Source organism: Stenotrophomonas aracearum, from assembly GCF_031834615.1.
Taxonomy (GTDB): Bacteria; Pseudomonadota; Gammaproteobacteria; order Xanthomonadales; family Xanthomonadaceae; genus Stenotrophomonas; species Stenotrophomonas aracearum.
Genome location: NZ_CP115543.1, coordinates 1,406,976 through 1,520,075 on the forward strand (window position 1 = coordinate 1,406,976; position 113,100 = coordinate 1,520,075).

The following is a 113,100-nucleotide window of genomic DNA, read 5'->3' on the forward strand; positions in this document are numbered from 1 at the left end:
GGTGTCGGTTTGAGGGGGGCTGAGCCGCATGGATGCGGCGACGCAGCTTACATGGACGTACTTGCGGCGACCCCGCAAACCGGCACCGGGCGGCCCAAGCCAGGGAACCCTCGCACCTGCGGGCTGTTCGCCTGAATCCAACCGCAGCCGGGCAGGGCCCGGCTCTACCGGGAAATGGCATCCGGACGTTCCGGCACAGCCCCGCCCGCGTAGGTTGCGACAGCAACTGTTGCACTCCCCCCAAAACAGCGCTACGGTCGACCCATGTCCTCGCTCCTGGCCACCGCCGTCAACAACAACCGCAATAATCTGCGCGCGAATAATCGTGCGCGGCCGATGCGGGACTGCGACCAGGGCTAGAACAAGCAACACACGCCCGGACCCCAGAAAACCCGCATCGGCCGATGCGGGTTTTTTGTTTTCCGGGTGCAGGTCAGGCCCGGGATCGGTGGCCGGTCGAATGCAGCCGTTACGTGTATTCCCCCAACCTCAAGGAGCTGTTCCCATGTGTTCGATCTTCGGAATGTTCGGCCTGCAGGCCGGCGATGACCTCACCGTCCTGCGCCGCCATGCGCTCGACCTCTCCCAGCGCCAGCGCCACCGCGGTCCCGACTGGAGCGGCGTCTACGTCGACGAGGGCGCCATCCTCGTCCACGAACGCCTCGCCATCGTCGACCCCGCCGGCGGCTCCCAGCCGCTGCTCTCCGAAGACGGCAGCCTTGCCCTCGCCGTCAACGGCGAAATCTACAACCACCGCGAACTCAAGGCCGAACTGGAACAGCCCTACGCCTTCCAGACCGGCTCCGACTGCGAAGTCATCAACGCCCTCTACCAGCAGGACACGCCGTCGTCCTTCCTCAACCGCCTCAACGGCATTTTCGCCTTCGCTCTGTGGGACCGCGCCAAGCAGCGCGTCCTGATCGCACGCGACCCCATCGGCGTCGTGCCCCTCTACTGGGGCCATGACAAGGACGGTCGCCTGCTGGTCGCCTCCGAACTGAAATCCCTCGTCGACACCTGCGCCGACGCCGCCCAGTTCCCGCCCGGCCACTGGTACGACAGCGCCACCGACACCCTCACCCGGTACTACGAACGCCCCTGGCGCGACTACGCCGCCGTCGAAGGCGTCGACGCCGACCGCGCCGCCCTGCGCGAAGCCTTCGAACGCGCCGTCCACCGCCAGCTGATGACCGACGTCCCTTATGGCGTGCTCCTGTCCGGCGGCCTGGATTCCTCGCTCGTTGCCGCCGTCGCCGCACGCTACGCCCGTCACCGGATCGAGGACGGCGACCAGAGCGAAGCCTGGTGGCCGCGCCTGCACTCCTTCGCCATCGGCCTCAAAGGCTCCCCCGACCTCGCCGCCGCCGCCATCGCCGCCGAAGCGCTCGGCACCGTCCACCACGGCTTCGAATACACCTTCGAAGAAGGCCTCGACGCACTGCCCGACGTCATCCGCCACGTCGAAACCTACGACGTCACCACCATCCGCGCCTCCACCCCCATGTTCCTGCTTGCCCGCCGCATCAAGGCCATGGGCGTCAAGATGGTGCTCTCCGGCGAAGGCAGCGACGAGATATTCGGTGGCTACCTGTACTTCCACAAAGCCCCCAACGCCCGCGAATTCCATGAAGAACTCGTGCGCAAGCTCGACGCGCTCAACAACTACGACTGCCTGCGTGCCAACAAGTCGATGATGGCCTGGGGCGTCGAACCGCGCGTGCCGTTCCTCGACCGCGAATTCCTTGACGTCGCCATGCGCATCGACGCCCGCCACAAAATGGTCGGGCAGGGCGGCGACGGCGCGCGCCGGATCGAGAAGGCCGTGCTGCGCGAAGCGTTCGAAGGCTACCTGCCGGACTCCATCCTGTGGCGGCAGAAGGAACAGTTCAGCGACGGCGTCGGCTACGGCTGGATCGACGGACTCAAGGCCCATGCCGAAGCCCAGATCAGCGACCGTGTCATGGCCGCAGCCGACAAGCGCTTCGTGCACAACCCGCCGCAGACCAAGGAGGCCTACTACTACCGCCACGTTTTCGAGCAGTACTTCCCCAGCCAGGCCGCCGCCGAAACCGTGCCGGGCGGCAAGTCGATCGCCTGCTCGTCGCCGGCCGCCATCGCCTGGGACGCCAGCTTCGCCGCCATGGCCGACCCCTCCGGTCGCGCCGTTGCCGGTGTGCATGAGCAGGCCCTGGCGTAACCCCGGCCACTGGGCGGGTCCACCGGTTACCATTCCCCTCTCAGGCATTGGGGAATGGTCATGGATGCACAGACCGGAGGCAGCGTGCCGCGGATGAAATGGGGCTGGCAGTACCTGGCCTGGGCCGGTGTCCCGCTGCTGATCGGCCTGGCCCTGGCCCGCTACGCGGGTCCGGACCTGCCGGCCGTGGCGGCTAAAGCCGAACCGGTGGTGGGTAGCGACTGGGCCCACCATCTGGCCTCGCCATTGGGCCTGTTCCTGCTGCAGTTGCTGGTACTGCTGATCGTGGCCAAGGGCGCGGGCGCGCTGCTGAAGCGTCTGGGCCAGCCGGCGGTGATCGGCGAAATGGCCGCCGGCCTGATGATGGGCCCGCTGGTCCTCGGCAGCCTGTTGCCGGGCCTGCACGGTGCACTGTTCCCGGCCACCTCGCTGGGCCCGCTGGGCATGCTCAGCCAGCTCGGCGTGTTGATGTTCCTGCTGGTGGCCGGCGCCGAGCTCGACCTCGGCGGCCTGCGCGGCCGTCGCCGTTTTGCCTTTACCGTCAGCCATGCCGGCATCGCCGTGCCGTTCGTGCTCGGCGTGCTGCTGGCGATCTGGCTGTATCCCGAGCATGGCCCGCAGGGCGTGGGCTTCACGGCGTTCGCCCTGTTTGTCGGCATTTCGCTGAGCATTACCGCGTTCCCGGTGCTGCTGCGGATCCTGTCCGACCGCGGCATCAGCCGGACCCCACTCGGGCAAACCGCCATTGCCTGCGCCGCGCTTGGCGACGCCACCGCCTGGTGCCTGCTCGCCCTGATCGTGGCGGCCGCGCAGGCGGCCGGCTGGGTGCCGGCCAGCCTCAGCCTGCTGTGCGTGGCGGCGTTCATCGCGCTGATGCTCGGCGTGGTCAAACCGTGGTTCGCGCGCCAGCAGATCCAGCAGGGCACCGAAGGCCGCTGGCTGCTGGGCATGCTGCTGTTGTCGCTGGCCAGCGCGCTGGTGACCGAAGTACTGGGCATCCATGCCCTGTTCGGCGCGTTCGCGGCCGGCGTGGCGGTGTCGTCCAACGCGCAGCTGCGCCACCTGCTGATGGCGAAGGTGGAGCCGTTCGCGGTGACCCTGCTGTTGCCGCTGTTCTTCGCCATGACCGGCCTGCGCATGCGCGCCGACGCACTGCAGACCAGCGACCTGCTGCTGTGCGCGGTGGTGATCGTGCTGGCCACGGCCGGCAAGCTGCTGGGCACGTGGAGCGCCGCGCGCAGCGCCGGCATGGACGGTCACGACGCCTGGAAGCTGGGCGCACTGATGAACACCCGCGGCCTGATGGAGCTGATCGTGCTCAACCTGGGCTACGAGCTGGGCTTCCTGGGCGACCGGCTGTTCGCGGTGCTGGTGCTCATGGCGCTGGTGACCACGGCGATGACCGGGCCGTTGATGAACCTGCTGGAACGTCGGCGGTAAGGGGTAGAGCCGCGTCACCGTTCGCAATCAACCGGCTGGCGTCAACCTCAACGTGTGCTGCGCCGGCCCCGGCAGGAACGGGGTCGGCTTGCCCTGCACCCAATCCTGATGCCCCGCGCCCCAGAACGGCGACAGCGGGTGCCCGCTCTGGCCGCCCGGCATGTGGATGATGCCGTCGGCTTCATGCCCGGGCGACACCACCATCCGCTGCGACGCGCCGAAGTTCGGCCCCTGCACGCGCGGCAGGTTGCTGTCGCCGGGCAACGGATCGGCAGGCATGCACAGCCAAGGCCTGGCGAAGCCGGGCAGGGCGCGGCTGATCGGATGGCAGATGTCGGCGGTATTGCGCTCGCCCCAGGTGCGTTCGACCAGGCTCGGGCCCTGTTCGGCGAGGTCCTTCTCCAGGTCACGCGCGGTGTCGGCGAGCAGGGCCTCCCAGCTGTCATACCGCGGCGGCAGCAGATGCATCGGCCGTTCGGTGACCAGCGGCCACAGCACGCCTTCCAGCTGCGGCATGCGCGGTTCCAGATAGTCCTCGCCCAGCGTGGCCTTGGCCGGCGCCAGCAGACCCGCAGAGACGGCGTCCAACAACTTGCCACGGAAACCACGCGCGACCCGGTAGCTCACCGAATCGGCCGTGGCGCGACCGTTCCACTCGCGGGTGGCTGCTTCCAAGCGCTTCAGCGCGGGGTCGTCGCTGTGGCTCACCACGTCGCGCATCAATCGGTACCAGCGCTCCATCAGCACGGCGCGGTCGTCGAGCTGGATCGCCAGCAGGTCGCGTTCGGAGAAACGCTGTTTCGCATTGAGGTCGTCGCGGATCTGCCGTCCACGTGCGCCGAGGTCGTAGCCGGCATCACCGGCGACGGCCAGCTCGGCTCCGTCCAGCACGCGACCGTTGGCGGTCCAGAGCCGGTGCGAGGGCGGGTCGATCAGCGCCGGTGCCGCATCGCTGCGGATCGGCCACGGCGCGCAACTGGCCGGGGCGGTGGTGGTGAAGCCGTCGGGCGGGCAGTCGGCGGCGCGGTCGGGGCGCGCGCCGAGCAGGCGCCAGGCGATGCGGCCATGGCTGTCGGCGAGCACCAGGTTCTGGGTGGGAATGCCGGCACGGTCGGCGATCTTCAATGCGTCGTCCAGATCGCCAGCGCGGGCCATGTCGGCGAAGTCCAGGCGAACGGCGCCTGGCAGCTGCGCGGTCCAGCGCAGCGCTTCGCCGCTGCCGTCGGGGCGTTCGTGCAGGATCGGGCCCCAGGCGGTTTCGCGCACGCGGAATCGCACCTCGGGCGCGTTGGCGACGCGGATGGGTTCTTCGTGCACGGTCACGCCGGGTTCGTTGGCGGCGACGGGGCGGAAGTCGGCGGTGTCGATGTAGCTGTTGGTGAAGCCCCAGGCCACGTGGGCGTTGCTGCCGACCACGACGGCCGGCAGGCCGGGCAGCGAGAAGCCGCTGACGTCCACCTTGCCCCCGGTGGCGAGCGCGTCCGGATAGCGCAGGCGCACGCGGAACCAGAGGCTGGGGGCGCGCAGGCCGAGGTGCATGTCGTCGGCGACGATGGCGCGGCCGTCGGCGGTGAGGGCACCGGCGACGGCAAAGTTGTTGCTGCCGTGCACGTCGGCTTCGGCAGGCACCGGGGCGGGGGCTGCCGTGTCGCTGCGCAGGTCCAGCACGTCCTTGCCGGGCAGGACGGCGTTGCCGCGCGCGTCGCCGAACAGGGGGGCATCCCATTCGCTGCCGTCATGGCTGAGCAGGGCGTACAGGGCCGGCGGTGCAACCTCGCGGATGCGTCGCATGGCCAGCTCGTTCTGGTTGGCGGGATCCTGCAGGTCGGCATACATGGCCAGGCCGGTGAGGATGGAGTCGGTGCGGGTCCAGGCGGCGGGCTGCTGGCGCAGCAGGAGGTAGGGCCAGGGGCGCACGCGCAGGGCGCCGACGCCCTGGTTGACGCCGTCGACATAGGCCTGGAGGACCTCGGCTTGGTCGCCGAGGGCGTCGGCCAGGTGGGCGTCGGTGCGGGCGCGCAGGCGGTGTACGCGCATGCGCTTGTCGACATCGACGGCGGGGGCCCCGAACAGTTCGGAAAGCTCGCCGGCGGCGGCGCGGCGCATGAGGTCCATTTCGAAGTAGCGTTCCTGGGCGTGGACCATGCCGAGGGCGCGCATGGCATCGGCCTGGCTGGCGGCGTCGATGGTGACCACGCCGAGGGCGTCGCGCTGGATGCTCACGGGGGCCTGGAGGCCGGCGAGGGGGGTGTCTCCGTCCAGGGGGGCGAGGCTGCCGCGGAGCAGGGTCCATGCCACGCCGATGACGACAAGCGCTATCGCGCCGAGTACCGCACAAGCCCAGAGCAACCGCTTCAGCCAACGACGCATGCCGTCTCCCCGACGTCCGTGATGCCCCGATTGTAGGGGCAAGTGCAACTGCAACTGATTCCGATTAGATCACTGTATTTCCGGATAGGGCACCATGCCCGCATTGATTCATAAGGACACCCCCATGAAAGGCCATCCGGACGTCATTGCCTGCCTGAAGGAACTGCTGCGCGGCGAGCTTGCGGCTCGCGACCAGTACTTCATCCATTCGCGCCGATACGAAGACCAGGGGCTGTTCGCGCTGTACGAGCGACTGAACCACGAGATGGAAGAAGAGACCCAGCACGCGGACGCGCTGCTGCGCCGGATCCTGTTCCTGGGCGGCACGCCGGACATGCGCCCGCACGGTTTCGAGCCGGGCGTGACGGTGGAAGAGATGCTGCAGAAGGACCTGGACACCGAGTACAGCGTGCGCAACAACCTGGCGGCGGGCATGAAGCTGTGCGAGCAGCACCAGGACTACGTGAGCCGCGACATGCTGCTGGTGCAGCTGAAGGACACCGAAGAAGACCACGCCTGGTGGCTGGAGCAGCAGCTTAGCCTGATCAAGCGCATTGGTCTTGCGCTGTACCAGACCAGCAAGATGGAATCGAAGGGCAACGTCGCGCACTGAGTACCGCGTACCCGCCAGCCAGCCAACGCCAGCCAGCGAAATGCAGAAGAACCGGGGATTCCCCGGTTTTTTTGTGGGCGCTCGGTAGAGCCAGGCCCTGCCTGGCTGCTCTGGTTGCATGACGTCCGTAGAGCCGGGCTCTGCCCGGCTGCTGTTGGATTCAGGCGAACAGCCTTGGGCTGCGCGGTTTCCCTGGTCAGGGCCGTCGGGTGCGGGTTTGTGGGGGACGCCGTAAATACTTCCATGTAGGCTCATCGCCGCATCCATGCGGCTCGTGCCCCCTCAAACCCACCCCCGCCGACCCTTCGACAGTTTGTCGGTCGCCATGGGAACCGCGGGTGCCGGGTTTTGCCCGGCGGGTATGTCGCTTTCGGATGGAAACTGCGGACACGCGTGGCGTGTCACTACGCGATTCTCATGTTCTGATCGACTCGAACGTTGCTGATCTTGATCGCTTCTGTGATGCGATGCGCACGGGCACGATGGCGTTTGCGTCATGGATAGGCTGCGTCAACCAAAGCTGCGAAAACCGCAGAAACAAACGATTTCTCTTTGCTTGCGGTCGACTGCAATGTTGTCCACGGAGCCTACAACCTCCGCAACCAACATACTGATGTCTTCCTGTGTCGGGAGGGTGGTCAATACAACACCCCCAACAGGGAAATACACCACGCCGTATGTTGGTACGCGGTTGTAGCCTCCCGACGCCTCTCGCCATTCTGGCGAGAGGTCATTCTCTGCAGGAGGTCTACCATGCAAACGCATCGGGCCGACACGCCCTCTGATTGTTCCGCTGCAAACGCCCATCCGTCCGACGATGGTTGCAGTCCTGAAACGCCCGTAATGACGCAGGCCGAGAAGGATGACGCCGAATGGCCCGGGGCGGTCCCGGTGATCATGCTGCGCGGCAAGTGGCTGCACCGATTGGGATTCCCGCCACGGTGTCTGATCAAGATTCAGGCGCGTAACGGGGCAATCCTGCTGACGCCAGCCGGCCCCCGGTCAAAGCCTCGCTTTGTGGCGCCTTACGACTTTGACACGCAGCCCGACTACACGCTTCTGGAAGACCCGCACGTCACCAGGGCATCGCTCGACAGTGAGCTGCGCTGCCGCTTTCGAGCAGCTGCCTGGCGGGTAAAGAAGACTCCTTCGTTGTTGCTGCGGTTGTTGATGCAGCGCTATGTGGATGTCGACGAAGATCGATTTTCGCTGAGCCTGGCACTGTGGGGACATCCGGAGCGAAGGGCAGCGACGATGGTGGCCCGTGAGCTGGTGCCGCCGAATGAAAGATTGAACTCCGGTCCACGCTGGTGGTGATCGCCCTTCAGGTTTGCAGGGAGCGAGTACGAAAGCAGCTACCCCGTTTGAAGTTCATGCGTCCCAGCGGTGATCAACGTTATCGGCAGTCGTCTGGGGACCGACTCTACCAAGGCAGGTCCTGCGGATGGTCACGCACCGCGTAGTGACACGCCATGCGTGTCAGATTTTCCCAACCGCGCACGACCATCCATGGGGGGCGGCCGACGGGTAGCCCCCGGAGAGACGCTAGAAAACATGGACGTTTTCTAGCAGCCCCCATGGACGGGTTCACGGCGTGTCTCGGAGCGGGGCTGCCCGGCGGCCGCCCCAGCACGTAGTAATCGAAGCGCCGCCGTTCGCGCAGAAACGAAAAGCAGCCGTCAACAGTGCGAATTCCCAAAAACAGAACGGCCGGGAAGATCCCGGCCGTTCGTGCATTCAAGCGCAAGCAGGTTGACGCTTACTCCACCGCCAACCCATCCACCTTCTGCCACCCGCGCGGCAGCAGATGCCCGCGCGTGGCGCGGCTGCCGATGTAGGTTTCCAGATCCTTGTACGACAGGTTCATCGTGCGCTGGCCGCTGCGGACCAGCAGCGTGTTGCCCGGGCCCACCGCCACCACCGCCACCACACGTTCCGTGGCCAGCTTCGCCTTCGGGATGTCGATGATCTTGTTGCCCTTGCCCTTGTCCAGTTCCGGCAGCTCGCTGGCCGGAATCGCCAGCAGGTTGCCCGAACTGGTCACCGCCACGATCCGGTCGACCGCCGGATTGGCCACTACAGCCGGCGTCAGCACCTTCGAACCCGACGTCAGGTTCAACATTGCCTTGCCCGCCTTGTTGCGGCCCGTCAGGTTCTCGAAGCGCGTCACGAACCCGTAGCCATGCGTCGACGCCAGCACGAAGCGCGTATCGTTCTCTCCGCTGGCCAAGGTCATGAACGCACTGCCTGCCGCCGGCGAGAAGCGGCCGGTCAGCGGTTCGCCGTTGCCACGCGCAGAGGGCAGCGTGTGCACCAGCGTCGAATACGCGCGGCCCTCGCTGTCCAGGAACGCCACCTGCTGCGTGCTGCGCGAACGCACCGAACCCAACAACGCATCGCCCTCACGGTACGACAGCGTCGACGGGTCCATGTCGTGGCCCTTCGCCGCACGGATCCAGCCCTTCTCCGACAACACCACCGTCATCGGCTCGCTCGGCACCAGCTCCGACTCATCGATCGCCTGCGCCGCACCACGCTGCACCAGCGGCGAACGGCGTGCATCGCCGAACTTCTTCGCGTCCGCCGTCAGCTCATCGCGGATCAGCTTCTTCAGCTTTGCCTTGCTCTCCAGGATCGACTGGATCTTGTCCCGCTCCTTCGCCAGCTCATCCTGCTCGCCCCGGATCTTCATCTCCTCCAGGCGCGCCAGCTGCTTCAGCTTGGTTTCCAGGATGTAGTCGGCCTGGTCATCGCTCAGCCCGAACCGCGCGATCAACGCCGCCTTCGGCTCGTCTTCCGTACGGATGATGTGGATCACCTCATCCAGGTTCAGGAACGCCACCAGCAGGCCTTCCAACAGGTGCAGGCGACGCTCCACCTTCTCCAGGCGATGATTCAGGCGCCGCGTCACCGTTGCCTGGCGGAACTGCAGCCACTCGCCCAGCAGCATCTTCAGGTTCTTCACCTGCGGACGCCCGTCCATCCCGATCACGTTGAGGTTGACCCGGTAGCTGCGCTCCAGGTCCGTCGTCGCGAACAGATGGCCCATCAGCTGTTCCGCGTCCACCCGGTTCGAACGCGGCACCAGCACCACCCGCACCGGGTTCGCATGGTCCGACTCGTCGCGGATGTCTTCCAGCCACGGCAGCTTCTTCGCGCGCATCTGCGCCGCGATCTGCTCGATCACCTTCGAAGGCGACACCTGGAACGGCAGCGCATTGATCACGATGTTGGTGCCTTCCTTCAGGAAGGTCGACCGCGCACGCACACTGCCGTAGCCCGTGTCGTACATCGTCCGCAGGTCCGCCGCCGGCGTGATGATCTCCGCCGCGCTCGGGTAGTCCGGGCCCTTCACGTGCTCCAGCAGCGCGTCCAGGCTCGCGTCCGGATCGTCCAGCAGGTGCAGCAGCGCGCTGACGATCTCATTGAGGTTGTGCGGCGGCACGTCCGTGGCCATGCCCACCGCGATGCCCGTGGTGCCGTTCAGCAGCAGGTGCGGCAGGCGCGCCGGCATCCAGGTCGGCTCTTCCAGCGTGCCGTCGAAGTTCGGCGTCCAGTCGGTCGTGCCCTGGTTGATCTCGCCCAGCAGCACTTCGGCGATCGGGGTCAGCTTGGATTCGGTGTAACGCATCGCCGCGAACGACTTCGGATCATCGGTCGAACCGAAGTTGCCCTGGCCCTCGATCAGCGGATACCGGTACGAGAACGGCTGCGCCATCAGCACCAGCGCCTCGTAGCACGCGCTGTCGCCGTGCGGGTGGTACTTACCGATCACGTCACCCACGGTACGGGCGGACTTCTTCGGCTTGGAGGCGGCGTTCAGCCCCAGCTCGCTCATCGAATAGATGATGCGGCGCTGGACCGGCTTCAGGCCGTCGCCGATGAACGGCAGTGCACGGTCGAGCACCACGTACATCGAGTAGTCCAGGTACGCCCGTTCAGCGTATTCACGCAGGGGAAGCTGTTCAAAGCCGTGGAAAGCGGGGCGGGCTAGATCGGTCATGCGGGATTGGTACCTGTGGCAAGGGACGGCGACGGCTGTCGCCCTCGCAGGCGGTCGATTATCCGGATGCGGCGGGGGATGCCAAGCCATGTGAAGGAATTGGCTGGCCCGGGCCAGTGTTCTGAATGGGGCAACACTGCATTTGCTTCCAGATCGAATATTTCCATTGAGAAATATATTTTTCGGAAGTAAAGTGCCTCCCCATGATGATCTGCCCCGAAACCCCGCCCAGTCTGGGACTGCTGCTGCGCCAGGTCCGCGATGGCCTGATGCGCGAGCTGGACGTGTCCATGGCCGAGGAAAACCTCGATATCGGCTTCACCCACTACCTGGGCCTGAAGGTGCTGTCGTTCCGCGCGCCGTGTACCGCCAACGAGCTGGCCCAGGCCCTGGACCAGGTGCCCAGCGCGGTGACCCGCCTGCTGGACAAGCTGGAGGCCATTGGCTGCGTGCGCCGTGAACCGCATGCGCAGGACCGGCGTGCGCTGCAGATCGTACTGACCGAGCAGGGCCGCGAACTGTGGGCCCGGCTCCAGCGGCGCGGCGACACCGTGATGGACGACGCCATGCGCGACCTGTCCGCCGACGAGCGCGCCCAGCTGCTTTCCCTGTTGACCCGTGTCCGTGACTCCCTCACTACGCCATGACTCCTATTACTGATCGCACTTCATCGCTGCGCCCGCTGCGGCCGGTGCTGCTGTCCGTCCTGGCCCTTGCGCTCGCCGCCTGTGCCAGCACCGGTGGCCTGGAACCGCACGGCAAGCTGCTCGACGCCGACAGCCTGCAGGCCCAGCGCACCCTGGCCGGCCACCCGCTGAGCCCGGCCGCGTGGCCGGCCACCGACTGGTGGCGCGCCCTCAACGATCCGCAGCTGGACGCCCTGATCGCCGAAGGCCTGCAGCACAACCCGGGGCTGGACGCGGCCGACGCGCGCCTGCGCCAGGCCCGCGCGCAGATCGGCACCGCGCATGCGGACCGGCTGCCCAGCGTCAATGCGTCGGGTGGCTATACCGGCGTGCGCCTGCCCGAATCGATGGTCGGTGACGAGCTGGGCGGCAGCTATGCCGGCAGCGGCCAGGCCTACGTGAGCGTGAGCTACGGCGTGGACCTGTGGGGCGGCAAGCGTGCTGCCTGGGAAGCCGCCGTGGACAGCGGCCATGCCGCAGCGGTCGACGCGCAGGCCGCGCGCCTGAACCTCTCGGCCGGCATTGCCGAAGCCTACGCGCAGCTGGGCTACGCCTGGCGCCTGCACGACGTGGCCAGCGAAGAGCTGGACCGCTCGCAGAAGACCCTGACCCTGGTCCGCCAGCGTCGCGCGGCCGGCATCGACAGCGACCTGCAGACCCGCCAGGCCGAAGCCCGCATTCCGGTTGCGCAGCAGCAGCTGCAGGCCGCGCAGCAGCAGATCGACGACGCGCGCACCGCGCTGGCCGCGCTGGTCGGGCAGGGCCCGGACCGCGGCCTGAAGATCGAACGCCCGCAGCCGCTGAATCCGCTGGCCCTGCAGTTGCCGAGCGTGTTGCCGAGCGAACTGCTGGGCCGTCGCCCGGACATCGTGGCGGCGCGCTGGCGGGTGGAAGCGGCCGGTCGCGAGATCGACGCGTCCAAGGCGAAGTTCTATCCCAGCCTCAACCTCACTGCCCTCGGCGGCGTGGTGGCCGGTGAGGTCGACCAGCTGCTCAAGAGCGGTTCGACCTTCGCCTTCATCGCGCCGGCGCTGAGCCTGCCGATCTTCGACGGTGGCCGCCTGCGCGCCAACCTGGACAAGACCGACGCGCAGTACGACCTGGCCGTGGCCAACTACAACCAGTCGGTGGTCGACGCACTGCGCGAAGTGGCCGACCAGGTCAACGCCGTGCGCTCGCTGGCCGAACAGGCCGCGTCGCAGGCGCAGGCCGTGGACACCGCGCGCGCGGCGCACGACCTGGCGCAGCAGCGCTACAAGGCCGGCGTCGGCAGCTACCTGGACGTGCTCAGCGTGGAGGCGCAGCTGCTGCAGTCGCAGCAGCAGCTGGCCGCGCTGCAGTCGCGTCAGATCCTTGTTTCGGTCCGGCTGAGCCAGGCACTCGGCGGCGGGTTCACCCCGTCCGGCGACACCGCCACGCTCGCCACCGCCCCCGAATCCACGCATTCCTGAGAGTCCTTCCATGAGCCAGACATCCGCTCCCGCTGCCGCCCCGGCAGCTCCTTCCCGTCGCGGCAAGCTGCTGCGTGGCCTGCTGGCCATCGTGGTGCTGCTGATCGCGGCGGCCGCGCTGTGGTACTTCATGTTCGGCCGCTGGTTCGAAGAAACCGACGACGCCTACGTGCAGGGCAACCAGGTGCAGATCACCCCGCTGATCACCGGTACGGTGGTGGCGATCAACGCTGACGACGGCATGCGCGTGGAGCGCGGCCAGCTGTTGGTGCAGCTGGACCCGGCCGACACCGACGTAGCGCTGCAGCAGGCCCGCGCCAACCTGGCCAAGACCGTGCGCCAGACCCGCGGTCTGTACCGCAGCGTGGAAGGTGCGCAGGCCGAACTGAGCGCGCGCCAGGTCACCCTGAACCGCGTGCGCGAAGACTTCGCCCGCCGCAAGGGCCTGGCCGCAACGGGCGCGATTTCCGATGAAGAGCTGGCGCATGCGCGCAACGAGCTGGCGGCGGCCGAAGCGGCCGTGGCCGGGTCGCGCGAGTCGTTCGAGCGCAACAATGCGCTGGTCGACGACACCGTGATTGCCACCCAGCCGGACGTGCAGGCGGCCGCGGCGCAGCTGCGCCAGGCGTACCTCAACAATGCCCGCGCGGGCATCGTGGCGCCAGTCAGCGGCTACGTGGCGCGTCGTTCGGTGCAGGTTGGCCAGCGCGTGCAGCCGGGCAATGCTCTGATGGCGGTGGTGCCGACCGAGCAGATGTGGGTGGAAGCGAACTTCAAGGAAACCCAGCTGCGCCACATGCGCCTGGGCCAGGAAGTGGAGCTGCGCTCGGACCTGTACGGCGGTGAGGTGAAGTACAAGGGCCGCATCGACAGCCTGGGCCTGGGCACCGGTTCGGCGTTCTCGCTGCTGCCGGCGCAGAACGCGAGCGGCAACTGGATCAAGATCGTGCAGCGCGTGCCGGTGCGCATCGCCATCGATGCGAAGCAGCTGGCCGACAATCCGCTGCGCATCGGTCTGTCGATGAAGGCCGAGGTGAGCCTGCGCGACCAGAAGGGCACGGTGCTGCCGACCGCGCCGGCGAAGGGCCAGGTGTTCGACACCGACGTGTACGCCACGCAGCTGCACAACGCCGACGAGGTGATCCACGAGATCATCCAGGACAACCTGCCGCGCCAGGCGAAGGCAAGCTGAGGCCATCATGTCCGCACAAGCTCCCGCCGCACCCGGTGTTCCGGGTGCGCCGTCGGCGCCAGGTGCGACCGGCGCGTTCCGGCCGGCCAATGTCGCGCTGTGTACTGCTGGCCTGGCCATGGCCTCGTTCATGCAGGTGCTCGACACCACCATCGCCAACGTTTCGCTGCCGACCATCGCCGGCAACCTGGGCGCCAGTTCGCAGCAGGCGACCTGGGTCATTACCTCGTTCGCGGTCAGTACGGCGATCGCGCTGCCGCTCACCGGTTGGCTGAGCCGCCGGTTCGGCGAGACCAAGCTGTTCATCTGGGCGACGCTGTCGTTCGTGGTGGCGTCGCTGTTGTGTGGCCTGGCGCAGAGCATGGGCATGCTGGTGGTGTCGCGTGCGCTGCAGGGGTTCGTGGCGGGGCCGATGTACCCGATCACGCAGTCGCTGCTGGTATCGATCTACCCACGCGAGAAACGCGGGCAGGCGCTGGCGCTGCTGGCGATGATCACGGTGGTGGCGCCGATCTGCGGTCCGATCCTGGGCGGCTGGATCACGGACAACTACAGTTGGGAATGGATCTTCCTGATCAACGTGCCACTGGGCATTTTCGCGGCGTTGGTGGTGGGCAACCAGTTGAAGGGGCGCCCGGAGCACATCGAAAAGCCGAAGATGGACTACGTGGGCCTGATCACGCTGGTGATCGGCGTGGGTGCGCTGCAGCTGGTGCTGGACCTGGGCAACGATGAGGACTGGTTCAGTTCGCCGATGATCGTGGCGCTGGCCTGTGTGTCGGTGGTGGCGCTGGCGGTGTTCCTGATCTGGGAGCTGACCGACAAGGATCCGATCGTGGACCTGCGGTTGTTCCGGCATCGGAATTTCCGGGCGGGCACGCTGGCGATGGTGGTGGCGTACGCGGCATTCTTCAGTGTGTCGCTGCTGATCCCGCAGTGGTTGCAGCGCGACATGGGCTATACGGCGATCTGGGCGGGGCTGGCAACGGCGCCGATCGGTATCCTGCCGGTGATCATGACGCCGTTCGTGGGCAAGTATGCGTCGCGCTTCGACATGCGCTGGATCGCGTCGATCGCGTTCGTGTTCCTGTCGTTCACCAGTTTCATGCGCTCGGGTTTCAACCTGCAGGTGGACTTCACGCACGTGGCGGGGGTGCAGCTGATCATGGGCATTGGCGTGGCATTGTTCTTCATGCCGGTGCTGCAGATCCTGCTGTCGGACCTGGACGGTCGCGAGATTGCGGCGGGTTCGGGCCTGGCGACGTTCCTGCGTACGCTGGGCGGCAGTTTCGCGGCGTCGCTGACGACGTGGCTGTGGGCACACCGCACGCAGGAGCACCACGCGCACCTGACCGAAAGCATTTCGGTGTACACGCCGGGCATGCAGGAAAAGGTGGCGGCAATGGGGCAGGGCGACCTGCAGCATGGTGCGGCGGCGTTGAACAACATGATCAACCACCAGGCATCGCAGATGGGCTTCAACGACATCTTCTTCCTGCTGGGCTGGGTGTTCCTGGCGATCATCGCCTTCCTGTGGCTGGCCAAGCCGCCATTCGGCGCAGGCGCCGGTGCGGCGTCGGCTGGTGGTCACTGACCGCGCGCATCGGTGCATACGAAAGCCCCGCAGAAATGCGGGGCTTTTCTTTTGTGCGCGCCGCGACGTTTCATGCGTGGCGAGACGCCGCGTAGTGCCGGCCGCCGGCCGGCTCCACGGATTGCATGAGATCTCGGAGAGCTGGGCTCTGCCCAGCTCGCTGTTGGATTCAGGCGAACAGCTCGGGTCTGCGCGGTTCCCCTGGTCAGGGCCGTCGGGTGCGGGTTTGTGGGGGACGCTGCAAGTACGTCCATGTAAGCTCATCGCCGCATCCATGCGGCTCGTGCCCCCTCAAACCCACCCCCGCCGACCCTTCGACAGTGCGTCGGAGGCCATGGGAAGAGCCGTTGTGCCGACCGTTGGTCGACACGAATGCGTGGGCTGATGGTCTACGGTGGACACGCATGGCGTGTCACTACGCGACTGGTTCGCTTCGGGCGGTAGGGTTGGTTCCCAAACAACCGCTGTGAACAAACCAACGTCCGGTGACGCATGAGCATTGAACGAGTCAATGCGTCGGCCAGCGGCCGACATCGGCGTCTCCCCAGGCCACCGGCCAACTGTCAAAGGGTCGCCCGGGGTCGGTTTGCGGGGGACTCGGCGCCATGGATGGCGTCCGCGTAGCCTACACGGACGTACTTGCGGCGACCCCGCAAACCGGCACCGGGCGGCCCAGGCCAGGGAAACCACGCAGCCCCGAGCTGTTCGCCTGAATCCAACAGCGAGCTGGGCAGAGCCCAGCTCTACGCGAGGTGTGCAATCCGACCACCGGGATCGCATGCAATTGGAGGAGCCGGCCGGCGGCCGGCACTACAGAGGGTTACGCGTGCGGCAAACCCCGGAAACGAAAAAACCCGCTTTCGCGGGTTTGATCATTTACCGAGTCGTGGTGCCCAGGAGAGGACTCGAACCTCCACGAAGTTGCCCCCGCTAGCACCTGAAGCTAGTGCGTCTACCAATTCCGCCACCTGGGCGACTCAGGAGGAGAATTCTGCGGGAGAACGGCGAATGTGTCAACAGCATGTCGCAGAAAAAATCGTTCGCGACGGGCATGGCGCAGAAACGAAAAAACCCGCTTTCGCGGGTTTGATCATTTACCGAGTCGTGGTGCCCAGGAGAGGACTCGAACCTCCACGAAGTTGCCCCCGCTAGCACCTGAAGCTAGTGCGTCTACCAATTCCGCCACCTGGGCGACTCAGGGGGCGAATTATGCGGATCGCCCCAAGGTCTGTCAACGCATTCTGCAGCGGCGATAGGCATACTCGGCCGACACCGATGGTCTGGAGGTTCCATGGCATTGCCGATCCTGCACGCCCACCCGCTCTCGTCGTGCTGCCAGAAGGTGGTGATCGCCGCCCATGCGCTTGGCGTTGCGCTCGACCAGCAGCTCCTGAACCTCGGCGACCCCGCACAGCGCGAAGCGCTCGATGCCCGCTCCCCCGCCGGCAAGATGCCCCTGCTGGTCGACCAGGGCAGGGCAGTGGCCGAGACCAGCATCATCATCGAGTACCTGCAGCAGCACCACGCCACCGACGGCGCGCGCCTGATTCCACTCGACCCCGACGCCGCACTCGCCGTCCGCTTCTGGGACCGCTTCTGCGACTTTTACCTCATGACCCCCATGCAGGCGCTCACCGCGGAACTGCTCAAGCCGGAAGAACGCCGCAGCGAAGAAAGCGCCGCAGCCGCACGCGCACTGCTGCTCAGAAGCTACGCCGCGCTCAACCGCCAGCTCGAGGGTCGCACCTGGCTGGCCGGCGAAGACTTCAGCATGGCCGACTGCGCCGCTTCACCCGCGCTGTTCTATGCCATCGCCTATGTGCCGGTGCCGGACACCGAACGACATCTGCTCGCCTACTTCGAACGTCTGATGGCGCACCCATCGGTGGCGGCGGTTGTTGACGCGGCTCGGCCCTGGTTCAAGTATTTCCCCGGCAGGGCGGGGTTGGCGTCGCGGTTCTACATGCCGGACGCCTGAAACGAAAAAACCCGCTTTCGCGGGTTTGATCATTTACCGAGTCGTGGTGCCCAGGAGAGGACTCGAACCTCCACGAAGTTGCCCCCGCTAGCACCTGAAGCTAGTGCGTCTACCAATTCCGCCACCTGGGCGACTCAGGGGGCGAATTGTGGGCATGTCCGCGAAGGTTGTCAACGCTTTTGTTAAATTTCTTCACATTCCTGCATGGGGGTCGCCAATGACCCATTCTGCACACCGCCACGCGGTACCATGGAGGTCGATGAAAACAAAGAAACCGACCCGGGGCGCGAAAGCCCCCAAGTCTCCGGCGCCGAAGCAGGCCGCCGGTCCGTCGGGCAAGCCCCGCGCTGGCGCTGCCAAGTCTGGCAAGAAGCTGCCGCCCTGGATGCCCGAGTCCATGAACACCCCCGCGCCGCCCCGTGGCGGCAAGCGCAGCGGCCCCCGGCCGGACCACGGCGCACCGGTCCCGACCCGTCGCAATCCGCACCCGATGCCTGCCGGCAGCCCGGTGGACGACCCCTATGCGGCCCGCGAAGCTGAACGCTATGCCCAGCCCATCGCCAGCCGCGAAGCCATCCTGCAGCTGCTCGACCGCTGCGACGGCCCGCAGACCCATGAAGAGGTCGCCGTCCAGCTCGGCCTGACCGAACCCGACCGGGCCGACGCGCTCGGCAAGCGCCTGGGCACCATGGTCCGTGACGGCCAGCTGGTGCAGAACCGCCGCGGCGGCTTCGCCCCGGTCCAGGCCACCAACCTGATCACCGGCGTGGTGATCGCCAACCCCGAAGGGTTCGGCTTCCTGCGCCCGGTCGAAGGCGGCGACGACCTGTTCCTGGCCCCGTATGAAATGCGCAAGGTCATGCACGGCGACCGCGTGCTCGCCAACGTCACCGGCATCGACCGCCGCGGCCGCCGCGAAGGCAGCATCGCGCGCGTGCTCGAGCGCGGCATGACCCGCATGATCGGGCGCTTCAGCGTCGAGTTCGGCATCAACTACGTGGTGCCCGACGACAAGCGCATCCAGCGCAACGTGCAGATCCCGCCCGACCAGACCGGCGACGCCCGCGACGGGCAGCTCGTGGTGTGCGAAATCACCCAGCCGCCGGACTCCCGGCGCCCGCCGATCGGCCGCATCATCGCCGTGCTCGGCGACAAGCTCACCGCCTCGCTGATCGTCGAAACCGCGATCCACGGCCATGAGCTGCCGTTCGAGTTCCCGCAGGCCGTGCTCGACGAAGCCGCCGCCGTGCCGATGCAGGTCGAGCCGCAGATGATCGGCAACCGCGTGGACCTGCGCAGCACGCCGCTGGTCACCATCGACGGGGAAGACGCCAAGGACTTCGACGACGCCGTCTACTGCGAACCCAACGCCGAAGGCTTCCGCCTGGTGGTGGCCATCGCCGACGTCTCCAACTACGTCCGTCCCGGCACGCCGCTCGACGACGAAGCACAGAAGCGCGCCACCTCGGTGTACTTCCCCGGCTTCGTGGTGCCGATGCTGCCCGAGACCCTGTCCAACGGCATCTGCTCGCTGATGCCCAAGGTCGACCGCATGTGCTTCGTCTGCGACATGCAGGTCGGGCGCGACGGTGAAGTGGCGCATGCCCGCTTCTACGAAGCAGTGATGAATTCGCACGCGCGCCTGACCTACAACCAGGTCTGGCAGGCGGTGGGCGAGAACGACCCGGCCGCGCGCAAGCAGATCGAGGCCGTGCTGCCCCAGGTTGAGCGCCTGCACCAGCTGTACAAGGTGCTGGCCAAGGCCCGCACCAAGCGCGGTGCGATCGAGTTCGAGTCGTCCGAAGTGCGCTTCGTGCTCGACAACACCGGTGAGGTCACCCAGGCCGGCATGATGGTGCGCAATGACGCGCACAAGCTGATCGAAGAGTGCATGATCGCCGCCAACGTGCAGGCTGCGCGCTACCTGCTCAGCAAGCACATGCCGGCCCCGTTCCGCGACCACGCAAAGCCGCCGGAAGCGAAGTACGACGACCTGCTGGAGTTCCTGAAGGAATTCAAGCTGAGCCTGCCGCCGTGGTCCAAGGTGCAGCCGGGCGACTACACCAAGCTGCTCAAGAAGGTGCGCGAGCGCCCCGACGCCGCCCTGCTGGAGTCGGTGCTGCTGCGCAGCCAGAGCCTGGCGGTGTATTCGCCGGACAACCAGGGCCACTTCGGCCTGGCGCTGGACGCTTACGCGCACTTCACCTCGCCGATCCGCCGCTATCCCGACCTGCTCGTGCACCGTGCGATCAAGCATGCGCTGAGCGGCAAGCCGCTGGACAAGTTCACCTACACCCAGCGCGAAATGGCCGCGCTGGCGCTGCAGTGCTCCGAACGCGAGCGCCGGGCCGACGAGGCCGAGCGTGAAGTGGACGAGCGTTACCGCGCCGCGTGGATGGAAAAGCACGTGGGCGGCGAGTTCGACGGCGTGATCAGCGGCGTGACCAGTTTCGGCCTGTTCGTCGAACTGGACGAGTCCAAGGTCAACGGCCTGGTCCATGTCACCCAGCTGCCGCACGACTATTACCAGTTCGACGCCACCCGCAAGACGCTGAGCGGCGAGCGCCGGGGCAAGAGCTACCGCCTGGGCGACCGCGTGCGGATCCTGGTGCTCAAGGCCAGCATGGAAGAGCGCAAGATCGACTTCCGCCTGGTCGAAGACAAGGAAGAGCAGGAGCCGACCCTGCCGCCCCGAGGCCAACCCGCAAAAAGGCAGAAACAGAAGTATTGAGGTAGTGCCGGCCGCTGGCCGGCTCCCCGCTGACCCGAAACGGAGTCCCCACATGAACCCGGTTCCCGAATTCTCCGGTGGCTGCCAATGTGGGGCGATCCGCTTCCACGTCCGTGGCGCGCTGCCCGACCGCTCGATCTGCCACTGCCGGATGTGCCAGAAGGCCTTCGGCGCCTATTACGCACCGCTGGTGTCGGTGCGCGGCGCCGATTTCCGCTGGACCCGGGGTGAACCGCGCCGGTTCCAGTCCTCCAACCATTTCCGCCGGGGCTTCTGCGCCGACTGCGGGACCCCGCTGACCTATGAAGGCGAGGACGGCATGGCCGTGGCGGCCGGGGCCTTCGACGACCCCAGCCGGCTGCCGCCGACCGTCCAGTACGGGACCGAGTCCAAGCTGCCGTTCGTGGACCAGCTGGGCGGCCTGCCGGTGATCCTGCAGGAGGACGACCCGGACGCCGAGCGCCTGCGCAGCCTGGTCTCCCACCAGCACCCCGACCGCGACACCGAGCGCTGGCCACCCCGGTGATCCCGGGCGCCCGGCCTCCCGATGCTCTACCATTACCACCCCCTGTACCGGTCCCGCCCCCGCAATGAGCAAGCAAAGCCAGTGGATCGTCGGCGTCAACGCCGTCGCTTCCTCGATCGAGAACGATGCCGATAACGTCCGCGAAGTGCTCATCGAGGCCAGCGCGAAGAACCCGCGGCTGATCGAAATCGAAGAGAACGCGCGCCGAAAGGGCATCGACGTGCGCAAGGTCAACACCCAGGCGCTGGACGGCGTGGGCGGCTCGGTGCGCCACCAGGGCGTGGCCGCGCGCTACCAGGCCGCGCGCACCTACGGTGAGAACGAGCTGGAAGGGCTGGTCACCGCCGCCGAGGGCAAGGCGCTGCTGCTGGTGCTCGACGAGGTCCAGGACCCGCACAACCTGGGCGCCTGCCTGCGCAGCGCGGCCGCCGCTGGGGCTACGGCGGTGATCATTCCGAAGGACAAGTCGGCCACGGTGAATGCCACCGTGCGCAAGACCTCGGCCGGCGCCGCCGACCGCATTCCGGTGGTGGCGGTGACCAACCTGTCGCGCTGCCTGAAGGATCTGCAGAAGCAGGGCGTGTGGATCTATGGGCTGGCCGGTGAGGCCACCACCTCGCTGTATTCGATCGACCTGAAGGGCAACGTTGCGCTGGTGCTGGGTGGGGAAGCTGATGGCATGCGACGGTTGACCCGTGAGAACTGCGACGGGTTGGTGAAGATTCCGATGCCCGGGGATATCGAGAGCCTGAATGTCTCGGTCGCTGCGGGTGTAAGCCTGTTTGAAGCGGTGCGTCAGCGCAGCTGACGCGGCGCTTGAAACAGGCGGTAGCAGCCGACCGTTGGTCGGATGGCATTCGGGCGGTGCAACCGCCCGCGCGCGGGGGTCACCCCGCGCTTCCCCCCAACGCCTTGAACAACGTCACATCGTTCACCAGCAGCTTCTGCTTCACCGCAGCCAGCGACAACTCCGCGTCGCGACGCGTCTGCTGCGCTTCCAGCCAGGTGCGCAGATCCGTGGCGCCCACCCGGTAACGGACCTCGTACATCCGCTCGATTTCCACCGCTTCGTCATACGACGCCTGTGACGCCGCCACCTGCGTGGCGAACTGGGTGCGCGCCGACAGCGCGTTGTCCACTTCAGACAGCGCCGTGTACAACGTGCGCCGGAAGGTGTTCGCCGCGATCTGGTAGTCGGTGCCGGCAATCTTCGTATCCAGCTGCGCCTGTCGGATGTTCAGGAACGGCAGCGACAATCCCGCGCCCAGTGACGCCACCGGGTTCTTCAACACGTCCGACAACGTGGTCCCTCCCGTGCCGACCCCACCGGTCAAACTCAGCGCCGGGTAATAGCTGGTCGCGGTCACCTTGATGTTCTTCAGGCTGTTGCGCAGCCGCAGCTCGGCCGCGCGCAGGTCCGGGCGACGGCCGAGCAGGTCGGCCGGCAATCCCTCGGCAATCACCGGCGTGGCCGCGATGTCCAGCACCTGCGGTTCGTCGGCCTGCGGCCACGGCTGCCCGTCCAGCAGCACGGTCAGCGCATTGCGGCTGGCCACGCGCTGCTGCTCCAGCGCGCTCTGCGCGGCCCGCTGCGCCTCCAGCTGCTGGGTCGCCTGGCGCACTTCCAGTCGCGACACCGCGCCGGCGTCGAAGCGCGCCTGGACCAGCTCCTGCGTGCGCTGCAGCCGATCCAGGTTGGCCTGGCCGGCGCTGATCGACTGGTTGAGGTAGGCCAGCGTCCAGTACTGGGTGGCCACGTCGCTGATCACCAGCAGCGCGGTGTTCTGCAGGTCCTCTTCGCTGGCCTGCGCCTCCCACTGGGCGATGTCGCGCTGCGCGCGCAGGCGCCCCCACAGGTCGATCTCCCACTGCAGCGACACGCCTGCCGAACTGCTGCGATTCCAGTCCGCGTTCTGGTCGATGGCGCGGTTGCCATTGCTGCTGACGCTGCCCGAAGGCTGCGGCCACAATGCGTTCTCGGATAGCCCGGCCTGCAGGCGCGCACGCTGCACCGCCAAGCCCGCCGAGGCCAGGTCGGTGTTGGCCTGCAGCGCCCGGTCGATCACCCGGTCCAGGCGCGGGTCGCCGAAGCCGGTCCACCATGCATCATCGCGTACGTCGGCCTGCAACGTCGGCGCTGGGTTCGACACCGTGGCCGGTGCATTGAGCTGCGCATCGCCACGACCATAGACGGCCGGCACGCTGGGAGCGTTTACCTTGTACTGCCCGGTGCTGACGCAGGCCGACAGCATCACGGCAGTGGTGCAGGCCAGCGCCAGTGGGCGCAGGGCAGGAATAGACTTGAACAGGGATGCCATCTTCATTCGCGCGCCAGCGCCTCCACGGGATCGAGTTGGGCCGCATTGCGTGCCGGAAGGAAGCCGAACGCCACGCCGATCAGGCTGGAACACGCGAACGCGGCCACGATCGAAGCGGTGGAGAACAGCATCCTGAAATCGGGGGCGAAGGTGTCGAACACCCAGCCCACCACCAGCGACAGGCCTACGCCGAGCAGCCCGCCGAGCAGGCACACCAGCACCGCTTCGATCAGGAACTGCTGGCGGATGTCGCTCTGTCTCGCGCCCACCGCCATGCGCACGCCGATCTCGCGGGTGCGCTCGGTCACCGACACCAGCATGATGTTCATCACGCCGATTCCGCCGACCAGCAGCGCGATCGCCGCGATCGCGCTGATCAGCAGGGTCATGGTGCGCGTGGTCTGCTCGATGGTGTCGCGGATCTCGGCGCTGTTGCTAAGGAAGAAATCCTCGGTGCCATGGCGCATGACCAGCAGCTTGGAGATCGCCGCCTGCGCCGCATCCATGGGGGTGTCATCGTCCACGCGCACGGTGATGCTGGAGACATGGCTCTGGCCGAGCATGCGTGACATCACGGTGGTGTAGGGCACCCAGATCGACAGGCTGGTGCTGCTGCCAAAGCCCATGCTCTGGCGCTGGGCCACGCCGATCACCCGCACCGGCACGTTGCCGAGCAGGATCACCTGGCCGACCGGGTCGGCGCCGTTGGGGAAGAACTGGGTGCGGGTGTTTTCATCGATCACTGCCACCTGGCCCAGCCCCTTCACCGCGTCGGCGTCGAAGAAGCTGCCCGCGCTCAGGGTCACACCCTTGACCCGGAAGAACTGCTCGCCCACGCCGCTGACCTGCGCGGTGGCCGACTGGTTGCGGTAGCGCGCGGTGACCGAGGAAGACACGCTGGGGGTGACGCTGTCGATGTAGCTCTGCCGCGCCAGTGCGTCGGCGTCGCTGGCCTTGAGCGTCTGCACCCGTGCCGAGCGCATGTCGCCGAAGCCCCGCCCGGGGTACACATCGATGGTGTTGGTGCCCAGCGCGCTGATGTTCTGCAGGATCTGCTGCTGCGAGCCATTGCCCATCGCCACCACCGAGACCACCGAGGCGATGCCGATGATGATGCCGAGCATGGTCAGGAAGGTGCGCAGGCGATGCGCGTTCATCGCCAGCAGCGCCATGCGGAACGCTTCGGTGAAGCGGTCGCGCGCGGCGCGCCAGCTGTGGCCCTTGGCCGCGGCCACGGTCGGGGTGCGCTGGGCGCGGTAGGCCGGCGCCTTGTCGTTGCTGCGGTCGGCGATGATCTCGCCGTCGCGGATCTCGATGATGCGCTGGGCGTGTTCGGCCACCGACATGTCGTGGGTGACGATGATGATGGTGTGGCCCTCGGCATGCAGCTCGCCGAGGATGCCCATCACTTCCTCGCCGGATTTCGTGTCCAGCGCGCCGGTCGGTTCGTCGGCCAGGATCACCTCGCCACCGTTCATCAGCGCCCGCGCGATCGACACGCGCTGCTGCTGGCCACCGGACAGCTGGCCGGGCTTGTGCTGCATGCGGTCGCCCAGGCCCAGCCGCTGCAGCAGCTGCTCGGCGCGCGCGCTGCGCACCGGGCCGGGGCTGCCGGCGTACACCGCCGGCACTTCCACGTTGCCGCGTGCGTCCAGGTCGCCGAGCAGGTGGTAGCGCTGGAAAATGAAACCGAAATGTTCGCGGCGTAGTTCGGCCAGTTCGTCCGGCAGCATGCTGCCGGTTTCGCGGCCGGCCACCTGGTAGCTGCCGCGTGTCGGTCGGTCCAGGCAACCGAGGATGTTCATCAGGGTCGACTTGCCCGAGCCGGACTGGCCGACGATGGCCACCATCTCACCGGCGGCGATGTCCAGGTTGACGTCGCGCAGCACGGCGATGGTCTCATCGCCGGCGGGGAACTCGCGGCGCAGGTCGCGCAGCCGCAGCAGCGGCGTGCCGGTGGGGGCGTGTTTCATCGGCGTGGCCCGCCCATGCCCGGGCCGCCCATGCGCATCTGCGCCCCGCCACGGTTGCCGCTGCCAGCGGCCGGGGTGGCGCTTCCTTCGCCGACCACCACTTTTTCGCCTTCCTCCAGGCCCGAGGTCACTTCGGCGCTGGAACCGGTGTTGATGCCGATCTTCACCTTGCGCGGCTGCGGCATGCCGTCCTTGTCGGCCACGCGCACCACGTACTGGCCGTCGCGGGTCTTCGGGCCCAGTGCCACCGACGGGATGATCAGCACGTCCTTGGCCTGCTTGAGCAGCACCGAGACCTGCGCGGTCATGTCGATGCGCAGGGTACCGTCCGGATTTTCCACGTCGAACAGCGCGTTGTAGTACACCGCCGAACTGGCGCTGGAGCTGGACGAACTGGAACTGCTGGAGCTGTCGCTGGCGATCGAGGACGGGGCCGGATTGATCTGGCGCAGCGTGGCGTGGTACTTGCGCTCCGGGTCGCCCAGGGTGGTGAAGTACACCGGCATGCCGGCCTTGATCTTGACCACGTCGGCTTCGCTCACCTCGGCATTGACCGTCACCAGGTCCAGCCGCGCCAGCATCACGATGGTCGGTGCGGTCTGGTTGGCGTTGACGGTGCGACCTTCTTCGGCCACCACCGCCACCACGGTGCCGTCCATCGGCGCGGTGATGCGGGTGTAGGCCAGGTTGGCGTTGGCCGTGCCCAGCTCGGTCTGTCGGCCCTGGATCTGCGCATCGAAGGAGGTGACCTGGGCCTGTGCGGTTTTCAGCTGGGCTTCGGCGGTGTCGAACTCGGCACGCGAGGTGGCTTCCGCCGCCAGCATTTCCTTCTGCCGGGCGAACTCGAGTTCGGCCTGGCGCAGGGTGGCCTGCTGTACCGCCCGCTGCGCGGTGACCTGGTCCAGCGCGGCCTGCGCGTTGAGCACCGCGTTGCGCTGGGTGGTGGCGTCGATCTCGGCGATCAGGTCGCCCTGCTTGACGGTATCACCCAGCTGTACTTTCAGCGACTTGATCTGGCCCGAGGCCTGCGCACCGACGCTGACCAGCTTGTAGGCGTCGATCACGCCGGTGGCTTCGACCGTCTGTTCCAGGTCGCCCCGGGTGACCGGGCTGGTGGCCAGGGTCGGCGCGCCCGGCTTGCGCAGGGTCCATGCGACAATGCCGCAGACCAGCACGAGCAGTGCAATGACGAGCAGCACGCGGCCGCGGCGGGTAACAGGCAGTCGGGGCTTCACGATGATGATCAACTCAACAGGCCGGCATGCGGCGTTGTCAGCATTGTGAAGAGCGTGGACGGGCGCCTCAACGCTCGCCGTGTAACACCGGGTAACAGTGGCACGCTGCCACGTGTCGGCATGTATCGGGCGTGGTGCCTGAAACATGCGTACGCAAACCAGAGGATGCGGTTCAGCTCCCGACAGGGGATCATCGCCGCATGGAGACCACAACGATGCAACGCCTGCTGATCGTCGATGACGACAACGACATCCGCCAGCTGCTGGCCGAACAGCTCGGTCGCGCCGGCTACCAGGTCAGCACCGCCAGTGATGGCCAGGGCATGCGCCAGGTGCTGGAACGCGAACACGTGGACCTGATCGTGCTCGACCTCAACCTGCCGCGCGAAGACGGACTCACCCTGTGCCGCGACCTGCGCGCGCGCTCGAGCACGCCGGTGATCATGCTCACCGCGCGCAGCGAGCCGATCGACCGCGTACTCGGCCTGGAGATGGGCGCCGACGATTACCTGGGCAAGCCGTTCGAACCGCGCGAGCTGCTTGCGCGGATCCGCAACGTGCTGCGCCGGACCGAAGCGCTCCCGGCCAACCTGGAACCGCTGGCGATCCGCCGTGCGCGCTTCGCGCACTGGACCTTCGACCTGGAAAGCCGCCACCTGGTCGACCCGGACGGGCGCGTGGTGGTGCTGTCCGGCGCCGAGTTCCGCCTGCTGCGGGTGTTCGTGGGGCATGCCAACAAGGTGCTCTCGCGCGAGCAGCTGGTGTCGCTCAGCAGCGGCCGAAGCTACGAATCGCAGGACCGCGCGATCGACCTGCAGGTCAGTCGCCTGCGCAACAAGCTGGCCGGTGACGGCGGCAGCGACGGCCTGATCAAGACCGTGCGCAACGAAGGCTACGTGCTGGCGGCGGCGGTGACGCTGGAATGATGCGCCTGCGCCGCTTCTTCGCGTCGATGGTCGGGCGCCTGTTCGTGATCCTGCTGCTGGGCATGAGCGTGGCCGCGATCGGCGCCACCATGCTGGCCGGGACCAAGCGCCAGCAGGAGTTCGAACGCCAGAACCTCACCCGCATTGCCGACCGCCTGCAGGGCTTCGTCAACATGCTCGACGGCAACCCAGAGCTGCGCGACCGGCTGCTGGAGGTGGGCGGGCCGGCGGTGCGCCGCCTGCCGCAGGGCGCGCGGCTGGGTCGCGAAGACACGGCGCTGATGGATCTGCTCCAGGACCGCACGGGTCCGGTGTCGCACGCCACCGTGCATTTCACCTCGTTCCGCTCCTGCCTGCCCAAGGCCCAGGAGCTGTGGCCGCCGCCGTCGCAGCTCCGTCGCAAGCCGCCGCATGAGCGTGATCCGGCCTTCATTCCGCCCAAGTGCCGGGCGGTGCAGCTGCCGCTCAGCGACGGTACCGAGCTGTCGCTGTCGCTGGAGTCGCCGGCCATCGCGCACAACGGCATCCTCGAGGTCGACCCGCTGTTCCTGACCCTGCTGGTGCTGGCCATCGCGGTGCTGGCGTACGTGGTCGCGCGCATGGCCAGTGCGCCGCTGCAGCAGCTGGCGTCGGCCGCGGCCGAGCTCGGCGACGACCTGCAGCGCGAACCGTTGCAGGTCATCGGCCCGCTGGAGGTCCGGCGCGCCGCCGAAGCCTTCAACGCCATGCAGAAGCGCCTGCAGCGCACCCTCGGTGAACGCACCCAGATGCTGGCCGCGATCACGCACGACCTGCAGACCCCGGTGACCCGGCTGCGCCTGCGCCTGGAGAACGTAAGCGACGAAGCACTGCGCGAGCGGCTGATCGGCGACCTCGGCGCGATGCAGGCGCTGATCCGGGAAGGCCTGGAGCTGGCGCGCAGCGCCGAAAGCGCCGAGCCCCGGGCTGCGCTGGACCTGGATTCGCTGCTGGAGAGCATCGTCGAGGATGCGCTGGAAGCCGGCGCAGAGGCGGAGTTCGCGCAGCGCAGTGGCGCGGTGCTGATGCTGCGCCCGCTGGCCATGCACCGGCTGTTCTCGAACCTGGTGGACAACGCGATCAGCTACGGCGGCATCGCCCAGGTGCGGGTCGAGAAGGGTGCCGAGGGGGTCCGGGTGCGCGTCCGCGACCGGGGCCCCGGCCTGGCCGAGGACGAGCTGGAGACCGTGTTCGACCCGTTCGTGCGGCTGGAAACCTCGCGTTCGCGGGCTACCGGCGGGGCCGGGCTGGGCCTGACCATCGCCCGCGCGCTGGCCGAGAAGGACGGCGCCACCCTGCACCTGCGCAACCACCCGCAGGGAGGTCTGGAGGCGATCGTGCACTGGCCGGCACCGCCGCGCCCGCCCGGCAGCCGCGCCGGCTGAGCGCGGCACGGGCAAAGCGGCGCAGATTTGCCTACTATGTGCATCCCCCGCCAGCTTTTGCCGCATGAGTGCGTCCAATCTGGCCGGCTTCCTTTCCAGCTCCCTGCCGGATCCTTGCGGATGAGGCAAGGGGGGCGCTGGACCCGGTGGCGGCCGGTACGAGCAGCAGTGACCCTTCAGCGCCTGTGCCTGGCGCTGGCGTTGCTGTGCCTGTTCGCCGCGCTCCCGGGCACGCTGGCCGCGCAGGACGGTCCGCCGCCGCTGCGCGACTACGCCATCGACGTGTGGACCTCGCGCAACGGCCTGCCGCACAACTCGCTGCGTGACATCGCGCAGACCCCGGAAGGGCACCTGTGGTTCGCCACCTGGGAAGGCCTGGTGCGCTACAACGGGCTGGATTTCACCGTGTTCGACCGCAGCACCCGCCCGGGCCTGCGCGACAACGGCGTCGGCGCGCTGTTCGTCGACCGCGACGGCGGCCTGTGGATCAGCGACTCGCGCGGCAACGTGACCCGGCGCAGCGCCGACGGCCGCTGGCAGGTGTTCCCGCACCAGCCGCCGGCGCCGCAGGTGCTGATCCAGGCCATGCAGATGGACAGCCACGGCCGGCTCTGGCTGCTGTACGAAGGCAACGGCATCGGCAGCCTGACCCGCGAGGGGCGCTTCGAGTACCAACGTCCGCCGGCCGATGTGCCGATGGCGATGAGCTTCACCAAGCTGGTGGTCGACGCGCAGGACCGGGTCTGGGTCGGCACGCTCGATGGCCTGGTGGTGCGCGGCACCGACGGCGTGCTGCGCCGGGCGCCGGAAAGCTTCGGCCTGGGCCGTGGCCTGGTCTGGCCCTACCGCGCTCCGGACGGGGTGCTGTGGATCGTCGCCGGCGAACGCATCTACCGCATGCAGGACGGCGTGCCGCAGCTGCAGCACAGCCTGGGCACGGGCATGCATATCACCTCGATGCTGCAGGACCGCCACGGCGACCTGTGGCTGGGCACCGAGAACCAGGGCCTGCTGCGCCTGTCGCGGCACGGCCTGGAGCGCCTGCCTGCGGGACTGTCGCTGCCCGGCGGGCGCGTGGTCAGCCTGCGCGAGGACGCCGAAGGCAGCATCTGGGTGGGCGCCAATGGCGGCCTGTACCGCCTGCGCGAAACGCTGTTCAGCAGCTTCACCGAACGCGACGGACTCAGCGGCGATTACGTGCGCACCGTGCTGGAAGACCGCAGCCGCCAGTTGTGGGTGGGCAGCGCCAGCGGCCTGGACCGACGCGACAGCCAGGGCCGGTTCCAGCCGGTGCCGCTGCGCAACAGCGGGGGCAAGACGCCGTCGGTACTGAGCCTGGCGCAGGACCAGGCGGACGGACTGTGGGTGGGCACCTTCGGCGACGGCATCCTGCACCTGGACAGCCAGGGCCGCATGCTGCGGCGTTACGGCGCCGAAGACGGCCTGCCGGGCGGCAACATCCGTGCGATGAGCGTGGCCCGCGACGGCGCGGTCTGGGCCGGTACCCAGAAGGGCGTGGCCCGGCTGGACGCCAACGGCGTGACCGTGCCGGACGTGCCGGGCATGCCGACCGGGCTGATCACCGCGCTGGCGCATGACGCGGAAGGCGACCTGTGGATCGGCACCATCGAAGGCATCCGCGTGCTCCGTGGCGACCGCGTGCAGGCCATTGACCTGGCACCGCTGGGCGGCGGGCGCAGCGTGTTCGGCTTCCAGCAGATCGGCGACGCGATGTGGATCAGCAGCGACCGCGGGCTGTACCGCTACCAGGACGGCAAACTGGCCCGGGTCGGGCTGGAGCAGGGCATGCCGGTGGACACCGTGTTCCAGCTGGTGCCCGACCGCATCGGCAACGTCTGGATCAGCAGCAACCGCGGCGTGCTGCGCACCGACATGGCGATGCTCAACGACGTCGCCGACGGACGCACGCGCCGGATCGAAGTCGAGCATTACAACGAAATCGACGGCATGGCCAACTCGCAGGCCAACGGCAGCTCCGGTCCGTCGGCGATCCTGCGCCAGGACGGCACCTTCTGGGTGGTCACCGCCGGTGGCCTGAGCACGGTCGATCCGCTGCGCCTGCAGCGCTTCCGTGAGCGGCTGGCACCGCCGGCGGCGATCGAAACGGTGCTGGTCGACGGCGTGCCGCTGCACTGGCAGGGCGCCAACCACAACACCCTGCCGGGCGGGCGACGGCTGAGCATCAGTTACGTGGGCCTGAGCTACCTGATGTCCGAGCGGATCCGCTACCGCACCCGCCTGGACGGGCTGGACACCGCCTGGATCGAACGCGGCCAGCAGCGCAGCGTGGAATTCATCGGCCTGCCGCCGGGCGAGTACACGCTGCACGTGGGCGCCGCCCACCCGGGGGGTACCTGGGGCAGCAGCGAGGCGGTGTGGTCGTTCACCGTCGAGCCGTTCCTGTGGCAACGGCGCAGCGTGCAGTTCATCGGTGGCTTGTTCCTGCTCGCCGGGCTGGTGGCGCTGTACCGCTATCTGATCAAACGTTACAAGGCCAGCAACGTGCGCCTGGCGCGCCGCGTGGATGCAGCTACCCGCGACCTGCAGGCGCAGACCGCGAGCCTGCAAGCGTTGAACGAGGAAAAGACCCAGCTGGCCGAGCGCCTGGCGCGGCAGTCCGAGCAGTTCGAGCGACAGGCGCGCGAGGATGCGCTGACCGGGCTGCCCAACCGCCGCGCGTTCGACGAAGCGCTGGCGCGCGACTTCGCCCGCTCGCAGCGCAGCGGTCATTCGCTGTGCCTGGTGGTGCTGGACATCGACCACTTCAAGGACGTGAACGACCAGCACAGCCACAGCGTGGGCGACGTGGTGCTGGTGGAAGTGGCGCGGGTGATCGCCTCGGCCTGCCGCGATTCGGACATGCCGGCGCGTACCGGCGGCGAGGAATTCACCGTGCTGCTCAACGACACCCGCCTGGCCGAAGCAGCGCAGGTCTGCGCGCGCCTGCGCGGGCTGTTCCATGACCATCCGGACTGGGCCGGGGTGCCCGGCCTGCAGGTGACCTTCAGTGCCGGCCTGGTCGAGCTGGACGCCGCCGACCGCACCCCGATGCTGCTCTACCAACGCGCTGATCGCGCGCTGTACCGCGCCAAGAGCGAAGGTAGAGACCGGACCGCGATCGGTTGATTACCGGGTAGCCCGGCACCGCGCGGACACGCATGGCGTGTCCCTACGCCGCATTGCCGCCGACCCGCGTAGCGACACGCCATGCGTGTCCCACGGAATCCCAGATCAGGGACGGGGCCAGGCGTTGGCGATGGTGCAGAACAGCTTCGCCGTCTGCTCGGTGTCATACACCGCGCTGTGCGCTTCGTTGGCATCCCACCCCAGACCAGCGGCGGCCGCCGCGCGGGCCAGCACGGTCTGCCCATAGGCGATACCGGCCATGGTCACGGTGTCGAACACGCTGAACGGATGGAACGGGTTGCGCTTGTGCCCGACCCGGTTCACCGCCGCGTTGACGAAGCCCAGGTCGAAGTGCGCGTTGTGCCCGACCAGGATCGCGCGCTGGCAGCCGTATTTCTTCATCGCCACGCGTACCGGCGCGAAGATGTGGTCCAGCGCGTCCTTCTCGCTCTTGGCCAGGCGGAACGGGTGGTCGAGGATGATCCCGGTGATCTCCAGCGACTTCGGATCGATCTCCAGCCCTTCGGCCGGGATCACGTGCGCGCTGGCGGTCTGCCCCGGGTAGAGCAGGCCGTTGTCGTCCATCTCGATCGGCACTGCGGCGATCTCCAGCAACGCATTGCGGTTGCAGTCGAAGCCGCCGGTTTCCACGTCCACCACCACCGGCAGGAAGCCACGGAAGCGGGTCGCCATCATGCGCTGTCCCAGCGAGGGCACGTCCACGGCGTCCGCCGGGGCAGCGGCGGTCTGGGGGAGTTCGTCAGTCATCGGCCCAGTTTAGCAGAGCGGTCTGACCGCCCCGTTGCGGTGCCGGGCCAGCCAGCCATCCATGCTCAGTCGACCGGCCCCGCCCAGCAGCAGCGGCAGCAGCATGGCGATGAACAGCACCGGCAGCTTGAAGTTGCCGTAGCCCTGGTCGCTGATCGCATAGCCCTGCGCCAGCGTGGCGAGCGAGTCCCACCCGGCCGGCCAGTGCACCGTCGCGGTGGCCACCACGGTCAGGCCGATCAGCAGCGCGGATGTGGTGCGGGTGGCCAGTCCCAGCAGCAGGCAGGCGCCGCCCAGCAGTTCCAGCCAGGTGGCGGCCTGCCAGTTGAGCGCCGAGGGCAGCCAGCGGAACGGCAGCGGGAAGTCGGCCTGCACGCTGTCGAACCAGTTCGTGCCGCGCAGCTTCTCGCGTCCCGATTCGAAGTACTCCCAGGCCAGCAGCAGGCGCAGGCCGAGCGGTGCCAGCCAGGGGTCGAGCGCACCCAGGCGCGCGTGCGGTGCGGAAACGGGGGAGGGCAGTGGCATTGGAGACTCCAGGCAGCAGGAAGAGTCCAACAAGAGGTCCGCCACGCGGCACTGGATGCGCGCGCCGGGCGCGGGGTTCAGCTGCCGGTCGGGCGCGCCGGACCGATCACCCCGGTGGCCTGCAGCTGCGTCAGCAGCGCACGCCCGGGCTGTTCGAGCGCGGCGATGTCCAGGCCGTGGGCCTCGGCCAACTGCCGCAGGTGGTCGGCGCCGCTGCGTGCCACGGCGTCGTCCAGTTGCGCCAGCAGGGCACCGGCCAGCGGGCTGAGCTGCGAAAACACGATGCTGCCGTCGGCCACGCGCCGCGCGAGCAGGCAGGTGGGTTCGGGTGGTGGGGACTCGGGCTGGAATCCGGCGCCGATCTGCTGCACCGGCCACGCGTAGACCAGCGGCCACGCCAGCGCCGAACGGGCGAGGGGGTCCTGCCATGGATCGAATCCCGCACCGCCTGCGGGCAGCGGCCGGGCCTCGCTCGACTGCAGCGCCAGTTCCACCCACTCGTAATGCGCCAGCTCGGCCAGGAACGGTCGCGGCAGCGACGGCTGCTGCTGCAGCCACTGCACGAACTCTCCAGCGACCTCGGTAAACAGCGGCGAGGCGCAGCGGTGCTCGATGAAGTAGCGCCGGCACAGCGCATCCCATTCGTCGGCGTCCAGGACCTGGAGCAGCACAGGGAAACTTCCGCCCAGCAGGCTTCGCAGGTTGTTGAACAGCAGATCGCGGTAGATCTGCAGCCGACGCGGTTCGAGTCCTTCGGGCGCGGGCTGGCCCCGTGGGTCGCGCAGGTGCAGGGTAAGGGCGGACTGCTGGTCGCGAAGAACCCCGCTCATGCGGCCGCCCCGCGTGCAGCATCCCCGCCGCGGAGGATGCGCCGCATCTGCTGCAGTTCCGCGCGCAGTTCCGCGTAGGTTGGGAAGTTGAAGTCGCGTTCCAGCAGCGCCGGGCGCGGGCCGAAGCGGGCGCGCGCCTGCGCCAGCAACGCCCACACCGGGTCGATCACTGCGCTTCCATGCGTATCGATCTTCAGGTCGTCGGCTTCATCGTAGTGCCCGGCCACGTGCAGGCACACCACGCGCGACGCCGGTAGTCCGTCGATGAAGGCTGCCGGGTCGAAGCGATGGTTGATCGCATTGACGTACACATTGTTCACGTCCAGCAGCAGGTCGCAGTCCGCTTCCTCAAGCACCGCCACGGTGAAGTCCAGTTCGCTCATCGCCGCGTGCGGGGTGAGATAGCTCGAGACGTTCTCGACCGCGATGCGCCGGCCCAGCCGGTCCTGCACCTGCGCGATGCGCGCGGCGGTGTGGCGCACCGCTTCGTCGGTGAACGGCAGCGGCAGCAGGTCGTACAGGTGCCCGTCGTCGCTGCAGTAGCTCAGGTGCTCGCTGTACAGCCGCACCTTGTGCGTGTCCAGGAAGCGGCCGACCCGGTCGACGAAGTCCAGGTCCAGCGGCGCACTGCCGCCCAGCGACAGCGACAGGCCATGGCAGGTCAACGGGTAACGCGCGCTGAGCCCCTGCAGGCGCTCGCCGGGTACGCCGCCGAGTCCGATCCAGTTCTCCGGCGCGCATTCGAGGAAGTCGATATCGCCCGGCGGCGCCTGTTCCAGATCGTCGAGCAGGGCGCGGCGCAGGCCCAGTCCTACCGCCGCCGCAGGCAGCGGCGGCAGGACCACGGGGCTCACGCCGGCGCGCGGGTCAGTGCCCGGCACCGCACTTGCCTTCACCGCACTTGCCCTCAGCGGTCTTCTTTGCCGCAGGCGCAGGCTTGGCCTTGTCGGCCCCGCACTTGCCTTCGCCGCACTTGCCTTCAGCGGCCTTCTTGTCGGTGCCGTGCTGCTTGGCCTTCTCGGCGCCACACTTGCCTTCACCGCATTTGCCTTCGGCCGCCTTCGCGTCGGCCTTGGGCGCGGCCTGCGCAGCCAAGGCGTAGCCCTGGGCCAGGTCGGTCATCGACAGCGCCGAGGCGGTACCGGCCAGGCCAAGGCCGCCGGCGAGCGCGGCGCAGGCCAGCAGGGAGGCGTGTTTGGTGGACAGGGTCATGGAAAAATCTCCTTGTAGAGGCCCGGGGGCCAGGGTGGTGCCAATGAAGCATGCCGGATTTGCCGGCATGCGGGGGACGCTCAGGCCAGGTACTCGCGCGCCATGACGCGGGCGCGGTGCAGGCGGGCCTTGATGGTTTCGGGGGTGATGGCCAGCCGCTCGGCCAGTTCGGCGATCGACAGGCCTTCCAGGTCGCGCAGCAGGATCACTTCGCGATAGTGCGCCGGCAGCGATTCCAGCGCGGCGGCGCAGTCGCGGCGCAGCGCCACGTCGTCGCACTGCGCGGGTGGCAGGATCTCCTCGCGCAGCTCTTCGTGCCGCCACTGGCACCGCGCGCGCTTGAGCCGGTTGCACTCGCGCTTGACGATGCGGAACGCCCACGAGGTGAAGCACTCCACCAGGCGCAGGTCGCACAGCCGCCGCGACACGGTGATCAGGCTTTCCTGTACCGCGTCTTCGACGTCGTTGATGACGCAGTGGTATTCGGCATAGCGACGCAGGTGCTGGCGCGAGTGGCGCAGCACGCGGTCGAGCGCGGCGCGGTCGCCGGCATGGGCGGCGCTGAGTTCGAGCGGGCAGAGGGTCTGCATGCGGCAACGGGATCCTGATGGGCTGGCACAGGATAAGAGCGCTGCCGGGGCAGGAAGGATGCGCGGGTGGATGGACGGGTACAGGCGCGATTCAGCGCTGGCGGTCCGTTTGCGACAAAAACAACAAGGGCCGATACGCAGTATCGGCCCTCGCTTCGCCCGGACGCCTTGCGGCGACGGGGTTACAGCTTTTCGGTGCTGGTCTCGTCACGCTTCTCGCGCGGCGGCAGCGCCTGCTCGCCATGCACCAGGAACCACACGTTCTCGGCGATGTTGGTGGCGTGGTCGCCCACGCGCTCCAGGTTCTTGGCCATGAACAGGAGGTGGGTGCACGGGGTGATGTTGCGCGGATCTTCCATCATGTAGGTCAGCAGCTCGCGGAACAGCGCGGTGTACTGCGCGTCCAGGCGCGCGTCATCGTCGCGCAGGGCGAGTGCGCCGTCGGCGTCATTGTCGCGATAGGCCTCAATGGCGCGCCGGACCTGCTGCGCCGCAAGGCGGCCCAACGAACGCAGGCCCTGGATCTGCGGCAACGGCGGCATCTTGCTGAGGGCGATGGAGCGCTTGGCCACGTTGGCCGCATAGTCGCCGATGCGTTCGATGTCGGCCGGGATGCGCAGGCCGGCCAGGATTTCGCGCAGGTCGCGCGCCATCGGGCCACGCAGCGCCAGGCGCATGACATCGTGGCTGATCTGCTGTTCCAGGCTGTCGATCGCCTCGTCGTTGGCAATGATGCGTGCCGCGGCGTTGTCGTCGCGGCGTTCGATCACGTCCAGCGCCGCTTCCAGCTGTGCCACGGACATTTCGCCCATGCGCACGATCTCGGCCACCAGCCGCTGCTGTTCTTCGTCGTAGCTCTTGACGATGTGGTCGTTCGGAATGTTCATTGTGATTCCCGTGGTGCCGGGCGGTGCCCGGCTGGTTTATCTGGAAACGTGCGGAAGGATCAACCGAACCGGCCGGTGATGTAATCCTCGGTCTGCTGCTTGTTCGGCTGCGAGAAGATCACTTCGGTGCGGTCGTGTTCGATCAGGTCGCCCAGGTACATGAAGGCGGTGTAGTCGGACACGCGCGCGGCCTGCTGCATGTTGTGGGTGACGATCACGATGGTGTAGTCGTGCTTGAGCTCTTCGACCAGCTGCTCGATGCGGCTGGTGGAGATCGGGTCCAGCGCCGAGGTCGGCTCGTCGAGCAGCAGCACGTCCGGGCGCAGGGCCACGGCGCGGGCGATGCACAGACGCTGCTGCTGGCCACCGGACAGGCCCAGCGCGCTCTGATTGAGCTTGTCCTTCACTTCGTCCCACAGCGCGCCCTGGCGCAGCGCATGCTCGACGCGGTCGTTCATGTCCGCCTTGGACAGCTTTTCGTGGTGGCGGATGCCATAGGCCACGTTCTCGAAGATGGTCATCGGGAACGGCACCGGCTTCTGGAACACCATGCCGACCTTGCTGCGCAGGCGGTTCATCGGGTACTTCGGCGACAGGATGTTCTCGCCGTCCAGCAGCACTTCGCCCTTGGCTTCCAGCTTGGGGTACAGCGCGTAGATGCGGTTGAAGATGCGCAGCAGGGTCGACTTGCCGCAGCCGGAAGGACCGATCAGCGCGGTGACGCGCTTTTCCGGAATCTCCAGGTTGATGTTCTTCAGCGCGTGGAACTTGTCGTAGTAGAAGTCCAGTCCGCGTGCAGCCAGCTTGGTCGGCGCCGGGTTGCCGAGGTTTTCATGCGAGGCCGGCACCGCGATGCGCTGCATCGGCACGGCATTGGTGAGGTCGTTCATGGCGATATCCGCGGAAAGGTCAGTCATGGGAGATGCGGTTGCGCAGCAGGATGCCACGCGCGGAGAGGCTGACCAGCAGTACGAACAGGGTCAGCACCAGCGCGCCGGCCCAGGCCAGCGTCTGCCAGGATTCATAGGGGCTGCCGGCAAACTGGTTCATCACCACTGGCACGCTGGCCATCGGCTGGAACACGTTGCTGTTCCAGTACTGGTTGCCGAAGGCGGTGAACAGCAGCGGGGCGGTTTCGCCGGAAATGCGGGCCAGCGCCAGCAGGATGCCGGTGATGATGCCTGCGGCCGCACTGCGGTACAGCACCTGCACGGTTACCTTCCACTGCGGGATGCCCAGCGAGAGGGCCGCTTCGCGCATCTGCGAAGGCACCAGGCGCAGCATTTCGTCGGTGGTACGCACTACCACCGGCAGCACGATGAAAGCCAGCGACAGCGCACCGGCGAACGCCGAGAACTGCCCACCGGTCTGCATCACGTACAGGGTGTAGACGAACAGGCCGAGCACGATGGACGGTGCCGAGAGCAGGATGTCATTGACGAAACGCACCACCGTACCGGCCTTGCGGGCGTTGCCGTACTCGGCCAGCCAGGTACCGGCCAGCACGCCCAGCGGGGTGCCGATGGCGATGGCCAGTGCACACATCACCGCGCTGCCGAAGAAGGCGTTGGCCAGGCCGCCTTCCTGCATGGGCGGCGGGGTCATCTTGGTGAACAGGTCCAGGTTGATCCCGGCCAGGCCCTTGGAGGCCAGGGTGAACAGGATCCAGCCCAGGAAGAACAGGCCGAACAGCGCGGTCAGGCACGACAGCAGCAGCGCGACGATGTTGACGATGCGGCGGCGCAGGTACAGCGGCTGCGCGTTGGAAGCGACGGCGGTGGACATCAGTTGCCCTCCTTGCGGGACAGGCGCATCAGCATCAGGCGGGCGATTGCCAGCACCACGAAGGTCACGATGAAGAGGACGAAGCCGAGCAGCAGCAGCGCCGAGCGGTAGGTTTCGGTAGCCTCGCCGAAGTCATTGGCGATCAGCGCGGCGATGGTGGTGCCCGGTTCCAGCAGCGACGGCGACAGGCGCACGCTGTTGCCGATCACGAAGGCCACCGCCATGGTTTCACCCAGGGCGCGGCCGAGGCCGAGGAAGATGCCGCCGATCACCGCCGAGCGGGTGTAGGGCAGCACGATGTCCCAGCTCACTTCCCACTTGGTGGAGCCCAGCGCGTAGGCCGATTCCTTCAGGCGGGTCGGCACGGTCAGGAACACTTCGCGCATCACCGAGGAGATGAACGGAATGACCATGATCGCCAGCACGAAGCCGGCGGTCAGCACGCCGATGCCCAGCGGTGGCCCCTGGAACAGCGGGCCGATGATCGGCCATTCGCCCAGGGTTTCATTGAGGGTGGGGGTGACGTACTCGGTCATCACCGGCACCAGCACGAACAGGCCCCACATGCCGTAGATGATCGAGGGGATGCCGGCCAGCAGTTCGATGGCGGTACCGACCGGGCCACGCATCCAGCGCGGCGCCACTTCGGTGAGGAAGAAGGCGATGCCGAAGCTCACCGGCACCGCGATCACCATTGCGATCAGGGCGGTGACCAGGGTGCCGTAGATCGGTGCCAGTGCACCGAACTTGTTCTCCACCGGATTCCAGTCGGAGGAGTAGAAGAAGCTCAGGCCCTGCTCCTGCAGGGCATGGCGGCCGCCCCACAGCATCGAGAGCGCGGCGCAGGCCAGGGCGACCAGCACCAGTACCACGGTGGTGATCAGCACCCATCGAAACAGTTTGTCGTTGCGGGCGTCACGCAGGTCGCGCGATGACGGTGCGGGTACAGGCTGGGCGATGGCATTCATTGGAAAGGCTTGGGCCCGAGTGTGTGAAGGGTTTTGCCGGGCAGGGCCCGGCACTACAACCGGAGGGGCCTGCGCGTTGCGCAGGCCCCGGTTTTCTTATTTGAATTCAGCAGTCCAGTAGCCTTCGATCTGCTTGACCAGTTTCGCCGGCAGCGGCACGTAGTGCAGTTCGTTGGCCTGGGCCTGACCGTTCTCGAAGGCCCACTTGAAGAACGCCAGGGTGTCCTTGCTGCGCTTGGCATCCTTGGGCTGCTTGTGCATCAGCATGAAGTTGGTGGCGGTGATCGGCCACGCCTGGTCGCCCGGGGCGTTGGTGATGACCAGGTTGAAGTCCTTGGCGCTGGCCCAGTCGGCGCTGGCAGCGGCGGCGGCGAAGGTTTCAGCGCTCGGCTGCACCCAGTTGCCGGCGGCGTTCTGCATCGAGGCGTACGGCATGCCGTTCTGCAGCGCGTAGGCCAGTTCGACGTAACCGATCGAACCCTTGATCTGCTTCACGTACGAGGCGACGCCTTCGTTGCCCTTGCCACCCACGCCGTCCGGCCACTGCACCGAGGTGCCTTCGCCGACCTTGCTCTTCCAGTCCGGGCTGACCTTGGACAGGTAGTTGGAGAAGTTGAAGGTGGTGCCCGAACCGTCCGAACGGTGGACCAGGGTGATCTTGCCGTCGGGCAGCTTCACGCCCGGGTTGGCGGCGACGATGGCCGGGTCGTTCCAGGTCTTGACCTTGCCCAGGAAGATGTCGGCCAGCAGGGCGCCGCTCAGGCGCAGCTTGCCGGCTTCCAGGCCCTCGATGTTCACCACCGGGACCACGCCGCCGATGGCGGACGGGAACTGGCCGAGCCCGGCCTGGGCCAGCTCTTCGCTGGACAGCGGCTTGTCGGAGGAACCGAAGTCGACGGTGCCGGCCTTGATCTGGGCGATACCGCCGCCCGAGCCGATCGACTGGTAGTTGATCTTGGCGCCGGTGGCGGCGTTGTAGTCGGCCGACCACTTGGAGACCAGCGGGAAAATGAAGGAGGCGCCCGCGCCGGAGATCTCGGCGGTCACCTTGTCGCCCGCGGCCGGGGCGGCGGCGGGGGCATCTGCGGCCGGTGCCGTGGCCTGGCCTTCAGCGGCCGGCTTGCAGGCGGACAGGCCCAGCGCGATGGCCAGGGAAAGGGCGGCAAAGCTGGCCGAATGCAGTTTCATGCGTCACTCCGTAGCGGGATGGGGTGCCGGGCTGGCCGGCTGACGCTGCTATGAAATGATGTTTTTGTTACAGCTTGATGACGTCGTGACAGAGGGCACGTTAAACCCCCGCAGGACAAGGCCTGGCGGCCCCCCGGGCGGGGCAGGGCGCCCAATAAAAAAGCGCGGATCAACAGATCCGCGCCGGAGAGGTGCCGCCAGGGGGAGAGAGGACCTGGCGGCACCTTTGCCTGGGTGGTGTATCGACCAGCGGTCGATACCTACCGTGGTAGGTCACGACCGCTGGTCGTGACGGCCAATCAATATTTCAGGTTCTGCGACCAGTAGGTCTCGATCTGCTTGACCAGGCTGTCCGGCAGCGGCACGTAGTCCAGCTGCTTGGCCTGGGCGTCGCCGCTCTTGTAGATCCAGCGGAAGAACTCCTGGGTGGCCTTGGCGCTGTTCACGTTCTTCGGCTGCTTGCGGACCAGGATGAAGTTGGTGGCGGTGATCGGCCACGCTTCGGCGCCCGGGGCGTTGGTCATGACCAGGTAGAAGTCCTTGGCGTTGGCCCAGTCGGCGCTGGCGGCAGCGGCGGCGAACGACTCGTCGCTCGGCAGCACGACCTTGCCCGACGCGTTCTTCATCGCGGCGTAGGACATCTTGTTCTGCAGGGCGTAGGACAGTTCGACGTAGCCGATGCCACCCTTGATCTGCTTCACGTAGGCGGCAACGCCTTCGTTGCCCTTGCCACCGATGCCGACCGGCCACTGCACCGAGGTGCCTTCGCCGACCTTGCTCTTCCACTCCGGGTTGACCTTGGAGAGGTAGTTGACGAAGTTGAAGGTGGTGCCCGAACCGTCCGAGCGGTGCACGACGGTGATCTTGCCGTCGGGCAGCTTGACGCCCGGGTTCAGGGCGGTGATGGCCGGGTCGTTCCAGGTCTTGATCTTGCCCAGGAAGATGTTGGCCAGGGTCGGGCCGTCCAGCTTCAGCGCGCCCGGGGCGACGCCGGCCACGTTGATCACCGGCACCACGCCGCCGATCACCGACGGGAACTGGGCCAGGCCGGCCGAGGCCAGCTCTTCCGGCTTCAGCGGGGCGTCGGACGAACCGAAGTCAACCGTCGCGGCCTTGATCTGGGCGATACCACCGCCGGAGCCGATCGACTGGTAGTTGACCTTCTTGCCGGTCGCGGTGCTGTAGTCGGACGACCACTTGGACATGACCGGGTAAATGAACGATGCGCCCGCGCCGGTCACATCGGCGGCATTGGCGGCGAACACGGACGACGCGGCGAGGACGGCAACAGCGGCGCGCGACTTGAAGGCGTGGATCACGGGGTGGCTCCTGGGATGGATGATGGTGCGGGGTTTCCCGCCCGGTGCCTATTCCATAACGGTTCCATGACAGCGCGAGGTCTGTGATATGACGCACCTGTGACACGCGTCATCTGCGGCTCCGGACACGCATGGCGTGCCCCTACGCGGCCGGAACCGGCACGGACGCATGGCGTGACCACGGGCGCGATCGCGTAGCGACACGCCACGCGTGTCCCACGGAACCCCAAAAGAAAAAAGGGCGCAGCCCAAGCTGCGCCCTTTCCATTGCACAGGTGACGTACGACTTACCAGAAGAACTGCAGGCGCGCTTCCAGGATGTTCGGATCGTCATTGACGAACGTGCGGCTGGTCGAGCTGTACTTCTTGCTGTCCACCATCACGTAGTTCAGCGCGAACTTGGTGTTGGAGCGCCAGTAGTAGTTCACGCCCACGGTCCAGATATCCATCTTGCCGCCGAGCACGCCGTCCACGATCGGCGGACGACCGGCAACCGGATTGGCGTTCAGATGGCCGTCGTCCAGGTTCATCGAGTCGTAACGCGCGCCCAGCTGCCACATGCCACGGCCCGGCTCGTCCGGCAGGCCGGTGGTCGGGGTGCCGCCCTTGTAGCCCCAGCTTTCGCCGGTGATGTTCCACAGGCCGCTGACGTAGAAGCCGTCGCTGGTGTAGTTGTCGCGCGTCATGCGCTTGGCTTCGCTGGTGTAGTACTCGGCCTGGGCCTTGAACGGGCCGCCGATGTACATCGCTTCCGCGCCGATCGTCTTGACCCGGTCGGTGTCGGTCAGGTTGCCGCTGTCGACCAGGCGCGCGGTGGCCAGGTCGGCGTTCGGGCGGGCACGCACGCGCAGGGTGTCGGCGTCGGTGTCGTAGTCGACATAGCTCAGGCCGAAGTGCAGGACCTGGCCCTTCTCGTTGATCGGCGCCCAGGTACCACGCGCGCCGTAGCCGCTGCCGTGGGCCAGGTTGCGGGTCAGTTCGCGGCCGAAGGCGCTGGCGGTGACCGACCAGTTGGCGTCGCCGAAGCTGTACGCGCCACCGAGGCGACGGGCCACGGCGTAGGTGTTGGTGACCGCAGCCTTGGAGATGAAGTCGTTGTTCTTGGTGCTGGACAGTTCTTCCAGGCTGTTGGGCTGCTTGAACTGGCCCAGCTGCACGAAGTGGTTGGCGTTGCCCGCCAGCTTGTACTTCACGTTGGTGTCCAGGAACTTGTCGGCCTTGGCGTCATAACCGACCACCCATTCCACGTTGCCCGGGCCCTTGCCCTTGAGCACCAGCTCGGCACGGCGCAGCTCGAATTCGCTGTCCTTGCCGTTGGCGGCATCGCCACCGTTGAGGTCGGTCACATCGTTGTCGAACCAGTTGCCGTCGGCCTGGACCAGGCCTTCGAAGGTGATCTCCGAGCCGCCGATCACGTCGATGGCCACTTCAGCGTGGGCGGCCGGCACGAACAGCGCAGCAGCCACGGCCGCAGTGAGGAGTTGGCGATGCAGTTTCATGGAAAGGAGCCTTGCAGGCAGGTGGGAAGATGCTGCGCAGGCTAATAAGTGAAGATTGCGTAAATATGACAGTTTCAGACAAAGCGTCCCCAGGCCCGGGCCCGGTAGCAGCTGGGGTTGCCCACGCTGCCTGAAACAGATGACTGCCCGGTTGCGTCCAGATGGCAGTCGGAATGCCGGCTCAGGCGGCGGTTTTCTGCTTGAACCGGCACAGGTCGCGGATCACGCACTGCGGGCAGTCCGGCTTGCGCGCCTTGCACACGTAACGGCCGTGCAGGATCAGCCAATGGTGGGCGTCGAGCAGGAACTCGGCCGGAATCGTCTTCACCAGGCCGTCCTCGACGGCGCGGACGTCCTTGCCCGGCGCCAGCCCGGTCCGGTTGGCCACCCGGAAGATGTGCGTGTCCACGGCCATCACCGGTTCGCCGAAGGCGGTGTTGAGCACCACGTTGGCGGTCTTGCGCCCGACCCCGGGCAGGGCCTCCAGCGCGGCGCGGTCGCGCGGCACCTCGCCGCCATGTTGTTCGATCAGCAGCCGGCAGGTGGCAATCACGTTCTTCGCCTTCGCATTGAACAGCCCGATGGTGGCGATGTATTTCTTCAGCCCGTCTTCGCCCAGCGCCAGGATCGCCTGCGGTGTGTTGGCCACCGGGAACAGTTTGCGCGTGGCCTTGTTGACGCCGACATCGGTGGCCTGCGCCGACAGCGCCACGGCCACCAGCAGTTCGAACGGCGTGCTGTATTCCAGTTCGGTATTGGGATGCGGATTGAGTTCGCGCAGGCGGGTGAACATTTCCACCACGTCGGCCTTGGGCATGCGCGCGCTGCGCGGTGCGGCCCGGGGCGCGGCTTTTGCAACGGTTGGCATCAGGAAGGTTTTCCAGCGGCCTTGGCCTTGGCGCGCGCGAGGATCGCAGCAGCGGCTGGCGGCAGGGCCGGTTTCAGGTCGGGGGTGGGGGCGGGCGGGGCGCGGCGTGCCTCGCGTTCGGCCGCGCGTCGCGCCAGCCGTTGCGCGCGCGCCTGGTAGCGCTCACGCGCGGCCCAGGCGCGCTGCAACTGGCGCTGGGCCTGCAGCAGGCGGGCCGGCAGGTCGGGATGGCCAGGCACCAGGGTGTCGTCGCCGGGCGCGGGCACGTAATCCATCAACCCCGCCGCGAGCGCCGCGTCCAGATCGTCGGCCAGCACGCAGCGCAGCACCTCACCTCCCTGAACCACGGAGCGGTTGACCGGGCGCGCAGGGGTGGCACCATCGTCGGCAACGGTCAGGGGCACGTCGGCCACGGCGGAAACTCCTGGTAAAACGTTAAAAAAAAGTGATTTTGAACTCTGGAAACGAAAGCAGGTCAAAGCCTCCGTCGTTAGTGGCGGTTCAACGTTGCGGCGGCTATCCTAACCCGTCGCCTCAGGGCGGCCCAATGCGTCCTGAGTTACCACCCCTGGAGAAACGTTTGATGAAGTTGCGTTCTATCGCGGTCGCCGTCGCGGCCCTGGCCCTGACGGGCAATGCCTTCGCCCAGGACACTTCGTCCGAAAAGGGCAAGCTGAGCTATTACTTCGGTTACGACTACGGCAACAACCTGGCCGAGCTCACCCAGCGTGGCGAGCAGCTGGACATCAACTCGGTGGTGAAGGGCCTGCAGGATGCCTACGCCAAGAAGCAGCCGGCGATCACCGCCGAGCAGCTCAAGCCGGCCGTTGAAGCGTTCCAGAAGCGTGAGCAGGGTCGTGCCCAGGCCGCCAAGGCCGAGTACGAAAAGGCTGCCGGCGAAAACAAGACCAAGAGCACCCAGTTCCTGGCCGCCAACAAGGCCAAGGCCGGCGTGCAGACCCTGCCGAGCGGCGTGCAGTACCGCGTCGTTGAAACCGGCTCGGGCGCCAAGCCGACCCAGGCCAGCACCGTGCAGCTGGAAGTGGCTGGTCCGTACCCGTTCGGCCAGCGCCCGGCCGAAGCGCGTCCGGCCCAGCAGATTCCGTCGATCAAGGTCAGCGAAGTCGAAATGAAGGCCATGCGCGAAGTGCTGCTGCAGATGCCGGCCGGTTCCAAGTGGGAAGTCACCCTGCCGCCGGAGCAGGCCTACGGTGCCGATCCGCGCACCCCGTTCCCGCCGAACGTGGCCGTGCAGTTTGAAATCAAGTTGGTCAGCGTCAAGTAACAACGGCTGAAAACAGAAAACGCGTCGATGGCAACATCGGCGCGTTTTTTGTTTCTGGATTCGCGTTACTGTTGCCCCGTGCATTATCCGGAACATTCCCCCCATGCCATGCCCAGCCCCTGCATCGGAATCTGCGCGCTCGACCGCGCGGGCCTGTGCGGTGGCTGCCTGCGCAACGTGGACGAAATCACCCGCTGGTCGACCATGACCCGACACGAACAGGAACACGTGATGCAGCAGGTTTTGCCGCTGCGTGAGCAGCTGCGGCAGTCGCTGGGCAGCTCGCTGGCCGCGCACGAGCGCCTGCTGCGCGCGCTGCATCCGCTGGATGCGCCGCCCGGCGGCGATGGCTGGAACCGCAGCGAGCTGGCCGACCTGCTGCCCCCCGGGCCGCCGGTGGAAGCGGCGGTGCTGGCCGGCATCATTCCGCGTGCCAGCGGTGCGCAGGTGCTGCTGACCCGGCGCACCGACACCCTCCGCCAGCACGGCGGCCAGGTCGGCTTTCCCGGCGGACGCCAGGAGCCCGATGACCGCGACGCGGTGGCCGCGGCGATCCGCGAAAGCAACGAGGAGATCGCCCTGCAGCACGACCAGGTGCAGGTGCTGGGCTATCTCGACCCCTTCGTGACCATCACCGGCTACCGGGTGATGCCGGTGGTTGCGGTGATCGACCCGGGGTTCGTGGCGGTACCGCAGCCCGATGAAGTGGCCGAAGTCTTTGAAGTACCGTTCGATTACCTGATGGATCCGGCCAACCTGCACCAGGTCGAGATCGACCACCGCGGCCGGATCCGCCATGTACTGGAGTACGGCTGGCCCGGCCAGCGGATCTGGGGCGCGACCGCCGCCATCCTGTACAACCTGCGCCGCCGCCTGGAGCAAACCGAATGACTGCCCCGAATCCGGAAAGCTGGACCACCCTGGTCGACGTTGCGACCTTGTCGAACGCGCTCGGCCAGCCGGACACCCGCCTGCTCGACGCGCGCGCCACCGCCAGTGCCCCGCCGCGCCTGCTGGATGTGCGCTTTTCCCTGGCCGACCCGCAGTCCGGGGCGCAGGCCTACGCGCAGGGGCACCTGCCCGGTGCCGTGCAGGCCGATCTCAACCGCGACCTGGCCGACATGGACCGGGTCGGACAAGGCCGCCACCCGCTGCCGGACAGCGAGGCCTTCGCCGCCACGCTGGGACGTTGGGGCATCGGTCCGGACACGCAGGTGGTGGTGTACGACGGCGGCGATGGCAGCATGGCCGCCGCGCGGGCATGGTGGCTGCTGCGGCTGATCGGGCATGCCCGGGTCGCGGTGCTCGATGGGGGCGTGGCCGCCTGGCAGGCGGCGGGCCTGCCGCTGAGCACCGACGTGCCCGAAATCGCGGCGCTGCCGCCGTATCCCGGGCGTTTCGACATGGCCCAGGTCGCCTCGGTGGACGAAGTCGCCGCCCGACTGAAGCATGCGCCGGGCTGGTTGCTGGACGCGCGCGCCGGCGAACGCTTCCGCGGCGAGGTGGAACCGCTGGACCCGGTCGCCGGGCACGTGCCCGGTGCGGTCAACCGTCCGTTCGGGTTGAACGTGCACGCAGGCCGGCTGCGCCCTGCCGCCGAGCTGCAGGCCGAACTGCGGCCGTTGATCGGCCGCCATGACCCCAGCGAGGTGGTGGTCATGTGCGGCTCGGGCGTGACCGCCTGCCACCTGCTGCTGGCGATGGAAGTGGCCGGGCTGCACGGCGCCCGCGTGTACGCGGACTCGTGGAGCGGGTGGGTAGGCGATTCGTCGCGGCCGGTGGCGACCGGCGGCTGATCAGGGCGCCAGCGGCTCCAGCGCCACCGCCGCCAACACCCGCGGCCACGGAAACAGCGGGCCCGGGTCGCGTTTGCGCGCCACCTGGCGTTCGGGGTCGTCGCTGGCCGGTTCCAGGCGCGTGTCCAGGCTTTCGTGCCCGGCGATGTGGCGCAGGCCTGGCAGGGTGTGGCACAGGTGCTGCAGCAGGTCGATCAACGCGGCGATCTGCGCGTCCGGGTAGGCCTCGGACATTTCCTGGTGGCGCGAGTCCAGCCAGTGCGGATAGCGCCCGCTGTTGACCAGCTCGATGCCGATCGAACGCGGGTTGTAGCCGCTCACATGATGGGCGACGCGCTCCACCGGCACGTACTGCACGATGCTGCCGTCGCGGTCGATGTAGTAATGCCCGCTGTTGCCGCTGCCACTGTCGTACAGCACCCGCTCGCCATAGCGGCGGGCCATCTCCAGGTCCGGCAGTTCGGTGCAGTGGATCACCACCAGGTCCACCTCTGCCGGCGCGCGCTCGCCCAGCTGCGCCACGTAGGGCAGCGGCTGCGGGTCGATCCGGGGCGGGGCGCGTTCGGGCATGCGCCGATGCTAGCATTCAGGGATGAGCGCTTACATCGATTTCCGCCCGGTGGCTGCATGAGCCGCGGCCACTGCATCCTGTCCCATGGCTTTGAAAGCGGCCCCGACGCCACCAAGGTCACCGCACTGGCCGACGTGGCCGAGCGCCTCGGCTGGACCCACGAACGCCCCGATTACACCGACCTGGACGCGATGCGCGAGGTCAGCAGCGTGGGCGACGTGCCGGCCCGCCTGCAGCGCCTGGTGGAACGCGCCCGCGCGGCCGCCGCGCAGGGGCCGGTGGTGCTGGCCGGTTCGTCGCTGGGGGCCTACATCTCGGCCATCGCCTCGTTGCAGGTGCCCACCCGCGGCCTGTTCCTGATGGTGCCACCGACCCGGATGGGGCCAATGCCGAGGCTGGACGCGGCGCCGGTGCCGACCAGCGTGGTCCACGCCTGGCAGGACGAGCTGATCCCGGCCGCCGAGGTGATCGCCTGGGCCCAGGCGCGCTCGGCCCGGCTGCTGCTAGTCGAAGACGGGCACCGCCTCGAAAACCACGTCGAGGCCTCCGCGCGCGCGTTCGAAGAGCTGTTGAAAGGCGTGTAAATCGGGGGGTGTGACGGTCCCCCGGCTGCGGTCACGTACAATGCCCGGTCCGCTGACCTGCCGAACCTGATTCCGTGAAATTCTTTGTTTCCTGCGCCAAGGGCCTGGAATACCTGCTCGCCGACGAACTGCTGGCGCTGGGCCTGCTCCGTGCCACCGCCACCATTTCCGGCGTCAACGCCGAAGGCGACCTGCCGCAGGCGCTGAAGGTGGTGCTGTGGTCGCGCCTGGCCAGCCGGGTGCTGTGGCCGCTGGCCGAGTTCGACTGCCCGGACGAGGGTTCGCTGTACCAGGGCGTGTCGTCGATGCCGTGGGCCGACCACATCAGCCCGGAGCTGACCCTGTCGGTGGACGCGCATGTGTCCGGTACCGAGATCACCCACGCGCGCTTTGCCGCGCAGCGGGTCAAGGACGGCGTGGTCGACAGCCTGCGTGCGCAGGGCCTGGAACGGCCGTCGGTGAACACCGAGTTCCCCGACGTGCGCATCAACCTCTCGCTGCGCAAGGGCCGTGCCTCGATCTCGATCGACCTTGGCGGCGGCCCGATGCACCGGCGCGGCTGGCGCATGGCGCAGAACGAAGCGCCGCTGAAGGAAAACCTGGCGGCGGCGGTGCTGATGCGCGCCAACTGGCCGAAGATCCATGCCGAAGGCGGTGGCCTGCTCGACCCGATGTGCGGCAGCGGCACGCTGCTGATCGAAGGCGCGCTGATGGCCGCCGACGTCGCCCCGGGCCTGCAGCGCCACGGCAGCATTCCGCCGAGCCGCTGGCTGGGCTTCGACCGTGACGCCTGGAACAGCCTGATGGCCGACGCGCGCAGCCGCGAAACCGCAGGTCGGGCCGCGCTCAAGCAGGTCATCCATGGCAGCGACATCGACCCGCATGCGATCCGCGCGGCCAAGGAAAACGCGGAAACCGCCGGCGTTGCCGAGGCGATCTGGTTCGGTGTGCGCGACGTGGCCGACGTGCAGGTGCCGCCGCAGGAAACCGGCTGCGTGGTCTGCAACCCGCCGTACGACGAGCGCCTGGCCGCCGACGCGGTGCTGTACCGCCGCCTTGGCGACGCGCTCAAGCGGGCGGTGCCGCAGTGGCGGGCCAGCCTGCTGTGCGGCAGCGCCGAACTGGCGTTTGCCACCGGCCTGCGCGCCAACAAGAAGTACCAGCTGTTCAACGGCGCGATCGAATGCGCACTGATCGTGTGCGATCCCATCGCAGTGCCGCAGCGCGAGAACGCGGGCCAGCCGCGCGAGCTCAGCGAAGGCGCGCAGATGGTGGCCAACCGCCTGCGCAAGAACATCCGCAAGTTCAAGACCTGGAAGGCGCGCGAGCAGGTCACCTGCTACCGCGTCTACGACGCCGACCTGCCCGAGTATGCGGCTGCCATCGACGTGTACCAGGAAGATGGCGGCGCCGGCCGCACCTTCCTGCACGTGCAGGAATACGCGGCACCGGCCACCATTCCCGACGTCGACGTGCGTCGCCGCCGCAATGAACTGCTGTCGGCCGCGCGCGAGGTGTTCCAGGTGCCGGCCGAGCAGGTCGCGCTGAAGTCGCGCGAACGCGGCAAGGGCGGCAGCAAGTACGGCCGCTTCGAACAGCGCGGCGAGTTCGTGCTGGTGCGCGAGAACGATGCGCTGCTGCGCGTGAACCTGTTCGACTACCTGGATACCGGCCTGTTCCTGGACCACCGTCCGCTGCGCTGGCACATGGCGCAGGAAGCGCAGGGCAAGCGGTTCCTCAATCTGTTCTGCTACACCGGCGTGGCCAGCGTGCAGGCGGCGGTGGCCGGCGCGGCCTCCACCACCAGCGTGGACCTGTCCGGGACCTACCTGCAGTGGTGTGCCGACAACCTGGCGCTGAACGGCAAGGGCGGCAGCCAGCACCAGCTGATCCAGGCCGACGCGCTGGCCTGGCTGGAGGCGGAGCGGCACCGCTTCGACGTGATCTTCTGCGACCCGCCGACCTTCTCCAACTCGGCCCGCGCCGAAGACTTCGACGTGCAGCGCGAACATGTGCGCCTGCTGCGTGCGGCCGTGGCGCGGTTGAGCCCGGAAGGCGTGCTGTACTTCTCGAACAACTTCCGCCGTTTCAAGCTGGACGAAGAAGCGATCAAGGAATTCGCCGAGTGCCGCGAGATTTCCGCCGACACCATCGGTGAGGATTTCGAGCGGAATCCGCGCATCCACCGCGCGTGGGAGCTCAGGCGCTACGGCGCCTGATGGATTGGCGGGGTCCGCGCGGTGTCACGCCACCGCGCTGATCACACCGACAACCGGCAACACCCACGCCAACGGCGCGATCCAGCGCGGTCGCCACGGGTACAGCCCAAAGGCGATCAGCACCCCGCTGATCGTCATCGCACCCAGCCACAGCACCGGCCCGGCGGCCCAGCCGTGGTCGGCGACACAGATGCCGAACGCCGTGGCCAGCAACGCCCAGCCCAGCCAGCGCCACAGCCGCATGCGCGCCGGTCCCGCATGCGCCTTGCCGTGCAGGTCCAGCTGGTGCTTTTCCATCGCCAGCGACAGCGCGGTGAAGGCGGAAAAACTCACGGTGATCGCCAGCAGCATCATGCGCTGGCCTCCGCCGTCTCCGCCGTCTGCGCCGAAGCAGCGGCAGCCGCCGCCATCTGGCGCTTCTTCTTTTCGGCCGCGCTCAGCGCCGGTTGCCAGCGCTGCATGCGCAGGCCGCAGTAGGCGAGCATTGCGCCGAAGGCCAGCATCACCAGGTCGAACCCGGCCAGCACCCAGTCGCCGTTGCGCAGGGTCACGCCAAGGTGCGCGTGGGTGGTGAAGGCATTGAGGAGCGGGATCAGCGCGAACAACGCGGCACCCAGGTACAGCTGCCAGGCCCACATCATGCGCTTGGGCCAGATGAAGGCGGCCAGCAGCGCCGCGCCCCACGCGTAGAAGAACACGCTGGCTTCGGCATCGGCGCGTTCGGCCAACTGCACCGGCAACAACCGGTTGCCCCAGAAGTAGGCGGCAAAGGCGATCGGCAGGCCGGCGACCGCGCCGATGTTGAGCGCATCCACCAGCCGCAGGCCGAAGCCGATGCGACCGCTCTTGGCATGCTTGGGACGTTCCTTGACCGCCCATAGCACCACACCGCTCGCCACCATCAGGCAGCCGACCAGGCCGGACAGGAAGAACAACGCGCGCAGGCCCCAGTCCGCGAAGCGGGCCAGGTGCAGGCCATACATCACTCCGCGCGTCTGGGTGGCGCCGCCTGGCACCGGGCTGTGTTCCACCAGTGCGCCGGTCACTGCGTTGTAGCGCAGCGATGGCGTGTCGATCGACAGGCGCTTGCCGTCGCGCTGGTAGATGTCGATCACCGCATTGGCCGCGCCCGGATGGAACACGGTGAAGCCACTCACCTGCGCGCCCTTCCACTCGGCCCGCGCGCTGTCCAGCAGCTGCTGGATCGGCAGCGAGGGGGTGCTGCCCGCGGCGGGCTCGGCAGGGTCGGCCAGGCGCGCGAACGCCTCGCTGAAGAAGGCGTCCTCATCCTTGGGATAGGCCACGCTCACGCCCTGCGGCAGGTACATGAACATCAGCGTGACGATGCCGGTGTAGGTGATCATCGCGTGGTAGGGCAGGGCCATCACCGCGCTGACGTTGTGGAAGTCCAGCCACGAACGAAGGCCTTTTTCAGGCCGGAAAGTGAAGAAGTCCTTGAAGATCTTCTTGTGGGTGATCACCCCGGTGATGATCGCCACCAGCATGAACATCGCGCAGAAGCCCACCAGGTAGCGCGCCCACAGCACCGGGATGTAGTGCAGGTCGAAATGCAGCCGATAGAAGAAGTCGCCGCCTCGCGTTTCGCGCGCCGCCACCTCCTCGCCACTGGCCGGGTCCACGGTTGCATCGCCGAAGCGGCCGCCGCCGCGCCGGCGCTTCTCACCTTCCACCGGCGGCTTCACCATCGACTCGGGATTGCGCCAGAACATGCGCATGGCCGGGTTGCGCGGGTCGGGCAGGGTCACGTTCCAGCTCTCGGCCTGCGGCGCCTTGTGCTGCAGGAAGCTGATCGCGCGCTCGGCGGCGACCTCGCTGCTGACGCTGCTGCGCGGCAGCTCCGGGCGCATCCAGCGGCTGATTTCCTCGCGGTAGTAACTCGCGGTGCCGGCCATGAAGATCAGCAGCAGCAGCCAGCCGACCAGCAGGCCGGTCCAGGTATGCAGCCAGGCCATGGACTGCCGGAATCCGTTCTTCATGCGCGCGCCCCCAGTGCGAGCGTGCCGAGCCAGAACAGCACGGCGGGCGCGGCGATCCCGATCCACGCGCGCAGTGCGGTGCGGGTGGCGAAGGCCCACAGTGCGGCGCAGGCGCACAGCACGATGGCCACCAACATGCCGGTCAGGACCGCCTGGGCGCGTGCGATCGGCAGGGCCACGGCAAAGAACATCGCGCAGGTCGCAGCCAGGGCGTAGCCACCGACAATGGCGGCGAGCGAGCGGGAAAGCACGCCCAGCCAGGGGCGGGCGAAGAATCCACCGAAGCGGTTGAACCCGCTGGCAACTGGCGTGCTGTCCACGAACACCTGCATTGTCGAATCGAACAACGGACGTCACCGGCCGGGGCCGGTGACAGGAGAGGGTGGCCATCCGTGGCCAAGCCGCCGCACGGGGCGGGGGTATCCCTGGAGATCGTTTATTGCCTGAATGATAGTCATTATCATTCACTTCGACAAGGTCGATGGGCTGCAATACTCGACGCATGAACAAGATTGAGCGCGATCCCTCGTTCCTCGATGCGTTGCCCGACCCCGCAGGGCGTGATCCGGCAGAACTGGCTGCAGACGACGCCTGGTGGGCGCAGGTAGCGGCGCAGTACAACCTCACCGATGACGTGGTGATGCTCGACAACGGCTACTGGGGGTCGATGGCGCGCCCGGTGGTGCAGGCGTTCGAGCAGGCCACGGCCCTGGTGAACCGCGACAATGCCTGGTTCGGCCGGCGCGCGTTTCCGCCGCTGTTCGAACGGGCGCGTGTGCAGCTGGCCGAGGCGCTCGGTGTGGAGGCCGACGAGATCGCGCTGACCCGCGGCGCGACCGAGGCGATGCAGGTGCTGATCAGCGGCTATCGCAATCTGCAGCCCGGCGACACGGTGCTGTACGCCGACACCGACTACCCCAGCATGATCTCTGCGATGGAGTGGCTGCAGGCGCGGCGGGGCGTGACCGTGCAGCGCATTGCACTCCCGGAGCCGTTCGACCATGACAGTATCCTGGAGACCTACCGCAGAGCGCTGGATCAGAACCCGCGCACACGGCTGGTGCTGCTGACCCAGGTCAGCCACCGCCACGGCCTGCTGCTGCCCGTCGCCGAGATCAGCGCGCTGGCACGCGCCGCCGGTGCAGGCGTGGTGCTGGATGCCGCGCATGGCATCGGCCAGGTCGACACGCCCTTGCGCGATCTCGATGTCGATTTCATCGGCATCAACCTGCACAAATGGATCGGTGCGCCGGTCGGAGCGGGAGCGGTCTACATCCGGCGCGGTCGCCTGGACGACATCGACCCGTACATGGGCGAGGCGGAGACCGGCCATATCGACTCTCGCGTGCACACTGGCACGGTCAATTTCGCGACCTTCCTGGCCCTGCCCGCAGCGCTGGCGCTGCACGAGCGGATTGGCGTGGCCAACAAGCGTGCGCGCCTGCTTCGCCTGCGCAACCAGTGGCTGGACGCCTTGCGCAACGACCCACGCATCCAACTACTCGCCTCACCCGACCCGCGCCTGTCCAGCGCCATCGCCGCCTTCCGTCTGCACGGGCAGTACGACATGGACGCGAACACCGCCACCGCGGAGCGGATGCTGCAGCAATCCGGCGTGTTCGTCGTAGCCCGCGAAGGCCTGGCCTCCGGTGCCTGCATCCGCGTCACCCCCGGCATTTTCAGCACGCCCGCGCAGATGCAGGCGCTGGTGGAGGCCATCAAGGGGATGGCGGGGTAGGGTAGTTCAGCTCCGGGGTGTTAAACCGGGGCAATGATCATGCGAACCCCAAGCGCGGCGAGCACCCGTTGCACGGTGTCAAAACGAGGGTGCGCACCGGGCTTCAACGCCTTGTAAAGACTTTCCCGACCGAGCCCCGACGCTTCGGCCACCTGGGTCATTCCCCGGGCGCGAGCCACTGCCTGCAATGCGTCCTGGAAGTGAACGGCATCGTCCGCTGCCAAGGCTTCGGTGAGATAGGTCGCTATCGCGGCATCGTCGACAAGATGATCGGCGGGGTCGAAAGCGACGAGGGCTGGCTTGCTCATGTTCGGGTCCTGGAGTGGCAGGAATGCAGTGCGGGCGGCATCAGGAATCATGCAGATGGAGAGAGGCAAGCCTATGTGCGTGCTGGATGTCCGACGCCTGGCTGTCCTTGTCGCCCGCGCATAACAGGATGATGATCTCCCTGCCGCGCCGCGTGAAATACACGCGGTAGCCGGGGCCATGATGGATCCGCAGTTCGCTGAGACCGCAACCCAGCGATTTGACGTCGCCGGGCAGCCCATTGGCCATACGCTGGATGCGTTCGGCGATGAGTGCCCGGGCTCGCGTGTCGCGCAACCGGCGCATCCATTTGCCGAACTCTTCCGTTGCCTGCACCGATATCATGCCGCAACTGTATCCAAATAGATACAGTGCGCAAGTCTAGTTGTCGGATTTGCCTTGTCGCCGATCAGCGCGACGCGCAGGCCTTGGCGATCTCGCCGTTCATGCTTTCGGGAATGGGGCGGCCGAAGGCTTCGCCGAACTCGCGGCGGGACCGCAGTTCCTGACACTGCTCCGGATTGGCAGCGCCATCGATGACGGTGCCGCGTACCGGCGGTTGGTTGCGGCCGGCCTCGGCCTGCATGCGGCGGCGTGCGTCGTAGAGCTCGCGCTGGGCGCGATTGCGCTCTTCCCAGCTCAGATTGGGATCCCGGGTGATCGGCCGGGTCACGCCGGTGTCGTGCTCGGGGGCGCAGGGCACGGTCTGGTACACGGTCTGGCCGCCGACCGCGCACTTGTACACCCGCCCGGCGTGGGCATTGCAGGCCAGCGCACACAGCGCCAGCGTCACGATCATCCTTCGCATCATTCCCCCCGGACGGGCCACTCCAGCCCTGAATGCGCGGCAGAATACGCGAACCACGTCGCAAAAACACCCGGTCAAACTGTCAACCGACTCGCATCGACCCCACCACGGTAGAGCCACGCCCTGCGTGGCTGCCCCGTCAGGCGCCTACCACCGCATCCACACCGTCAACGCATGCAGCAACAGTCCGATCAACCCACCCACCAGGGTGCCGTTGAAGCGGATGAACTGCAGGTCCCGCCCCACGCTCAGCTCCAGCTGTTCCACCAGGTGCCGCTCGTCCCAGCCCTTCACGGTCTGCGCGATATGCGTGGTCACCCCTTCGCGCAGGCGGCTGGTCAGGCGCTCGGCACCGTCCATCAGGTGCTGGTTCAAGGCCTCGCGCAGCGACGGGTCGTTCTGCAGGGCCTGCCCGACCTTGGCCAGGCTGCGCCGCAGGTGCCCGGCCAGCGCCGAGTCCTCGCTGGACAGGTCCGCCCGCAGGCTGGCGTGGATGCGCGCCCACAGGCCCTGCACGTAGTCCTGCACGGCCGGGTGGTCGATCACCTGCTGCTTGAGCTGTTCAATTTTTTCGGCCAGTGCCGGGTCGTGGCGCAGGCGCTGGATGTAGTCGCCCAGCCACACCTCGTAGTCCTTGCGCAGCGGGTGCTCCGGCTCGGCCAGGATCTGCTGCAGTTCGGCCAGCACCGCGTGCGCCATGCGCTCGGCCAGGCTGTCGCCGATCTCGTCGATCGGCTTGACCCAGTTCACCGTGCTGGCAAGCTTCGGCCACTCGCGCTGGATGTAACGCACAATGAGCTCGGAGGCGCGCTGCTTTACGGCCTCGTTGTCCATCCACCGGCTGATCCGGTTCAGGCCTTCGTCCAGCACCCGCTGGTGGCGGTTGTCGGCGGTGAGCAGGCCCAGCAGCTCGCCGGCCGTTGCGGCGGCGTTCCACTGCCGCAGTTGCTCAACCACGAAGCCCTGGATGCTGCGCCGAACCGCCGCTTCATCGAGGAAGTCCAACGCCTGCAATGCCCAGCCACGCGCCATGTCGGCCAGCAACCGCGAACGCGCCGGATCGGCCAGCCAGCTGCCGAGCCGGCTGGCCGGGTCGAACACCTGCAGACGGGCCAGCAGTGCCTGCGGCTCCAGGAACTGGTCGCGCACGAACACCGCCAGGCTGTCGGCGATGCGCGCCTTGCTGCGCGGAATGATCGCCGTATGCGGAATCGGCAGGCCCAGCGGGCGGCGGAACAGCGCCACCACCGCGAACCAGTCGGCCAGCGCGCCCACCGCGGCCGCCTCGCAGAACGCCGACACCCAGGCCCAGATCCCGCGCTCGCCATTGAGGTGGCTGATGATGAAGCCGGCCAGCATCGCGGCCAGCATCAGCAGGGCGATGGTCTTCAGGCGACGCAGCTGGGCGCGGCGGGGGTCAACGGGAGTGGCGGACGAATTCATGCGCCCAGTCTATCCACAGCCAGATGATCAACGCTTGACGCGTAGTGCCGGCCGTTGGCCGGCTCCGCACGTTGCCGGATCTGCGTGGAGCCGGCCAGCGGCCGGCATCACCCCGCGCGCAGCGCGGCCAGCTGGCGCTTCAGCGCGTCGTTCTCGAGCGTCAGCGCAATGATCCGCTGGCGCAGCTCGGCGGGGCCTTCGCCCAGCGATGCCAGTGCGTCGGCGATCTCCGCTTCGCGACTGGCGTCGACCTCCAGCTCGCCATCGGCACTGTGCAATACCTCCTGCACCGGCTTGCGCGGCTTGCGCTTGGCTTCGCGCACGCGCTTGGCGGCCTGCTTCAACTCGTCCTTGCCGGCGACCGCTGCCGCGCGCTGTTCTTCTTCCGGCAGGTCGGACACCGCTGCCGCCGCGCTGATCGAGATCACCCCGCTCTTGACCGCCTCCACCAGCTCCGGCGCCGCCTGCTTGTGGATGCGTTCGATCATGGTGACCTGGCTGCTGCTGAGCCGCGCCTCGCGCGCCATGTCGGCCCGGCTGACCTTGGGGGCCGGCGCCCACGGCGGGCTGTCTTCATCGCCTTCGGGCGTGGCGTCGGCGATCTCGCCGTCGCTTTCGCGCTGCAGCTGGGCCTGGTCCGCGCGGTGGCGCTCGGCCAGGATGTCGCGCTTGCGCAGCGCCAGTACTCCGCGCTGGAAGTCGGAGACGCTGCGCCGGCCCAGGTGCTGCTCGATCATCCACAGGTGCACATCGTCCATCGACTGGAAGCGGGTGTTCTGCACGGTCTGGAACGGCAGGCCGTGCTTCTGGCAGATGCCGAAGCGGTTGTGCCCGTCCACCAGCACGTCGTTCCACAGCACCAGCGCGTCGCGGCAGCCCTCGGCCAGGATGCTCCGCTCCAGGGCCTCGTGCTCGTCGGCGGTGAGCGGATCGATATAGGCCTTGAGTTCTTCTTTGACGACGATGTCCATGCAATCCGGGGCGACGGGTAATGACCCGCCATTCTATCAACCGGTGGCGCGGATCATCTCGCCAAGCACGTCCACGATCCGGTCGATCTGCTCGCGCTCGATGATCAACGGCGGCGACAGGGCGATCACGTCACCGGTGCAGCGCACCAGCAGTTGGCCGTCGCGGAAGCAGCGCTCGAACACCTCGTAGCCGCGGCTGCCCGGCGCACCCTTGCGCGGCGCCAGTTCAACCGCGCCGATCAGCCCGAAGTTGCGGATGTCCACCACGTTCGGCAGCCCGCGCAGGCTGTGCAGCCGGGTCTGCCAGTACTCGCCCAGCTCGATGGCGCGGTCGAACAACCCTTCCGCCGCATAGGTGTCCAGGGCGGCCAGCGCCGCCGCACAGGCCAGCGGGTGACCGGAATACGTATAGCCATGGAACAGCTCGATCGCGCCCGGCGGGCCCTGCATGTACGCATCGTGGATGGCGTCGGAGACCAGCACCGCGCCCATCGGCACCGCGCCGTTGGTCAGTCCCTTGGCCATCGTCAGCAGGTCCGGGGTGACCCCGAAACGCTGGGCGGCGAAGGCGTTGCCGACCCGGCCGAAGCCGGTGATGACCTCGTCGAACACCAGCAGGATGCCGTGCTGGTCGCAGATTTCGCGCAGGCGCTGCAGGTAGCCCGGCGCCGGCAGGATCACCCCGGCCGACCCCGCAATCGGTTCGACGAACACGGCGGCAATGGTCGAGGCGTCGTGCAGCGCGATCAGGCGTTCCAGGTCCTCGGCCAGCTCGGCGCCATGGCGCGGCAGGCCCGGGCTGAACGCGTTGCGCGACAGATCCAGGGTGTGGCGCAGGAAATCGCTGCCGGCCAGCAGCGGGCCGAAGCCCTTGCGGTTGTTCGGCAGGCCGCCAATCGACAGGCCGCCGAAACCGACCCCGTGGTACGCCTTCTCGCGGCCGATGAAACGGGTGCGCTGGCCTTCCCCGCGCAGGCGGTGGTAGCCGAGCACGATCTTCATCGCCGTATCCACGGCTTCGGAGCCGGAGTTGGTGAAGAACGCGTGGTTGAGCGGCCCCGGCGCCAGCGTGGCCAGGCGTTCGGCCAGCACGAACGGCAGCGGCGAGCCCATCTGGAACGGCGGGGCGAAATCCAGCGTGGCGGCCTGCTGCTGGATCGCCTGCACGATGCGCGGCCGCGCATGCCCGGCGTTGCAGCACCATAGCCCGGCGGCACCGTCCAGGATCGGCCGGTCGTCCGCGTCGCGGTAGTACATGCCCTCGGCGCGCACCAGCAGGCGCGGTGCGGCCTTGAACTGGCGATTGGCGGTGAACGGCATCCACCAGGCGTCCAGCGAGTGCGGCCGGCCGTTGTGTGGCATGTCGGTGCGTGGCATGTGGCAACCCCCGTGTTTACGGATGACCGCACTGTAGCGCAGCGCGGGGCAGGCAACTGTCACGGTTGCAACCATGCCGCCGGTGCGTGGCATCCGCGTGGCAGAATCGGGCAGCTGATCCTTTCGCCCGTGAACGATGTCCACTTCCGCTGCCGCCACACCTGCCGTCAATTCGCCCCGTCGTGTGCTGCTGGCCAGCCTGATCGGCACCACCATCGAATTCTTCGATTTCTACATCTACGCCACGGCGGCCGTGCTGGTGTTCCCGCACCTGTTCTTCCCCGACAGCAGCGAAGGCGCGGCGCTGCTGCAGTCGCTGGCGACCTTCGCGGTGGCGTTCATCGCCCGGCCGGTGGGTTCGGCGGTGTTCGGCCACTACGGCGACCGGATCGGCCGCAAGGCCACGCTGGTGGCGGCGCTGCTGACCATGGGCGTGTCCACCGTAGCGATCGGCCTGCTGCCCACCCATGCCAGCATCGGGCTGGTGGCGCCGGCGCTGTTGGCGCTGTGCCGGTTCGGCCAGGGCCTGGGGCTGGGCGGCGAGTGGGGCGGGGCGGTGCTGCTGGCCACCGAGAACGCGCCGCCGGGCAAACGCGCCTGGTACGGCATGTTCCCGCAGCTGGGCGCGCCGCTGGGCTTCCTGCTGTCGGCGGGCATCTTCCTGCTACTCGGCCGCGCCATGAGCGATGCCGACTTCCTGCAGTGGGGCTGGCGCGTGCCGTTCCTGGCCAGCTCACTGCTGGTCGCGGTGGGCCTGTGGGTGCGCCTGAACGTCCATGAGACCCCGCAGTTCCAGGCCGCGCTGGATCGCAACGAACGGGTGCGCCTGCCGATGTGGACCGTGCTGCGCCACCACCCGCGCACGCTGCTGCTGGGCACGCTCGGTGCGTTCGCCACCTTCGTGCTGTTCTACCTGATGACGGTGTTCACCCTGGGCTACGGCACCACCGTGCTCGGTTACAGCCGCGAGCAGTTCCTGCTGCTGCAGATGGTCGGCATCCTGTTCTTCGCCGCCGGCATTCCGATCTCGGCCAAGTATGGCGACCGCTGGGGCACGCGCCGCACCATGATCGTGGCCAGCGGGCTGATCCTTGGCTTCGGTGTGCTGTTCGCCCCGCTGTTCCAGGCCGGCCATCCGTGGATGGTGGTCGCGTTCCTGTCGCTGGGCCTGTTCCTGATGGGCCTGACCTACGGCCCCTGCGGCACCTTCCTGGCCGAGATCTACCCGGTGCAGGTGCGCTATACCGGCGCCTCGCTGTCGTTCAACCTGGCCGGCATCCTCGGCGCGGCGCCTGCGCCGTATGTGGCCACGTGGCTGGCCGGGCGCTTCGGCCTGGTAGCAGTGGGCTATTACCTGTGCCTGACCGCGGTGGTGACCATCGTGGCGCTGCTGGCCATGGGCCGGCCGGCCCGTCTCAGCGGAAAATCCGCTTGAGCGTGCGGCCCAGCCAGGTGCCCTGCTGGTGGTCGCGGGCGAACTGGTTGAGGTGCTGCTTGACCGTTTCCGCGTAGGCCTTGTCGTCGCCGCGAATGTGGTTGAACAACCAGCGCGACAGCATGGTGCGCAGTTCGTCGGTGATGTCTTCGCCGGCCTGGAAGCGCAGTCGGTACTCGGCCACGCGCTTCCCGAAGATCTCGTGCACGCGCTTGTGCGCAGCGCAGAACGGATAGCCGGCTTCCTCCATCAGCTCTTCTTCGAAGGCGAAGTGCGACATGGTGTAGTCCACCAGTTCGTCGATCACCTCGGCCACGGCCAGCGTGTGCAGGCTGGTCTGCGCCACATGCAGGTGGTTGAGCATCTCCACGATCCGCATGTGCTGGTGATCGATCACGTCGATGCCGATGTTGAGGTCGTCCTGCCAGACCAGAAGTGCCATGCTGCGTTCCCGTGCTGTATGCCGGGAACGACTCTAGGCAGGGCAGCGCTACCGTGCGTTGATCTGGATCAAAGCACCAGTGCGGGTTCGCGCGTCGCCGTGGCCACGCCCGTGCTGCAGACCCGGTTGCGGCCAGCGGCCTTGGCCAGGTAGAGCTGGCGGTCCGCTTCGGAAATCAGCCCATGCAGCGCGTCGCCAGCCGGGCGCAGGCAGCACACGCCGATGCTGACGGTCATGCGCAGGATAGTGTGGCCAAGGTCGACTTCCAGCGCGGCGATGCGCTGGCGCAGGATCTCGAAATAATCGATGGCCTCATCTTCCTCCAGCCCCGGAACAAGCAGGCAGAACTCTTCGCCGCCGAACCGCGCGATCAGGTCCTGGTCGCGCGCGTGGTCGGCCACGGCGGCCGCGACCGCGCGCAGCGCATCGTCGCCGGCTTCATGGCCGTGGGTGTCGTTGATGTGTTTGAAGTGGTCGATGTCGATCATCGCCACGGCGACCTGCTCGCCCTTCAGCTCCAGTTTCGGCAACTGGCGCTGGCTCTGCTCCAGGAAACAGCGACGGTTCGGCAGCCCGGTGAGGAAGTCGCGCGTGGCCAGGTCCTGCAGGGTGCCGATCAGCTCCAGCTGGTCCACGTTCTGCGAGACGCGGCAGAAGAATTCCTCGCGCGAAAAGGGCTTGCGCAGAAAGTCGTTCGCGCCGTTCTTGAGGAAGCGCGGGATCAGCGAGGGGTCGGTGTTGCCGGAAATGCCGATCACCGCGACCTTGTCGCGCGAGCGCAGGGTGCGCAGGCGACGGGTGAGCTCCACGCCCTCCATGCCCGGCATTTCCTGGTCCACCACCGCCAATCGGATCGCCGGGTGCGCTTCGATGGCCTTGAGGCCTTCGGCACCGTCGGCGGCCTCGTAGACCTCGTGGCCGTACATGCGCAGCAGGGAGGCCGCGTAGAGCCGTGCGGACATCGAGTCGTCCACCACCAGCGCGGCGATCCGGCGGTTGCGGTCCAGCCGCTGCACCAGCCACACCAGGTAGTCCACGCTGCCCGGCGTATTCTTCAGCACGTAATCGATGATCTGCTGCTGCAGCACGCGCTTGCGCAGGTCCTCGTCGTACACGCTGCTGACCACCACTGTGCGCAGCCCGCGCGACAGGAAGAAGTCCACCACGTGGTCGCGGTCGCCGTCGGCCAGCACCAGCCCGGTCAGCACCAGGAACCAGCCCTTCTCTTCGTCCAGCAGGCGCCCGGCCTCGGCCAGGCTGGTCGCCACCGACACCGGCAGCTCCAGCCGCTGCTCGATGGCCTCCTTGAGCATGCTGGTGAACGTGCGCGAGTTCTCGACCAGCAGAATCCGCTGAGGCAGGTCTTCCCCGGGGGCGCTGTCCAAAGCGCCCTGAAACAGTGCCGGCATGTTGCGTACGCTCGAATCCGAGAGGGTCGGAAGTAATAGCGGCGCCTTCACGCCGGACTTTAGGGGCAATCTTCGGATCTGTGAGGTGGGTGTCGTTGGGAAAAAGCGGCCTGTCACATTCCCAGCGGCCATGAGCGTATCCGTAGCGCCGGGCTCTGCCCGGCGGCTTCACCCAATCACGTCCCGCAGCTTGTACCAGGACATCGCCGCCACCAGCAGCGGGGTGCGCAGCAGCTTTCCGCCCGGGAAGCGCTTGTGCGGAATGCGTTCGAATACGTCCAGGCGCTCGTTCTGCCCTGCAATCGCCTCGGCGATCACGTCGCCGGCCAGGCCGGTGGCGGCGACACCATGGCCGGAAAAACCCTGTGCGAAGTACACGTTCGGGGTCAGCCGGCCCCAGTGCGGGGCGCGGTTGCGGGTGATGTCCACGTAGCCGCCCCAGACCTGCTCCATGCCAACGTCGGCCAGCTGTGGAAACACCTGGTGCATGCGCCGGGTCATCACCCCCCGCAGGTTGGGCGGCGGCAGCGCCGAATAGCTGGCGCGGCCGCCGAACAGCAGGCGGTGGTCGGCGCTGAGCTTGAAGTAGTCCAGCGCCCAGCTCACGTCGGCCACGGCCATGTCGTTGCGGATCAATGTGCGGGCGCGCGCTTCGCCCAGCGGGGCGCTGGCGCCGATGTAGGTGCCCACCGGCATGATCCGGCTTTCCAGCTCCGGCGCGATGCCCTGCAGCCAGGCATTTCCGGCAATCACCACCTGGTTGGCCGTGACCGTGCCGTGCGCGGTACGCAGCTGCGGGCGGGCGCCGCGCACCAGCGCCTGCACGGGGCTTGCTTCATGGATCACCACGCCCAGGCTTTCGGCTGCTCGCGCCAGCCCCAGCGCATACGCCAGCGGGTGCAGGTGGCCGCTGGCCGGATCGAACATCGCGCCCCGGTAGCGCGGGCTGTCCAGCTGGCCACGCAGCTGCTGCCGGTCCCACCACTGCAGCGGATAGTCGTAGCGTTCCACCAGCGCCTGCATGCCCTGGCGCAGTCCACGCTCCTGGCGCGCATTGATCGGCACGCTGGCATGGCCGTCGCGCCAGTCGCAGGCGATGGCGTAATGCTGCAGACGCTGGCGCAGCAGGGCCATGCCCTCGCGTGAAAAATCGAACAGGCGGCGTGCGTCGGGGTGGCCGACCAGGTGTTCCAGCGTGTCCACCTCGCAGCCGTAGCCGACGATGGCCTGGCCGCCGTTGCGACCGGACGCGCCCCAGCCGACCCGGTGGGCTTCCAAGACCGTCACCCGGTAGCCGCGCTCGGCGAGCGAGAGCGCGGCCGACAAACCGGTGTAGCCCGCGCCGAGCACGCAGACATCGGTGGCCTGGTCGCCGCGCAGCGGCGCCCGCAACGGCTCGGCCGGCAGGCTTTCGGCATACCAGCTGGGCGCGTGGGCCAGGCCGGCCTGGCTCATCGGCGGCACCGGGGAACTGGGGAAAGGGCAACGCTCATGGGGCACAGCATGCCAGCAACCGGTGTTCACGGCAGGTGCGCCCGTCGTGACGTGGTTGGTTGCGCCCGTGCAGGGGGCAGGGGTAACGTGCCCGGCATGACCACTCGAACGCGCTCGCGCAAAGCCACGTCCCCGTCGCGCAAGGCCGCTGCGCCTTCGCGCAAGGCGCCGTCCCGCAAGGCCGCGCCCAAGCCGGTGGCCGAAGAGAGCGCGCTGCTCCGCTGGCTCAAGGAGCGCCACATCACCGAGGTGGAGTGCCTGGTGCCGGACATCACCGGCAACGCGCGCGGCAAGATCATCCCGGCCGACAAGTTTTCGCATGACTACGGCACGCGCCTGCCCGAGGGCGTTTTCGCCACCACGGTGACCGGCGAGTACCCCGACGATTACTACGAGCTGACCTCGCCGTCGGACTCGGACATGATCCTGCGCCCGGACCCGGACACCGTGCGCATGGTGCCGTGGGCCACCGACCCCACCGCACAGATCATCCACGACTGCTACACCAAGCACGGCGAGCCGCACGAGCTGGCCCCGCGCAACGTGCTGCGCCGGGTGCTGGACGCCTATGCCGAGCTGGGCCTGCGCCCGGTGGTCGCACCGGAACTGGAATTCTTCCTGGTGCAGAAGAACACCGACCCGGACTTCCCGCTGCTGCCGCCGGCCGGTCGCTCCGGCCGCCCGGAAACGGCGCGGCAGTCGTATTCGATCGACGCGGTCAACGAATTCGACCCGATCCTCGACCTGATGTACGACTACTGCGACGCGATGAAGCTGGACGTGGACACGCTTATCCACGAATCCGGTGCGGCGCAGCTGGAGGTCAACTTCACCCACGCCAATGCGATGGACCTGGCCGACCAGGTGTTCCTGTTCAAGCGCACCATGCGCGAGTCGGCGATGCGGCACGGGGTGTACGCCACCTTCCTGGCCAAGCCGATGGAAACCGAGCCGGGCAGTGCCATGCACATCCACCAGAGCCTGGTGCGGATCAGCGATGGCCACAACGTGTTCAGTGGCGATACCGGCGGCGAGGAATTCAGCCCGCTGTTCGGGCATTACCTGGCCGGGCTGCAGAAGTACGTGCCGGCGGCGATGGCATTCTTCGCCCCGAACGTGAATTCCTACCGGCGGCTGGTGTTCGGCGAGGTTTCCCCGAGCAACGTGCACTGGGGTTTCGACAACCGCACCTGCGGCCTGCGGGTGCCGATGGATACGCCGGAAAACATGCGGGTGGAAAGCCGCTTCGCCGGTTCCGACGCCAACCCCTACCTGGCCATTGCCGCCACCCTGGCCGCCGGCCTGCTGGGCATCCGCGAGCGGGGCTCGCCGACCGCGCCGGTCAGCGGCAGCGCCAAGGAGCTCGGCTACGAGCTGCCGCGCTCGCTGGGCGAGGCGCTGGACGGGCTGGAAGGGTGCCCGGAGCTGCGCGAGATGCTGGGCGAGCGCTTCTGCCGGGCCTACGTGTCGGTCAAGCGCAAGGAATACGAGACTTTCTTCCGGGTGATCAGCTCCTGGGAGCGCGAGTTCCTGCTGCTGAACGTGTAAGCGGCCGAGCCGCCCGATCAGGCATGGCCGGGCGGGCGCCGTGCTGGGAAAATGGCCAGTTGCCCGTTAGGCTGGCACCGTCGTGCCGGTCTGGCCGGTTCCCCCACCTCGCTCCTGACCTGTGGAGAGTCCGATGAAGCTTCGTATCCTCACCCTCGGCATTGCCGTCACCCTGCTCAGCGCCTGCGGTGGCGCCAAACAGGACGACAGCAAGGTGCTGAACGTCTACAACTACAGCGACTACATCGCTGAAGACACCATTCCGAACTTCGAGAGCGCCACCGGCACCAAGGTGACCTACGACGTGTTCGACAGCGACGAGATGGTGGAAACCAAGCTGCTCGCCGGTGGCAGCGGCTACGACGTGGTGGTGCCGACGCTGAACTTCTTCGGCCGCCAGATCCAGGCCGGGGTGTTCCTGCCGCTGGACAAGAGCAGGATCCCGAACCTGGCCAATCTCGACCCGGAGATGATGAAGCGCATCGCGCAGCAGGATCCGGACAACAAGTACGGCGTGCCGTACATGATCGGCACCACCGGCATCGGCTACAACGTGGAGATGCTCAAGGAGCGCTTCGGCGGCAGCACCGAGATCGCCAACAGCTGGGACCTGATCTTCAAGCCGGAAAACATCGCGAAGATGAAGGACTGCGGGATCACGATCCTGGATACCCCGGCCGACATGATCCCGATCGCGCTGCATTACCTGGGCGAAGACCCGCACAGCCATGATCCGGCGGTGATCCAGAAGGCGGCCGACCTGCTCAAGAGCATCCGGCCGTACGTGCAGAACTTCCACTCCTCGCAGTACGTCGGGTCGCTGGCCAATGGCGGCACCTGCCTGGTGGTGGGCTGGTCGGGCGACATCATCCAGGCCCGCGACCGCGCGGCCGAGGCGGCCAACGGCGTGACCGTGGCCTACTCGATCCCGAAGGAAGGCGCACCGCAGTGGTTCGACATGCTGGCCATTCCCAAGGACGCCAAGCATCCGGAAGCGGCCTACGCCTTCATCAACTACCTGCTCGACCCGAAGGTCGCGGCGGCCAACACCAACTTCATCCACTACGCCAACCCGGTGAGCGCGGCCACCCCGCTGGTGGACGAAGCGATCCGCAACGACCCGACCATCTACCCGCCGGCCGAGGTCGCCGCGAAGATGTTCACCTACTCGATCAACCCGCCGGAAGTGGACAAGCTGTACACGCGGCTGTGGACCGAGGTGAAGACGGGCCGCTGATAGCCGGCATTGCGTGGGACACGCGTGGCGTGTCGCTACGTTGACGGTTCCCGCGTAGTGACACGCCATGCGTGTCCTGCAGGGTGGTTGGCAAGGTGGGACTGGATATGCGGCAGCAACGCTTCGGCGTCGCGGCCGCCGTTGCACAGGTAGCTGGAACTGACCCGCTGCAGGTTGTACAGACCGACGAAAAACAGGCCCTGTTGCGGTGACACCCCGTACTCGCCCAGCGGGTAGCCGCGGGTGTCGAACACGTTGTCCAGCTCCAGCCACGACCAGTCCGGCGCGAATCCCGTCGCCAGCAGCACCGAGCGAATGCCTTCCGCTTCAAGATCCAGCACGTCACGCGCGTGCTCAGGCTCCCAGTCCAGGTAGACCTCTTCGGGCAGGTAGCGCGCATCATCGGTGCGCGCTTCCACCGCACCGGCGAAATGCGCATCGGCCACCGCATGCAGGCGCTGGTACTCCACCCGCGTCGCTGCGATCGCGTCACGCACCTGCGGGCGCACATCGTTGAACCGCGCCACCTGGCCCTGCAGCGCCTGCAGCCGGCCCAGCAGCACCACCCCCTGCCGGTGCATCGAGAGCAGGCTGATCGAGCTGCCTTTGCCCTGTTCGCCCTTGCCCGACACCAGGGGGAACTCGGCGTTGCGCGCGCTGCGCAATGCCCCCGGCACCCCGGCCAGTACCGCCGGATGCTGGCTCACATGCCGGTGGATCAGCCCCGACTGGATCCACCAATCCAGCGAATCCCGCCCGCGCAGCCGGCGCAGGTTCATCGCCCGCGAGGCGATCGACCAGTAAACGCTGCGCCCGGCCGCGCGCAGGTCCTGGGCGATCTGCGCCCCGGACTGCCCACCGCCCACCACCAGCACACCGCCCTCGGGCAGCTGTCCGGCGTGCCGGTAGTCGCCCGAGTGCAGTACCGAAAGCCCGGGGCAGGGCACGAACGGCACCCGCGGCAACTGCGGCCGCCGGTACTCGCCGGTCGCCACCACCACCGCCCGTGCCCGCAGCGGGCCCTTTCGGGTCTCGATCCGGTACCCGTCCGCATCGCGCGTGACCCGGCGCACCGGGCATTGCTCGATCACCGGCAGCGCCTGCTCGCCGGCATAGCGGCCCAGCAGCGCGACCACCTCCTCGCCGGTAGCGAATCCCTCCGGGTCGTTTCCGGTATAGACATATCCGGGCAGCGCCGTCGTCGCATTGGGCGTGTTGGTCTGGAACGAGTCCCAGCGGCGCCGCCAGGCGCAGCCCACGGTCTCCGCTTCCAGGACCAGGTGGCGCACGCCGGCACGCACCAGGGTCGCGCTGACCGCGAGTCCGGACTGGCCGGCCCCGATCACCACCACCTCCCACGGAACGGCCCCGTCGTCATCGGCCACGTTGAATGCTTCATCGGGTGCCCACCGGGTGTGCTGCAGCATGCGTCGTTCTCCCTGTTCGATCCTTGGATGACCGGGGAATGTCGTGGTCGCTGGCGAAACGGGTCAACGCGGGGAGAACCAGAATGTGATGCTGCCAGCCCTTCTGCGGATCGGAGCCGCGCAGGTGTGTCGCCGGTCAACATCCCGCGTTTTCCCGCATGTTCCGTGATCGGAAACGTCACCCGCTCCAACGTTTTTGGACCCTTCCATCAGCCGCTGTAGGGGCAGCAGGTCAAGGGGGTGTATCCACATGTTCGAGAAAGGTGCAGAAGTCGACCTCCCAGTGACGTGACCTGCTCGCTCGAAAGACTCCTGGGGAATGGTTTGTGCTGTCGACTTCGTCTGGCAGCTTGCCAGGGACGGCGCAGCGCGAGTTCCGGTGTTCTACGCTGTCGAAGTAGGGGGTGTCTGACGGACGACCAGTCGCCAGGCGGTTAGCGTCATGTGTTGGTGTGCTGAGACGGAGGGTCGTGCCCTGGATTTGCGAACCGCATCTCCTTGCGAACAGGAACGGCTGCACAGAAATGATCGAATGCATTGGATGAGTGCAATTGCGATCCTTGAGGTGAGGTTGATCATGGTAGAAATCGCCCCGCTGCTCTGGTCAATATTTGATAGTGCAGTGAGCCGCCATCTACGTTACAGGATCAAAGATTATGACCTCACGCATCATTGGCAAGATCAACTTGGATTCGTACGACTTCAGTACGGACGTAGCGTTTCTGAACGCCATTGAGAAAAGTCCGGAGGAATACGACGAATTCGCTTTCGGGTACTGGAAGAACCTATCGCTCTATAACGGGTCCGGGCGAACTGATGACACGCAGTACCGCAATTGCGACGTTGCGAAGCCCACTGAGTACATGAGTGGATGTCCGTCGATCGCCAGGATGCTCTCCGACAACTTTGATCTATCGTTGGTCAAGATGGTTCGTGCCAGGAATTTGATCTCAGGTCTCGTCATTCCGCATCGAGACTTTGTAGAGCTTGATCCCAATGTTTCCTACTTCCGCGTCTTCATTCCGATTGAGCTGAACCTGGATTCTTATCACTCGGATGAGTCCGGAGTGTTCCAGATGAAGCCGGGGGAGGTCTGGTTCCTGGATGCAGCGGTCAGCCATGCAGCCGTGAACTTCTCGAGCGAGAGCAGGATGTTCATCTGTCTCGACTTCGCTTTCGATGGCGCGTTCGCAGAGGACGAAATTTTCGCCGCATCTGCGCAGGTTGCGAGCAGCTCCCGCGACATCCACGTGCTGAGGCCCAGCCTGCCGTCGAATACTCTGAGTGAGATGCTTGATACCTTCACACATGGCATTGATGCCGGCGCCATAAAACAGCAGATTCTTGAAGCTGCGAAGGTCCACTTTCGATTCAACGTCCCAATTGAATCCTGCTATGACTGGCTGATCAAGGCAGCGTTGGCGTCCCCAGTTGCGAGTGCCGATGTTGCCGAGCGGCTCAGGGGGATGAAGAGATATCTCCTGGAGGCCCGTGGCATGAATGAACGTTTCTCCCTCGATTCGCAGTGAGTTGCTGTGGATAGGTCGAACGTCATGCTGAAGCTTGCGCCGTTTGCGTTCCTCGTAATGTGGGGCAGCGGCGCTGTGTTCGTGAAGCTGGGACTTGAAGAAGTGTCAGTCTGGCCATTCCTGGCGGTCAGGGCAGTGGGGGCCTTTCTGGTGCTCACCACAGTCTGCATTTTTGCATTCAGGGGGCAGATTGCTGCCAGGCTGTTCGGATACCCTGCCGCGGTTCTAGGGAAGATATTGGCGGCTGGTGTTCTTCTGCAGGTCGCTTATCAAGGCGCCTTCTTTCTTGCCATCAGTGAGGGAATGTCTCCGGGCTTGTTGGCCATCATTCTTGGACTTCAGCCCATTCTTGCTTCGCTGATCGGCCGGGAGGATGCCGGCGTCAAGGGGTATCTGCTGCTGGCTTGCGGATTCCTGGGCCTGGCCGTTTCAGTTGCAGGATCACGTGAGATCGGCGGGCTGGGCTTTTCAGGTGCAGCGTTCGGTGTCCTGTCCGTCGCTTCGATCAGCGCAGGTTCTGTCCTCCAGCAACGCGTTACCGTACACCCGCTGGCGTCCTCGTTTCACCAAAGCTTGGTTGCAGCTGTGGTTTTTCTGGTTGTGATGCTGTTCACTGATGCTCTTTGGGCGCCGGGGGCGAAATTCGTGCTGGCTGCCTCGTGGATGATCGTCGTGGTTTCCACGGGCGCAACACTGCTTCTGCTCTACATGCTCAAGCATGATTCTGCGGGCAAGGTCGGATCATTGTTCTACTTGGTACCCGCCGTGGCGCTTGCATTTGACTACTTGATGTTCGGGCAGAGCGTGTCCTTGATGACAGTGGCGGGCGCTCTTCTTGTAGTGACTTCGATCATTCTCTATCGCAGGCATCAAACAGGATCGAGCTCGGTCAAACGGACGTCAAGGGGCTGACCCGGACCGCCAGCGGCTCGATCGGCGGTGCGCCTGGGTCCGGGACGTTCACACAGGTTCAGCGGGTGACCGGCTAGGGTTTGCCAGGGGGCCGGGAGGGGCAAGGTAGGTGCTCGTTGCCCCGATCCGGTATCGCAGCTGTCGCCAACGGTCGCTAAAATGGCCCATTCCCCACCTGATGCCGCTCTCGGAGCCGCTGCCCATGCCATTTGAAGCCAAGCCGGAAGGTGAGGTCGTCCCGGTCCTGGAGCCGGGCTATCTGTCCATCCGCGCGCTGCGCAAGGAATTCGACGGCTTCGTCGCGGTCGACGACGTCAACCTGGACGTGCGCAAGGGCGAGATTTTCGCCCTGCTGGGCGGGTCGGGCAGCGGCAAGTCGACCCTGCTGCGCTGCCTGGGCGGCTTCGAGACCCCCACCGCCGGCAGCATCCAGCTGGACGGCCAGCGCATCGACGCGCTGCCGCCGTACCAGCGGCCGATCAACATGATGTTCCAGTCCTATGCGCTGTTCCCGCACATGACCGTGGAGCAGAACATCGCCTTCGGCCTGAAGCAGGACGGGCTGGCCCGCGACGCCATCCAGCGCCGGGTCGGCGAAATGCTGGACCTGGTGCAGCTGCAGAAGCTGGCCAAGCGCAAACCGCACCAGCTGTCCGGCGGCCAGCAGCAGCGCGTGGCGCTGGCGCGCTCGCTGGCCAAGGGGCCCAAGCTGCTGCTGCTGGACGAGCCGATGGGCGCGCTGGACAAGAAGCTGCGCTCGCAGATGCAGCTTGAGCTGGTCTACATCATCGAAACCTCGGGCGTGACCTGCGTGATGGTCACCCACGACCAGGAAGAAGCGATGACCATGGCCACCCGCATCGCGGTCATGGACGCAGGCTGGATCCAGCAGGTGGGCAAACCGGACGAGATCTATGAGCAGCCGTCCAACCGCTTCGTGGCCGGCTTCATCGGCTCGGTCAACCTGTTCGAAGGGGTAATCGACGAAGACCTGCCCGAGTACGTGACCGTGCGCACCCCGCTGTTCCCGTCCCCGATCTACGTCGCGCATGGCATCACCTGCTACGAAGGGCAGGAGGTGGCGTTCGCGCTGCGCCCGGAGAAGGTGATGATCGGCAAGGACGAACCGGCCGGCGACACCAACAAGGCGCAGGGCGTGATCGAAGAGATCGCCTACTTCGGCAGCCACTCGGTCTACCACGTGCGGCTGCCCAGCGGCGCCAAGGTGCTGTCCAACTTTGCCAATTCGCAGCGCTGGGCCAGCGACGGCCTGACCTGGGGCGACAGCGTCTGGGTGCACTGGCGCGACAACGACGGCGTGGTGCTCACCGCATGAACGCCACCGGCTGGAAGCGCTGGCTCCCGGGTACGCGCAGCGGCGTGATCGCCGCGCCCTACCTGTGGCTGCTGCTGTTCTTCGCGGTGCCGTTCGTGATCATCCTGATGATCTCGTTCGCCCGCACCCAGGTCGGCTCGCCGCCGTACACCTGGCTGCTGGAATACGTGGACGGTGCGTTCTCGCTCAAGCTGCACCTGGGCAACTACGCGGCGCTGGTGAAGGACAGCCAGTACGCGCTGGCCTACCTGAGCTCGATCAAGATCGCGGTGATCGCCACGCTGTTCACGCTGCTGATCGGCTACCCGATGGCGTACGTGATCTCGCGGATGTCGCCGGCCGCGCGCAACGTGGCGATGATGCTGGTGGTGCTGCCGTCGTGGACCTCGTTCCTGATCCGCGTATACGCGTGGATCGGCATCCTCGACCGCAACGGCCTGCTCAACCAGCTGCTGCTGAAGATCGGCCTGATCGACGCGCCGCTGCAGATCCTGTACACACCCACCGCCGCGTACATCGGCATCGTGTACTGCTACCTGCCGTTCATGGTGCTGCCGCTGTATGCCAACCTGGTCAAGCTGGACAACCGCCTGCTGGAGGCGGCCTACGACCTCGGCGCCAGGCCGTGGCAGGCGTTCCTGCGCATCACGCTGCCGCTGTCGCGCACCGGCATCATCGCCGGCTGCATGCTGGTGATGATTCCGGCGGTGGGCGAATTCGTGATTCCGGAAATGCTCGGCGGGCCGGACACGCTGATGATCGGCCGCGTGCTGTGGGGCGAGTTCTTCAACAACCGCGACTGGCCGACCGCCTCGGCGGTGGCGATCGTGATGCTGGCCCTGCTGCTGGTGCCGATCCTGCTGTTCAACCGGGTGCAGCAGCGTGAGTTGGAAGGGAAGCTGACATGAGCATGGTGCGCCGCAGCCGCTGGCTGGGCTGGACGGTCCTCGGGCTGGGCTTTGCCTTCCTGTACCTGCCGATCCTGCTGTTGATGATCTATTCGTTCAACGCGTCCAAGCTGGCCACGGTGTGGTCGGGCTTTTCCACGCGATGGTACGGCGAGCTGTTCAACAACCGGCAGATCCTCGATGCGCTGTGGATCAGCCTGAAGGTGGCGTTCTGGACCGCCAGCGCTGCGACGGTGCTGGGCACCATGGCCGCGATGGTGATGACGCGCTTCAAGCGCTTCCCCGGCAAGACCATGTTCGGGGCGCTGATCACCGCGCCGCTGGTGATGCCCGAAGTGATCCTGGGCTTCTCGCTGATGACGCTGCTGGTGGCGATGGGCGGTATTCCCGGCTTCCCCAGCCGCGGCGTGGGCAGCATCTGGATCGCGCACGTGACCTTCACGCTGTCCTTCGTGACGGTGATCGTGTCCTCGCGCCTGCAGGAGCTGGACCGTTCCCTGGAAGAGGCGGCGATGGACCTGGGCGCCAGCCGCCTGAAGGTGTTCTTCCAGATCACCCTGCCGATCATCGCACCGGCGCTGGTGGCCGGCTGGCTGCTCGCCTTCACGCTGTCGCTGGACGACGTGGTGATCGCCAGCTTCGTGGCGGGGCCGAATTCGACCACCCTGCCGATGAAGGTGTTCGCCTCGGTGCGCATGGGCATCAAGCCGGAGATCAACGCGCTGGCCACGCTGATGGTGCTGGCCGTATCGGTGGCGGCGGTGGTGGGCTGGTTCATCACCTCGCGCAGCGAAAAACGCCGCCAGCGCGACATGCAGATGGCGTTGCAGGACCCCGCGTGATTCCTGCCGGGCAGAGACCGGCACTACCGGTGGACGCTGCATCGTAGCGCCGGGCTCTGCCCGGCCGCCGTTCGCGACGCTGTGTCGCACCTGCGGAACGTGCTTCGCCAGTTCCAGCAACATCCGGCTCACAAGGGCAGGCGCACACTGGTGCCCTGTCTTTCGGAGCACCGCGATGACCGTCGAAATCGTCAATCCCGCCACCGGCCTGGTGACCTACCGCCATGAACTGCTGAAGGCCGCCGAGGTCGAACAGCGCCTGGCCGCCGCCGCCGGGGCCTTCCCGCAGTGGGCGGCACAGACGCTGCAGGCGCGCGGCACGATCCTGCGCGGTATCGCCGCCCAGCTGCGCGCGCGCAAAGACGACATCCAGCACGCCATGACCACCGAGATGGGCAAGCTCAAGGGGGAGGCGCTGGCCGAGGTGGAGAAGTGCGCGCAGGCCTGCGAGTACTACGCCGACCACGCCGCCGACTACCTCAAGCCGCAGCTGATCGATACTGAAGCCCAGCGCAGCTACGTGCGCTACGAGCCGATCGGCTGCGTGTTCGCGGTGATGCCGTGGAACTTCCCGATCTGGCAGGTGTTCCGCTTTCTTGCTCCGGCATTCATGGCCGGCAACGTGGCACTGCTCAAGCACGCCAGCAACGTGCCGCAGTGCGCCGACCTGATCCTGGCGGTGTGCCGCGACGGCGGCTTGCCAGACGGCGTGTTCGATGTGCTGCACATCGACAACGACCAGGCCGCCGAGGTGCTGCGCGACAAGCGGGTCAAGGCGGTCACCCTGACCGGCAGCGAGCGGGCAGGGCGCTCCATCGCGGCCAATGCCGGCGACCAGCTCAAGAAGTGCGTGATGGAACTGGGCGGCAGCGACGCCTTCGTGGTGCTGGACGACGCCGACCTGGACAAGACCGTGGCTGCCGCTGTGAAGTCGCGCTTCGACAACAGCGGCCAGACCTGCATCGCGGCCAAGCGTTTCATCGTGGTCGACGCGATTGCCGACGCGTTCGTGGAGAAATTCGTCGCGGCCGCGGCGGCACGCGTGTACGGCGACCCGCAGGACGAAAAAACCACCCTGGCGCCGATGGCGCGTGCCGACCTGCGCGAGGAACTGCACAAGCAGGTCCAGGCCAGCGTTGCGGCCGGGGCCACGGTGCTGCTCGGTGGCGAACCGGTGCCCGGCACCCACGCCGGCTACCCGGCCACGATCCTGGACAACGTGGTGCCGGGCATGCCGGCCTATGACGAGGAGCTGTTCGGCCCGGTGGCCGCGATCCTGCGCGTGCACGATGACGCCGACGCGCTGCGCGTGGCCAACGACAGCACCTTCGGGCTGGGTGGCAGCGTGTGGAGTGGCGACCCCGTGCGCGGCGAAGGCATCGCCAAGCGCCTGGAGTGCGGTGCGGCGTTCGTCAACGCCATCGTCAAGAGCGACGTACGCCTGCCATTCGGCGGCAGCAAGCGCTCAGGGTTCGGGCGCGAATTGGCCGACCATGGCATCCACGAGTTCATGAACATCAAGACGGTTTACGTCGCCTGACGGATTGCGTCGCGAGACATGGCATCGCCTGGGTCGGCCAACGGCCGACGCTACCGAGGGGTGGGCGTGTTTCCACGGGTAGCGCCGGCCGTTGGCCGGCCCAGGCGGTCTACAACCACTTCGCCCGCTTGAACAACCAATACAACCCGACACACACCGCCCCAACCCCCACGATCATCGCCGGATACGCCCACGACTTGTCCAGCTCCGGCATGTGCGCGAAATTCATGCCATACCAGCTGGTGATCAACGTAGGCGCGGCCAACAACGCCGCCCAGGCACCCAACCGCTTCACCGTCTCGCCCTGCGCCAGCGTCACCAGCGACAGGTTCACGTTCAGCGCCGTGCCCAGCATCTCGCGAAGGGTGTCGATCACATCGCTGATCCGCACCGCATGGTCGTGCACGTCGCGGATGTACAGCTTCACTTCGTCGGGGATCAGCTCGCCGGGGTAGCGGCGCAGCTGCGCCAGCACGTCCTGCAGCGGCGCCACCGCCATCCGCATCTTGTTGAGTTCGCGCTTGAGCTCATACAGGCGCACCACGGTGCTGCGCTGGTAGCTGTCGGCGAAGATGTCCTTCTCCAGCGAATCCAGGGTGTCGCGGAAGTCGGTGGTGATCGGCAGGTAGTTGTCGACCACGAAATCCAGTACGCCGTACAGGCAGTACGAGGCCCCCATGGTCAGCAGCTGCGGCTCGCGCTCGACCCGGGCCCGCACCGGCGCATACGACAACGACGCGCCATGACGCACCGTGACCAGGAAGCGGGGGCCGAGGAACGCGTGGGTTTCGCCATACTCGATGCGGTCGTGCACCCGCTGCGCGGTGGTGACCACCACGAACAGCGTATTGCCGTAGGCCTCCACCTTCGGGCGCTGGTGCGCGTTGCGCGCGTCGTCGATGGCCAGGTCGTGCAGGCAGAACTCTTCCTGCAGCTTGAGCAGCACCGAATCGGCCGGGTCGTACAGTCCCACCCAGACGAACCCGTTGTTGCTGGCGATCACATCGCTGATGTCATCCAGCGCGATGTCGTGGCGCTTGCCCTGGTCGTCGTAGTGCACGCAGTTGATGACGCAGGTGGGATTGGCAGGGCTTTCCATGGACGACATCCTGCGTCAGCGACCCGTGACAGCCAGGTCACGACGGCCCAGCACCCACGCCAGCGCCACATGAACCGGCAGCAGCAGCACGATCCACTGCAGATTGATCTGCGGCTGCAGGGTCAGCCAGTGCAGCACCAGCCCGAGCGCGGACAGCGCCGCCACCGCCCACAGCAGCACCCGGAACCGCGCGCGCGGGGTGCGCCCGCGCAGCAGGGTGACCGCGCCCGGCAGCAGCAGCAGGCACAGCGGCGACAGCTGCAGCAGGTTGCGGTTGGCCCAGGCGGCATGGTGCGCGCTGAAGCCCCACAGGAAGGTCAGCAGCGCGCCGGCAATGCCGCAGAACAGCCACAGCGGCAGGGCCAGCCCACCGAGCAGGCGCGGCCGGCGACGCAGCGCGACCACGCCGGCAGCCAGCACCAGCCCGCACAGCAGCCACGGCCACCAGCGGCGCGCGAACTCCGCCGGCTCCGGTGCGATCCGGTGCGGCAGCAGTTCCTGTTCGGACTGCACCAGCGGGCGACCTTCGCTGTTGCGTACTTCGCGCAGGGCCGCAGCCAGGCGCATCGGCACGAACGCTTCCTGCCAGCGCGACAGCGGCTGGTCGGCGAACGGCCCCAGGCCGATGTCGAAGCCCAGCCACATCCACGGCGCCGGCGAGGCCAGCCGCACCGATTCGCTGCGGTAGGTGTTGCCGCGCGAGCGGCCGGACAGCTGCGAATGCAGTCCGCCGCCGAGCGCACCATCGATCGCATCGCGGACCATGGTGGCGCAGTTGGCGGTGTAGTAGTCGTAGCGGTAGCGCGCGTTTTCAGGCTTGGCGCGTTCGGCGAGCGAAGCGGCGAGGGTACGCGCCTGCTCCGGACTGAGGTCCAGCCACTGCAGGTTGGCGCCGCGGCCGCTCTCCTGGTAGTACGACAGGTCCTGCTCCAGCGGCAGCGCCACCAGGTAGTACATCATGTCGCCGCGGATGAAGCGGCTGATGAAATCCGGTTCGCCGGGATCGAAGTAGCCGAAGTTGTACGAGGTGGCCGCGCCGGTTACCGGGTCGACTACCACGATGGCGTCATGCCCGAAGCGCTCGAAGAAGATCGAGCCGGGCTGCATGGTGACGATGCCGATCCGCGGCGGTGGCGTTTCGGCCACCGCAAACGACGACAGGCTGGCCAGCACCAGCAGGAACAACAGGCGGCACAACGGCCACCGCATCAGCAGGGGCCGCATGGCGTGGGTCAATCCTCGATGGAGATGTCGGGCGGCAGCACGGTCACGTGGAACGCCTGCACGCGGCGCGCGTCGGCACGGGCCACCCGGAACACGAAGCGGTCCAGGGTGAGCTCATCGCCGGTTTCGGGCAGGTGCCCGATCGCCTCGGTGACCAGGCCACCGATGGTGTCGTAGTCGTCGTCGGAGAACCCGGCGCCGAAGCGCTCGTTGAAGTCCTCGATCGGGGTCAGCGCGTCGACCACGTACTGGCCGTCGGCCTGGATCGCGATCTGCGCGGTGTGGTCCTCGGCCTCGTCGTGCTCGTCGTCGATCTCGCCGACGATCTGCTCCAGCACGTCCTCGATGGTGACCAGTCCGGCAACGCCGCCGTACTCGTCGACCACGATCGCCATGTGGTTGCGCGACAGGCGGAATTCCTTGAGCAGCACGTTGAGCTTCTTGGCCTCGGGGATCAGCACCGCCGGGCGCAGCAGCTCGCGCACGTTGGCCGGCCCGTTGTCGGCGACCACGCCGCGCAGCAGGTCCTTGGCCAGCAGCACGCCCAGGATGTCGTCCTTGTTGTCGCCGTGCACCGGGAAGCGCGAATGGCCGGATTCGACCACCTGCTTCATCAGTTCCAGGAAGGGGGCTTCCACCGGCAGCGAGACCATCTGCGAACGCGAGATCATCACGTCGCCTACGGTGAGCTCGGCCACCGAGATCGCGCCTTCCATCATCCGCAGGGTGTCGGCGGCAACCAGGCCGTCGTCGTGCGCGGTGTGCAGGACCGCCACCAGCTCGTCGCGGGTGTGGGGTTCGCCGGAGAAGGCAGAGGTCAGGCGTTCCAGCCAGCTGCGCTTCTTTTCATTTTGCTCCGGGAGGGAGCTACTACTGTCGTCTTCAGACATCTCTGCAAAAAAGGCACCCGGCGAGCCGGGCGTTGGGGCCAATATAGCAGGATGCGGGCCGCTGTCAGCGCTGGTCCACCGGGGTGTTCACGGACGGGGGCAGGGTCCCGGTCGGCGCGGCAGGGGTCTCCGCAGGCGTCGGCGCCTGCTCGTCCTCGGCCGGCAGGTCCAGGCTGTAGGTGCAGCCGGCCAGGGTCTTGCCCGGGTGGGTCTTGACCGTGGACACGCTGAGGATGATGGACTCGATCATCGGCTCCCCGGTGCGCGGATCGGTCACGTCGCGGGCGACCACTTCGCGGCCGGCCATGAACTTGTCCGGGTTGTCGACCCCGTCTTCCAGCTTCAAGGCCTTGGCCAGCGGGCGCGGGTCGGCCACGTCCAGGATCGCCATGATGCTGGCGCCGGACACGGTGACCAGCTCGGTGCGCTGGTCGAACACCGTCAGCGGCGTGGCCAGGCGGAACTCGCTCATGAACTGGTTGGTCTGCGGCAGCGGCGCCATGCCGTTGGCCACCGCTTTGAGCGGGTCGGCCACCACGCCGGCCACGGCGTCATAGTCGGCCACGCGCTGGCGGCATTCGATCAGGGCGGCCAGGTCCAGGCGTGGCGTCGTGCTGGCGGACGCCTCGGGGGCGGGCGCCTGCGGAGCTGCCTTTACCGGGGAGGAGGACAGTGCGGCGGCCAGGATCATCGGGCCCAGGCAGGCGGTGCGCAGCAGCGTCATGGGCTCAGCGCTCGCCGGCATAGGGGTCGGCGATGCCGAGGTCGGCCAGGATCTCGCGCTCCAGCTGCTCCATCGCCTCGGCTTCCTTGTCGTCCTCATGGTCCCAGCCGAGCAGGTGCAGCGCACCGTGTACGGTCAGGTGCGCGTAGTGCGCATTGAGCGCCTTGCCCTGTTCGACCGCCTCGCTGGCCACCACCGGGGCGCAGATCACCAGGTCGCCCAGCAGCGGGAACTTGACCCCCTTGGGCAGGCCTTCGGGCAGTTCCGCCGGGAAGCTCAACACGTTGGTGGCGTAGTCCTTGCCCCGGTAATGCCGGTTCAGCGACTGGCCTTCCTTCGCGTCCACCACCCGGATCGCCAGGTCGGCTTCGCGAATGCGGCCCTTCAGCGCGGCGGCCACCCACTTGCGGAAGCTCACCGCCGACGGCAACCCGGCCCGGGGCAGGGCATAGCTGACGGCAACATCGAGGCGGACGGGGCCCTTGGTCATGGCAGATTCCGGTGTTTCACGACAGAAGACGCCCATTATTACGCGCACGCCCCCACGCGCGGTAGAGCCACGCCCCGCGTGGCTGCGCCGCCGGATGCTTCACGCGTCCGGCTTGACCTGCTGCAGATCCCGCCGGTCATACGCGCCCACGATCCGCGCCACCAGCGGGTGGCGCACCACGTCGCGCGCTTCGAAGAAGGTGAAGCTCACCCCGTCCACGTCGCGCAGCACCTCGACCGCGTCGCGCAGGCCGGACTTCACGTGCTTGGGCAGGTCGGTCTGGGTCAGGTCGCCGGTCACCACGGCGGTGGAGCCGAAGCCCAGCCGGGTCAGGAACATCTTCATCTGTTCCACGGTGGTGTTCTGCGCTTCGTCCAGGATCACGTAGGCATCGTTGAGGGTACGCCCGCGCATGTAGGCCAGCGGCGCGATCTCGATGACATTCTTCTCCAGCAGCTTGACCACTTTTTCCACGCCCAGCATTTCATACAGCGCGTCGTACAGCGGGCGCAGGTACGGGTCGACCTTCTGGCTCAGGTCGCCGGGCAGGAAGCCGAGCTTCTCGCCGGCCTCCACCGCCGGGCGCACCAGGATCAGCCGCTGCACGCGCGACTCGTTGAGCGCATCGACCGCGCTGGCTACCGCCAGGAAGGTCTTGCCAGTGCCGGCCGGGCCGATGCCGAAGTTGATGTCATGGGTGGCGATCTGGTGCAGGTAGCGCGCCTGGTTGGCGCCACGCCCGCGCACCGTGCCGCGCTTGACCTTGATCGCCACGTCCTGCGCTTCGTAGCTGCGCTCGACCAGCTGCTCCACATTGGCCTGGTTGAGCCGCAGGTGGATGGCGTGGCTGTCGAAGGTGGTGTCGGCGGCCTCCACGTACAGCGCTTCGATCAGCGCCTGCGCCTCTTCGGCCACCGCCTTCGGCCCGGTCACCCGGAACACATGGCCGCGGTTGGCGATCTCGACGCCCAGTTTCAGTTCGATCTGGCGCAGGTGTTCGTCGAATGGGCCGGCCAGGTTGGCCAGGCGCTCGTTGTCTTCAGGGGCCAGGGTGAAATCGCGGTGTGCCAGTGCGGTCATTGCGTCCGGCGGCCGCAGTCGCAACGACCGTGCCGCGTAATGAAAGGGGACAGACAGGGTAGCGCGCCCCCGGTGACGGCCGCTACACGCCCGAACTTCTCCACACCCACTGTGCAACAGCACTTCAGCAACCTGTGGATAGTTCCCCACGAACCTACTCCCGCAACGCCCGCCACCCCATGGTCAAAAAATGGACACAACCGCCCGGGTTTTCCACACCGCTTGTGGGCCGCTGCTGGAGAAACATGTGGATAACCGCGCGCGCCCCAGCAACCGCAAGGGTTACGAAAGCGTGATCATTTAGTGACCACCGTCCACGCTTCAGTGATCGAGATGACCCGTCCTTCACGTGGGCATGCGCAAGGTGATGACTTCCACCACCGCCCTGACCGCGCCCGGGATCCGCCGATGCCTGCAGCCCGCTACCTGCCCCTGCGTGGACTCCTGCTGGCGATCGCCGGCTGCGCGCTGTCCGGCTGCAAGCCCACCCCGCCCGCCGCACTCGGCACCCTCGAGTGGGACCGCATCACCGTCCCCGCATCGGCCGCCGAAACCATCGTCGGCATCGGTGTGCGCGAAGGCCAGCAGGTCGCGGCCGGCGCCGCGCTGCTGCAACTGGAGCCGATCCGCACCGCCGCCCAGCTGCAGGCGCTCGAGGCCCAGGCCAGCCAGGCCGGGGAGGCCCTGCGGGAACTGCGCGATGGCCCCCGCCGCGAAGACATCGACCAGGCCCGCGCCACGCTCGCGTCCGCCCGCGCCGAGGCGGTGGACGCCTCGGCGTACTACCGTCGCCTGCAGCCGCTGGGTCGCCAGCAGCTGGTCGCCGCGTCCGACGTGGACCGCGCCCGCGCCGCAGCCGGCAGCGCGCAGGGTGCAGTGCGCGCGGCAGAGCAGGCGCTGTTGGCGCTGGAGCACGGCACCCGTGTCGAGCAGGTCGCGCAGGGCGAAGCCGCGTTGCAGGCCGCGCAGGCGCAGGTGGCCGCACAGGCGGTGACCCTGCGCAAGCTCGACCTGGTCGCGCCGCGCGCCGGCCGGGTCGACGCGCTGCCCTACAAGCTGGGCGACCAGGCGCCGGTCGGTGCGCCGCTGGTGGTGCTGCTGGTCGGCGAACGCCCGTATGCGCGGGTCTACCTGCCCGAACCCCTGCGGCTGAAGGTCCGGGTCGGGCAGGCCGCGCAGGTGCACCTGCAGGGCCGCGACGGCGCATTGCCGGGTCGCGTGCGCAGCATCCGCAGCGATCCGACCTTTACGCCTTACTACGCGCTCAGTGGCGAGGACGTCTCGCGACTGAGCTGGCTGGCCGAGATCGAACTGGACCCTGCCGACGGCAGGGCGCCCTTGGCGGATCTCCCCGCAGGCGCGCCGGTACGGGTCGAATTTTGAGCGCCACCGCGCCCGGTAAGGCAGCTGACGATACCCAGCCGCTGGCGATCCGCGCGCGTGGCCTGACCAAGCGTTTCGGCAACTTGGTGGCGGTCGACCATGTCGACCTCAGCGTGCCGCGCGCCAACGTCTACGGATTCCTCGGCCCGAACGGCTCGGGCAAGTCGACCACCATCCGCATGCTGTGCGGCCTGCTCACGCCGACCGAAGGCGAAATCGAAGTGCTGGGCCTGCGCATTCCCGAACAGGCCGAAACGCTGCGCCGTCGCATCGGCTACATGACCCAGCGTTTTTCGCTGTTCGAAGACCTCACCGTGCGCGAGAACCTGGAGTTCCTGGCCGCCGTGCAGGACATCCCGCGTGCCAAGGCCGCGCAGCGCATCGACACGCTGCTGCAGCAGTACCGGTTCGAGGACCGCCAGAAGCAGCTGGCCGGCACCATGAGCGGCGGCCAGAAGCAGCGGCTGGCCCTGGCCGGGGCGGTCATCCACGAACCGGAGCTGCTGTTCCTGGACGAACCGACCAGCGCGGTCGACCCGGAATCGCGGCGCGATTTCTGGGAAAAACTCTTCGACCTGGCCGACGCCGGCACCACCCTGCTGGTCTCCACGCACTACATGGACGAGGCCGAACGCTGCCATCGGCTGGCCATCCTCGACCGTGGCGTGCTGGTCGCCGACGGCAGCCCGGCCGAGCTGACCGCGGCATTGCAGGGGCGCACCCTGGAAGTGCATGCCGCGCAGCCGCGGCAGGCGCAACGCGCGCTGTCCGGCCTGCCGGGCGTGCTCAGCGTGGCCCAGATCGGCAACACGCTGCGCGTGCTTCTCGACAGCAGCGATGATGCGCAGCCGCGACTGCAGCAGGCGTTGCGCGAGGACGGGAAGGGTGCGGAGGTGGTGCGCAGCGAGCCCAACCTGGAAGACGTGTTCGTCTCGGCCACGCGCGGACGCGAGGCACCGGCTGACGCCGAGGCCACGCGATGAACCTGCGCCGGCTGTGGGCGATCGTGCTCAAGGAACTGCGTCAGATGCGCCGCGACCGCATCACCCTGGCCATGATCGTCGGCATTCCGGTGATGCAGCTGGTGTTGTTCGGGTACGCGATCAACCTCAACCTGCGCAACCTGGACACCGGCATCGCCGACCAGGCCGGCACCTCGGCCTCGCGCGCGCTGCTGATGGACATGGTCGCCACCGGCGTGATCACGCCGACCCTGCACGTGGACACGCCCGAACAGCTGATGACCGCGCTGCGGCGCGGGCAGGTCAGCCTGGGCATCGTGATTCCGCCGGATTTCGAGCGCCGTCGCTTCGACGGCCGCGAAGCGGTGCAGGTGCTGGTGGACGGCAGCGATACCGTGGTGCAGAGCGCGGCGGTGCAGCTGGCGCAGGTGCCGCTGGATACCCAGCCGCTGCGCAATGACCGGCCGCTGCGTGCCGGCGCGGCGGGGTCTGCGGGGCAGATCAGCGTGGTGGCCTTCTACAACCCGGAGCGGCGCTCGGCGATCAACATCGTGCCGGGGCTGATCGGGATCATCCTGACCATGACCATGGTGATGTTCACCGCCGTGGCGATCGTGCGCGAACGCGAGCGCGGCAACATGGAACTGCTTATTGCCACACCGTTGAGCAGCAGCGAGCTGATGGTGGGCAAGGTGCTGCCGTACGCGGCGATCGGGCTGATCCAGACCACGCTGGTGCTGCTGCTGGGGATGTGGCTGTTCCAGGTGCCGGTGCGCGGCAGCGTGCTGGACGTCTACCTGGCGGCGGTGCTGTTGATCGCGGCGAACCTGTCGCTTGGCCTGCTGATCTCGACCAAGGCGCAGTCGCAGTTCCAGGCCATGCAGATGACGATGTTCGTGTTCCTGCCATCGATCCTGCTGTCCGGCTTCATGTTCCCGTTCGCCGGCATGCCGCGCGTCGTGCAGTGGGTGGCGGAGATCCTGCCGCTCACCCATTTCCTGCGCCTGGTGCGCGGCATCATGCTGCGCGGCGCACGCTGGTGGGAGCTATGGCCGGAAGTGCTGGCGCTGCTGGCCTTCATCGTGGTGATGATGACGCTGGCGATTCTGCGGTTCCGCAAGCGATTGGATTGATCAGGCGACCACCAACCGCCCGCGCAGCGAATTGCTGTACGCCTCGGTGATTTCCACGTCGACCAATTGCCCGACCAACCGCGCCTGGCCCGGGAAATTCACCGAGCGCATGTTCTCGGTCTTGCCGGTCAGCTCGTCTGCATTGCGGCGCGAGGGGCCTTCCACCAGCACCGTCTGCACCGTGCCGACCATCGCCTGCGAAATGGCCGCGGCCTGCTCGTTGATGCGCGCCTGCAGGCGCGACAGGCGTGCATGCTTCTCGGCGTCGGTGATCGTATCTTCCAGGTCCGCCGCCGGGGTGCCGGGGCGACGCGAATAGATGAAGGAGAAGCTCTGGTCGAAGCCCACGTCTTCGATCAGCTTCATGGTCTTCTCGAAGTCCGCCTCGGTTTCACCGGGGAAGCCCACGATGAAGTCCGAACTGATCGAAATGTCCGGGCGCACCGCACGGAGCTTGCGGATCTTCGCCTTGAACTCCAGCGCGGTGTAGCCGCGCTTCATCGCCGACAGCACGCGGTCGCTGCCGGCCTGCACCGGCAGGTGCAGGAAGTTGGCCAGCTGCGGCACGTCGCGGTAGGCATCCACCAGCGAGTCGCTGAACTCCAGCGGGTGCGAAGTGGTGAAGCGGATCCGGTCCACGCCGTCGATCTCGGCGATGGTGCGGATCAGCAGCCCGAGGTCGGCGAGCTCGCCGTCGCCGTACGGACCGCGATAGGCGTTGACGTTCTGGCCCAGCAGGTTGATCTCGCGCACGCCCTGTGCGGCCAGCTGTGCCACTTCCACCACCACGTCCTCGAACGGGCGGCTGACTTCGGTGCCACGGGTGTAGGGCACCACGCAGAACGAGCAGTATTTGGAGCAGCCTTCCATGATCGAGACGAAGGCCGAGCCACCCTCGGCCCGCGGTTCGGGCAGGCGGTCGAACTTCTCGATCTCCGGGAAGCTGATGTCGACCTGCGATTTCCCCGATTCGCGGCGCTGGCGGATCAGCTCCGGCAGGCGGTGCAGGGTCTGCGGGCCGAACACCAGGTCCACGTGCGGGGCGCGCTTGATGATCGCCTCGCCTTCCTGCGAGGCCACGCAGCCCCCCACCCCGATGATCACGCCACGACCGTTGTTCTTCAGTGCCTTCCAGTAACCGAGCTGGCTGAACACCTTCTCCTGCGCCTTCTCGCGGATCGAGCAGGTGTTCATCAGCAGCACGTCGGCCTCGGCCGGGTCGTCGGTCAGCTCCAGGCCTTCTTCGGCGGCAAGCACGTCGGCCATCTTGGTCGAGTCGTACTCGTTCATCTGGCAACCGTGGGTCTTGATGTACAACTTGCCGCGCACCGGGCCGGCCACCTGCGGGCGGGCGCCGGGCAGGGGCAGCAGGTCGGGGCGGGGCGAATCGGTGGCAGGCACGGCGGTGCCGGCCGAGGTCGGCAGGGTCGAAGCTGGCGTCCCGGTCATGGCGCTTATTCCAGTCGGGTGGGCGGGCGCGCGGCCCTGGGCGGGGCGGCGGAATGGGCGGGCATTGTACCGGTTCCGGGGCCGGGCCCCCGGGCGGAACGTGACGCGCTATGTGAATGTCGCGTCAAACCCTTGGCAAGGGCCCGCGAAACGGAGACACTCCGCGCCATGAAGGGGATTCTGGGGATCGCTGCGCTGGCCTTGGCTGCGCTGACCGCTATGCCGGCCAGTGCGGGCACCCTGTACAAGTGCGTCGGTGCCGACGGCATCTCCAACTACGTCAGCAAGCGCCTGCCCGGTGCCAGCTGCAGCGTGGTCAGCAGCTACCGCCCGGACCGCAGCGCCCCGCGCCGCTACGTTCCGCCACCGGCCGCCGCCCCCGCGCCAACTGCTGCCGCCGCAGCGGTCGCGACCACCGCAGGCACGCCGGCCCCCGCAGCGGCCGACGGCGCCAAGGCGGCCAGCGCCATCACCCCCGCCTCGGCCCCGGCCCAGCCCGCCACCGTGCTCACCGCCGCCTCGGCCCCGGCCGCCGCACCCTCAGGTGGCAAGGCGCCGCGGGTGGTCAACGGGCAGGTCTACTCCTACATGCAGGACGGGGTGCGCCACTACACCAGCCAGCGGCCGGCGCAGCTGGCCAGCCTCGGCCAGGTCCGCACCATCCGCTACAGCTACATCGAGCGCTGCTATGCGTGCGGCGCCAACCCGGGCGTCAACTTCGGCTCGGTCCGCCTCAACACCACCGCGTTCCAATCCGAGATCTCCGCCGCCGCGCGCGAGTTCGGGGTGGAAGAAGCGATCGTGCGCGCCATCATCCATGCCGAATCGGCCTACAACCCGACCGCGCTCAGCCGCGCCGGCGCGCAGGGCCTGATGCAGCTGATGCCGCCCACCGCGCGTCGCTTCGGCGTCACCGACTCCTACGACGCCGCGCAGAACATCCGCGGCGGCGTGCAGTACCTGTCGTGGCTGCTCAAGCGCTTCAACGGCAACCTGACCCTGGCCGCCGCCGGTTACAACGCCGGCGAAGGCGCGGTCGACCGCCATGGTGGCGTGCCGCCGTACAGCGAAACCCAGTACTACGTGAAGCGCGTGGCCCAGTTGGCCGAGCGCTATCGCGGTGCCACCAGCACGGCGCAATGATGTCCGGATCCCGTCGATCATCGGACTGAATGCGTTGTGCGCAGGACTTTGCTTCCGCTATAGTCGTTCCTGATTCATTGTGGACTGGCCCCCACCGGTCTGCTGGCAGCCTCAAGCTACCTAAATCAATATCGGAGTGCCGGATGGCCAACGATGGGGTAAACGATCCAGTAAACACTGGACGTCGACGATTTCTTTCAGCAACCACTGCAGTGGTGGGAGCGGTCGGCGTCGGTTTTGCAGCAGTTCCGTTCATCAAGTCCTGGAATCCCAGTGCCCGCGCCAAGCTGGCCGGTGCGCCCGTGACTGCCGACATCAGCGCGCTGCAGGAAGGCCAACGACTGGTCATGGAGTGGCGAGGCCAGCCGATCTGGATCGTCAAACGCTCCAAGGCCATTCTCGAGTCGTTGCCCGGGCTGGACGGTCGACTGCGCGATCCGCAGTCCGAGAACAAGGACCAGCAGCCGGCCTACGTGCTCAAGCAGAACCCCGAATTCCGTTCGATCAAGGCCGAGGTCTCGGTCCTGGTCGGGCTGTGCACGCACCTGGGCTGCTCGCCGGAAATGATCGCCGAGATCCGCCCCGAGCCGTTCGACCCCGAGTGGAAGGGCGGCTACTTCTGCCCCTGCCACAAGTCGCGCTTCGACATGTCCGGCCGCGTCTTCCAGGGCGTCCCGGCGCCGATCAACCTGCTGGTGCCGCCGCACCATTACCAGGACGACAGCACCATCATCATCGGCGTTGATCCGCAGGGGGCAGCGTAAGCATGGCCAACATCCTTTCCCGTACCGCCACCGGCGTCGCCGACTGGGTCAACGCGCGCGCGCCCGGGCTGATGCCGGTGTACCGCAAGCATGTCAGCGAGTACTACGCGCCGAAGAACTTCAACCTCTGGTACTACTTCGGCTCGCTCGCCCTGCTGATCCTGGTCAACCAGATCGTCACCGGCATCTTCCTCACCATGCATTACAAGACCAGCGCGGCGGAAGCGTTCGCGTCGGTCGAGTACATCATGCGCGACGTGGAGTGGGGCTGGCTGATCCGCTACATGCACTCCACCGGGGCCTCGCTGTTCTTCATCGTGGTCTACCTGCACATGTTCCGCGGCCTGATGTACGGCAGCTACCAGAAGCCGCGCGAGCTGGTCTGGATCCTGGGCATGCTGATCTACCTGGTGCTGATGGCCGAAGCCTTCATGGGCTACGTGCTGCCGTGGGGGCAGATGTCGTTCTGGGGCGCGAAGGTGATCATCTCGCTGTTCGGTGCGATCCCGGTGATCGGCAACGGACTCACCGAATGGATCATGGGCGACTACCTGCCCAGCGACGCCACCCTCAACCGCTTCTTCGCACTGCACGTGATCGCACTGCCGCTGGTGCTGCTGCTGCTGGTCGTGCTGCACCTGGGCGCGCTGCACGAAGTGGGCTCCAACAACCCGGACGGCGTGGAGATCAAGAAGGGCCCGAAGGGCAACCGCTGGTCGCCGACCGCGCCCACCGACGGCATCCCGTTCCATCCGTATTACACCCTCAAGGACGGCGTGGGCGCCGGGTTCCTGCTGGTGCTGGCGGCCTTCATCATCTTCTTCGCGCCGGGCTTTGGCGGGCTGTTCCTGGAACACGACAACTTCACCGAGGCCAACCGCCTGGTCACCCCCGAGCACATCAAACCGGTCTGGTACTACACGCCGTACTACGCGATGTTGCGCGTGGTGCCCAACAAGCTGGGTGGCGTGATCGTGATGTTCTCGGCCATCGCCATCCTGTTCCTGGTGCCATGGCTGGACCGCGCGCGGGTCAAGTCGTACCGCTACCGCGGGGTGCTGTCCAAGGCACTGCTGGGGGTGTTCGCGGTGTGCTTCATCTGGCTGGGCGTAATCGGCTCCGGCCCCGGCACCGACGCGCATGAAACCTATGTCGGGCGCGTGCTGACCTTCCTCTACTTCGCCTTCTTCATCACCATGCCGATATGGACCAAGCTGGACAGGACCAAGCCGGTACCGGACCGGGTGACCACGCATGACTGACCACTGGATTGTCCGGCTGGCCTGCGCGGCCGCCCTGATGCTGGCGAGTACCGTGGCCGGTGCCGCCGAAGGCGGCAAGACCCTGCAGGCCGGCAACGACCTGGGCGACCGCGCGTCGCTGCAGCGCGGCGCGCAGCTCTACATGAACTACTGCTCGGGCTGCCACGCGCTCAAGTACCTGCGTTACTCGCGCATGGCCGCGGACCTGGGGCTGAGCGAAGAAGAGGTCATGAACAACCTCAACTTCACCGGCGTGCCGATCGGCGAACCGGTGCCGGTGACCATGCCGCATGCCCAGGCCGAGAAGTGGTTCGGCAAGATGCCGCCGGATCTCAGCCTGATCTCGCGGGTGCGTGGCAGCGACTGGGTCTACACCTACCTCAAGTCGTTCTACCTGGACCCGACCCGGCCGCTGGGCTGGAACAATGCCTTGTTCCCCAATGCCTCCATGCCCAACCCGCTGTGGGAAATGCAGGGCCTGCAGCATGCGGTGAAAGGCAAGCCGGAAGCACCGGGCGCCGATGCGCCGGTGACCGGACTGACCCTGGCCCAGCCCGGCAGCCTCGACCCGGGGCAGTACGACCAGGCGGTGCGGGACATCACCAATTTCCTGGAGTACGCCGGCGAGCCGGCCGCGTTGAAGCGGCAGCAGCTGGGCGTGTGGGTGGTGCTGTTCCTGGCGTTGCTGACCTTCCTGATCTACCTGTTGAAGAAGGAGTACTGGAAGGACGTGCACTGAGGTTTGCGATTGGCGGCGTCTATCTACATCGATCGGCCTATTGGCTTTTGTGATGGGCAGTTGCACACTCGGGACCTGTGACGACTGTCGGCAATGGGCCGGCGGCGCCGATGCAGTCGACGGATATCGACTGCTGGAGAGCCTTTGATGGCGGCGAGCGTACGCATGCGGAATACCCTGACGCTGTTTTCCTCGAACGACGACGTGCTGTGCCATCGCGTGCGCCTGGTGCTGGCTGCCAAGGGCGTTACCTATGATTTCGTCCCGGTCGACCCGCAGAACCCGCCCGAGGACCTGATCGACCTCAACCCGTACCACTCGGTGCCGACCCTGGTCGAGCGCGAGCTGGTGCTGTACGCGGCCTCGGTGGTCAGCGAATACCTCGACGAACGCTACCCGCACCCGCCGCTGATGCCGGTCGACCCGCTGTCGCGTGCGCGCATCCGCCTGGCGATGCTGCGCATCGAACACGACTGGGTGCCGCAGGTGCAGGCGATCCAGCTCGGCAACAAAACCCAGGCCGAAGCCGGTCGCAAGCGCCTGAAGGAACTGCTGACCAGCGCGGTGCCACTGTTCAAGGCCAGCAAGTTCTTCCTCAACCCGGAAATGAGCCTGGCCGATTGCGCCATGGCGCCGATCATCTGGCGCCTGCAGTCGCTGGACGTGCCGCTGCCCAAGGACGGCAAGTCGATCGAGGACTACGGCAACCGCATCTTCCGCCATCCCGGCTTCATCCGCAGCCTCACCGACCAGGAAAAGAAGCTGCGCGAGCTGCCGGCCTGAGAACCGTTTCGCTGCGCGGACGCGTACACTTGCGGCATGACTGAAGACACTTTCCGCATGACCAGCCACCGCCCGTACCTGTTGCGGGCCCTGGTGGAATGGATCAACGACAACGACCTGACCCCGCACATCCTGGTCGACGCCGGCATGCCCGGCGTGCAGGTGCCGCCGAGCGCGGTGAAGGATGGTAGGGTGGTGCTCAACATCGCCGAACGCGCGGTGGTGCGCCTGCATATCGACAACGACAGCGTGAGCTTCTCGGCGCGCTTTTCCGGCACCAGCTACCCGGTGCAGGTGCCGATCTCGGCCGTGCTGGCGGTCTACGCCCGCGAGACCGGGCAGGGCATGGCACTGCCGGACGACATTCCCGGCCACGAGCCGAGCCCGGACGATACGCTGCCGCCGGACGACAGCCCGACCCCGGACGACACCCCGCCCAAGCCCAGCGGCCGTCCGCACCTGCGGGTGGTGAAATAAAAAATCGCCGCCCCATGGGCGGCGATTTCTTTTTCCCTATACGTCTTCAGCGCCGCTGGTATCCACGCTGCGGCGGATCTCGCTGATGCGCGCCGCCGACGGCCCCACGAACGCCACCAGCTGGTCGCCACGCAGCACCATGCGGCCGGTGTGGCGGTCGATGCCGTCGTGCGAGTACTCGAACCGGTAGGTCCGCTCCCAGCCCAGCCAGCCGTTCTCCTTGCGGCACACGCGGATGCTGCTGGCATGCACGGCCTGGTCCAGCCACTGCACGTCGGCGGCGCGGCAGGCGTTGCGGCCCAGTTCGATCGCGCGCTCGGCGGCGGCGCGCGACGAGTTCCAGAACGCGTAGGCGAAGGCACCGCCAATCATCAACAGGATCAAGCTGGGCATCGTCGGCTCGGCACGGCATCGGGGTCAGGAACCTCCAAGATGGCGACGAACCGGTCGCGGATCAACCCGGCTGCGGTTCGTCCACCTTGTTGGGCGGCTGCTGCGGCTGCGGCGGCGGAGGAGGCGATTGCGGCGACTGCGGCGGCACGGGTCGCGGTGGAACCACGCGCGGGAAGGTCAGCTTCTGCGGCGGCGGGGTCGTCGGTACGCCCGGCTGGGCGGTTGTAGGTGGTGGGGGAGTGGTCGGCGCATACGCGGGCACGGGCGCCGTCGCAGACGTTGGCGCTGGCGGGTAACTGGGCGTGTATCCCACCGGCGAGGTCGCCACCAGCTTCAGCAGGGCTGCCCAATCCTGGCGGTTGAAGTTGCACTCGTCTTCGCGGCCCGGCGTGCAGCCGATGCCGTACGGATCGTAGGAGCGGGCCGGCGGCAGCTGGATGCGGCCGTTGCGGTCCAGCGGCAGTTTACGCATCGCCACCGTGTTCATGACGTTGCCGCCGATCAGGTACAGCGTGTGGTCGCCGCCCATGTTGGCCGCGATCACCACCTCGCAATGCGATTTCCAGTTCGCCACCTTGCCCCCGCTGAGCTGCTGTACCAGTCCGGCGTAGCTCAGCGTCTCGTCGCGGTCGCGCAGGTAGCACAGCAGGTCGCCGGGGGCGGGTTTTTCCTGCGCCGGGTCGCTCATGCGGTACGGGCCGCTGTTCTGGTACGCCGCGCGGATGTAGTCGATGTGGCGCGGCGAGCGGGTAAAGCCCGGCACGCCGGCCCGGCTCATTACCCAGGAAATGAACGCCGCCGACCACGGGTTGTCGATCAGGAAGGCCCGGCAGTCGCTGTCGCTGTAGCGCGTGCCGAACGGCTGCATGCAGCTGGTCGCGCCGGGCTGGCTGCCCATGGGGCCCAGGGTGCCGCTGTCGCGCCAGTACGCAACCACGCGCTGCCAAGCCGGCATGCTGTCGTCGGAAAGGTACAGCCGCTCGGCCTCGCTGACGCCGAGGTTGGCGGCGCGTCCTTCGGCGTCGATGAAGGGCCGGTACCACAGGCGGTGCTCGTTGCAGGCGGTGCGCACGATGCTGACGGCCAGCGGGCTCAGTCCATAGCGCGGTGGGATGTCGCAGACTTCGGCGGCGGCAGCGGTGCCCGGCAGCAGCAGCGCTGCGGGCGAGAGGCAGGCAAGCAGGAGCAGGGGGCGCATACGCGCTCTCCAGGTGGGGGCACGCACAGCGTCGCAAACACGCCTTGCCCGCACCGTGAAAATCCGGAATCCGACGCTACCGCGGCGGATCGCCCAGCTTCAACGACAGATCGATCGCCTGCACATGCTTGGTCAAGCCCCCGATCGAGATGCAGTCCACTCCGTCTTCGGCAATCGCCCGCAGCCCAGCGAGATCCACGCTGCCGGACACCTCCAGCGGAATCCGCCCGGCGGCAATGCGCACCGCCTCGCGCCGCATGGCGGCGTCGAAGTCGTCGATCAGGATCCGGTCGCACCCCACGGCCAGCGCCTCACGCAGCTGGTCCAGGTCTTCCACCTCCACCACCAGCGGCAGCTGCGGCCACTGCGCGCGTGCAGCCTGCACCGCTGCGGTCAGCGACCCGGCGGCGCGGATGTGGTTTTCCTTGAGCATCACCGTATCGAACAGGCCCTGGCGGTGGTTGTCGCCACCACCGCAGCGTACTGCGTACTTCTGCGCCACGCGCAGCCCGGGCAGGGTCTTGCGCGTGTCCAGGATGCGCGTGCCGGTCCCGGCCACGGCAGCCACGTAGCGGGCCGTGGTAGTCGCGGTGCCGGACAGCGTCTGCAGGAAATTCAGCGAGGTGCGCTCGGCACTGACCAGGCTGCGGTTGCGCCCGTGCAGGATCGCCAACACCGTGCCGGCGGCGACCGTATCGCCTTCAGCGACCCGCCACTCGATCCGCACGTCCGGATCCAGCGCCTGGTGGGTGGCGTCGAACCACGGCCGACCGGCGATCACCGCGTCCTGCTTGCACAGCAGGTAGGCGCTGTCCGGGCGGTCCGGGAGCAGGGCGGCGGTGACATCGCCGCTGCCGATGTCCTCGGCCAGGGCGCGGGCCACGTCGGCCTGGACCTGCGCCGGGGCCGGAGGCGTCAGCGGGGCCGGGCTCATTTTTCCGGGAAGTTGGCGATCTGCGCGGTGTCGATGGCCTCTTCGGCCAGCAGCACCGGAATGCCGTCGTCCACGCGGAAGACCTGCGTGCGGTCGCGGGTCAGCAGTGCCTCGCGCAGCTTCTCGCCCTGCGGGTCGCCGCTTGCCTTGGCCACGGCACCGGCCGCGATGGCCTGGTTCAGCGCCTCAAGGCCCGTGGCGTCAAGGAGGGACAGGGGCTGGCGGGTGTTCGGCGAGCACAGCCGATCGATGACTTTGCGATCCATGGGGTTCTTCGTAATGCGTGGAAGGCGGCTAGAATACGTCTTTAAGGCAGGTGACGGCCAATGACCCCCAACCAATCCGCGCCGCTCGTCGGCATCGTCATGGGTTCCCGCTCCGACTGGGAGACCATGCAGCATGCGGCGCAGAAGCTCGACGCGCTCGGTGTTCCCTACGAAGTCAAAGTAGTATCCGCGCACCGGACCCCGGACGTGCTGTTCACCTACGCCGAACAGGCCGGCCCGCGTGGCCTGCGCGCGATCATCGCCGGTGCCGGCGGCGCCGCGCACCTGCCGGGCATGATCGCGGCCAAGACCGCCGTGCCGGTACTGGGCGTGCCGGTGCAGTCCAAGGCCCTGAACGGCATGGACTCGCTGCTGTCGATCGTGCAGATGCCGGCCGGCATCCCGGTCGCCACCTTCGCCATCGGCAATGCCGGGGCGTCCAATGCCGCGCTGTTCGCCGCGGCCATGCTGGCGCCGGAACAGGCCGCCATCGGCCAGGCGCTGGACGCCTTCCGCGCCCGCCAGACCGAAGACGTCATGGCCCACGACGACCCGCGCCAATGACCGTGAAGACCGTTGGCATCCTGGGCGGCGGCCAGCTCGCCCGCATGATGGTCCTGGCCGGCGCCCCGATGGGCCTGCGCTTTGAATTGTTCGACCCGGCCGCCGACGCGTGCGGCGGCCAGGTGGCGCCGCTGCAGGTCGCCGCCTTCGAGGACGAGGCCGCGCTGGCCGCGTTCGCCGAGCGGGTCGACGTGGTCACCTTCGATTTCGAGAACGTGCCGGCGCGCAGTGCGCAGTTCCTGGCCGACCGCGTTCCGGTGCATCCCAGCCCGGATGCGCTGGCCGTCGCGCAGGATCGCCTGAGCGAAAAGACCCTGTTCGCCGGACTCGGCATCCCGCTGCCACCGTTCGCCGACATCCGCAGCCGCGATGAGCTGGCCGCCAGGGTCGGCGAGTTCGGCCTGCCGTGCATCCTCAAGACCCGCCGCTTCGGCTACGACGGCAAGGGCCAGTTCCGCTTGCGCAGCGCCGCCGACATCGACGCGGCCTGGGCCGAACTCGGTGGCCAGGTGGAGCGCACCGGCCTGATCCTGGAAGGCTTCGTCGCCTTCGAGCGCGAGGTCAGCGTGGTCGCCGTGCGCGGGCTGGACGGCGAGTTCCGCGCCTGGCCGGTGACCGGCAACTGGCACGTCAACGGTGTGCTCTCGGCCAGCGTGGCGCCGGCCCGCCTGTCACCCGCGCAGTACGACGCCGCCATCGGCTACGCCCGCACCCTGGCCGAGAAGCTGGACTACGTGGGGGTGTTCGCGCTCGAACTGTTCTGCCGGGGCGAGGAACTGCTGGCCAACGAAATGGCGCCGCGCGTGCACAACTCCGGGCACTGGACGATCGAAGGCAGCGAAACCTCGCAGTTCGAGAACCACCTGCGCGCCGTACTCGGCCTGCCGCTGGGCGACACCCGCATGCTCGGCCATGCCTGCATGCTCAACTGGATCGGTGAGATGCCCGATGCCGACGCCGTGCTGGCCCAGCCGGGCGGCCATTGGCACGACTACGGCAAGCAGCCGCGCGACGGGCGCAAGGTCGGCCACGCCACCCTGCGCGGCGATGACGCGGCGCAGCTGGCGACTGAGATCGAAGCGGTGGGCACCCGGCTGCAGCGAGCCGAACAGGTCGCTCCGGCGGTCGCAACGCTGCGCAGGTAATTACTCGCGCAGCTGCGAGGCCACGAAGTTCCAGTTGACCAGCTTCCAGAACGCCTCGAGATAACGCGCGCGGTCGTTCTGGTAGTCGGTGTAATAGGCGTGTTCCCACACATTGCACGCCAGCAGCGGCGTGCTCTGCCCGGTCAGCGGCGTGCCGGCATTGCGCGTGGCCTGGATCGCCAGCGCCCCGGACGGGTGCTGCACCAGCCACACCCAGCCGGCACCGAACAGGCCGAGCGCGACCCGCTCGAACTCCTCGCGCAGGCGCTTGGCATCGCCGAAATGGCGGCTCACCAGCTCGCCCAGACGCCCCTGCGGATCGCCGCCCGCGCGCGGCCCCAGGCACTGCCAGTAGAAGGCGTGGTTCCAGGCCTGCGCGGCCGTGTCGAACAGGCTGCCCTGGCTCTGCCGCACGATCTCCTCCAGCGACAGCTCGGCCAGCTCGGTGCCTTCAATGCGTGCGTTGACCGCCTCCAGATAGGCCCGGTGGTGCTGTCCGTGGTGCAGGTCCAGGCTGGTGGCCGACAGGTGCGGCTGCAGGGCGGTACGGTCGTAGGGCAGGCGGGGCAGGTCGAAGGGCATGGGTCGCAGCAGGGCCAGTAGGATTACAATGATCGTTACAGGGAGTCTATCCGACCGCCGAGGTGGGGTGCCCCGTTGCGCAGGGAGAGTGTGGTGGCGGTGATGCAGCAGATCCAGGCCGAAGTGGAGAAGTACCCCCTCGTGTTGTTCATGAAGGGCACGCCGCAGTATCCGATGTGCGGTTTCTCCAGCCGGGCCGTACAGGCCCTGATGGCCGCCGGCGCGGTCGCACTGCGCACCGTCAACGTGCTTGAAGAACCCGAGATCCGCGCCAACCTGCCGCGCTTCTCCAACCTGCCGACGTTCCCGCAGCTGTTCATCAACGGCGAGTTGATCGGCGGCTGCGACATCGTGCTGGAACTGTTTGAATCCGGCGAGCTCAAGCGCATCGTCGAAGAGGCGTCGCAGCCATGAGCGCGGTCCCGTCCGTCGGGGTCGGGACCGGGGCGCTGGCGGGCCGCGTCATTCTCATTGCCGGCGCCGGCGGCGGCTTCGGCAGCGCCGCCGCCGTGGCCTGTGCCGAAGCCGGGGCCACCGTGGTCCTGCTCGGGCGCAAGCCGCGTCGGCTCGATCGCGTCTATGCGGCGGTCGAGGCCGCGGGCCCCGAGCCGCTGCTGTACCCGATGGACCTGGAAGGGGCCACCCCGGACGACTACGCCACCCTGGCCGAACGCCTGCAGTCCGAACTGGGCCGGCTCGACGGCGTGCTGTACTGCGCCGCCGACTTCCCGGGCCTGACCCCGTTCGAGCACGCCGACCCGGCGGCGTTCGCACGCGCGGTACACGTCAACCTGACCGCCCCGGCCTGGCTGGCCCAGGCCTGCCTGCCGCTGCTGCGCCAGCGCGACGATGCCGCGCTGGTGTTCACCGTGGACGATCCCGAGCGGGTAGGGCGGGCTTTCTGGGGCGGCTACGGTGCCGCCCAGCACGGCCTGCGTGGCCTGATCGCCGCGCTGCATGACGAGCTGGCGCGCAGCCCGGTGCGGGTCAGCGGCCTGCAGCCCGGCCCGATGCGCACCGCGCTGCGGGCCCGCGCGTTCTCGCTGGACGAGGACGGCGTTGCCCGCGAACCGGCCGTTCACGCCACCGCCGCCGTGGAGCTTCTGTCCGCCGCCGGCGTGGCGCATCGCGGCCAGGTACTGGCTTTGTCGTAACCAGCCGGACACACCGGGTTGGCACCCTGACCGGGCGTACTCATGAACCCGGGTTCGCTACCGCACCTGAACGGCGGAAAGTGTCGCATTTGGTCCAATTCAGCCAAATGTGAAGAAGGCGTCACGATCGCGTTGTGATGGCGTGTGTTTTGTCGCCAAACCGTCATACAGCGGGCTTATCGTGTTAATCTAGTGTTAACCGTTGCGGCTGAAACCAGCCTGCGGCAAGGGAACCCAGATAAAAGTCCATGCAGCTGCCTGAACGGCTGCTGCTTGGGCGCGCTTTTTTTTCCGTCATCGCCAACTCGCATCGAGGCTACTCCCAATGATCGACCCACGCTGTCTCCGGATGTCCAAGCTCACCCTTGGCCTCATGGCTGTACTTGCTGCCGCCCCCGCCTTCGCCCAGAGCACCTCTGCCGGTGTCGGCGGCCAGGTCATGTCCGCCGCTGGCCAGCCTGTTGCTGGCGCCGAAGTCACCATCACGCACGTCGAGTCGGGCACGGTCAGCCGCGCCACCACCGATGCCGCGGGTCGTTACAACGCGCGCGGCCTGCGCGTGGGTGGTCCGTACACGATCACCATCACCAAGTCCGGTGAAGGCACCAAGACCGAAGATGGCGTCTACCTGGGCGTGAACCAGACCGGTACCGTCAACGCCGCCCTGACCGGCGACGTCGCTGCCACCAACCTGGAAGCCGTGCAGGTCGTGGCCGTGGCCGGTGGCTCGGAAGTGTTCAGCTCCACCAAGATGGGCTCGGGCACCAACATCAGCCAGCAGCAGATCGAGATGGCCCCGTCGATCGGCGGCAACATCCAGGACCTGATGCGTCTTGACCCGCGCGTGACCTTCATCGACCGCGCCTCGGGCTCGATCTCGGCCGGTGGCCAGAACCCGCGCTTCAACTCGATCAACATCGACGGCGTGTCCGCCAGCGACACCTTCGGCCTGGAAGGCAACAACATGCCGACCCGCCGCCAGCCGGTCGCCATGGAAGCCATCGAAGCGCTGGACATCAACCTGTCCAACTACGACGTCAGCATCGCTGCCGCCGCCGGCGCCACCGTCAATGCGGTGACCAAGTCCGGTACCAACGAATTCCATGGCTCGGTCTACGGCACCTACCGTGACGGCGACTGGTTCGGCGACAACCCGGAAGGCCAGAAGTTCAACGGCTTCACCAAGGAAGAAACCTACGGCATGACCGTGGGTGGCCCGATCGTGAAGGACAAGCTGTTCTTCTTCGCCAACTATGAAAAGTTCAAGCAGGCCGCCCCGGGCGCCGACCTGAGCGGCACCGCGCTGGGCAAGGCCAACCCGCAGTTCACCCTGGCCGACGTGACCCGTGCGCAGCAGATTGCTGAAGGCTACGGCATTGCCGCCGGTGGCCTGGACAGCAATGGCGACACCGAGATGGAAGAGTACGCGCTGAAGCTGGACTGGAACATCAGCGACAACCACCGTGCCAACATCCGTTACAGCAAGATCGACCAGAGCAAGCTGCGCATCAACGGCATGACCACCAGCTCGGCCTCGCTGAGCTCGTACTGGTACCAGCACGACAAGACCAACGAGAGCTACGTCGCGCAGCTGTTCAGCGACTGGAGCCCGAACTTCTCGACCGAGCTGAAGGCCTCGTACCGCGAATACTCGGCGATCCGCAACGTGTCGACCGATGCGCCGAGCATCCGCATCTTCTTCGGCGGCACCCCGACCGCCCCGGGCGGCGACTCGCTGTACCTGGGTACCGAAGTCAACTCGCAGAACAACATCCTGGAAACCAAGGCGTGGAACTATTACGCCGCCGGTACCTGGACCCTGGGTGACCACGACGTCAAGTTCGGCGCCTCGTACGACACCAACGACATCTACAACTACTTCGGCGCCACCTCGTGGGGTGCATACACCTTCTACGGCCTGGACAACTTCGCTGCCGGTCGCTGGAGCACCTACAACTACAACCCGGAGCGCACCCCGGGCTCGATTCCGGCTGACTACAAGTACAGCAACCTGGCGCTGTTCGTGCAGGACACCTGGTACGTCAACAACAACCTGACCCTGACCCTGGGCGTGCGTGCCGACCGTGCCGACACCAGCCCGGCGCCGGCCTACAACGCCCCGGCCTCGGCATTCTTCGGCCTCGACAACAGCGAAGTGCTGAGCAACAAGTTCCTGATCCAGCCGCGTGCGGGCTTCAACTACACCTTCGACACCGACCGCCAGACCCAGCTGCGCGGCGGCGTGGGCCTGTTCCAGGGTGATGCCCCGCAGGTGTGGCTGAGCAACAGCTACTCGGCGACCGGCTTCAACAATTCGGTCTACGCCTTCACCACCGGCTACAACCCGGCACTGCCGTTCAGCCCGAACAAGGACGGCCAGCCGGTCCCGACCACGCCGGGCTCGAACCTGCAGAACGTCAACTTCGTCGGCAGCGACTTCAACATGCCGTCGGTGTACAAGGCCAACCTGGCCTTCGACCACGAACTGCCGTGGAACGGCATCGTGGCCTCGGCCGAGCTGCTGGTCACCAAGGTCAAGGACGCCCTGTACTACAAGAACCTGAACCTGGGTCCGGTGCAGTACCAGGGTCCGGACGGCCGTGACATGTACTACTCCGTTGCCAGCACCGGTACGGCCTGGGCTCCGGGCAACAACCGCTTCGGGCGCAACCGCGCCTACGAGTCTGTTTACGAGATCGCTAACACGGACAAGGGCCGCACCTCGCAGTTCACCGTCTCGCTGGCCAAGCCGTGGGCGCCGGACAGCGACTGGTCCTGGAATATCGGCTACACCTACACCGATGCGACCGAAGTCGGCACGCTGACCAGCTCCACCGCCAGCTCGGGCTGGGGCTACCAGTACGCCTTCAACGCCAACGACAACATCGAGAACACCTCGCGCTACCAGATCCGCGACCGCCTGTCGGGTGCGCTGAACTGGAAGCACAAGTTCTTCGGTGACTACGAAACCCGCGTCGGCCTGGTCTACGAAGGTCGCAGCGGCCGTCCGTACAGCTACGTCTACGTGAACGACGCCAACGGCGACAACCGTACCGCGAACGACCTGTTCTACGTGCCGGCAGGCCCGGGCGACGTGCTGTTCGGCAACCTGGTGGGCAGCACCTTCACCCCCGATGCGAACATGGAGAAGTCGTTCTACGAATGGCTGGCCAACAACCCGCAGCTGGCCAAGTACGCGGGCAGCTACGCGCCGGCCAACCAGTTCCGCACCGGTTGGATCAACACCTTCGACCTGCGCATCAGCCAGGACCTGCCGGGCTTCATGAAGGGTCACAAGTCGGAGATCTGGCTGGATATCCAGAACGTCGGCAACATGATCAACAAGGACTGGGGCAACATCTACGACTACGGCTTCTTCGCCGATGCGCGTGTCGCCACCCTGCAGGGCATCAAGGACGGCAAGTACGTGTACAACTTCCGCGGCGCGGATGAGCCGGTGGTGGCCAACAACGACGCAGACGGCTTCGACGTCGGTGTGTCGCAGTGGTCGGTCCAGCTGGGCTTCCGCTACCAGTTCTGATGAACTGACGGCGTGAAGAAGTAAAGAAACGGCCGGGGAAACCCGGCCGTTTTGCTTTTAAAGGGGGCAGCAGTAAAGTTGGCAACCTTAGAGGCAGCGAAAAGAATGGAAATGACCATCATTGAAAAGCCGGCGCGCGCGCTGCCGGTGCAGGACGCGCGGATCTACCCGCGCGGTGGGCTGGACGTGCTGTCCCGTGCGGAAGTGGCGCGCCTGCGCGACGCCTCCGGCGGCGGCATGCACGAGTTGCTGCGGCGCTGTGCGCTGGCGGTGCTGACCAGCGGCAGTGCCTCCGACGATCCGCGTGCGGCGCGCGATCTGTACCCCGACTTCGACATCCAGGTTGCCCAGCAGGACCGTGGCGTCCGCATCGACCTGGTCAACGCGCCGGCCATGGCCTTCGTGGACGGCGAGATCATCCGTGGCGTGGCCGAGCTGCTGTTCGCCGTGGTCCGCGACCTGGCCTACATGGCCATCGAGATGGGCCCGGCCTATGCGGCCGAGCTGGAGTCGTCCGAGGGCATCACCAATGCGGTGTTCGGGCTGCTGCGCAACGCGCGCATCCTCAACCCGGGCGACCCGAACCTGGTGGTCTGCTGGGGCGGCCACTCGATCGGCCGCGACGAGTACCTGTACACCAAGCAGGTCGGCTACGAGCTGGGCCTGCGCGGGCTGGACATCTGCACCGGCTGCGGCCCGGGTGCGATGAAGGGCCCGATGAAGGGTGCCACCATCGCCCATGCCAAGCAGCGCAAGCACACCACGCGCTATATCGGCCTGACCGAGCCGGGCATCATCGCCGCCGAGTCGCCGAACCCGATCGTGAACCACCTGGTGATCATGCCGGACATCGAGAAGCGTCTCGAAGCGTTCGTGCGCATCGGCCACGGCATCATCGTGTTCGCCGGCGGCGTCGGCACCGCCGAAGAGATCCTGTACCTGCTCGGCATCCTGCTGCGCGAGGAAAACAAGGACCTGCCGTTCCCGCTGATCCTGACCGGCCCGACCGTGGCCGCGCCGTACTTCGAGCAGATCGACCGCTTCATCCGCCTGACCCTGGGCGATGCCGCCGCCGAGCGCTACCAGATCATCATCGGCGACCCGGTGGCCGTGGCCCGGCAGATGTCGGCCGGCATCAAGCGCGTGCGCGAGCACCGCCTGGCGCAGAAGGACTCGTTCTTCTTCAACTGGTCCATCGAGATTCCGTGGGAGTACCAGCAGCCGTTCGTGCCGACCCATGAAGCCATGGCCGCGCTCGACCTGCACCACGGTCGCCCGCCGCATGCGCTGGCGGCCGACCTGCGCCGCGCGTTCTCCGGCATCGTCGCGGGCAACGTGAAGGAAGACGGCATGCGTCGCATCGAGCAGTTCGGTCCGTTCGAGATCCACGGCGACGCCGACATGATGCAGGCCCTGGACGAACTGCTGCGCGCCTTCGTCGAGCAGCGCCGGATGAAGATCTCCGGCGAGTACCAGCCCTGCTACCGGGTGCTGGCCTGAGCTGAACGGGCAGGGCGGACGGGGAGTCCGCCCGGCCCGCTCACCGTACGGGTGTCAACGGTTTGACGCCCGTCGCCCTTGGGCGACCGTTCGTCCCTCCGGCGCTTGCCGCTGGGCGGCGGGGCGTTCATTGTCCTGTCATCACGCTGGGGAGCGTTCCATGCAAACGCGTTTTTCAAAGGGCTTCACCCTGATCGAGCTGATGGTCACGGTCGCCGTCATGGCGATCCTGGCCACGATTGCCTTGCCCAGCTTCCAGTCGACGATCCGCAACAACCGCGTGGCCACGGCCAATAACGAAGTGGTTGGAATGGTCAACCTGGCCCGCAGCGAGGCCATCCGCAGCGGCCAGGGCGGCGTGGTCTGCGGCAGCAGCACGGGTGCGTCCTGCGATGGTGCCTGGGCCCAGGGCATCGCCGCCTTCAGTGACCCGGACGGCGACGGTGCCCCGACAGATGGCACCGTCCTGCGTTTCACCGATTTCAAGAGTTCATTGACAGTCACTGGTCCCGCTGCCGTCATCGCCTTCGATGCCCGCGGCCGCCGGCGGGACGCCAATGATCAGCTGCTGCGCATTCGCTCGGTGAAATGCAACACCAACGCGCAGCAGCAACGCACGTTGCGCGTCAATGCGTCCGGCCAGCTGCGCAGCACCAAGGAGATCTGTTCGTGAAGCCTTTTCATTCCCCGCGTCGGCAGAAGGGCGTTGGCCTGCTCGAGGTGCTGATCGCCGTGCTTGTGCTGGGCTTCGGCCTGCTGGGGTTCGCGCTCATGCAGACCATGAACGTGCGCTACGTGCAGAGTGCCAACTACCGGACCCAGGCCACCAACCTCGCCTATGACCTGATCGAGCAGATGCGCTCGAACCGCTACCAGGCCAGCTGGTACTCCGGTGCCAGTTTCACCCCCGGCAGCAAGACCGTGCAGAACGTCTGTGCGCCCGGCGCGGGTGCGGTCGCGCTGGCCGACAAGATGACCCTCTGGCAGTGCCAGGTCGTCCGGGCGCTGGGCAGCGATGCCGGCGCGCAGGTCACCGTCAACAACGGCGCGGTCACTGTGGCGATCACCTGGGGCGACCAGCGCTGGGATCCGAAAAATCCCGACCAGACCACCACCTTCGCCCTGGAAACCGAACTATGAACCGCGGCTCTTCCCGTCCCGCTTCGATGGCCGGTGTCTCGCTGGTCGAGATGATGATCGCGATGGTGATCGGCCTGCTGATCATGCTGGGTGTCATCCAGATCTTCTCAGCGTCGCAGACAGCATCCCGACTCTCTGAAGGCGCTTCGCGTGTGCAGGAGAATGCACGTTTTGCGCTGGAGTTCCTCGAGCGCGACCTGCGCATGGCCGGCCACATGGGCTGCGTCAACGACCAGGCCCATATCGTCAAGAACCTCGGTGACCCGGTAAACCATTTGGCCGCGGCGACCGGCAGCGGTTCGCCACTGGATTTCAGCGTGTCGATCCAGGGCTTCGAAGCTCCGAATACCGCGCCGGGGAACGCGTTGACGCTCGGTGGTACATGGACCGCGCCGACGCTTCCGAACACCATCAAGCTGTCACCTGACCCGGCCGGCGGCAGCGACGTACTCGTACTGCGTTTCCTGGGGGCCGAAGGTGTACCGGTCAACCAGATTGCGTTCGCCAGCAATAATTCCACGATCACCGGGGCGCAGGGTCCGATGGCGAGAGTCACGAAAGACGGCGTCGCCAATCCCACCCTGTTCGGGATCGCAGACTGTGGCCATGCCGACATTTTTGCCGGCAAGCTGAATGGAAACACCGTGGAGGCGGCAGGGGTCAACCTGAGCCGGTACACCGCACAGCCGACCGGGCAGACCATGCTGTATCGCGCCGAGTCGCTGGTCTACTACATCGCTCCCAATGCCACCACAGGTGTCAATGGATTGCGCCGCGCCCGCGCGGATTCCAGTGGAAACTACACCACCAACGAAGAGGTGGTGGAGGGCATCGAGAATCTGCAGCTGATGTTTGGGCTCGACAACACCCCGGTAATCGGGCTTGCAACGCCACCCGCAGGCAATATCACCCAATCGGCGGTCGCCAGCGGCGTCACCACCGATGCGAATGCCACAGGCGCAGGCCAGTGGCTGCGCGTTGGCCAGGTCAAGGTCGGGCTGCTTGCGGTAAGCCCGGAACGATCTTCCTCGGTAGCCGCGACCAACCGGCCCTCCGTGCTCGGTGTGGAGTTCGCACCCGCCGCGACCAATGATGTCCGTTACCGCTCTGGTTATGAGGTCTCCGTCGCCTTGCGCAATCGACTGTTCGGAAACTGACATGGCTACCAACTCGCGCTCTGCTCCCGCCATTACCTCAACGCAGAAACAACAGGGTGCCGTGCTGTACGTGGCGCTCATCATGCTGATCCTGCTCGCACTGCTGGGTATCGCCGGCATGCAAGTGGCAGGCATGCAGGAAAAGATGGCCTCCAATTACCGTGCCGCCAACCGCGCCTTCCAGAATGGCGAGGGCGTAGTACGCAATGCCGAGCGATCGGTGGAGAACATCGCCAATCGCAATGATGCGGCCCAAGGTGCCCTTGTCGCGGAAGGCGACATCAATCGCACCTGTGACGACGGCTACGACCCGGTGGAGTGGGCGATTAAAGTGCCCGCCGGCACGACTACCAAGGTCAACGTGCGCCAGATCGACAAATGCATCGTTGGCGAGGCCTCCCTGGACATGGGCGAGGCGCTGGATGAAACCACTCCCATCTATCAGATCACCGGGTTCTCGATTGACGACCCAGCAGCTGCATCGTCGGCTACGGTGATCGATACCATATTCAAACTTTGAGGGCGCGGGCGATGGTTTCGCAGAAGAAAAAGTGGTTCACCGCAGCGTCTATCGGCGTGCTGATGGCGGGAGGCTGGTTGACATACAGCCTGTTGGCAAAGCAGGGGCAGGGCACGCTTTCGCAGCAGCCGCTCAATATTCAGGTGCCAGCGACGCCTGCGTTCATCATGGCACTCGATGACTCCGGCTCCATGCTTTGGGAGGTACTGAACCCTACGCGCGACGGTGTCTATCGTTGGGTTGACGAGGGCAACCGGAATCGTACGACTGGCTTCTACTCGGGCTCGACGCCCTACGGGTATGGTATCGGCACCGGTCAGAACTATTACTACTTGACACCTTCCTACGATCGAAGTGGTGATGCCGCGCTTCCTCCGCTGGATGCATATGGCTTTGCTCGTTCCCCAGACGTGAACACGGCGTACTTTGATCCGCGCGATCTCTACCCGGATTGGAAAACCGGTGCGAAAGCGACGCCCAGCTATATGACCATCGATCCAAAGGCCGCGCCCCTGGATCCTCGTCCCGCCGGTGCGAGTGGCAAAAAGGCCGGCGTTCAAAATCTAACCGCAACAGAAACCAGAGTGGGCGCCGACTGGCGCTTTACCTTCCGTAGCGGGATGGTGCTGCCGTCGGGTGCGGCGATCGAGGCCAATCGATGCTCCACAGACGTTACCGATCGCAACATCAACAACAACTCCAACGCCTATACCGATGGCGACTTCCGTGTGCTGACACGGCAGGTTACGTTTACTGGCACATGCGTTGCGGCGCTTAGGTACTATCCGGCGACGTTCTATCTTGCCGAGAAAATGCCCGCGAGCTACGGATTCAAGGACGCAGCCATTGTGACGGTGACCAATCCGTTGCATGGCCGGCCTGGGACGCTCTATAAGTACGAGATCAGGTCGGATAATTTCACCTCCACCCCTCTCTATACGAGTGCGATCAATAACTTCGCAAATTGGTTCAGTTTCTATAGAACGCGCCGTGAAGCGTTGATCGGTGCGGCCACGAATGCACTTCATGAGCCAGAAAATCTTCGGGTGGGCTGGTTCCGCATCAACAGTCGTGGCACGGCCAAGATGTACAACATCACCGAGGAGTCGGAAAAGGTCGCACTCCTCAAGGACATCACCCAGAACATGCGTGCGAGTGGCAGTACGCCGAACCGCTCGGCGGCAGCGCACCTTGGAGCGCAGTTCCAGCGCGTTCAAAGCAGCAGCGACCCCAGTCCACCTGTGCTGTTGTCCTGCCAGAAGAATGCCGGGATGCTCTTCACTGACGGGTATATCAACGAGACTGGCAACAATACGCGCATGAGCAAGCTCGTCGCGCCCTATTACGACAGCTCCCTGGTCCCCGGTATCGAAAGTAACTCAGTCCCCGTTGCGGCTGATTGTCCGGATGGCAAGCTCGACTGCAAAAAGTCTCTCCATATGAACTTCTATGGCGTGACTTTGGGGACGCTGGGTGAGCAGTTCGGTGTGACTTACGTGCCAACGCCCTCGAAGCCTTGGATTCTGACGCCTGATCCGTACGAACAACCGCCGACCTTTGGCACCACCACCGTCGATCTGGCGCCCGGTGCGGTGGATGAGCTCTGGGAAGCCGTGCTCTATACCCACGGTGAGATGGTCAATGCCACCAAGCCGTCCGACATTACCGCTGCCATGCGTCGGATCATCAGCAATGTGTCGAAGGGGGCCACGCCTTCTGGTACCCGCTCGCTGACTGGTGCCCGTATCGGCAAGGGCTCTCTGTCGGTCGAGCCTTTCTATGAAGCTACCAACAGTGGTACGGACTGGTACGGAAAGCTGACGGCCTTCAAGCTGAGCGTGGATCCCGCGACGCGGGCGATTGTGTCCGAGAAGGCTTGGGAGGCATCAGAGCGCATGCCTGCGGCTGCCTCGCGCAAGGTCTGGATGCGAAAGAACGGCGAGGTCCAGCCGTTCATTGCCGACAATGTTAGTTTGGACGATCTCTGCAGCAAGCCGGCTGGCCTGTACGCGGGCATGAGGCGCTGTGGCACTATCGGTGCTCTTGCCGGCGACAACATCACCGCGGTGTCCTATCTGCTCGGCAACACTTCGCTGGAAGTGCGCAATGGAGGCAAGTTGCGTGATCGGACCACCGTGCTTGGTGACATCATCAATTCCACGCCGGTGTTGAGCTCGCCCACCGACGATTTCGGCTATCGCAAGCTGGGCACCATCGGCGACACTTATGTCAGCTATTTAGCCAGCAAGCGAGGTAATCGGCGTTACATGGTGTACGCCGGTGCCAACGACGGCATGCTCCATGCCTTCGACGGCGGTATGGGCTCTGATGGCGTCCAGGATGCGAATGGCGGCAAGGAAGTGTTCGGGTACGTACCGTCCACTTCGCTGGGGCACATGGGTAACCTGCTGGTACCGTTCGATTCGTCAGCTCAGCAGGACATGAGTTTCGAGCACCGTTACTATGTCGACGGCCCCGTGGTAGTGGGTGATGTCCACAACGGCAGCACCTGGGGCACCGGGCTGGTGGCAACTGCGGGCGCGGGCGGACGAAGTGTTTTCGCGCTGGACGTGACCGACCCGACGCAGTTCAAGAAGGCCAGCGTGCTTTGGGAACTGAATGATTTCGACACCCAGCTTGATGCCGTGGTTCGCGACAACATCGGCCACGTGCTCGGCAAGCCCGTGATCGTGCCGGTCAAGACCTCCTCTGGTTCTGGCACCGCATTCAAGGCCATCTTCGGTAACGGTGTGGAGAGCAAGAGTGGGAAGGCTGCGTTGTTCGTGGTCGACATGGTCGCGGGCACCAAGCCCAAAGTCACTACGTACGTCGTGGAAGAGGCGGGCACAAACCTGCCTGCTGGCAAGAACGGTCTGAACAACATCGTTGTCGTGGACCGCTGGTCGGATACCAACCAGGACAAGGCCGGCCGCGATGGCTACGCCGACACCGTGTATGCAGCCGACCAGAAAGGCGCCATCTGGAAGTTTGACCTGACCAGCACCAAGGCCCCGACGGTGCCGTTGTTCACTACCAAGACCAGTGTCGATACCGACAAACTGACTTATCGTCAGCCGATCATGGGGGGACTGACCACTACGGCCGGCCCGGCGGGTGGCGTGATGCTGTTGTTTGGTACGGGTAGCTTCTCCTATGTAGAGGACGGTCTGGACACTAGCGTGCAAGGTCTCTACGGGGTCAACGACACCAGTGGCAAGGCCGTGACCACGACGCTCACATCCGCGAACCTGCGGCCCATCACTGTAAGTAACGGAACGGCCGAACGGACCGTTACTCTTGGTACGAATCCCGCCAACAGCCAAGGCTGGACAGTGATACTGCCGGCTGGGGAGCGCTTTGTGGGAAGTCCGACGGTGACTGCAGGCATCGTGTTCATGCCGACCTATGTTCCGCAGCTGGGCAAGACGGGAGGATGCACCGTTGACGGTTCAAACTGGTTGTTCGGCTTGAACACCGGCACCGGTACCGCTGCACTTTCGCAGGTGCGCCAAGGTACGCCAGACGGGAAGTCCCCGAGCGCAGGCACGGCGGCATTGCCCTTGAGCACTGGGGGTAACGCACCGGTGCGTGACGTGACTACCTCAGTGGTGCCTCGCTTGTCCGCACCCGAAAAAACTGGCACCACTCCGCCGCCCACACCTCCGGGCTCGGCCTGCATGATGCAGGTGAGCGTGGCCGGTGCGCCGCCGATGTACCTGCCGTATCCCTGTGGCCGCCAGTCCTGGAGGCAGATCAAGTGAGGAAAACCGCCATGACCACGCCTCTCCGAAGCCGCGCGCGCGGCTTCACCCTGATCGAACTCATGATCGTGGTCGCAGTGGTGGCAATCATCGCCGCCATCGCGCTTCCCAACTACTCCGAGCACGTGCGTAAATCACGCCGTGCGCAGGCCAAGGCGGACCTGGTGGAGTACGCGGCATCTGCCGAGCGCTTCCATACGGTGAACAACACGTACGTCGGGTACACCTTCCCGAACGGGACGAACACGATCCAGTCGCCTCGCGAGGGGGGAACGGCCGCCTACACGATCACCATGAATACCGCTGCGCGGACGTTCACCCTCACTGCCACCGCTGGAACCGCGCAGTCCAAAGACAAGTGCAAGAACCTGTCGGTCAACCAGGCCAACGTCAAGACGGCAGGCACGACCCTGTCGGAGTGCTGGTAAGCGACCTGCAGGGTCCGGGAGGGGCTTGCAAGCCGGGAAATGGCTCCTTACAATGCGCCTCCCGCCCGAATAGCTCAGCCGGTTAGAGCACTTGACTGTTAATCAGGGGGTCGTTGGTTCGAGTCCAACTTCGGGCGCCAGTATCTGCAGAAGCCGCGAGCAATCGCGGCTTTTGTCGTTTCAGCGCGGGCAGTCGGTGATATCGCGTATCCGCAATGCCCGGGTCCGGCCCACGTTGTTGACGATGACCTGGCCGCTCAGCCCGCCGCCGGCGCAGATGTCGACTGTCGACGGGCTGCCGCCGCTGCGTCCGTCACCCTGGAAGCGCAGGCGCAGCCGGCCTTGGGACGTGGTGGCCCGCACCGTGGCGTCGCGGTAGCCCTCGCGGTACTGGAAGATGTCTTCCTCCGCAGGCGACGGCGTACGGGTACCCCGGTCGCGGTGGATCAACCAGCCCTGGCTCCAGTCGTGGCCACAGGTTCGGCCGTCCTCGCTGGGGCACACCGCCACCGGCGCGTTCCGGGTGATGGCCGTGCTGCGCGCGCTGTTGAAGACCGAAACCAGCGTCATGCGCAGGGTGTCTGCACGCACGCGGCTGACCGTGGCGCTGAATGAGGGCAGGGCAAGCAGGCAGAAGACAGCCAGCAGGGCCAGTGCCATGCACAACTCCAGCAGGGTAATGCCGCGCAGGCGACGGGAGTGGCGACGTGGCGGCAGCATGGGCGCACCCCGAGGGAAAGGACCCCCACCCTGAGCCCCGCCGACGCCCAGGCCCATCGGCGCTTCACGCCTTGCCGCGTAAGCCACCCCCTCAGCCAGCCGTCACCCAACCCCCCGGTATAATGGAAGGCCCGGTCTATGGCGGCACCATGAGCGATCGCTTCGAACTTGTATCTCCGTACTCCCCGGCGGGCGACCAGCCGGCGGCGATCGAGAAGCTGACGGCCAACTTCGAGGCCGGCATCGCCAAGCAGACCCTGCTCGGCGTGACCGGCTCGGGCAAGACCTACACCATCGCCAACGTGATCCAGCAGGTGCAGAAGCCGACCCTGGTGATGGCACCGAACAAGACCCTGGCGGCGCAGCTGTACGGCGAGTTCAAGGCGTTCTTCCCGCACAACGCGGTGGAGTACTTCGTCAGCTACTACGACTACTACCAGCCCGAAGCCTACGTGCCCTCGTCGGACACCTTCATCGAGAAGGACAGTTCGATCAACGAACATATCGAGCAGATGCGCCTGGCGGCGACCAAGACCCTGTTGTCGCGCCCGGATGCGATCGTGGTCGCCACGGTCTCGGCGATCTACGGCCTCGGCGCGCCGGAAGACTACCTGTCGCTGCGCCTGATCCTGTCCACCGGCGAGCGCATCGACCAGCGCGACCTGATCAACCACCTCACCCAGCTGCAGTACACCCGCAACGAGTACGAGCTGCATCGCGGTACCTTCCGCGTGCGTGGCGAGGTGATCGACATCTTCCCGGCCGAGTCGGACAGCGAAGCGGTACGCATCGAGCTGTTCGATGGCGAAGTCGAGCAGATCAGCATGTTCGATCCGCTCACCGGCGAAAGCCTGCGCCGGCTGCAGCGCTACACGGTGTACCCCAAGACCCACTACGCCACTACCCGCGAGCGCGTGCTGTCGGCGGTCGATACGATCAAGGCCGAACTCAAGGTGCGGCTGGAGCAGCTGTACGAGCAGAACAAGCTGGTGGAAGCGCAGCGCCTGGCGCAGCGCACCCAGTTCGACCTGGAAATGATGGCCGAGGTCGGGTTCTGCAACGGCATCGAAAACTATTCGCGGCACCTCACCGGCAAGGCCGCCGGCGAGCCGCCGCCGACCCTGTTCGACTACCTCCCGCCGGACGCGCTGCTGGTGATCGACGAGTCGCACGTGACCATTCCTCAGATCGGCGCGATGTACAAGGGCGACCGTTCACGCAAGGAAACGCTGGTGGAATTCGGGTTCCGGCTGCCGTCGGCGCTGGACAACCGACCGCTGCGTTTCGAAGAGTGGGAAGCGCGTTGCCCGCGCAGCATCTATGTGTCCGCGACGCCTGGGCCGTACGAACTGCGTGAGGCCGGCGACGAGATCACCGAGCTGGTGGTGCGCCCGACCGGCCTGATCGATCCGGTGGTGGAAATCCGCCCGGTCGGCACCCAGGTCGACGACCTGATGAGCGAGGTCACCGAGCGCATCAAGCTCGGCGACCGTGTGCTGGTCACCACGCTGACCAAGCGCATGGCCGAGAACCTCACCGAATACCTCACCGAACACGGCATCCGCGTGCGCTACCTGCACTCGGACATCGACACGGTGGAACGCGTGGAGATCATCCGCGACCTGCGCCTGGGCAAGTTCGACGTGCTGGTCGGCATCAACCTGCTGCGCGAAGGCCTGGACATGCCGGAAGTGTCGCTGGTGGCGATCCTCGATGCCGACAAGGAAGGCTTCCTGCGTTCGACCGGCTCGCTGATCCAGACCATCGGTCGCGCCGCGCGCAACCTGCGTGGCAAGGCGATCCTGTACGCGGACAAGATCACCCGCTCGATGCAGGCGGCGATCGAGGAAACCGACCGGCGTCGTGCCAAGCAGGTGGAGTACAACGAAGCGCACGGCATCGTGCCCAAGTCGGTGCTGCGCCCGATCGTGGACGTGCTGGAAGGCGCGCGCTCGGAAGCGGCCGAAAAGGAAGCGCGCGGCAAGGGCAAGGGGCGCGGTGGCAAGGTGGCCGAAGACGCGGTGGATTACCGCACGCTGGAGCCGGCCCAGATCGCCAAGCGGCTGCAGGCGCTGGAGCAGCAGATGTACCAGCACGCACGCGACCTGGAGTTCGAAGATGCCGCACGCGTGCGCGACCAGATCCGCCAGCTGAAGGAGCTCAGCCTGGGCTGAACAACCGGTTGTTAAAAACCTTCACAAAAGTGTTGCTCTTCACGCAGGACGTCCGTAATATACGCGGCCTGCACCGACGCAAACGCAGCGGGGCAGCGAGAAAAACGGGCGGTTAGCTCAGCGGTAGAGCACTACCTTGACATGGTAGGGGTCACAGGTTCGAACCCTGTACCGCCCACCACTCCAGTCCCAGCGACTGCGGTGGAACAACAGAAAAGCCGGCCATCAGGTCGGCTTTTTTGCTTTCTGCGCCCTGCGCCAGCGGAACTTCCCGACACCCTGTTTCGCACCCGGCCGATGGCACGGGCATCGCCGACTGTCCACGCTGTGCGTTCCATCGCAGCGGGTGTGCTGCATGTCGTGCGTGTCGCAGCAGTCCCCACGAATCTTTGCAGCGCCGTTGCCGATATTCGGCAAAGCCGCCGCAGCTGCGCTGCTGTGCGGCGCCTGCGGGGTGGTGTTCGCGCCGTTGCTGATGCCAGTGGTCACGGCGTGGTGCGCGCTGTGCGCCGGCGTCCTGCTCTGGTGCAGCTGGGGGCGTGGACGCTGGTGCGGCGCGTTGCTGGTGGGCATCGGCTGGACCACGGTGCAGGCGCAAGCCGGACTGGACATACAGCTGCCGGCCCATGCGACCTCCCGCGAGTACACCGTGCAGGGCAGGGTGGTGGACCTGCCGCAACACGGGCCGCGCAGCACCCGGTTCCGTATTCGCGTGGATGACGATCCAGCCCAGCCGACCCTGCTGCGCGGTCGCGAGTTGGCGCTGGCCTGGTACGACGCCACGCCTACCCGCGCGCCTGCACCGCGCCTGGCCGTGCAGGCCGGTGCCCGCTGGCAGTTCCAGGCGCGGCTGCGCCCGCCGCGTGGACTGCGCAACCCCGGCGGTTTCGATGCCGAGCGGCACGCGCTGCTGCAGCGGCTGGCCGGCACCGGGCATGTGCGCGC

The 113,100-nt window shown here is 66.9% G+C and carries 100 protein-coding genes and 5 tRNA genes (1 of these 105 cut by a window edge); 55 read left to right on the plus strand and 50 right to left on the minus strand.

Features of this window, described 5'->3' with window-relative positions; genetic code table 11:
- The first annotated feature begins 505 nt into the window (after positions 1–505).
- Together asnB and PDM28_RS06495 are read left to right on the plus strand one after the other, a co-directional pair.
- Positions 506–2,197, plus strand: coding sequence for an asparagine synthase B (gene asnB, locus PDM28_RS06490; protein WP_311184223.1), 1,692 nt, complete (start codon positions 506–508; stop codon positions 2,195–2,197).
- Between the two features lie 60 nt (positions 2,198–2,257).
- Positions 2,258–3,637 carry a cation:proton antiporter gene (locus PDM28_RS06495; protein WP_311184224.1) on the plus strand — a complete coding sequence of 460 codons (1,380 nt, stop codon included), beginning with the start codon at positions 2,258–2,260 and terminating at the stop codon, positions 3,635–3,637.
- A 27-nt stretch (positions 3,638–3,664) separates the two neighbouring features.
- Here PDM28_RS06495 and PDM28_RS06500 read toward each other — a convergent pair whose 3' ends face one another.
- Complete coding sequence (locus PDM28_RS06500) at positions 3,665–6,007, minus strand: penicillin acylase family protein (RefSeq protein WP_311184225.1); 2,343 nt, start codon at positions 6,005–6,007, stop codon at positions 3,665–3,667.
- A gap of 124 nt (positions 6,008–6,131) precedes the next feature.
- Here PDM28_RS06500 and bfr point away from each other — a divergent pair, with 124 nt between their 5' ends.
- Both bfr and PDM28_RS06510 read left to right on the plus strand, forming a co-directional pair.
- Positions 6,132–6,620, plus strand: coding sequence for a bacterioferritin (gene bfr / locus PDM28_RS06505; RefSeq protein WP_102946668.1), 489 nt, complete (start codon positions 6,132–6,134; stop codon positions 6,618–6,620).
- Positions 6,621–7,463: 843 nt separating this feature from the next.
- Positions 7,464–7,937 carry a SymE family type I addiction module toxin gene (locus tag PDM28_RS06510; RefSeq protein WP_311184226.1) on the plus strand — a complete coding sequence of 158 codons (474 nt, stop codon included), beginning with the start codon at positions 7,464–7,466 and terminating at the stop codon, positions 7,935–7,937.
- A gap of 442 nt (positions 7,938–8,379) precedes the next feature.
- Here the strand turns inward: PDM28_RS06510 and parC are convergent, their stop codons facing one another.
- A complete protein-coding gene (parC, locus tag PDM28_RS06515) occupies positions 8,380–10,623 on the minus strand; it encodes a DNA topoisomerase IV subunit A (protein WP_311184227.1) in 2,244 nt (747 codons plus the stop codon).
- A gap of 203 nt (positions 10,624–10,826) precedes the next feature.
- On the opposite strand from parC, the gene PDM28_RS06520 reads away from it, so the two are divergent.
- Genes PDM28_RS06520 through PDM28_RS06535 form a run of 4 tightly spaced genes read left to right on the plus strand, consistent with a single transcriptional unit; the run spans position 10,827 to position 15,546 of the window.
- Positions 10,827–11,270, plus strand: a complete 444-nt coding sequence (locus PDM28_RS06520) for a MarR family winged helix-turn-helix transcriptional regulator (RefSeq protein ID WP_425507640.1) — start codon at positions 10,827–10,829, stop codon at positions 11,268–11,270.
- Complete coding sequence (locus PDM28_RS06525; protein WP_102946665.1) at positions 11,267–12,760, plus strand: efflux transporter outer membrane subunit; 1,494 nt, start codon at positions 11,267–11,269, stop codon at positions 12,758–12,760. Before PDM28_RS06520 ends, PDM28_RS06525 begins: the two co-directional genes overlap by 4 nt.
- Before the next feature lie 10 nt (positions 12,761–12,770).
- Positions 12,771–13,952: a multidrug efflux MFS transporter periplasmic adaptor subunit EmrA gene (gene emrA / locus PDM28_RS06530; protein ID WP_102946664.1), complete on the plus strand. Its 1,182-nt coding sequence runs from the start codon at positions 12,771–12,773 to the stop codon at positions 13,950–13,952.
- A 7-nt stretch (positions 13,953–13,959) separates the two neighbouring features.
- Complete coding sequence (locus PDM28_RS06535; RefSeq protein ID WP_311184228.1) at positions 13,960–15,546, plus strand: DHA2 family efflux MFS transporter permease subunit; 1,587 nt, start codon at positions 13,960–13,962, stop codon at positions 15,544–15,546.
- A gap of 887 nt (positions 15,547–16,433) precedes the next feature.
- Here PDM28_RS06535 and PDM28_RS06540 read toward each other — a convergent pair.
- Positions 16,434–16,520, minus strand: a tRNA-Leu gene (locus PDM28_RS06540).
- Between the two features lie 131 nt (positions 16,521–16,651).
- Positions 16,652–16,738: transfer RNA gene (locus PDM28_RS06545), tRNA-Leu, on the minus strand.
- 99 nt (positions 16,739–16,837) lie between these two features.
- Here PDM28_RS06545 and PDM28_RS06550 point away from each other — a divergent pair.
- Positions 16,838–17,524, plus strand: a complete 687-nt coding sequence (locus tag PDM28_RS06550) for a glutathione S-transferase family protein (protein WP_311184229.1) — start codon at positions 16,838–16,840, stop codon at positions 17,522–17,524.
- Between the two features lie 44 nt (positions 17,525–17,568).
- Here PDM28_RS06550 and PDM28_RS06555 read toward each other — a convergent pair.
- Positions 17,569–17,655 (minus strand) — tRNA-Leu (locus PDM28_RS06555).
- Between the two features lie 128 nt (positions 17,656–17,783).
- On the opposite strand from PDM28_RS06555, the gene rnr reads away from it, so the two are divergent.
- The 3 genes from rnr to rlmB all read left to right on the plus strand — a co-directional run bounded on the left by rnr (position 17,784) and on the right by rlmB (position 21,589).
- Entirely contained in the window at positions 17,784–20,255 is a 2,472-nt protein-coding gene (rnr, locus tag PDM28_RS06560; protein WP_311184230.1) for a ribonuclease R, read from the plus strand.
- 52 nt (positions 20,256–20,307) lie between these two features.
- Positions 20,308–20,781, plus strand: coding sequence for a GFA family protein (locus PDM28_RS06565; RefSeq protein ID WP_311184231.1), 474 nt, complete (start codon positions 20,308–20,310; stop codon positions 20,779–20,781).
- 64 nt (positions 20,782–20,845) lie between these two features.
- Entirely contained in the window at positions 20,846–21,589 is a 744-nt protein-coding gene (gene rlmB, locus PDM28_RS06570; protein ID WP_311184232.1) for a 23S rRNA (guanosine(2251)-2'-O)-methyltransferase RlmB, read from the plus strand.
- 79 nt (positions 21,590–21,668) lie between these two features.
- Here the strand turns inward: rlmB and PDM28_RS06575 are convergent, their stop codons facing one another.
- From PDM28_RS06575 to PDM28_RS06585, 3 genes are read right to left on the minus strand one after another with little or no spacing between them, the layout of a single operon-like run.
- Positions 21,669–23,105: an efflux transporter outer membrane subunit gene (locus tag PDM28_RS06575; RefSeq protein ID WP_425507641.1), complete on the minus strand. Its 1,437-nt coding sequence runs from the start codon at positions 23,103–23,105 to the stop codon at positions 21,669–21,671.
- Positions 23,102–25,072, minus strand: a complete 1,971-nt coding sequence (locus PDM28_RS06580) for a MacB family efflux pump subunit (protein WP_311184233.1) — start codon at positions 25,070–25,072, stop codon at positions 23,102–23,104. Before PDM28_RS06580 ends, PDM28_RS06575 begins: the two co-directional genes overlap by 4 nt.
- Positions 25,069–26,307, minus strand: coding sequence for an efflux RND transporter periplasmic adaptor subunit (locus tag PDM28_RS06585; protein ID WP_253256705.1), 1,239 nt, complete (start codon positions 26,305–26,307; stop codon positions 25,069–25,071). The genes PDM28_RS06580 and PDM28_RS06585 overlap by 4 nt, the downstream gene beginning before the upstream one ends.
- Positions 26,308–26,507: 200 nt before the next feature.
- Between PDM28_RS06585 and PDM28_RS06590 the strand changes: the two genes are divergently transcribed.
- The 3 genes from PDM28_RS06590 (at position 26,508) to PDM28_RS06600 (ending at position 31,783) form a co-directional block, all read left to right on the plus strand.
- On the plus strand, positions 26,508–27,233 hold the full coding sequence (locus PDM28_RS06590; protein WP_070208081.1) for a response regulator: 726 nt from the start codon (positions 26,508–26,510) through the stop codon (positions 27,231–27,233).
- Complete coding sequence (locus PDM28_RS06595) at positions 27,230–28,636, plus strand: ATP-binding protein (RefSeq protein ID WP_102945883.1); 1,407 nt, start codon at positions 27,230–27,232, stop codon at positions 28,634–28,636. The genes PDM28_RS06590 and PDM28_RS06595 overlap by 4 nt, the downstream gene beginning before the upstream one ends.
- Positions 28,637–28,756: 120 nt before the next feature.
- A complete protein-coding gene (locus PDM28_RS06600; protein ID WP_311184234.1) occupies positions 28,757–31,783 on the plus strand; it encodes a two-component regulator propeller domain-containing protein in 3,027 nt (1,008 codons plus the stop codon).
- 105 nt (positions 31,784–31,888) lie between these two features.
- Here the strand turns inward: PDM28_RS06600 and rnt are convergent, their stop codons facing one another.
- The 15 genes from rnt to PDM28_RS06675 all read right to left on the minus strand — a co-directional run bounded on the left by rnt (position 31,889) and on the right by PDM28_RS06675 (position 44,569).
- Positions 31,889–32,476, minus strand: a complete 588-nt coding sequence (gene rnt, locus PDM28_RS06605) for a ribonuclease T (RefSeq protein WP_311184661.1) — start codon at positions 32,474–32,476, stop codon at positions 31,889–31,891.
- Between the two features lie 84 nt (positions 32,477–32,560).
- Positions 32,561–33,076 (minus strand): HvfX family Cu-binding RiPP maturation protein, encoded by a 516-nt coding sequence (locus PDM28_RS06610; protein ID WP_311184235.1) that lies wholly within the window; start codon positions 33,074–33,076, stop codon positions 32,561–32,563.
- Between the two features lie 77 nt (positions 33,077–33,153).
- Positions 33,154–33,906: an HvfC family RiPP maturation protein gene (locus tag PDM28_RS06615; protein ID WP_311184236.1), complete on the minus strand. Its 753-nt coding sequence runs from the start codon at positions 33,904–33,906 to the stop codon at positions 33,154–33,156.
- Positions 33,903–34,787 carry an HvfB family MNIO-type RiPP peptide maturase gene (locus tag PDM28_RS06620; RefSeq protein WP_311184237.1) on the minus strand — a complete coding sequence of 295 codons (885 nt, stop codon included), beginning with the start codon at positions 34,785–34,787 and terminating at the stop codon, positions 33,903–33,905. Before PDM28_RS06620 ends, PDM28_RS06615 begins: the two co-directional genes overlap by 4 nt.
- On the minus strand, positions 34,774–35,118 hold the full coding sequence (locus PDM28_RS06625) for an HvfA family oxazolone/thioamide-modified RiPP metallophore (protein ID WP_102945879.1): 345 nt from the start codon (positions 35,116–35,118) through the stop codon (positions 34,774–34,776). The genes PDM28_RS06620 and PDM28_RS06625 overlap by 14 nt, the downstream gene beginning before the upstream one ends.
- An 80-nt stretch (positions 35,119–35,198) precedes the next feature.
- Positions 35,199–35,708, minus strand: a complete 510-nt coding sequence (locus PDM28_RS06630) for an RNA polymerase sigma factor (RefSeq protein ID WP_311184238.1) — start codon at positions 35,706–35,708, stop codon at positions 35,199–35,201.
- Positions 35,709–35,890: 182 nt separating this feature from the next.
- Positions 35,891–36,595 carry a phosphate signaling complex protein PhoU gene (gene phoU, locus PDM28_RS06635; protein WP_102945877.1) on the minus strand — a complete coding sequence of 235 codons (705 nt, stop codon included), beginning with the start codon at positions 36,593–36,595 and terminating at the stop codon, positions 35,891–35,893.
- Positions 36,596–36,654: 59 nt separating this feature from the next.
- Complete coding sequence (gene pstB, locus PDM28_RS06640; protein ID WP_070208073.1) at positions 36,655–37,485, minus strand: phosphate ABC transporter ATP-binding protein PstB; 831 nt, start codon at positions 37,483–37,485, stop codon at positions 36,655–36,657.
- A gap of 19 nt (positions 37,486–37,504) precedes the next feature.
- On the minus strand, positions 37,505–38,380 hold the full coding sequence (gene pstA, locus PDM28_RS06645; RefSeq protein ID WP_102945876.1) for a phosphate ABC transporter permease PstA: 876 nt from the start codon (positions 38,378–38,380) through the stop codon (positions 37,505–37,507).
- Complete coding sequence (gene pstC, locus PDM28_RS06650; protein WP_311184239.1) at positions 38,380–39,348, minus strand: phosphate ABC transporter permease subunit PstC; 969 nt, start codon at positions 39,346–39,348, stop codon at positions 38,380–38,382. The genes pstA and pstC overlap by 1 nt, the downstream gene beginning before the upstream one ends.
- 96 nt (positions 39,349–39,444) lie before the next feature.
- Complete coding sequence (pstS, locus tag PDM28_RS06655) at positions 39,445–40,536, minus strand: phosphate ABC transporter substrate-binding protein PstS (protein ID WP_311184240.1); 1,092 nt, start codon at positions 40,534–40,536, stop codon at positions 39,445–39,447.
- 299 nt (positions 40,537–40,835) lie between these two features.
- Positions 40,836–41,855 carry a phosphate ABC transporter substrate-binding protein PstS gene (gene pstS / locus PDM28_RS06660; RefSeq protein ID WP_102945873.1) on the minus strand — a complete coding sequence of 340 codons (1,020 nt, stop codon included), beginning with the start codon at positions 41,853–41,855 and terminating at the stop codon, positions 40,836–40,838.
- Between the two features lie 287 nt (positions 41,856–42,142).
- Positions 42,143–43,354 carry an OprO/OprP family phosphate-selective porin gene (locus PDM28_RS06665; RefSeq protein ID WP_311184241.1) on the minus strand — a complete coding sequence of 404 codons (1,212 nt, stop codon included), beginning with the start codon at positions 43,352–43,354 and terminating at the stop codon, positions 42,143–42,145.
- A 181-nt stretch (positions 43,355–43,535) separates the two neighbouring features.
- A complete protein-coding gene (gene nth / locus PDM28_RS06670; protein WP_311184242.1) occupies positions 43,536–44,222 on the minus strand; it encodes an endonuclease III in 687 nt (228 codons plus the stop codon).
- Positions 44,222–44,569 (minus strand): hypothetical protein, encoded by a 348-nt coding sequence (locus PDM28_RS06675; RefSeq protein WP_102945913.1) that lies wholly within the window; start codon positions 44,567–44,569, stop codon positions 44,222–44,224. Before PDM28_RS06675 ends, nth begins: the two co-directional genes overlap by 1 nt.
- Positions 44,570–44,805: 236 nt before the next feature.
- On the opposite strand from PDM28_RS06675, the gene PDM28_RS06680 reads away from it, so the two are divergent.
- The 3 genes from PDM28_RS06680 (at position 44,806) to PDM28_RS06690 (ending at position 47,303) form a co-directional block, all read left to right on the plus strand.
- Positions 44,806–45,507, plus strand: coding sequence for an FKBP-type peptidyl-prolyl cis-trans isomerase N-terminal domain-containing protein (locus PDM28_RS06680; protein WP_070208063.1), 702 nt, complete (start codon positions 44,806–44,808; stop codon positions 45,505–45,507).
- Positions 45,508–45,615: 108 nt separating this feature from the next.
- Positions 45,616–46,398: a CoA pyrophosphatase gene (locus PDM28_RS06685; RefSeq protein ID WP_102945871.1), complete on the plus strand. Its 783-nt coding sequence runs from the start codon at positions 45,616–45,618 to the stop codon at positions 46,396–46,398.
- Entirely contained in the window at positions 46,395–47,303 is a 909-nt protein-coding gene (locus tag PDM28_RS06690) for a sulfurtransferase (RefSeq protein ID WP_311184243.1), read from the plus strand. Before PDM28_RS06685 ends, PDM28_RS06690 begins: the two co-directional genes overlap by 4 nt.
- On the opposite strand, the gene PDM28_RS06695 is transcribed toward PDM28_RS06690, so the two are convergent.
- Entirely contained in the window at positions 47,304–47,873 is a 570-nt protein-coding gene (locus PDM28_RS06695) for an N-acetylmuramoyl-L-alanine amidase (RefSeq protein WP_311184244.1), read from the minus strand. It abuts the gene before it with no gap.
- 57 nt (positions 47,874–47,930) lie between these two features.
- Between PDM28_RS06695 and PDM28_RS06700 the strand changes: the two genes are divergently transcribed.
- Complete coding sequence (locus PDM28_RS06700; protein WP_102945868.1) at positions 47,931–48,458, plus strand: hypothetical protein; 528 nt, start codon at positions 47,931–47,933, stop codon at positions 48,456–48,458.
- A 74-nt stretch (positions 48,459–48,532) separates the two neighbouring features.
- On the plus strand, positions 48,533–50,677 hold the full coding sequence (rlmKL, locus tag PDM28_RS06705) for a bifunctional 23S rRNA (guanine(2069)-N(7))-methyltransferase RlmK/23S rRNA (guanine(2445)-N(2))-methyltransferase RlmL (RefSeq protein WP_311184245.1): 2,145 nt from the start codon (positions 48,533–48,535) through the stop codon (positions 50,675–50,677).
- A gap of 24 nt (positions 50,678–50,701) precedes the next feature.
- On the opposite strand, the gene PDM28_RS06710 is transcribed toward rlmKL, so the two are convergent.
- The 3 genes from PDM28_RS06710 to PDM28_RS06720 are packed head-to-tail and all read right to left on the minus strand — an operon-like array spanning position 50,702 to position 53,006.
- Complete coding sequence (locus tag PDM28_RS06710; RefSeq protein ID WP_311184246.1) at positions 50,702–51,031, minus strand: DUF3325 domain-containing protein; 330 nt, start codon at positions 51,029–51,031, stop codon at positions 50,702–50,704.
- A complete protein-coding gene (locus PDM28_RS06715; RefSeq protein WP_311184247.1) occupies positions 51,028–52,674 on the minus strand; it encodes a PepSY-associated TM helix domain-containing protein in 1,647 nt (548 codons plus the stop codon). The genes PDM28_RS06710 and PDM28_RS06715 overlap by 4 nt, the downstream gene beginning before the upstream one ends.
- Complete coding sequence (locus PDM28_RS06720) at positions 52,671–53,006, minus strand: DUF3649 domain-containing protein (RefSeq protein ID WP_102945864.1); 336 nt, start codon at positions 53,004–53,006, stop codon at positions 52,671–52,673. The genes PDM28_RS06715 and PDM28_RS06720 overlap by 4 nt, the downstream gene beginning before the upstream one ends.
- Positions 53,007–53,176: 170 nt before the next feature.
- Here PDM28_RS06720 and PDM28_RS06725 point away from each other — a divergent pair, with 170 nt between their 5' ends.
- Entirely contained in the window at positions 53,177–54,412 is a 1,236-nt protein-coding gene (locus PDM28_RS06725) for an aminotransferase class V-fold PLP-dependent enzyme (protein WP_311184248.1), read from the plus strand.
- Between the two features lie 20 nt (positions 54,413–54,432).
- Here PDM28_RS06725 and PDM28_RS06730 read toward each other — a convergent pair whose 3' ends face one another.
- The 6 genes from PDM28_RS06730 to aptA all read right to left on the minus strand — a co-directional run bounded on the left by PDM28_RS06730 (position 54,433) and on the right by aptA (position 59,317).
- On the minus strand, positions 54,433–54,720 hold the full coding sequence (locus tag PDM28_RS06730; RefSeq protein WP_311184249.1) for an addiction module antidote protein: 288 nt from the start codon (positions 54,718–54,720) through the stop codon (positions 54,433–54,435).
- Between the two features lie 40 nt (positions 54,721–54,760).
- Positions 54,761–55,063 (minus strand): type II toxin-antitoxin system RelE/ParE family toxin, encoded by a 303-nt coding sequence (locus PDM28_RS06735; RefSeq protein ID WP_102945861.1) that lies wholly within the window; start codon positions 55,061–55,063, stop codon positions 54,761–54,763.
- A 64-nt stretch (positions 55,064–55,127) separates the two neighbouring features.
- Entirely contained in the window at positions 55,128–55,517 is a 390-nt protein-coding gene (locus PDM28_RS06740; RefSeq protein WP_102945860.1) for a DUF4124 domain-containing protein, read from the minus strand.
- Positions 55,518–55,673: 156 nt separating this feature from the next.
- Positions 55,674–56,969, minus strand: a complete 1,296-nt coding sequence (locus tag PDM28_RS06745) for a DUF445 domain-containing protein (protein ID WP_311184250.1) — start codon at positions 56,967–56,969, stop codon at positions 55,674–55,676.
- A gap of 107 nt (positions 56,970–57,076) precedes the next feature.
- Complete coding sequence (locus PDM28_RS06750; RefSeq protein WP_311184251.1) at positions 57,077–57,940, minus strand: plasmid replication/partition related protein; 864 nt, start codon at positions 57,938–57,940, stop codon at positions 57,077–57,079.
- A 36-nt stretch (positions 57,941–57,976) separates the two neighbouring features.
- Positions 57,977–59,317 carry an omega-aminotransferase AptA gene (gene aptA / locus PDM28_RS06755; protein WP_311184252.1) on the minus strand — a complete coding sequence of 447 codons (1,341 nt, stop codon included), beginning with the start codon at positions 59,315–59,317 and terminating at the stop codon, positions 57,977–57,979.
- A gap of 136 nt (positions 59,318–59,453) precedes the next feature.
- On the opposite strand from aptA, the gene PDM28_RS06760 reads away from it, so the two are divergent.
- The gene (locus PDM28_RS06760; protein ID WP_311184253.1) at positions 59,454–60,752 is read left to right on the plus strand and encodes an MFS transporter; all 1,299 of its coding nucleotides are present in this window, start codon (positions 59,454–59,456) and stop codon (positions 60,750–60,752) included.
- On the opposite strand, the gene PDM28_RS06765 is transcribed toward PDM28_RS06760, so the two are convergent.
- The 3 genes from PDM28_RS06765 to PDM28_RS06775 form a co-directional block, all read right to left on the minus strand.
- A complete protein-coding gene (locus PDM28_RS06765) occupies positions 60,733–61,194 on the minus strand; it encodes a bacteriohemerythrin (protein ID WP_311184254.1) in 462 nt (153 codons plus the stop codon). The two genes, PDM28_RS06760 and PDM28_RS06765, sit on opposite strands and share 20 nt — an antisense overlap.
- 68 nt (positions 61,195–61,262) lie before the next feature.
- The gene (locus PDM28_RS06770; protein WP_311184255.1) at positions 61,263–62,603 is read right to left on the minus strand and encodes a diguanylate cyclase; all 1,341 of its coding nucleotides are present in this window, start codon (positions 62,601–62,603) and stop codon (positions 61,263–61,265) included.
- Positions 62,604–62,771: 168 nt separating this feature from the next.
- Positions 62,772–64,058: an NAD(P)/FAD-dependent oxidoreductase gene (locus PDM28_RS06775; protein WP_311184256.1), complete on the minus strand. Its 1,287-nt coding sequence runs from the start codon at positions 64,056–64,058 to the stop codon at positions 62,772–62,774.
- A 135-nt stretch (positions 64,059–64,193) separates the two neighbouring features.
- Here PDM28_RS06775 and PDM28_RS06780 point away from each other — a divergent pair, with 135 nt between their 5' ends.
- Together PDM28_RS06780 and PDM28_RS06785 are read left to right on the plus strand one after the other, a co-directional pair.
- Positions 64,194–65,645 (plus strand): glutamine synthetase family protein, encoded by a 1,452-nt coding sequence (locus tag PDM28_RS06780; RefSeq protein WP_311184257.1) that lies wholly within the window; start codon positions 64,194–64,196, stop codon positions 65,643–65,645.
- Between the two features lie 133 nt (positions 65,646–65,778).
- On the plus strand, positions 65,779–66,882 hold the full coding sequence (locus tag PDM28_RS06785; protein WP_311184258.1) for a polyamine ABC transporter substrate-binding protein: 1,104 nt from the start codon (positions 65,779–65,781) through the stop codon (positions 66,880–66,882).
- 35 nt (positions 66,883–66,917) lie between these two features.
- On the opposite strand, the gene PDM28_RS06790 is transcribed toward PDM28_RS06785, so the two are convergent.
- The gene (locus PDM28_RS06790; protein ID WP_311184259.1) at positions 66,918–68,309 is read right to left on the minus strand and encodes an NAD(P)-binding domain-containing protein; all 1,392 of its coding nucleotides are present in this window, start codon (positions 68,307–68,309) and stop codon (positions 66,918–66,920) included.
- Positions 68,310–68,965: 656 nt separating this feature from the next.
- Between PDM28_RS06790 and PDM28_RS06795 the strand changes: the two genes are divergently transcribed.
- The 6 genes from PDM28_RS06795 to PDM28_RS06820 all read left to right on the plus strand — a co-directional run bounded on the left by PDM28_RS06795 (position 68,966) and on the right by PDM28_RS06820 (position 75,376).
- Complete coding sequence (locus PDM28_RS06795) at positions 68,966–69,838, plus strand: aspartyl/asparaginyl beta-hydroxylase domain-containing protein (protein ID WP_311184260.1); 873 nt, start codon at positions 68,966–68,968, stop codon at positions 69,836–69,838.
- A gap of 24 nt (positions 69,839–69,862) precedes the next feature.
- A complete protein-coding gene (locus PDM28_RS06800; protein ID WP_311184261.1) occupies positions 69,863–70,750 on the plus strand; it encodes a DMT family transporter in 888 nt (295 codons plus the stop codon).
- A gap of 202 nt (positions 70,751–70,952) precedes the next feature.
- On the plus strand, positions 70,953–72,086 hold the full coding sequence (locus tag PDM28_RS06805; RefSeq protein WP_311184262.1) for an ABC transporter ATP-binding protein: 1,134 nt from the start codon (positions 70,953–70,955) through the stop codon (positions 72,084–72,086).
- On the plus strand, positions 72,083–72,994 hold the full coding sequence (locus PDM28_RS06810; RefSeq protein WP_311184263.1) for an ABC transporter permease subunit: 912 nt from the start codon (positions 72,083–72,085) through the stop codon (positions 72,992–72,994). Before PDM28_RS06805 ends, PDM28_RS06810 begins: the two co-directional genes overlap by 4 nt.
- On the plus strand, positions 72,991–73,836 hold the full coding sequence (locus PDM28_RS06815; RefSeq protein WP_102945846.1) for an ABC transporter permease subunit: 846 nt from the start codon (positions 72,991–72,993) through the stop codon (positions 73,834–73,836). Before PDM28_RS06810 ends, PDM28_RS06815 begins: the two co-directional genes overlap by 4 nt.
- Positions 73,837–74,011: 175 nt before the next feature.
- Entirely contained in the window at positions 74,012–75,376 is a 1,365-nt protein-coding gene (locus PDM28_RS06820; RefSeq protein WP_311184264.1) for an NAD-dependent succinate-semialdehyde dehydrogenase, read from the plus strand.
- A 109-nt stretch (positions 75,377–75,485) separates the two neighbouring features.
- Here PDM28_RS06820 and PDM28_RS06825 read toward each other — a convergent pair whose 3' ends face one another.
- The 6 genes from PDM28_RS06825 to PDM28_RS06850 all read right to left on the minus strand — a co-directional run bounded on the left by PDM28_RS06825 (position 75,486) and on the right by PDM28_RS06850 (position 80,883).
- Complete coding sequence (locus PDM28_RS06825) at positions 75,486–76,475, minus strand: magnesium and cobalt transport protein CorA (RefSeq protein ID WP_425507642.1); 990 nt, start codon at positions 76,473–76,475, stop codon at positions 75,486–75,488.
- A 15-nt stretch (positions 76,476–76,490) separates the two neighbouring features.
- Complete coding sequence (locus tag PDM28_RS06830; RefSeq protein ID WP_425507655.1) at positions 76,491–77,684, minus strand: lipoprotein N-acyltransferase Lnb domain-containing protein; 1,194 nt, start codon at positions 77,682–77,684, stop codon at positions 76,491–76,493.
- Between the two features lie 23 nt (positions 77,685–77,707).
- Positions 77,708–78,589, minus strand: coding sequence for a CorC family transporter (locus tag PDM28_RS06835; protein ID WP_102945842.1), 882 nt, complete (start codon positions 78,587–78,589; stop codon positions 77,708–77,710).
- A 64-nt stretch (positions 78,590–78,653) separates the two neighbouring features.
- Positions 78,654–79,280, minus strand: a complete 627-nt coding sequence (locus PDM28_RS06840; protein ID WP_311184662.1) for a hypothetical protein — start codon at positions 79,278–79,280, stop codon at positions 78,654–78,656.
- 37 nt (positions 79,281–79,317) lie between these two features.
- Positions 79,318–79,803: an rRNA maturation RNase YbeY gene (ybeY, locus tag PDM28_RS06845; protein ID WP_102945841.1), complete on the minus strand. Its 486-nt coding sequence runs from the start codon at positions 79,801–79,803 to the stop codon at positions 79,318–79,320.
- A gap of 99 nt (positions 79,804–79,902) precedes the next feature.
- Complete coding sequence (locus tag PDM28_RS06850) at positions 79,903–80,883, minus strand: PhoH family protein (RefSeq protein WP_102945840.1); 981 nt, start codon at positions 80,881–80,883, stop codon at positions 79,903–79,905.
- Positions 80,884–81,291: 408 nt separating this feature from the next.
- Here PDM28_RS06850 and PDM28_RS06855 point away from each other — a divergent pair, with 408 nt between their 5' ends.
- The 3 genes from PDM28_RS06855 to PDM28_RS06865 are packed head-to-tail and all read left to right on the plus strand — an operon-like array spanning position 81,292 to position 84,361.
- The gene (locus PDM28_RS06855; protein ID WP_311184267.1) at positions 81,292–82,266 is read left to right on the plus strand and encodes an HlyD family secretion protein; all 975 of its coding nucleotides are present in this window, start codon (positions 81,292–81,294) and stop codon (positions 82,264–82,266) included.
- A 47-nt stretch (positions 82,267–82,313) separates the two neighbouring features.
- Complete coding sequence (locus tag PDM28_RS06860) at positions 82,314–83,249, plus strand: ABC transporter ATP-binding protein (protein WP_311184663.1); 936 nt, start codon at positions 82,314–82,316, stop codon at positions 83,247–83,249.
- Complete coding sequence (locus PDM28_RS06865) at positions 83,246–84,361, plus strand: ABC transporter permease (protein WP_102945838.1); 1,116 nt, start codon at positions 83,246–83,248, stop codon at positions 84,359–84,361. Before PDM28_RS06860 ends, PDM28_RS06865 begins: the two co-directional genes overlap by 4 nt.
- On the opposite strand, the gene miaB is transcribed toward PDM28_RS06865, so the two are convergent.
- Positions 84,362–85,810, minus strand: coding sequence for a tRNA (N6-isopentenyl adenosine(37)-C2)-methylthiotransferase MiaB (miaB, locus tag PDM28_RS06870; protein WP_311184268.1), 1,449 nt, complete (start codon positions 85,808–85,810; stop codon positions 84,362–84,364).
- Between the two features lie 168 nt (positions 85,811–85,978).
- Between miaB and PDM28_RS06875 the strand changes: the two genes are divergently transcribed.
- The 6 genes from PDM28_RS06875 (at position 85,979) to PDM28_RS06900 (ending at position 90,978) form a co-directional block, all read left to right on the plus strand.
- A complete protein-coding gene (locus PDM28_RS06875) occupies positions 85,979–86,953 on the plus strand; it encodes a lytic transglycosylase domain-containing protein (protein WP_311184269.1) in 975 nt (324 codons plus the stop codon).
- Positions 86,954–87,096: 143 nt separating this feature from the next.
- A complete protein-coding gene (gene petA, locus PDM28_RS06880) occupies positions 87,097–87,717 on the plus strand; it encodes a ubiquinol-cytochrome c reductase iron-sulfur subunit (RefSeq protein ID WP_102945835.1) in 621 nt (206 codons plus the stop codon).
- A gap of 2 nt (positions 87,718–87,719) precedes the next feature.
- Positions 87,720–88,979 (plus strand): cytochrome b, encoded by a 1,260-nt coding sequence (locus tag PDM28_RS06885; RefSeq protein ID WP_102945834.1) that lies wholly within the window; start codon positions 87,720–87,722, stop codon positions 88,977–88,979.
- Between the two features lie 37 nt (positions 88,980–89,016).
- Positions 89,017–89,718: a cytochrome c1 gene (locus tag PDM28_RS06890; RefSeq protein ID WP_253256716.1), complete on the plus strand. Its 702-nt coding sequence runs from the start codon at positions 89,017–89,019 to the stop codon at positions 89,716–89,718.
- A 147-nt stretch (positions 89,719–89,865) separates the two neighbouring features.
- Positions 89,866–90,501 carry a glutathione S-transferase N-terminal domain-containing protein gene (locus PDM28_RS06895; RefSeq protein ID WP_070206934.1) on the plus strand — a complete coding sequence of 212 codons (636 nt, stop codon included), beginning with the start codon at positions 89,866–89,868 and terminating at the stop codon, positions 90,499–90,501.
- 36 nt (positions 90,502–90,537) lie between these two features.
- Positions 90,538–90,978: a ClpXP protease specificity-enhancing factor gene (locus PDM28_RS06900; protein WP_102945832.1), complete on the plus strand. Its 441-nt coding sequence runs from the start codon at positions 90,538–90,540 to the stop codon at positions 90,976–90,978.
- 36 nt (positions 90,979–91,014) lie between these two features.
- Here the strand turns inward: PDM28_RS06900 and PDM28_RS06905 are convergent, their stop codons facing one another.
- The 4 genes from PDM28_RS06905 to PDM28_RS06920 form a co-directional block, all read right to left on the minus strand.
- Positions 91,015–91,371, minus strand: a complete 357-nt coding sequence (locus PDM28_RS06905) for a DUF3301 domain-containing protein (protein WP_070206936.1) — start codon at positions 91,369–91,371, stop codon at positions 91,015–91,017.
- A gap of 61 nt (positions 91,372–91,432) precedes the next feature.
- The gene (locus PDM28_RS06910; protein WP_311184270.1) at positions 91,433–92,569 is read right to left on the minus strand and encodes a DUF2272 domain-containing protein; all 1,137 of its coding nucleotides are present in this window, start codon (positions 92,567–92,569) and stop codon (positions 91,433–91,435) included.
- A 76-nt stretch (positions 92,570–92,645) separates the two neighbouring features.
- Complete coding sequence (nadC, locus tag PDM28_RS06915) at positions 92,646–93,503, minus strand: carboxylating nicotinate-nucleotide diphosphorylase (RefSeq protein WP_102945829.1); 858 nt, start codon at positions 93,501–93,503, stop codon at positions 92,646–92,648.
- Positions 93,500–93,769: a Trm112 family protein gene (locus PDM28_RS06920; RefSeq protein WP_311184271.1), complete on the minus strand. Its 270-nt coding sequence runs from the start codon at positions 93,767–93,769 to the stop codon at positions 93,500–93,502. Before PDM28_RS06920 ends, nadC begins: the two co-directional genes overlap by 4 nt.
- Before the next feature lie 60 nt (positions 93,770–93,829).
- On the opposite strand from PDM28_RS06920, the gene purE reads away from it, so the two are divergent.
- Together purE and PDM28_RS06930 are read left to right on the plus strand one after the other, a co-directional pair.
- Positions 93,830–94,333: a 5-(carboxyamino)imidazole ribonucleotide mutase gene (gene purE, locus PDM28_RS06925; protein ID WP_070206940.1), complete on the plus strand. Its 504-nt coding sequence runs from the start codon at positions 93,830–93,832 to the stop codon at positions 94,331–94,333.
- Entirely contained in the window at positions 94,330–95,478 is a 1,149-nt protein-coding gene (locus tag PDM28_RS06930; protein WP_311184272.1) for a 5-(carboxyamino)imidazole ribonucleotide synthase, read from the plus strand. The genes purE and PDM28_RS06930 overlap by 4 nt, the downstream gene beginning before the upstream one ends.
- Here PDM28_RS06930 and PDM28_RS06935 read toward each other — a convergent pair whose 3' ends face one another.
- Complete coding sequence (locus PDM28_RS06935) at positions 95,479–96,060, minus strand: superoxide dismutase (protein ID WP_311184273.1); 582 nt, start codon at positions 96,058–96,060, stop codon at positions 95,479–95,481.
- Between the two features lie 93 nt (positions 96,061–96,153).
- On the opposite strand from PDM28_RS06935, the gene grxD reads away from it, so the two are divergent.
- From grxD to PDM28_RS06990, 11 genes are all read left to right on the plus strand, one after another.
- Positions 96,154–96,474 (plus strand): Grx4 family monothiol glutaredoxin, encoded by a 321-nt coding sequence (gene grxD / locus PDM28_RS06940; protein ID WP_102945909.1) that lies wholly within the window; start codon positions 96,154–96,156, stop codon positions 96,472–96,474.
- Positions 96,471–97,214, plus strand: coding sequence for an SDR family NAD(P)-dependent oxidoreductase (locus tag PDM28_RS06945; protein WP_311184274.1), 744 nt, complete (start codon positions 96,471–96,473; stop codon positions 97,212–97,214). Before grxD ends, PDM28_RS06945 begins: the two co-directional genes overlap by 4 nt.
- 349 nt (positions 97,215–97,563) lie before the next feature.
- A complete protein-coding gene (locus PDM28_RS06950; protein WP_311184275.1) occupies positions 97,564–100,755 on the plus strand; it encodes a TonB-dependent receptor in 3,192 nt (1,063 codons plus the stop codon).
- Between the two features lie 111 nt (positions 100,756–100,866).
- On the plus strand, positions 100,867–102,255 hold the full coding sequence (gene ppnN / locus PDM28_RS06955) for a nucleotide 5'-monophosphate nucleosidase PpnN (RefSeq protein WP_102945908.1): 1,389 nt from the start codon (positions 100,867–100,869) through the stop codon (positions 102,253–102,255).
- Between the two features lie 160 nt (positions 102,256–102,415).
- Entirely contained in the window at positions 102,416–102,928 is a 513-nt protein-coding gene (locus PDM28_RS06960; RefSeq protein WP_311184276.1) for a GspH/FimT family pseudopilin, read from the plus strand.
- Complete coding sequence (gene pilV / locus PDM28_RS06965; RefSeq protein ID WP_311184664.1) at positions 102,919–103,395, plus strand: type IV pilus modification protein PilV; 477 nt, start codon at positions 102,919–102,921, stop codon at positions 103,393–103,395. The genes PDM28_RS06960 and pilV overlap by 10 nt, the downstream gene beginning before the upstream one ends.
- Complete coding sequence (locus PDM28_RS06970; RefSeq protein ID WP_311184277.1) at positions 103,392–104,552, plus strand: PilW family protein; 1,161 nt, start codon at positions 103,392–103,394, stop codon at positions 104,550–104,552. The genes pilV and PDM28_RS06970 overlap by 4 nt, the downstream gene beginning before the upstream one ends.
- A gap of 1 nt (position 104,553) precedes the next feature.
- On the plus strand, positions 104,554–105,072 hold the full coding sequence (locus PDM28_RS06975; RefSeq protein WP_311184278.1) for a pilus assembly PilX family protein: 519 nt from the start codon (positions 104,554–104,556) through the stop codon (positions 105,070–105,072).
- Positions 105,073–105,083: 11 nt separating this feature from the next.
- On the plus strand, positions 105,084–108,833 hold the full coding sequence (locus tag PDM28_RS06980; RefSeq protein WP_311184279.1) for a pilus assembly protein: 3,750 nt from the start codon (positions 105,084–105,086) through the stop codon (positions 108,831–108,833).
- A gap of 11 nt (positions 108,834–108,844) precedes the next feature.
- Entirely contained in the window at positions 108,845–109,261 is a 417-nt protein-coding gene (locus PDM28_RS06985; RefSeq protein ID WP_311184280.1) for a type IV pilin protein, read from the plus strand.
- 63 nt (positions 109,262–109,324) lie between these two features.
- Positions 109,325–109,401 (plus strand) — tRNA-Asn (locus PDM28_RS06990).
- 40 nt (positions 109,402–109,441) lie between these two features.
- Here PDM28_RS06990 and PDM28_RS06995 read toward each other — a convergent pair.
- Positions 109,442–109,981 (minus strand): GspH/FimT family pseudopilin, encoded by a 540-nt coding sequence (locus tag PDM28_RS06995; protein ID WP_311184281.1) that lies wholly within the window; start codon positions 109,979–109,981, stop codon positions 109,442–109,444.
- 149 nt (positions 109,982–110,130) lie between these two features.
- Between PDM28_RS06995 and uvrB the strand changes: the two genes are divergently transcribed.
- The 3 genes from uvrB to PDM28_RS07010 form a co-directional block, all read left to right on the plus strand.
- Positions 110,131–112,155: an excinuclease ABC subunit UvrB gene (gene uvrB, locus PDM28_RS07000; RefSeq protein ID WP_311184282.1), complete on the plus strand. Its 2,025-nt coding sequence runs from the start codon at positions 110,131–110,133 to the stop codon at positions 112,153–112,155.
- Positions 112,156–112,261: 106 nt separating this feature from the next.
- Positions 112,262–112,336 (plus strand) — tRNA-Val (locus tag PDM28_RS07005).
- A 174-nt stretch (positions 112,337–112,510) separates the two neighbouring features.
- A protein-coding gene (locus PDM28_RS07010; protein WP_311184283.1) for a DNA internalization-related competence protein ComEC/Rec2 crosses the window boundary here: on the plus strand, positions 112,511–113,100 show its beginning. Its footprint extends 1,810 nt past the window's final position; only the first 590 of its 2,400 coding nucleotides appear in the window; the start codon lies at positions 112,511–112,513; its stop codon lies beyond the right edge, outside the window.

What these genes read in the sequence shown, in the direction of transcription:
- asnB (WP_311184223.1), top strand. Translation starts at nt 506, where the DNA reads ATGTGTTCGATCTTCGGAATGTTCGGCCTGCAGGCCGGCGATGACCTC.
- PDM28_RS06495 (WP_311184224.1), top strand. Translation starts at nt 2,258, where the DNA reads ATGGATGCACAGACCGGAGGCAGCGTGCCGCGGATGAAATGGGGCTGG.
- PDM28_RS06500 (WP_311184225.1), bottom strand. Translation starts at nt 6,007, where the DNA reads ATGCGTCGTTGGCTGAAGCGGTTGCTCTGGGCTTGTGCGGTACTCGGC.
- bfr (WP_102946668.1), top strand. Translation starts at nt 6,132, where the DNA reads ATGAAAGGCCATCCGGACGTCATTGCCTGCCTGAAGGAACTGCTGCGC.
- PDM28_RS06510 (WP_311184226.1), top strand. Translation starts at nt 7,464, where the DNA reads ATGACGCAGGCCGAGAAGGATGACGCCGAATGGCCCGGGGCGGTCCCG.
- parC (WP_311184227.1), bottom strand. Translation starts at nt 10,623, where the DNA reads ATGACCGATCTAGCCCGCCCCGCTTTCCACGGCTTTGAACAGCTTCCC.
- PDM28_RS06520 (WP_425507640.1), top strand. Translation starts at nt 10,827, where the DNA reads ATGATGATCTGCCCCGAAACCCCGCCCAGTCTGGGACTGCTGCTGCGC.
- PDM28_RS06525 (WP_102946665.1), top strand. Translation starts at nt 11,267, where the DNA reads ATGACTCCTATTACTGATCGCACTTCATCGCTGCGCCCGCTGCGGCCG.
- emrA (WP_102946664.1), top strand. Translation starts at nt 12,771, where the DNA reads ATGAGCCAGACATCCGCTCCCGCTGCCGCCCCGGCAGCTCCTTCCCGT.
- PDM28_RS06535 (WP_311184228.1), top strand. Translation starts at nt 13,960, where the DNA reads ATGTCCGCACAAGCTCCCGCCGCACCCGGTGTTCCGGGTGCGCCGTCG.
- PDM28_RS06550 (WP_311184229.1), top strand. Translation starts at nt 16,838, where the DNA reads ATGGCATTGCCGATCCTGCACGCCCACCCGCTCTCGTCGTGCTGCCAG.
- rnr (WP_311184230.1), top strand. Translation starts at nt 17,784, where the DNA reads ATGAAAACAAAGAAACCGACCCGGGGCGCGAAAGCCCCCAAGTCTCCG.
- PDM28_RS06565 (WP_311184231.1), top strand. Translation starts at nt 20,308, where the DNA reads ATGAACCCGGTTCCCGAATTCTCCGGTGGCTGCCAATGTGGGGCGATC.
- rlmB (WP_311184232.1), top strand. Translation starts at nt 20,846, where the DNA reads ATGAGCAAGCAAAGCCAGTGGATCGTCGGCGTCAACGCCGTCGCTTCC.
- PDM28_RS06575 (WP_425507641.1), bottom strand. Translation starts at nt 23,105, where the DNA reads ATGAAGATGGCATCCCTGTTCAAGTCTATTCCTGCCCTGCGCCCACTG.
- PDM28_RS06580 (WP_311184233.1), bottom strand. Translation starts at nt 25,072, where the DNA reads ATGAAACACGCCCCCACCGGCACGCCGCTGCTGCGGCTGCGCGACCTG.
- PDM28_RS06590 (WP_070208081.1), top strand. Translation starts at nt 26,508, where the DNA reads ATGGAGACCACAACGATGCAACGCCTGCTGATCGTCGATGACGACAAC.
- PDM28_RS06595 (WP_102945883.1), top strand. Translation starts at nt 27,230, where the DNA reads ATGATGCGCCTGCGCCGCTTCTTCGCGTCGATGGTCGGGCGCCTGTTC.
- PDM28_RS06600 (WP_311184234.1), top strand. Translation starts at nt 28,757, where the DNA reads ATGAGGCAAGGGGGGCGCTGGACCCGGTGGCGGCCGGTACGAGCAGCA.
- rnt (WP_311184661.1), bottom strand. Translation starts at nt 32,476, where the DNA reads ATGGCGACCCGCTTCCGTGGCTTCCTGCCGGTGGTGGTGGACGTGGAA.
- PDM28_RS06610 (WP_311184235.1), bottom strand. Translation starts at nt 33,076, where the DNA reads ATGCCACTGCCCTCCCCCGTTTCCGCACCGCACGCGCGCCTGGGTGCG.
- PDM28_RS06615 (WP_311184236.1), bottom strand. Translation starts at nt 33,906, where the DNA reads ATGAGCGGGGTTCTTCGCGACCAGCAGTCCGCCCTTACCCTGCACCTG.
- PDM28_RS06625 (WP_102945879.1), bottom strand. Translation starts at nt 35,118, where the DNA reads ATGACCCTGTCCACCAAACACGCCTCCCTGCTGGCCTGCGCCGCGCTC.
- PDM28_RS06630 (WP_311184238.1), bottom strand. Translation starts at nt 35,708, where the DNA reads ATGCAGACCCTCTGCCCGCTCGAACTCAGCGCCGCCCATGCCGGCGAC.
- phoU (WP_102945877.1), bottom strand. Translation starts at nt 36,595, where the DNA reads ATGAACATTCCGAACGACCACATCGTCAAGAGCTACGACGAAGAACAG.
- pstB (WP_070208073.1), bottom strand. Translation starts at nt 37,485, where the DNA reads ATGAACGACCTCACCAATGCCGTGCCGATGCAGCGCATCGCGGTGCCG.
- pstA (WP_102945876.1), bottom strand. Translation starts at nt 38,380, where the DNA reads ATGTCCACCGCCGTCGCTTCCAACGCGCAGCCGCTGTACCTGCGCCGC.
- pstC (WP_311184239.1), bottom strand. Translation starts at nt 39,348, where the DNA reads ATGAATGCCATCGCCCAGCCTGTACCCGCACCGTCATCGCGCGACCTG.
- pstS (WP_311184240.1), bottom strand. Translation starts at nt 40,536, where the DNA reads ATGAAACTGCATTCGGCCAGCTTTGCCGCCCTTTCCCTGGCCATCGCG.
- PDM28_RS06665 (WP_311184241.1), bottom strand. Translation starts at nt 43,354, where the DNA reads ATGAAACTGCATCGCCAACTCCTCACTGCGGCCGTGGCTGCTGCGCTG.
- nth (WP_311184242.1), bottom strand. Translation starts at nt 44,222, where the DNA reads ATGCCAACCGTTGCAAAAGCCGCGCCCCGGGCCGCACCGCGCAGCGCG.
- PDM28_RS06680 (WP_070208063.1), top strand. Translation starts at nt 44,806, where the DNA reads ATGAAGTTGCGTTCTATCGCGGTCGCCGTCGCGGCCCTGGCCCTGACG.
- PDM28_RS06685 (WP_102945871.1), top strand. Translation starts at nt 45,616, where the DNA reads ATGCCCAGCCCCTGCATCGGAATCTGCGCGCTCGACCGCGCGGGCCTG.
- PDM28_RS06690 (WP_311184243.1), top strand. Translation starts at nt 46,395, where the DNA reads ATGACTGCCCCGAATCCGGAAAGCTGGACCACCCTGGTCGACGTTGCG.
- PDM28_RS06695 (WP_311184244.1), bottom strand. Translation starts at nt 47,873, where the DNA reads ATGCCCGAACGCGCCCCGCCCCGGATCGACCCGCAGCCGCTGCCCTAC.
- PDM28_RS06700 (WP_102945868.1), top strand. Translation starts at nt 47,931, where the DNA reads ATGAGCCGCGGCCACTGCATCCTGTCCCATGGCTTTGAAAGCGGCCCC.
- PDM28_RS06710 (WP_311184246.1), bottom strand. Translation starts at nt 51,031, where the DNA reads ATGATGCTGCTGGCGATCACCGTGAGTTTTTCCGCCTTCACCGCGCTG.
- PDM28_RS06715 (WP_311184247.1), bottom strand. Translation starts at nt 52,674, where the DNA reads ATGAAGAACGGATTCCGGCAGTCCATGGCCTGGCTGCATACCTGGACC.
- PDM28_RS06720 (WP_102945864.1), bottom strand. Translation starts at nt 53,006, where the DNA reads ATGCAGGTGTTCGTGGACAGCACGCCAGTTGCCAGCGGGTTCAACCGC.
- PDM28_RS06725 (WP_311184248.1), top strand. Translation starts at nt 53,177, where the DNA reads ATGAACAAGATTGAGCGCGATCCCTCGTTCCTCGATGCGTTGCCCGAC.
- PDM28_RS06730 (WP_311184249.1), bottom strand. Translation starts at nt 54,720, where the DNA reads ATGAGCAAGCCAGCCCTCGTCGCTTTCGACCCCGCCGATCATCTTGTC.
- PDM28_RS06735 (WP_102945861.1), bottom strand. Translation starts at nt 55,063, where the DNA reads ATGATATCGGTGCAGGCAACGGAAGAGTTCGGCAAATGGATGCGCCGG.
- PDM28_RS06740 (WP_102945860.1), bottom strand. Translation starts at nt 55,517, where the DNA reads ATGATCGTGACGCTGGCGCTGTGTGCGCTGGCCTGCAATGCCCACGCC.
- PDM28_RS06745 (WP_311184250.1), bottom strand. Translation starts at nt 56,969, where the DNA reads ATGAATTCGTCCGCCACTCCCGTTGACCCCCGCCGCGCCCAGCTGCGT.
- PDM28_RS06750 (WP_311184251.1), bottom strand. Translation starts at nt 57,940, where the DNA reads ATGGACATCGTCGTCAAAGAAGAACTCAAGGCCTATATCGATCCGCTC.
- aptA (WP_311184252.1), bottom strand. Translation starts at nt 59,317, where the DNA reads ATGCCACGCACCGACATGCCACACAACGGCCGGCCGCACTCGCTGGAC.
- PDM28_RS06760 (WP_311184253.1), top strand. Translation starts at nt 59,454, where the DNA reads ATGTCCACTTCCGCTGCCGCCACACCTGCCGTCAATTCGCCCCGTCGT.
- PDM28_RS06765 (WP_311184254.1), bottom strand. Translation starts at nt 61,194, where the DNA reads ATGGCACTTCTGGTCTGGCAGGACGACCTCAACATCGGCATCGACGTG.
- PDM28_RS06770 (WP_311184255.1), bottom strand. Translation starts at nt 62,603, where the DNA reads ATGCCGGCACTGTTTCAGGGCGCTTTGGACAGCGCCCCCGGGGAAGAC.
- PDM28_RS06775 (WP_311184256.1), bottom strand. Translation starts at nt 64,058, where the DNA reads ATGAGCCAGGCCGGCCTGGCCCACGCGCCCAGCTGGTATGCCGAAAGC.
- PDM28_RS06780 (WP_311184257.1), top strand. Translation starts at nt 64,194, where the DNA reads ATGACCACTCGAACGCGCTCGCGCAAAGCCACGTCCCCGTCGCGCAAG.
- PDM28_RS06785 (WP_311184258.1), top strand. Translation starts at nt 65,779, where the DNA reads ATGAAGCTTCGTATCCTCACCCTCGGCATTGCCGTCACCCTGCTCAGC.
- PDM28_RS06790 (WP_311184259.1), bottom strand. Translation starts at nt 68,309, where the DNA reads ATGCTGCAGCACACCCGGTGGGCACCCGATGAAGCATTCAACGTGGCC.
- PDM28_RS06795 (WP_311184260.1), top strand. Translation starts at nt 68,966, where the DNA reads ATGACCTCACGCATCATTGGCAAGATCAACTTGGATTCGTACGACTTC.
- PDM28_RS06800 (WP_311184261.1), top strand. Translation starts at nt 69,863, where the DNA reads ATGCTGAAGCTTGCGCCGTTTGCGTTCCTCGTAATGTGGGGCAGCGGC.
- PDM28_RS06805 (WP_311184262.1), top strand. Translation starts at nt 70,953, where the DNA reads ATGCCATTTGAAGCCAAGCCGGAAGGTGAGGTCGTCCCGGTCCTGGAG.
- PDM28_RS06810 (WP_311184263.1), top strand. Translation starts at nt 72,083, where the DNA reads ATGAACGCCACCGGCTGGAAGCGCTGGCTCCCGGGTACGCGCAGCGGC.
- PDM28_RS06815 (WP_102945846.1), top strand. Translation starts at nt 72,991, where the DNA reads ATGAGCATGGTGCGCCGCAGCCGCTGGCTGGGCTGGACGGTCCTCGGG.
- PDM28_RS06820 (WP_311184264.1), top strand. Translation starts at nt 74,012, where the DNA reads ATGACCGTCGAAATCGTCAATCCCGCCACCGGCCTGGTGACCTACCGC.
- PDM28_RS06825 (WP_425507642.1), bottom strand. Translation starts at nt 76,475, where the DNA reads ATGGAAAGCCCTGCCAATCCCACCTGCGTCATCAACTGCGTGCACTAC.
- PDM28_RS06830 (WP_425507655.1), bottom strand. Translation starts at nt 77,684, where the DNA reads ATGCGGTGGCCGTTGTGCCGCCTGTTGTTCCTGCTGGTGCTGGCCAGC.
- PDM28_RS06835 (WP_102945842.1), bottom strand. Translation starts at nt 78,589, where the DNA reads ATGTCTGAAGACGACAGTAGTAGCTCCCTCCCGGAGCAAAATGAAAAG.
- PDM28_RS06840 (WP_311184662.1), bottom strand. Translation starts at nt 79,280, where the DNA reads ATGATCCTGGCCGCCGCACTGTCCTCCTCCCCGGTAAAGGCAGCTCCG.
- ybeY (WP_102945841.1), bottom strand. Translation starts at nt 79,803, where the DNA reads ATGACCAAGGGCCCCGTCCGCCTCGATGTTGCCGTCAGCTATGCCCTG.
- PDM28_RS06850 (WP_102945840.1), bottom strand. Translation starts at nt 80,883, where the DNA reads ATGACCGCACTGGCACACCGCGATTTCACCCTGGCCCCTGAAGACAAC.
- PDM28_RS06855 (WP_311184267.1), top strand. Translation starts at nt 81,292, where the DNA reads ATGCCTGCAGCCCGCTACCTGCCCCTGCGTGGACTCCTGCTGGCGATC.
- PDM28_RS06865 (WP_102945838.1), top strand. Translation starts at nt 83,246, where the DNA reads ATGAACCTGCGCCGGCTGTGGGCGATCGTGCTCAAGGAACTGCGTCAG.
- miaB (WP_311184268.1), bottom strand. Translation starts at nt 85,810, where the DNA reads ATGACCGGGACGCCAGCTTCGACCCTGCCGACCTCGGCCGGCACCGCC.
- PDM28_RS06875 (WP_311184269.1), top strand. Translation starts at nt 85,979, where the DNA reads ATGAAGGGGATTCTGGGGATCGCTGCGCTGGCCTTGGCTGCGCTGACC.
- petA (WP_102945835.1), top strand. Translation starts at nt 87,097, where the DNA reads ATGGCCAACGATGGGGTAAACGATCCAGTAAACACTGGACGTCGACGA.
- PDM28_RS06885 (WP_102945834.1), top strand. Translation starts at nt 87,720, where the DNA reads ATGGCCAACATCCTTTCCCGTACCGCCACCGGCGTCGCCGACTGGGTC.
- PDM28_RS06890 (WP_253256716.1), top strand. Translation starts at nt 89,017, where the DNA reads ATGCTGGCGAGTACCGTGGCCGGTGCCGCCGAAGGCGGCAAGACCCTG.
- PDM28_RS06895 (WP_070206934.1), top strand. Translation starts at nt 89,866, where the DNA reads ATGGCGGCGAGCGTACGCATGCGGAATACCCTGACGCTGTTTTCCTCG.
- PDM28_RS06900 (WP_102945832.1), top strand. Translation starts at nt 90,538, where the DNA reads ATGACTGAAGACACTTTCCGCATGACCAGCCACCGCCCGTACCTGTTG.
- PDM28_RS06905 (WP_070206936.1), bottom strand. Translation starts at nt 91,371, where the DNA reads ATGCCCAGCTTGATCCTGTTGATGATTGGCGGTGCCTTCGCCTACGCG.
- PDM28_RS06910 (WP_311184270.1), bottom strand. Translation starts at nt 92,569, where the DNA reads ATGCGCCCCCTGCTCCTGCTTGCCTGCCTCTCGCCCGCAGCGCTGCTG.
- nadC (WP_102945829.1), bottom strand. Translation starts at nt 93,503, where the DNA reads ATGAGCCCGGCCCCGCTGACGCCTCCGGCCCCGGCGCAGGTCCAGGCC.
- PDM28_RS06920 (WP_311184271.1), bottom strand. Translation starts at nt 93,769, where the DNA reads ATGGATCGCAAAGTCATCGATCGGCTGTGCTCGCCGAACACCCGCCAG.
- purE (WP_070206940.1), top strand. Translation starts at nt 93,830, where the DNA reads ATGACCCCCAACCAATCCGCGCCGCTCGTCGGCATCGTCATGGGTTCC.
- PDM28_RS06930 (WP_311184272.1), top strand. Translation starts at nt 94,330, where the DNA reads ATGACCGTGAAGACCGTTGGCATCCTGGGCGGCGGCCAGCTCGCCCGC.
- PDM28_RS06935 (WP_311184273.1), bottom strand. Translation starts at nt 96,060, where the DNA reads ATGCCCTTCGACCTGCCCCGCCTGCCCTACGACCGTACCGCCCTGCAG.
- PDM28_RS06945 (WP_311184274.1), top strand. Translation starts at nt 96,471, where the DNA reads ATGAGCGCGGTCCCGTCCGTCGGGGTCGGGACCGGGGCGCTGGCGGGC.
- PDM28_RS06950 (WP_311184275.1), top strand. Translation starts at nt 97,564, where the DNA reads ATGTCCAAGCTCACCCTTGGCCTCATGGCTGTACTTGCTGCCGCCCCC.
- ppnN (WP_102945908.1), top strand. Translation starts at nt 100,867, where the DNA reads ATGACCATCATTGAAAAGCCGGCGCGCGCGCTGCCGGTGCAGGACGCG.
- PDM28_RS06960 (WP_311184276.1), top strand. Translation starts at nt 102,416, where the DNA reads ATGCAAACGCGTTTTTCAAAGGGCTTCACCCTGATCGAGCTGATGGTC.
- PDM28_RS06970 (WP_311184277.1), top strand. Translation starts at nt 103,392, where the DNA reads ATGAACCGCGGCTCTTCCCGTCCCGCTTCGATGGCCGGTGTCTCGCTG.
- PDM28_RS06975 (WP_311184278.1), top strand. Translation starts at nt 104,554, where the DNA reads ATGGCTACCAACTCGCGCTCTGCTCCCGCCATTACCTCAACGCAGAAA.
- PDM28_RS06980 (WP_311184279.1), top strand. Translation starts at nt 105,084, where the DNA reads ATGGTTTCGCAGAAGAAAAAGTGGTTCACCGCAGCGTCTATCGGCGTG.
- PDM28_RS06985 (WP_311184280.1), top strand. Translation starts at nt 108,845, where the DNA reads ATGACCACGCCTCTCCGAAGCCGCGCGCGCGGCTTCACCCTGATCGAA.
- PDM28_RS06995 (WP_311184281.1), bottom strand. Translation starts at nt 109,981, where the DNA reads ATGCTGCCGCCACGTCGCCACTCCCGTCGCCTGCGCGGCATTACCCTG.
- uvrB (WP_311184282.1), top strand. Translation starts at nt 110,131, where the DNA reads ATGAGCGATCGCTTCGAACTTGTATCTCCGTACTCCCCGGCGGGCGAC.